At 31.9% G+C, this 115,343-nt stretch carries 114 protein-coding genes, 8 pseudogenes, 2 riboswitches and 1 other annotated feature (2 of these 125 cut by a window edge); of the genes and pseudogenes, 78 read left to right on the forward strand and 44 right to left on the reverse strand.

Going from position 1 to position 115,343, the window contains the following annotated elements; all coding sequences use genetic code 11:
- Positions 1-1,150, forward strand: the 3' portion of a protein-coding gene (locus AC22L0_RS09300) for a S9 family peptidase (protein ID WP_246962974.1). 635 nt of this gene lie to the left of the window's left edge; only the last 1,150 of its 1,785 coding nucleotides appear in the window; its start codon lies off the left edge, out of view; it ends in the stop codon at positions 1,148-1,150.
- A gap of 355 nt (positions 1,151-1,505) precedes the next feature.
- Positions 1,506-2,243 (forward strand): class I SAM-dependent methyltransferase, encoded by a 738-nt coding sequence (locus AC22L0_RS09305; RefSeq protein WP_000812398.1) that lies wholly within the window; start codon positions 1,506-1,508, stop codon positions 2,241-2,243.
- Positions 2,244-2,784: 541 nt separating this feature from the next.
- Here the strand turns inward: AC22L0_RS09305 and AC22L0_RS09310 are convergent.
- Positions 2,785-3,330, reverse strand: coding sequence for a hypothetical protein (locus tag AC22L0_RS09310; protein WP_487272246.1), 546 nt, complete (start codon positions 3,328-3,330; stop codon positions 2,785-2,787).
- Between the two features lie 347 nt (positions 3,331-3,677).
- Here AC22L0_RS09310 and AC22L0_RS09315 point away from each other — a divergent pair, with 347 nt between their 5' ends.
- The 4 genes from AC22L0_RS09315 to AC22L0_RS09330 all read left to right on the forward strand — a co-directional run bounded on the left by AC22L0_RS09315 (position 3,678) and on the right by AC22L0_RS09330 (position 7,215).
- Positions 3,678-5,360 (forward strand): RNaseH domain-containing protein, encoded by a 1,683-nt coding sequence (locus AC22L0_RS09315; RefSeq protein WP_135238874.1) that lies wholly within the window; start codon positions 3,678-3,680, stop codon positions 5,358-5,360.
- Between the two features lie 207 nt (positions 5,361-5,567).
- Entirely contained in the window at positions 5,568-6,335 is a 768-nt protein-coding gene (locus tag AC22L0_RS09320) for a DUF3959 family protein (RefSeq protein WP_000732183.1), read from the forward strand.
- 139 nt (positions 6,336-6,474) lie between these two features.
- A complete protein-coding gene (locus AC22L0_RS09325; RefSeq protein WP_000905573.1) occupies positions 6,475-6,891 on the forward strand; it encodes a DUF3995 domain-containing protein in 417 nt (138 codons plus the stop codon).
- A gap of 120 nt (positions 6,892-7,011) precedes the next feature.
- Complete coding sequence (locus AC22L0_RS09330) at positions 7,012-7,215, forward strand: hypothetical protein (RefSeq protein ID WP_000878372.1); 204 nt, start codon at positions 7,012-7,014, stop codon at positions 7,213-7,215.
- Positions 7,216-7,543: 328 nt separating this feature from the next.
- On the opposite strand, the gene AC22L0_RS09335 is transcribed toward AC22L0_RS09330, so the two are convergent.
- Positions 7,544-7,756, reverse strand: coding sequence for a hypothetical protein (locus tag AC22L0_RS09335; protein WP_000416828.1), 213 nt, complete (start codon positions 7,754-7,756; stop codon positions 7,544-7,546).
- A gap of 208 nt (positions 7,757-7,964) precedes the next feature.
- Here AC22L0_RS09335 and AC22L0_RS09340 point away from each other — a divergent pair, with 208 nt between their 5' ends.
- The 6 genes from AC22L0_RS09340 (at position 7,965) to AC22L0_RS09365 (ending at position 13,314) form a co-directional block, all read left to right on the forward strand.
- On the forward strand, positions 7,965-8,969 hold the full coding sequence (locus AC22L0_RS09340) for a DUF1835 domain-containing protein (RefSeq protein WP_087964760.1): 1,005 nt from the start codon (positions 7,965-7,967) through the stop codon (positions 8,967-8,969).
- 145 nt (positions 8,970-9,114) lie between these two features.
- Positions 9,115-9,519 carry a hypothetical protein gene (locus AC22L0_RS09345; protein ID WP_000282680.1) on the forward strand — a complete coding sequence of 135 codons (405 nt, stop codon included), beginning with the start codon at positions 9,115-9,117 and terminating at the stop codon, positions 9,517-9,519.
- A gap of 160 nt (positions 9,520-9,679) precedes the next feature.
- On the forward strand, positions 9,680-10,915 hold the full coding sequence (locus AC22L0_RS09350) for a cytochrome P450 family protein (protein WP_000062125.1): 1,236 nt from the start codon (positions 9,680-9,682) through the stop codon (positions 10,913-10,915).
- Positions 10,916-11,182: 267 nt separating this feature from the next.
- Positions 11,183-12,466, forward strand: a complete 1,284-nt coding sequence (locus AC22L0_RS09355; protein ID WP_000106395.1) for an MFS transporter — start codon at positions 11,183-11,185, stop codon at positions 12,464-12,466.
- Positions 12,456-13,106: a Vat family streptogramin A O-acetyltransferase gene (locus tag AC22L0_RS09360; protein WP_048567664.1), complete on the forward strand. Its 651-nt coding sequence runs from the start codon at positions 12,456-12,458 to the stop codon at positions 13,104-13,106. The genes AC22L0_RS09355 and AC22L0_RS09360 overlap by 11 nt, the downstream gene beginning before the upstream one ends.
- Positions 13,107-13,158: 52 nt before the next feature.
- Positions 13,159-13,314, forward strand: coding sequence for a DUF1540 domain-containing protein (locus AC22L0_RS09365; RefSeq protein ID WP_000046095.1), 156 nt, complete (start codon positions 13,159-13,161; stop codon positions 13,312-13,314).
- A 102-nt stretch (positions 13,315-13,416) separates the two neighbouring features.
- On the opposite strand, the gene AC22L0_RS09370 is transcribed toward AC22L0_RS09365, so the two are convergent.
- Positions 13,417-13,914, reverse strand: coding sequence for a PadR family transcriptional regulator (locus tag AC22L0_RS09370; protein ID WP_000289122.1), 498 nt, complete (start codon positions 13,912-13,914; stop codon positions 13,417-13,419).
- 140 nt (positions 13,915-14,054) lie between these two features.
- On the opposite strand from AC22L0_RS09370, the gene AC22L0_RS09375 reads away from it, so the two are divergent.
- From AC22L0_RS09375 to AC22L0_RS09405, 7 genes are all read left to right on the forward strand, one after another.
- Positions 14,055-15,269: a cytochrome P450 gene (locus tag AC22L0_RS09375; RefSeq protein WP_000168014.1), complete on the forward strand. Its 1,215-nt coding sequence runs from the start codon at positions 14,055-14,057 to the stop codon at positions 15,267-15,269.
- A gap of 108 nt (positions 15,270-15,377) precedes the next feature.
- Positions 15,378-15,956 carry a cysteine dioxygenase family protein gene (locus AC22L0_RS09380; protein ID WP_000954437.1) on the forward strand — a complete coding sequence of 193 codons (579 nt, stop codon included), beginning with the start codon at positions 15,378-15,380 and terminating at the stop codon, positions 15,954-15,956.
- Positions 15,957-16,131: 175 nt separating this feature from the next.
- Complete coding sequence (locus tag AC22L0_RS09385) at positions 16,132-16,983, forward strand: Cof-type HAD-IIB family hydrolase (RefSeq protein WP_000766385.1); 852 nt, start codon at positions 16,132-16,134, stop codon at positions 16,981-16,983.
- Between the two features lie 450 nt (positions 16,984-17,433).
- Entirely contained in the window at positions 17,434-19,221 is a 1,788-nt protein-coding gene (locus tag AC22L0_RS09390; RefSeq protein WP_487272247.1) for an ATP-binding protein, read from the forward strand.
- A gap of 234 nt (positions 19,222-19,455) precedes the next feature.
- Positions 19,456-21,582 carry a peptidoglycan D,D-transpeptidase FtsI family protein gene (locus AC22L0_RS09395; RefSeq protein WP_000743767.1) on the forward strand — a complete coding sequence of 709 codons (2,127 nt, stop codon included), beginning with the start codon at positions 19,456-19,458 and terminating at the stop codon, positions 21,580-21,582.
- Positions 21,583-21,658: 76 nt separating this feature from the next.
- The gene (lepB, locus tag AC22L0_RS09400) at positions 21,659-22,189 is read left to right on the forward strand and encodes a signal peptidase I (RefSeq protein ID WP_000765192.1); all 531 of its coding nucleotides are present in this window, start codon (positions 21,659-21,661) and stop codon (positions 22,187-22,189) included.
- A 258-nt stretch (positions 22,190-22,447) separates the two neighbouring features.
- Positions 22,448-23,635 (forward strand): macrolide family glycosyltransferase, encoded by a 1,188-nt coding sequence (locus AC22L0_RS09405; RefSeq protein ID WP_000932165.1) that lies wholly within the window; start codon positions 22,448-22,450, stop codon positions 23,633-23,635.
- Positions 23,636-23,726: 91 nt separating this feature from the next.
- Here AC22L0_RS09405 and AC22L0_RS09410 read toward each other — a convergent pair whose 3' ends face one another.
- On the reverse strand, positions 23,727-24,407 hold the full coding sequence (locus AC22L0_RS09410; protein ID WP_000864399.1) for an aspartate/glutamate racemase family protein: 681 nt from the start codon (positions 24,405-24,407) through the stop codon (positions 23,727-23,729).
- Between the two features lie 154 nt (positions 24,408-24,561).
- A riboswitch (SAM riboswitch) is annotated at positions 24,562-24,677 on the forward strand.
- Between the two features lie 140 nt (positions 24,678-24,817).
- On the opposite strand from AC22L0_RS09410, the gene AC22L0_RS09415 reads away from it, so the two are divergent.
- From AC22L0_RS09415 to AC22L0_RS09430, 4 genes are all read left to right on the forward strand, one after another.
- Positions 24,818-25,366 carry an ECF-type riboflavin transporter substrate-binding protein gene (locus AC22L0_RS09415; protein ID WP_001038210.1) on the forward strand — a complete coding sequence of 183 codons (549 nt, stop codon included), beginning with the start codon at positions 24,818-24,820 and terminating at the stop codon, positions 25,364-25,366.
- Between the two features lie 10 nt (positions 25,367-25,376).
- Positions 25,377-27,077, forward strand: a complete 1,701-nt coding sequence (locus AC22L0_RS09420; RefSeq protein ID WP_001182520.1) for an ABC transporter ATP-binding protein — start codon at positions 25,377-25,379, stop codon at positions 27,075-27,077.
- Complete coding sequence (locus tag AC22L0_RS09425) at positions 27,070-27,870, forward strand: energy-coupling factor transporter transmembrane component T family protein (protein ID WP_000556377.1); 801 nt, start codon at positions 27,070-27,072, stop codon at positions 27,868-27,870. Before AC22L0_RS09420 ends, AC22L0_RS09425 begins: the two co-directional genes overlap by 8 nt.
- Before the next feature lie 136 nt (positions 27,871-28,006).
- A complete protein-coding gene (locus AC22L0_RS09430; protein WP_000120182.1) occupies positions 28,007-28,114 on the forward strand; it encodes a YjcZ family sporulation protein in 108 nt (35 codons plus the stop codon).
- Between the two features lie 101 nt (positions 28,115-28,215).
- Here AC22L0_RS09430 and AC22L0_RS09435 read toward each other — a convergent pair whose 3' ends face one another.
- The gene (locus tag AC22L0_RS09435; RefSeq protein WP_048567660.1) at positions 28,216-29,475 is read right to left on the reverse strand and encodes a LytS/YhcK type 5TM receptor domain-containing protein; all 1,260 of its coding nucleotides are present in this window, start codon (positions 29,473-29,475) and stop codon (positions 28,216-28,218) included.
- A gap of 136 nt (positions 29,476-29,611) precedes the next feature.
- A pseudogene (locus tag AC22L0_RS09440) lies at positions 29,612-29,788 on the reverse strand (tyrosine-type recombinase/integrase); the annotation flags it as partial.
- Positions 29,789-30,112: 324 nt separating this feature from the next.
- Here AC22L0_RS09440 and AC22L0_RS09445 point away from each other — a divergent pair.
- Positions 30,113-30,226 (forward strand): annotated as a pseudogene (locus AC22L0_RS09445) (DUF3954 domain-containing protein).
- 434 nt (positions 30,227-30,660) lie between these two features.
- On the opposite strand, the gene AC22L0_RS09450 reads toward AC22L0_RS09445, so the two are convergent.
- The 3 genes from AC22L0_RS09450 to AC22L0_RS09460 all read right to left on the reverse strand — a co-directional run bounded on the left by AC22L0_RS09450 (position 30,661) and on the right by AC22L0_RS09460 (position 34,987).
- Positions 30,661-32,658, reverse strand: a complete 1,998-nt coding sequence (locus tag AC22L0_RS09450) for a YVTN family beta-propeller repeat protein (RefSeq protein ID WP_097813669.1) — start codon at positions 32,656-32,658, stop codon at positions 30,661-30,663.
- 660 nt (positions 32,659-33,318) lie between these two features.
- Positions 33,319-33,783, reverse strand: a complete 465-nt coding sequence (locus AC22L0_RS09455) for a hypothetical protein (RefSeq protein WP_001109240.1) — start codon at positions 33,781-33,783, stop codon at positions 33,319-33,321.
- A 595-nt stretch (positions 33,784-34,378) separates the two neighbouring features.
- A complete protein-coding gene (locus AC22L0_RS09460) occupies positions 34,379-34,987 on the reverse strand; it encodes a DUF998 domain-containing protein (protein ID WP_000275962.1) in 609 nt (202 codons plus the stop codon).
- 611 nt (positions 34,988-35,598) lie between these two features.
- Here AC22L0_RS09460 and AC22L0_RS09465 point away from each other — a divergent pair.
- Positions 35,599-35,967, forward strand: a complete 369-nt coding sequence (locus AC22L0_RS09465; RefSeq protein WP_000919725.1) for a DUF3888 domain-containing protein — start codon at positions 35,599-35,601, stop codon at positions 35,965-35,967.
- An 886-nt stretch (positions 35,968-36,853) separates the two neighbouring features.
- On the opposite strand, the gene AC22L0_RS09470 is transcribed toward AC22L0_RS09465, so the two are convergent.
- On the reverse strand, positions 36,854-37,069 hold the full coding sequence (locus AC22L0_RS09470; RefSeq protein WP_001139345.1) for a spore germination protein: 216 nt from the start codon (positions 37,067-37,069) through the stop codon (positions 36,854-36,856).
- 236 nt (positions 37,070-37,305) lie between these two features.
- On the opposite strand from AC22L0_RS09470, the gene AC22L0_RS09475 reads away from it, so the two are divergent.
- The 3 genes and pseudogenes from AC22L0_RS09475 to AC22L0_RS09485 all read left to right on the forward strand — a co-directional run.
- The gene (locus tag AC22L0_RS09475) at positions 37,306-37,437 is read left to right on the forward strand and encodes a DUF3983 domain-containing protein (protein WP_000369348.1); all 132 of its coding nucleotides are present in this window, start codon (positions 37,306-37,308) and stop codon (positions 37,435-37,437) included.
- 364 nt (positions 37,438-37,801) lie between these two features.
- The gene (locus AC22L0_RS09480; RefSeq protein ID WP_000097509.1) at positions 37,802-38,602 is read left to right on the forward strand and encodes a C1 family peptidase; all 801 of its coding nucleotides are present in this window, start codon (positions 37,802-37,804) and stop codon (positions 38,600-38,602) included.
- A 160-nt stretch (positions 38,603-38,762) separates the two neighbouring features.
- A pseudogene (locus tag AC22L0_RS09485) lies at positions 38,763-39,030 on the forward strand (glycoside hydrolase family 25 domain-containing protein); the annotation flags it as partial.
- A 206-nt stretch (positions 39,031-39,236) separates the two neighbouring features.
- Here the strand turns inward: AC22L0_RS09485 and AC22L0_RS09490 are convergent.
- Positions 39,237-40,118, reverse strand: coding sequence for a protein kinase family protein (locus tag AC22L0_RS09490; protein WP_000654548.1), 882 nt, complete (start codon positions 40,116-40,118; stop codon positions 39,237-39,239).
- A 127-nt stretch (positions 40,119-40,245) separates the two neighbouring features.
- Here AC22L0_RS09490 and AC22L0_RS09495 point away from each other — a divergent pair, with 127 nt between their 5' ends.
- From AC22L0_RS09495 to AC22L0_RS09560, 14 genes and pseudogenes are all read left to right on the forward strand, one after another.
- On the forward strand, positions 40,246-40,755 hold the full coding sequence (locus AC22L0_RS09495; protein WP_000372690.1) for a GrpB family protein: 510 nt from the start codon (positions 40,246-40,248) through the stop codon (positions 40,753-40,755).
- Positions 40,756-40,872: 117 nt separating this feature from the next.
- Positions 40,873-41,403 (forward strand): hypothetical protein, encoded by a 531-nt coding sequence (locus AC22L0_RS09500; protein WP_000411453.1) that lies wholly within the window; start codon positions 40,873-40,875, stop codon positions 41,401-41,403.
- A gap of 12 nt (positions 41,404-41,415) precedes the next feature.
- Positions 41,416-42,090, forward strand: coding sequence for a response regulator transcription factor (locus AC22L0_RS09505; RefSeq protein WP_001163828.1), 675 nt, complete (start codon positions 41,416-41,418; stop codon positions 42,088-42,090).
- Positions 42,087-43,502: a HAMP domain-containing sensor histidine kinase gene (locus AC22L0_RS09510; RefSeq protein WP_087966411.1), complete on the forward strand. Its 1,416-nt coding sequence runs from the start codon at positions 42,087-42,089 to the stop codon at positions 43,500-43,502. Before AC22L0_RS09505 ends, AC22L0_RS09510 begins: the two co-directional genes overlap by 4 nt.
- A gap of 106 nt (positions 43,503-43,608) precedes the next feature.
- The gene (locus AC22L0_RS09515; protein ID WP_487272248.1) at positions 43,609-44,598 is read left to right on the forward strand and encodes a zinc-binding dehydrogenase; all 990 of its coding nucleotides are present in this window, start codon (positions 43,609-43,611) and stop codon (positions 44,596-44,598) included.
- Positions 44,599-44,845: 247 nt separating this feature from the next.
- Positions 44,846-45,445, forward strand: coding sequence for an undecaprenyl-diphosphatase (locus AC22L0_RS09520; RefSeq protein ID WP_001110118.1), 600 nt, complete (start codon positions 44,846-44,848; stop codon positions 45,443-45,445).
- A gap of 289 nt (positions 45,446-45,734) precedes the next feature.
- A complete protein-coding gene (locus tag AC22L0_RS09525) occupies positions 45,735-47,873 on the forward strand; it encodes a penicillin-binding protein (RefSeq protein ID WP_087966410.1) in 2,139 nt (712 codons plus the stop codon).
- 176 nt (positions 47,874-48,049) lie between these two features.
- Positions 48,050-48,308: a binding site (T-box leader), on the forward strand.
- Between the two features lie 65 nt (positions 48,309-48,373).
- A complete protein-coding gene (locus AC22L0_RS09530; RefSeq protein ID WP_000787867.1) occupies positions 48,374-49,606 on the forward strand; it encodes an MFS transporter in 1,233 nt (410 codons plus the stop codon).
- 263 nt (positions 49,607-49,869) lie between these two features.
- Positions 49,870-50,895: a serine hydrolase domain-containing protein gene (locus AC22L0_RS09535; protein ID WP_000598044.1), complete on the forward strand. Its 1,026-nt coding sequence runs from the start codon at positions 49,870-49,872 to the stop codon at positions 50,893-50,895.
- 13 nt (positions 50,896-50,908) lie between these two features.
- Positions 50,909-50,977 (forward strand): annotated as a pseudogene (locus AC22L0_RS09540) (GNAT family N-acetyltransferase); the annotation flags it as partial.
- A gap of 143 nt (positions 50,978-51,120) precedes the next feature.
- Positions 51,121-51,753 (forward strand): VanZ family protein, encoded by a 633-nt coding sequence (locus AC22L0_RS09545; protein ID WP_000281850.1) that lies wholly within the window; start codon positions 51,121-51,123, stop codon positions 51,751-51,753.
- Between the two features lie 190 nt (positions 51,754-51,943).
- Positions 51,944-52,399: a CcdC protein domain-containing protein gene (locus tag AC22L0_RS09550; protein ID WP_000353705.1), complete on the forward strand. Its 456-nt coding sequence runs from the start codon at positions 51,944-51,946 to the stop codon at positions 52,397-52,399.
- Positions 52,400-52,478: 79 nt separating this feature from the next.
- Positions 52,479-52,985 carry a DUF3189 family protein gene (locus tag AC22L0_RS09555; RefSeq protein WP_000639421.1) on the forward strand — a complete coding sequence of 169 codons (507 nt, stop codon included), beginning with the start codon at positions 52,479-52,481 and terminating at the stop codon, positions 52,983-52,985.
- A gap of 199 nt (positions 52,986-53,184) precedes the next feature.
- Positions 53,185-53,991, forward strand: coding sequence for a DegV family protein (locus AC22L0_RS09560; protein ID WP_000831921.1), 807 nt, complete (start codon positions 53,185-53,187; stop codon positions 53,989-53,991).
- 173 nt (positions 53,992-54,164) lie between these two features.
- Here the strand turns inward: AC22L0_RS09560 and AC22L0_RS09565 are convergent, their stop codons facing one another.
- Positions 54,165-54,737 (reverse strand): DJ-1/PfpI family protein, encoded by a 573-nt coding sequence (locus AC22L0_RS09565; protein WP_087966408.1) that lies wholly within the window; start codon positions 54,735-54,737, stop codon positions 54,165-54,167.
- A 568-nt stretch (positions 54,738-55,305) separates the two neighbouring features.
- Here AC22L0_RS09565 and AC22L0_RS09570 point away from each other — a divergent pair.
- The 4 genes and pseudogenes from AC22L0_RS09570 (at position 55,306) to AC22L0_RS09585 (ending at position 59,207) form a co-directional block, all read left to right on the forward strand.
- Positions 55,306-55,874: pseudogene (locus AC22L0_RS09570) on the forward strand (recombinase family protein).
- Between the two features lie 63 nt (positions 55,875-55,937).
- Positions 55,938-56,900 (forward strand): helix-turn-helix transcriptional regulator, encoded by a 963-nt coding sequence (locus AC22L0_RS09575; RefSeq protein WP_048567650.1) that lies wholly within the window; start codon positions 55,938-55,940, stop codon positions 56,898-56,900.
- Positions 56,901-56,974: 74 nt separating this feature from the next.
- Positions 56,975-57,607 (forward strand): type 1 glutamine amidotransferase family protein, encoded by a 633-nt coding sequence (locus AC22L0_RS09580; RefSeq protein WP_048567649.1) that lies wholly within the window; start codon positions 56,975-56,977, stop codon positions 57,605-57,607.
- A gap of 376 nt (positions 57,608-57,983) precedes the next feature.
- Positions 57,984-59,207: a methyltransferase domain-containing protein gene (locus AC22L0_RS09585; protein ID WP_087967079.1), complete on the forward strand. Its 1,224-nt coding sequence runs from the start codon at positions 57,984-57,986 to the stop codon at positions 59,205-59,207.
- A gap of 87 nt (positions 59,208-59,294) precedes the next feature.
- Here AC22L0_RS09585 and AC22L0_RS09590 read toward each other — a convergent pair whose 3' ends face one another.
- Positions 59,295-60,479: an MFS transporter gene (locus tag AC22L0_RS09590; protein WP_001009821.1), complete on the reverse strand. Its 1,185-nt coding sequence runs from the start codon at positions 60,477-60,479 to the stop codon at positions 59,295-59,297.
- Positions 60,480-60,537: 58 nt separating this feature from the next.
- Positions 60,538-60,637, reverse strand: a riboswitch (purine riboswitch).
- A 247-nt stretch (positions 60,638-60,884) separates the two neighbouring features.
- On the opposite strand from AC22L0_RS09590, the gene AC22L0_RS09595 reads away from it, so the two are divergent.
- A complete protein-coding gene (locus AC22L0_RS09595; protein WP_087967077.1) occupies positions 60,885-62,180 on the forward strand; it encodes an MFS transporter in 1,296 nt (431 codons plus the stop codon).
- Between the two features lie 39 nt (positions 62,181-62,219).
- On the opposite strand, the gene AC22L0_RS09600 is transcribed toward AC22L0_RS09595, so the two are convergent.
- Entirely contained in the window at positions 62,220-62,933 is a 714-nt protein-coding gene (locus tag AC22L0_RS09600) for a hypothetical protein (RefSeq protein ID WP_100070391.1), read from the reverse strand.
- Between the two features lie 496 nt (positions 62,934-63,429).
- Here AC22L0_RS09600 and AC22L0_RS09605 point away from each other — a divergent pair, with 496 nt between their 5' ends.
- Positions 63,430-64,230, forward strand: coding sequence for a GNAT family N-acetyltransferase (locus AC22L0_RS09605; protein WP_001107075.1), 801 nt, complete (start codon positions 63,430-63,432; stop codon positions 64,228-64,230).
- Positions 64,231-64,275: 45 nt separating this feature from the next.
- Entirely contained in the window at positions 64,276-65,139 is an 864-nt protein-coding gene (locus AC22L0_RS09610) for a glycerophosphodiester phosphodiesterase (RefSeq protein WP_000725521.1), read from the forward strand.
- A 271-nt stretch (positions 65,140-65,410) separates the two neighbouring features.
- Here AC22L0_RS09610 and AC22L0_RS09615 read toward each other — a convergent pair whose 3' ends face one another.
- The gene (locus tag AC22L0_RS09615) at positions 65,411-65,872 is read right to left on the reverse strand and encodes a DUF2306 domain-containing protein (protein ID WP_000021728.1); all 462 of its coding nucleotides are present in this window, start codon (positions 65,870-65,872) and stop codon (positions 65,411-65,413) included.
- Between the two features lie 174 nt (positions 65,873-66,046).
- Between AC22L0_RS09615 and AC22L0_RS09620 the strand changes: the two genes are divergently transcribed.
- On the forward strand, positions 66,047-66,577 hold the full coding sequence (locus AC22L0_RS09620; RefSeq protein WP_000495170.1) for a DUF4269 domain-containing protein: 531 nt from the start codon (positions 66,047-66,049) through the stop codon (positions 66,575-66,577).
- Between the two features lie 44 nt (positions 66,578-66,621).
- On the opposite strand, the gene norG is transcribed toward AC22L0_RS09620, so the two are convergent.
- Complete coding sequence (gene norG, locus AC22L0_RS09625; protein ID WP_000180304.1) at positions 66,622-68,055, reverse strand: efflux pump transcription regulator NorG; 1,434 nt, start codon at positions 68,053-68,055, stop codon at positions 66,622-66,624.
- 153 nt (positions 68,056-68,208) lie between these two features.
- Here norG and AC22L0_RS09630 point away from each other — a divergent pair, with 153 nt between their 5' ends.
- The 14 genes from AC22L0_RS09630 (at position 68,209) to AC22L0_RS09695 (ending at position 79,790) form a co-directional block, all read left to right on the forward strand.
- Entirely contained in the window at positions 68,209-69,123 is a 915-nt protein-coding gene (locus tag AC22L0_RS09630; protein ID WP_000551611.1) for a DMT family transporter, read from the forward strand.
- Positions 69,124-69,261: 138 nt separating this feature from the next.
- On the forward strand, positions 69,262-70,623 hold the full coding sequence (locus AC22L0_RS09635; protein ID WP_001013601.1) for a family 8 glycosyl hydrolase: 1,362 nt from the start codon (positions 69,262-69,264) through the stop codon (positions 70,621-70,623).
- A 162-nt stretch (positions 70,624-70,785) separates the two neighbouring features.
- Entirely contained in the window at positions 70,786-71,709 is a 924-nt protein-coding gene (locus AC22L0_RS09640; protein WP_000416780.1) for a nucleoside hydrolase, read from the forward strand.
- 76 nt (positions 71,710-71,785) lie between these two features.
- Complete coding sequence (locus AC22L0_RS09645) at positions 71,786-72,244, forward strand: GNAT family N-acetyltransferase (RefSeq protein WP_001102678.1); 459 nt, start codon at positions 71,786-71,788, stop codon at positions 72,242-72,244.
- Positions 72,245-72,274: 30 nt separating this feature from the next.
- Positions 72,275-72,622: a divalent cation tolerance protein CutA gene (gene cutA, locus AC22L0_RS09650; RefSeq protein WP_001160775.1), complete on the forward strand. Its 348-nt coding sequence runs from the start codon at positions 72,275-72,277 to the stop codon at positions 72,620-72,622.
- A gap of 16 nt (positions 72,623-72,638) precedes the next feature.
- Complete coding sequence (locus AC22L0_RS09655) at positions 72,639-73,085, forward strand: NUDIX domain-containing protein (protein ID WP_000836836.1); 447 nt, start codon at positions 72,639-72,641, stop codon at positions 73,083-73,085.
- A 199-nt stretch (positions 73,086-73,284) separates the two neighbouring features.
- Entirely contained in the window at positions 73,285-73,533 is a 249-nt protein-coding gene (locus AC22L0_RS09660; protein ID WP_001071345.1) for a heterocycloanthracin/sonorensin family bacteriocin, read from the forward strand.
- Between the two features lie 100 nt (positions 73,534-73,633).
- On the forward strand, positions 73,634-74,650 hold the full coding sequence (locus AC22L0_RS09665; protein WP_000288906.1) for a serine hydrolase domain-containing protein: 1,017 nt from the start codon (positions 73,634-73,636) through the stop codon (positions 74,648-74,650).
- Between the two features lie 31 nt (positions 74,651-74,681).
- Positions 74,682-74,825: a hypothetical protein gene (locus AC22L0_RS09670; protein WP_000653681.1), complete on the forward strand. Its 144-nt coding sequence runs from the start codon at positions 74,682-74,684 to the stop codon at positions 74,823-74,825.
- 279 nt (positions 74,826-75,104) lie between these two features.
- Positions 75,105-76,313, forward strand: coding sequence for an L-lactate MFS transporter (locus tag AC22L0_RS09675; protein WP_000815136.1), 1,209 nt, complete (start codon positions 75,105-75,107; stop codon positions 76,311-76,313).
- A 130-nt stretch (positions 76,314-76,443) separates the two neighbouring features.
- Positions 76,444-76,869 carry a GNAT family N-acetyltransferase gene (locus AC22L0_RS09680; RefSeq protein ID WP_000706906.1) on the forward strand — a complete coding sequence of 142 codons (426 nt, stop codon included), beginning with the start codon at positions 76,444-76,446 and terminating at the stop codon, positions 76,867-76,869.
- 280 nt (positions 76,870-77,149) lie between these two features.
- A complete protein-coding gene (locus tag AC22L0_RS09685; RefSeq protein WP_000757608.1) occupies positions 77,150-77,593 on the forward strand; it encodes an NUDIX hydrolase in 444 nt (147 codons plus the stop codon).
- Positions 77,594-77,623: 30 nt separating this feature from the next.
- Positions 77,624-78,754, forward strand: a complete 1,131-nt coding sequence (dnaN, locus tag AC22L0_RS09690; RefSeq protein WP_087967075.1) for a DNA polymerase III subunit beta — start codon at positions 77,624-77,626, stop codon at positions 78,752-78,754.
- A 112-nt stretch (positions 78,755-78,866) separates the two neighbouring features.
- Positions 78,867-79,790, forward strand: coding sequence for a hypothetical protein (locus AC22L0_RS09695; protein WP_000721076.1), 924 nt, complete (start codon positions 78,867-78,869; stop codon positions 79,788-79,790).
- A 63-nt stretch (positions 79,791-79,853) separates the two neighbouring features.
- On the opposite strand, the gene AC22L0_RS09700 is transcribed toward AC22L0_RS09695, so the two are convergent.
- Positions 79,854-80,816 (reverse strand): MBL fold metallo-hydrolase, encoded by a 963-nt coding sequence (locus tag AC22L0_RS09700; protein WP_001037071.1) that lies wholly within the window; start codon positions 80,814-80,816, stop codon positions 79,854-79,856.
- A gap of 296 nt (positions 80,817-81,112) precedes the next feature.
- Here AC22L0_RS09700 and AC22L0_RS09705 point away from each other — a divergent pair, with 296 nt between their 5' ends.
- From AC22L0_RS09705 to AC22L0_RS09720, 4 genes and pseudogenes are all read left to right on the forward strand, one after another.
- Positions 81,113-82,090 carry an LAGLIDADG family homing endonuclease gene (locus AC22L0_RS09705; protein ID WP_087967073.1) on the forward strand — a complete coding sequence of 326 codons (978 nt, stop codon included), beginning with the start codon at positions 81,113-81,115 and terminating at the stop codon, positions 82,088-82,090.
- Between the two features lie 135 nt (positions 82,091-82,225).
- On the forward strand, positions 82,226-82,378 hold the full coding sequence (locus AC22L0_RS09710) for a hypothetical protein (RefSeq protein ID WP_002005131.1): 153 nt from the start codon (positions 82,226-82,228) through the stop codon (positions 82,376-82,378).
- Positions 82,363-82,574 (forward strand): annotated as a pseudogene (locus AC22L0_RS09715) (hypothetical protein); the annotation flags it as partial. The gene AC22L0_RS09710 and the pseudogene AC22L0_RS09715, both read left to right, overlap by 16 nt.
- A gap of 133 nt (positions 82,575-82,707) precedes the next feature.
- Positions 82,708-83,103: a RidA family protein gene (locus tag AC22L0_RS09720; RefSeq protein ID WP_001169714.1), complete on the forward strand. Its 396-nt coding sequence runs from the start codon at positions 82,708-82,710 to the stop codon at positions 83,101-83,103.
- A 717-nt stretch (positions 83,104-83,820) separates the two neighbouring features.
- On the opposite strand, the gene AC22L0_RS09725 is transcribed toward AC22L0_RS09720, so the two are convergent.
- From AC22L0_RS09725 to AC22L0_RS09750, 6 genes and pseudogenes are all read right to left on the reverse strand, one after another.
- Entirely contained in the window at positions 83,821-84,636 is an 816-nt protein-coding gene (locus tag AC22L0_RS09725) for a YwqG family protein (RefSeq protein WP_000799821.1), read from the reverse strand.
- Positions 84,637-84,714: 78 nt separating this feature from the next.
- Positions 84,715-85,122 carry a DnaJ family domain-containing protein gene (locus AC22L0_RS09730; protein WP_002101039.1) on the reverse strand — a complete coding sequence of 136 codons (408 nt, stop codon included), beginning with the start codon at positions 85,120-85,122 and terminating at the stop codon, positions 84,715-84,717.
- Between the two features lie 243 nt (positions 85,123-85,365).
- Positions 85,366-85,888: pseudogene (locus AC22L0_RS09735) on the reverse strand (alpha/beta hydrolase).
- A gap of 132 nt (positions 85,889-86,020) precedes the next feature.
- On the reverse strand, positions 86,021-86,386 hold the full coding sequence (locus AC22L0_RS09740; protein ID WP_000800309.1) for a hypothetical protein: 366 nt from the start codon (positions 86,384-86,386) through the stop codon (positions 86,021-86,023).
- A gap of 259 nt (positions 86,387-86,645) precedes the next feature.
- Positions 86,646-87,014, reverse strand: a complete 369-nt coding sequence (locus tag AC22L0_RS09745; RefSeq protein WP_087967071.1) for a YxiJ-like family protein — start codon at positions 87,012-87,014, stop codon at positions 86,646-86,648.
- A 4-nt stretch (positions 87,015-87,018) separates the two neighbouring features.
- Positions 87,019-87,870 carry a patatin-like phospholipase family protein gene (locus AC22L0_RS09750; protein ID WP_000789291.1) on the reverse strand — a complete coding sequence of 284 codons (852 nt, stop codon included), beginning with the start codon at positions 87,868-87,870 and terminating at the stop codon, positions 87,019-87,021.
- 179 nt (positions 87,871-88,049) lie between these two features.
- Between AC22L0_RS09750 and AC22L0_RS09755 the strand changes: the two genes are divergently transcribed.
- Positions 88,050-88,427, forward strand: coding sequence for a PH domain-containing protein (locus AC22L0_RS09755; RefSeq protein WP_000522476.1), 378 nt, complete (start codon positions 88,050-88,052; stop codon positions 88,425-88,427).
- Positions 88,428-88,547: 120 nt separating this feature from the next.
- Here AC22L0_RS09755 and AC22L0_RS09760 read toward each other — a convergent pair whose 3' ends face one another.
- From AC22L0_RS09760 to AC22L0_RS09780, 5 genes are all read right to left on the reverse strand, one after another.
- Positions 88,548-89,021, reverse strand: coding sequence for a GNAT family N-acetyltransferase (locus AC22L0_RS09760; RefSeq protein ID WP_002005126.1), 474 nt, complete (start codon positions 89,019-89,021; stop codon positions 88,548-88,550).
- Between the two features lies 1 nt (position 89,022).
- Positions 89,023-89,544, reverse strand: a complete 522-nt coding sequence (locus AC22L0_RS09765) for a YfiT family bacillithiol transferase (protein WP_000999082.1) — start codon at positions 89,542-89,544, stop codon at positions 89,023-89,025.
- Positions 89,545-89,560: 16 nt separating this feature from the next.
- Positions 89,561-90,088, reverse strand: coding sequence for a GNAT family N-acetyltransferase (locus AC22L0_RS09770; protein ID WP_000409239.1), 528 nt, complete (start codon positions 90,086-90,088; stop codon positions 89,561-89,563).
- A 63-nt stretch (positions 90,089-90,151) separates the two neighbouring features.
- Positions 90,152-91,474, reverse strand: a complete 1,323-nt coding sequence (locus AC22L0_RS09775; protein ID WP_087967069.1) for an FAD-dependent oxidoreductase — start codon at positions 91,472-91,474, stop codon at positions 90,152-90,154.
- Positions 91,475-91,556: 82 nt separating this feature from the next.
- Positions 91,557-92,336: an undecaprenyl-diphosphate phosphatase gene (locus AC22L0_RS09780; RefSeq protein ID WP_001104298.1), complete on the reverse strand. Its 780-nt coding sequence runs from the start codon at positions 92,334-92,336 to the stop codon at positions 91,557-91,559.
- Between the two features lie 132 nt (positions 92,337-92,468).
- Between AC22L0_RS09780 and AC22L0_RS09785 the strand changes: the two genes are divergently transcribed.
- Complete coding sequence (locus AC22L0_RS09785; RefSeq protein WP_000265477.1) at positions 92,469-92,675, forward strand: hypothetical protein; 207 nt, start codon at positions 92,469-92,471, stop codon at positions 92,673-92,675.
- A gap of 57 nt (positions 92,676-92,732) precedes the next feature.
- Here the strand turns inward: AC22L0_RS09785 and AC22L0_RS09790 are convergent, their stop codons facing one another.
- The 4 genes from AC22L0_RS09790 to AC22L0_RS09805 all read right to left on the reverse strand — a co-directional run bounded on the left by AC22L0_RS09790 (position 92,733) and on the right by AC22L0_RS09805 (position 95,991).
- Positions 92,733-93,113 carry a nucleotide excision repair endonuclease gene (locus AC22L0_RS09790; protein WP_001048941.1) on the reverse strand — a complete coding sequence of 127 codons (381 nt, stop codon included), beginning with the start codon at positions 93,111-93,113 and terminating at the stop codon, positions 92,733-92,735.
- Between the two features lie 77 nt (positions 93,114-93,190).
- Positions 93,191-93,754 carry a GNAT family N-acetyltransferase gene (locus tag AC22L0_RS09795; RefSeq protein WP_087967067.1) on the reverse strand — a complete coding sequence of 188 codons (564 nt, stop codon included), beginning with the start codon at positions 93,752-93,754 and terminating at the stop codon, positions 93,191-93,193.
- A gap of 32 nt (positions 93,755-93,786) precedes the next feature.
- Positions 93,787-94,359 (reverse strand): YybS family protein, encoded by a 573-nt coding sequence (locus AC22L0_RS09800; RefSeq protein WP_087967065.1) that lies wholly within the window; start codon positions 94,357-94,359, stop codon positions 93,787-93,789.
- Positions 94,360-94,560: 201 nt separating this feature from the next.
- Positions 94,561-95,991 (reverse strand): PQQ-dependent sugar dehydrogenase, encoded by a 1,431-nt coding sequence (locus tag AC22L0_RS09805; protein ID WP_087967063.1) that lies wholly within the window; start codon positions 95,989-95,991, stop codon positions 94,561-94,563.
- A gap of 136 nt (positions 95,992-96,127) precedes the next feature.
- Here AC22L0_RS09805 and AC22L0_RS09810 point away from each other — a divergent pair, with 136 nt between their 5' ends.
- Positions 96,128-96,385, forward strand: coding sequence for a hypothetical protein (locus AC22L0_RS09810; protein ID WP_000587708.1), 258 nt, complete (start codon positions 96,128-96,130; stop codon positions 96,383-96,385).
- A gap of 91 nt (positions 96,386-96,476) precedes the next feature.
- On the forward strand, positions 96,477-96,656 hold the full coding sequence (locus AC22L0_RS09815) for a hypothetical protein (RefSeq protein WP_000026326.1): 180 nt from the start codon (positions 96,477-96,479) through the stop codon (positions 96,654-96,656).
- 189 nt (positions 96,657-96,845) lie between these two features.
- On the opposite strand, the gene AC22L0_RS09820 is transcribed toward AC22L0_RS09815, so the two are convergent.
- From AC22L0_RS09820 to AC22L0_RS09835, 4 genes are all read right to left on the reverse strand, one after another.
- Positions 96,846-97,505, reverse strand: coding sequence for a protein kinase family protein (locus tag AC22L0_RS09820; protein ID WP_000026533.1), 660 nt, complete (start codon positions 97,503-97,505; stop codon positions 96,846-96,848).
- A gap of 358 nt (positions 97,506-97,863) precedes the next feature.
- The gene (locus AC22L0_RS09825) at positions 97,864-98,304 is read right to left on the reverse strand and encodes an NUDIX hydrolase (RefSeq protein ID WP_001202618.1); all 441 of its coding nucleotides are present in this window, start codon (positions 98,302-98,304) and stop codon (positions 97,864-97,866) included.
- Positions 98,305-98,521: 217 nt separating this feature from the next.
- The gene (locus AC22L0_RS09830; protein ID WP_000844389.1) at positions 98,522-99,637 is read right to left on the reverse strand and encodes an NAD(P)/FAD-dependent oxidoreductase; all 1,116 of its coding nucleotides are present in this window, start codon (positions 99,635-99,637) and stop codon (positions 98,522-98,524) included.
- Between the two features lie 126 nt (positions 99,638-99,763).
- The gene (locus AC22L0_RS09835) at positions 99,764-100,417 is read right to left on the reverse strand and encodes a YdeI/OmpD-associated family protein (protein WP_000110844.1); all 654 of its coding nucleotides are present in this window, start codon (positions 100,415-100,417) and stop codon (positions 99,764-99,766) included.
- A gap of 143 nt (positions 100,418-100,560) precedes the next feature.
- Between AC22L0_RS09835 and AC22L0_RS09840 the strand changes: the two genes are divergently transcribed.
- Positions 100,561-100,743 carry a hypothetical protein gene (locus AC22L0_RS09840; protein WP_001147161.1) on the forward strand — a complete coding sequence of 61 codons (183 nt, stop codon included), beginning with the start codon at positions 100,561-100,563 and terminating at the stop codon, positions 100,741-100,743.
- 20 nt (positions 100,744-100,763) lie between these two features.
- Here AC22L0_RS09840 and AC22L0_RS09845 read toward each other — a convergent pair whose 3' ends face one another.
- The 4 genes from AC22L0_RS09845 to AC22L0_RS09860 all read right to left on the reverse strand — a co-directional run bounded on the left by AC22L0_RS09845 (position 100,764) and on the right by AC22L0_RS09860 (position 103,599).
- The gene (locus tag AC22L0_RS09845; RefSeq protein ID WP_000202805.1) at positions 100,764-101,531 is read right to left on the reverse strand and encodes an arylamine N-acetyltransferase family protein; all 768 of its coding nucleotides are present in this window, start codon (positions 101,529-101,531) and stop codon (positions 100,764-100,766) included.
- Between the two features lie 190 nt (positions 101,532-101,721).
- Positions 101,722-102,225, reverse strand: coding sequence for a MepB family protein (locus AC22L0_RS09850; protein WP_135238632.1), 504 nt, complete (start codon positions 102,223-102,225; stop codon positions 101,722-101,724).
- 108 nt (positions 102,226-102,333) lie between these two features.
- Positions 102,334-102,702 carry a DUF4180 domain-containing protein gene (locus tag AC22L0_RS09855; RefSeq protein WP_000403462.1) on the reverse strand — a complete coding sequence of 123 codons (369 nt, stop codon included), beginning with the start codon at positions 102,700-102,702 and terminating at the stop codon, positions 102,334-102,336.
- 204 nt (positions 102,703-102,906) lie between these two features.
- Positions 102,907-103,599, reverse strand: coding sequence for an HAD family hydrolase (locus AC22L0_RS09860; protein ID WP_000540714.1), 693 nt, complete (start codon positions 103,597-103,599; stop codon positions 102,907-102,909).
- Positions 103,600-104,039: 440 nt separating this feature from the next.
- Between AC22L0_RS09860 and AC22L0_RS09865 the strand changes: the two genes are divergently transcribed.
- The 4 genes and pseudogenes from AC22L0_RS09865 to AC22L0_RS09880 all read left to right on the forward strand — a co-directional run bounded on the left by AC22L0_RS09865 (position 104,040) and on the right by AC22L0_RS09880 (position 106,871).
- Positions 104,040-104,705: a response regulator transcription factor gene (locus tag AC22L0_RS09865; protein ID WP_000800726.1), complete on the forward strand. Its 666-nt coding sequence runs from the start codon at positions 104,040-104,042 to the stop codon at positions 104,703-104,705.
- A gap of 13 nt (positions 104,706-104,718) precedes the next feature.
- Positions 104,719-106,170, forward strand: a complete 1,452-nt coding sequence (locus AC22L0_RS09870) for a sensor histidine kinase (protein ID WP_033690233.1) — start codon at positions 104,719-104,721, stop codon at positions 106,168-106,170.
- Between the two features lie 41 nt (positions 106,171-106,211).
- Positions 106,212-106,487, forward strand: a pseudogene (locus tag AC22L0_RS09875) (DinB family protein); the annotation flags it as partial.
- A gap of 201 nt (positions 106,488-106,688) precedes the next feature.
- Positions 106,689-106,871 (forward strand): hypothetical protein, encoded by a 183-nt coding sequence (locus AC22L0_RS09880; protein WP_000273232.1) that lies wholly within the window; start codon positions 106,689-106,691, stop codon positions 106,869-106,871.
- 292 nt (positions 106,872-107,163) lie between these two features.
- Here the strand turns inward: AC22L0_RS09880 and AC22L0_RS09885 are convergent, their stop codons facing one another.
- Together AC22L0_RS09885 and AC22L0_RS09890 are read right to left on the reverse strand one after the other, a co-directional pair.
- Complete coding sequence (locus AC22L0_RS09885) at positions 107,164-107,841, reverse strand: ABC transporter ATP-binding protein (protein WP_000447855.1); 678 nt, start codon at positions 107,839-107,841, stop codon at positions 107,164-107,166.
- A gap of 11 nt (positions 107,842-107,852) precedes the next feature.
- On the reverse strand, positions 107,853-109,283 hold the full coding sequence (locus tag AC22L0_RS09890) for an ABC transporter permease (RefSeq protein ID WP_087967059.1): 1,431 nt from the start codon (positions 109,281-109,283) through the stop codon (positions 107,853-107,855).
- A gap of 571 nt (positions 109,284-109,854) precedes the next feature.
- Between AC22L0_RS09890 and AC22L0_RS09895 the strand changes: the two genes are divergently transcribed.
- Positions 109,855-110,856, forward strand: a complete 1,002-nt coding sequence (locus AC22L0_RS09895; protein WP_139894523.1) for an alpha/beta hydrolase — start codon at positions 109,855-109,857, stop codon at positions 110,854-110,856.
- A 320-nt stretch (positions 110,857-111,176) separates the two neighbouring features.
- On the opposite strand, the gene pulA is transcribed toward AC22L0_RS09895, so the two are convergent.
- On the reverse strand, positions 111,177-113,735 hold the full coding sequence (gene pulA / locus AC22L0_RS09900) for a type I pullulanase (protein ID WP_087967055.1): 2,559 nt from the start codon (positions 113,733-113,735) through the stop codon (positions 111,177-111,179).
- Between the two features lie 484 nt (positions 113,736-114,219).
- Positions 114,220-115,343: the 3' portion of a M4 family metallopeptidase gene (locus AC22L0_RS09905; RefSeq protein ID WP_087967053.1), read on the reverse strand. It continues 580 nt past the right edge of the window; the window shows 1,124 of its 1,704 coding nt (coding positions 581-1,704); its start codon lies off the right edge, out of view — the gene reads right to left on this strand; the stop codon is at positions 114,220-114,222.

Raw genomic sequence — 115,343 nt, forward strand, 5'->3', positions numbered from 1 at the left:
GATTTTTGTTACAAATTATGAAGAGGAGTTTTCCTATGTAGCTTCTTTTGATTTGAATGAAAAGAAATTCAAGCCAATTTGCAAAATAGAAAGTGAAGACATATCTGATATAAAATGGCACCCAGGATCAGCAACTTGTTACATCGTTACTGCCAAAGGTGTTACCGATAAATTATATAGATTTGAATGGGGTAAGCAAGAACTAACTTTATTAGATACTTCAGTAGATACAATCAAACAAATTCATGTCGCTAAGTCTGGAAACTTATACTTATTGGGTGAGAGTGCGACGAAAACAGCGAATATCTACTGTAAGGAGTCTAATAGTACCGAATGGATAACTCTGACTAGAAACCATGTAGTTGGGCTTTCAGAAGATTCTCTTGTGGAGCCTGATGTGATTACGTATTCTTCGTTTGATGGGCTAATTATAGAAGCACTGTTATTCCAAGCTAAAAAAGGAGTGCAAAATGGATATACTATATTCTGGCCTCATGGTGGTCCACAAAGTGCTGAGACGAAAAAGTTCAGGGCAATGTTTCAATATTTATTAGGGCAAGGTTATACTATTTTCGCTCCAAACTTTAGAGGTAGTACAAGGTATGGTTCAACATTTACGAAAATGATTGAAGGTGATTGGGGAGAAGCCCCTCGATTAGATTGTGTAGCAGGAATAGAATGGCTATTTAAACAGGGTATTTCAACTCCTAATAAATTATTCGTTGTAGGCGGTAGTTATGGAGGGTATATGACTTTATTACTCTACGGGCGTCATTCAGAGTATTTCCGTGCAGCCGTAGATATTTTTGGCCCTAGTGATTTATTTAGTTTTATAGAATCTATGCCTGAGAATTGGAAGCCACTTGCAGTTAATTTAATTGGTGATGTTAAGAAAGACAAAGATAAGCTTAGAAAAGATTCGCCAATCACATATTTACATCAAATGAAAAAACCGCTTCTTATCATACAAGGGGCAAATGACCCTCGAGTTGTAAAGTCGGAGTCGGATCAAATTTTTCGAGCGCTGCAAGAAAAAGAAGTGGATGTAGAGTACCTAGTACTAGACGATGAAGGACATGGATTTTCAAAAAAAGAAAATGAAATATATGTATATCGTCGCATAACAGAATTTTTAGCAAAGCATAAGTGAAATAAATGGCACCTTGGAGGATATGGTTATCAACTATAGTAGAGGTTGTTTCTTTTTTCTAAAGGGCAAGTGTAGGTAAAAGGAAGAGCCCTAAAATCGCGCCAGAATAGGAATGTATAAAAAGATGCATAGAATTATAGGGAAAGAAAAAGGCCAATTTCTGGTGAGAATAAGATTCCATCTTTTCCCTTGCTACCGATAATCAGACGTTATGTCAACCTAACATGTATAGGATATACACTGTTCCTTATTCAACTAAATAGCAGGTTAGTTGAAGTTTATTTTGGTTAATATAGGAATTTTTGGATGCCCGCTAGAATATAAAAAATATAGATTGTATTATAGGAGGTATATAATGAAACAAAACATTTATGATAATCCGTTTTTCTTTAAAAATTATAAGTCATTACGTGAAAATGGATTTACCTTTAATGATTTTGTTGAACAGCCAGCAATTAAATCTATAATTGCTAATCTTACAGATAAGTCTGTATTAGATTTGGGATGTGGAACTGGTCATTTTTCTATGTACTGTGTAGAAAATGGTGCCTCGAAAGTTATAGGAGTGGACATCTCAAGAAACATGATTGAACAAGCTGAAATGTATAACAAAAACGAAAAAATAGATTATATGTGTGTACCAATAGAAGAACTTAATTTGCCAAATCAAAAATTCGACTTAATAACAAGTTCTTTAGTTATACATTACATAGAAGATTACTCACATCTAATTAAGAAAATAAGAGATCTGTTAAAAAATGATGGTGAATTTATCTTTTCAACAGAACATCCAATAGTAACAGCTCGAAAGGAAATGAATAATTGGTTTAAGGATAATAATGGAAACAGATTGCATTGGGCATTAGATAATTACCAGGAAGAAGGAAAAAGGGAGGAACATTGGTGGATAGATGGTGTTGTTAAATATCACAGAACAATTTCAACATTAATTAATACTCTTATAGACAACGGTTTTGTAATTGAGAAAATTATTGAGCCAGAGTCAACTCCAACAGGATTAGAAAAAATGCCAGAATTAATAAATGAAAAACGGAGACCATCTTCTATTATCATTAAATCAAGAAAATATTGAGATTAAACCCTCGTTGATTAACTTCCGCTTTCGAATGTTATGTCATCAACGCTTATAATAAAATGCAGAAAAGTAAAAATTTCGTTTTGGGGTACTATAAATTTTTGGCTTGATGGGCATGGGGTAGTACCAACAAAACACTAACATTACAGCCTAAGAAAAATTTGAAAAAGAAAAAATTTCTGTACGTTAAGGAAGCGACTATTATAAATTGTTTCTTTAATTGATGATTTGCATCATAATGGCAGTGAGTGTGATGTGTAATAGAAGAGATACAATGAAGGTTTTTAACAGAAGAGTATAAAAAGTAATAACATGTTTTAAAACGAATTGCTTAACACTTGAAGTTTATCCTAGGTAGTATTTTGGAAAATATGTTATTTATGGTTTAACATGGACTTCCACTGTACCTTGAAAAGGAGGTAGCTTCAACAGGAGAGGATATTTGCAAACAAAAAGCACCCACTTTAGGGTGCTTTTGCAACTTATAGATAACATATTTATCATGTCTCTAATTTCTAATACATCGTGTAATTTGAAATTAGGATAATTTAATTAGATTAATTGATGCCGCAAGTTTTCTACCATCACAAGTATCTATAACTTCATCTAATACATTTCTCAGTTGAACAGTAGCATTGGCTGGGATAAATACAATAGATCCACCAGAAACAGTGGCACAAACATTACGATCGGCTTCATAATCAGAAACTCCAAATCGCGTTTGATTGTTGGGAACTTCCACCCCGTTTATGAATAGTCCCAAATCCCTGTCACCACCAGGAGTATTGGGACTATAATTCACGCTTACATAGTAATCAATATAGTATGCCCCAGCTTGAGTAACGTGGATAGTCACTCCATTAGAGTCAAGATTTACTCCACCAGATGTCTGCCCTGTAGCATTCCAAGGCATGGGTTGGTTCATGACCAATGTGACAAAGTTAGTCTGATAAAAATTTCCGAAAGCCGGTGAAAATACACTCGGTGCCCCCTCGATAACAACCTTTTGTACACAAGTTTTACATTCTTTATAACACCTACAGTTACAATGTCTATGTCCACACTTCTTACAACGTTCAGACAAAAAAACATCTCCCATCCTATCAATTAGCTAATAGTTAATAGCTATTACTAAGATATTAATTTTTTACTAATGTGAAACGGATACTTGTCCTAAGAGGTTGGATTTATTTATCAAAAGCCTAATATATAATTAATAGAAGAAATATAAAAAAGTGCTAACAAGTTTGCAAACGAACTTGCTAACACTTATACAAAATATACATAAATTATCGCTGATATGTCGTCTTTGAAACTAGCTTTAATCAGTTAAATCACACTAATACGAAATGCTCATAAAAATAGTCTTAATATCAAGAATATAATCATCCAGATATTCCTTTACTTTTAAGACGGAAACGAGGCATGATATTGATTTCTACCTCAGAGTTTGCGTCAAATAATAAAAAAATACGGTTTGTAAAACTAAAAATACAACAAGCTACAACCGGTATGAAATGGATTAAAATATTTAGAAATTTAAAAGATGATTTTCAAATAGGGGGAGAGGTGGATTTAGACCATATTCTCCAATATCCGAAAGATTATATTGTAGGGGGAAATAAAAGGGTGTTATTTCCATACAATGAGAGAATTTATAAAGTTCAAGGTACTAAAATAGAACCGGGTATAAAAGTAAAGGAAAGAGAGTATTTATTTAAAGAATTTCAGCGTAAATTCTCTTATTTCACAATACTTCCAGAATGTAAAAAGATAGCAACAAATAACAAAAATGAATTATTTCCTTTATTTGCACCAAAAGGATTAGAGACATTAACATTAGAAGTTTGGTCTGAAAATATAGTGCTGGAAATAGAACAAGCATTACTTGAGAGTCAAATTGTTTTGACTAAAGTTGGTGAAAATTCTTATGTATTGAATACAGATTTTCCAGTGTTATTAAAGATTGTGAGATACAATATTGAAAAGGTGTTACAAAATCCATATAAAATGCAATATTGCCAAAAATATAAAACAAATCTTGTAGATGATGTTACGAAAGCTGTCTATGCTACCGCGGGCGAGCGCAGTGATGCGACATTAGCATTAATCGCATTGAAAAATTGTGATGGACGAGAAAAAATTGATCCAAAACAAATCATTAGAGAGGGATTTGCACGAGCAAACCGTATTTCAACATTTATTAATTTATTTATAGGCCAAAGTGTATCGCGTAAAACAATTGTAAATAGTGTTTTTAGTTTATTAGAGCAAAAAGGATTTTTGAAGCGTAGTTGGAATAAGATAAATTTACCTTGTATATATGTTAATTTATCAATTGAACGAATATCGAAATTTGATTTCTTACCTATTCTTTCAAAAATAAAAGGAAAAGAAATTTTATATAAATTATATGGGAATACAGAATGGCAAACGATTGATTACGTATTATTAAATATAAATAAACATAATGCATTTTTACCACAACCATCAAAGAGAAATGATATGGGAGCTCTTTTTAAACAATATGTTTCCGAAACATTAATGGAAATTGTAAAATATGCAAAAGAACAAAATGAACAAGTTTACTTCATTGTAGATGCAAATTTGAGAAGGTATTGGATAAAAAAGTTACAAAATAAAGAAATTAATACAGATATTTTACCTGATATTGTTCCAGAGGTGTTAAAGGTTCCAAATTTAAATATTATTAGAATAAATACAGGTTTTGATGTACCAAGTTACGGTGTAGTAGAATGTGATGATGCTCTAGATAGCATTGGCTTATATGCAGATCAAAAAGGGATGTATTATAGCACTGGTGAATATTCACTTAATTGTAGTGGGATTTTTCAGCGATATATACTTGAAATTCTACCATTAGGTGTAAAACCTGTAGAAAGGGATTATATCGCTAAAATGATACATTACATGTGCTGTAATTCTAGTATGCTTTCGAAAAAGAATGTACACATGACATATTCCATGCATATGGAAAAGGTAATAAAGAGTTATATTACTGACATAGATGCAAGAGAGTTTAAAGAATTTGATGATGAATTGGATGTAGATGTAGTAAAAGTAGAAAAGAAAGATTCAATTATTCTACTTTAAATACTAGTAAACAAATCCTGCTCGTTATATCGATCAGGATTTGTCATTTTTTCATGTAAATAAGGATATCCTTTGTCAAGTATCTTTTCGTTTACATATTTACTTTATGTGCAGACAGGATTAATATGTTTTTTAGAAATACAAAAACTATTTCATATGGAAAAACGATTTTTATTAATTGAAAAAATTTGAAAGGAATGGGGAATTGTGAAGAAATTAGATGTGCTCTTAATGCTACTGAGCGGCCTCTTTCCAATTGCAGGACTTACAAAGCAAATCCCTCTAGAACAATCTATATATATTGGAGGGCTTTTATTTTTTACTAGTTTCGGTAGTTATTTTGCTAAAAAGATGTATTCACGTATATGCAGTTGGATAGCGTATGCGCCATTTATAACATTACTGTTAGTTATTTGGCATCAAGATATTTCAACAAGCTCAATCATAGCAAATGCGAAAATTGCTGCATGTGTCGCGTTAATTCCATGTTTATTCCGTTTTCGTACATATGGGCTTACTTTGGGCTTATTCTCATTATGGGCCGCTTTACTATGGGATATAAAAGAAGTACAGTCGTTAGTCATACTTGAACGCATAACGAGTTTAATGACAAGCCATTATGTATATATATTACTATTAATTGGAGGACTTGTAATAGGAGGATTACTTGCGATGTTCATTCACCGCAAAGAGAAAGATAATAATAAAGAAAATATAAATCTACTTGGACCAAAAAAGAAACGCAAAAGATTATCATTTAAGATTCGTCTTCCAAGATTACCGAAATTAAAGATGAAACTATTTAAGTTTGGTGGGAAAGAATCTAAAAGTAAAATGCCAGAAAAAATCCATGAATATAAGTACGAAGAACCAGTTGCAACATATGAAATGACAGAGAAAATAGATCCATATAAAGAAAATGCAGTTCAAGGTCAAACAAGGATGGAACGCCGAAGAAATAGGTATAATGCATAATGAAGTTTAATAACCCCGTAATGACTTATCTTAATATTGATAAATCATTACGGTTTTTTTATGTAATGAAATGAAGGTTGCTATTGCGGAGGGGAATAGCATATTTTATAGATAGGAACTAAAATAAGGGGAGGATAAAATGCTTATCATTACATATATATCTGCTTGCATATTATTTTTAGTTAGCTTTTTACATGTATATTGGGCTTTCGGAGGTAATTGGGGGACAAATAGTGTTATTCCAACTAAATCAGGGGAAAAGGCGTTTACACCTCGCGCCGGAATGACATTGTTCATTGCATTATTATTAAGTGTGGCAGCAATAATTTTGTTGCAACAAGCAAATATTGTTCATTTTGCAGTTCCTAATGTTATTATTCAAGTCGGTTCCTGGATTTGTATGATTGTCTTTTCTATTAGAGTGATTGGTGAGTTTAACTATTTTGGTATCTTTAAACGACAAAAAGATACGCACTTTGCAAGAATGGATACCGGTTTATATATTCCACTTTGTGCATTTTTATCTTTATCTTTCTTATTAGCAATAATTTTGTGAGTGAATAATAGTAGTTTCTTTTCTCAACATATATGTAAACGTGAGAAATCTAAGAGTAAATAAAAAGGATGTAAGCGCCTTCTTGTCGAAATGTAAATTATTATGAAAGGCGGTGACACTATGAAGTATGTAAAAGTTAGTATGAATGGTGGAAGTGAACATAAATTCTCAATGACTTTAGATCGGTTTAAAGAACTTATTACTACAGAGAATGGGATATTAGAAAATAAATTAGTATGTATTGAAAATGTAATGATTAATCCTACTAATATATCTTCTGTAGTTGAAAAAATTGGTGTACCGGCTAAGTTTATGGAAGCTTAAAATGTTAGATAAAAAACATCCATTAGGGATGTTTTTTAATTTATAAATATGATAATCGTACAGTAAATATTTGAGTAGATTTTATAGCAATGACTATGCATATATTAAGTACCTGAACATGGTTCTTAATACATGCACGAAATAATAAGTACAAGCATATATTATATAGTAGGACAAGATCTTCGTGTCCTACTTAATACTCAGAAAAAACCTCTAATCACATAAGAGCATCCAATTGCAGGGTGCTCTTATTTTTTATGAAAATCTACTACGAGTCTTATTTTATAGTAGGATGCAATAATAAAGGGCTATTTTGAAATAGTGTTCTTTAGCCTTTAATGTTAAATTTATCTTTAACGTTAATAAATATTAAAAATAATATGATAGCAGAAATTAAGTTAGATAAGTAGAAATTTTGATGAAACAGTAGTTCGAAGATGACATAGAAAGTAACGAATAAGGCAATAGCAGGTAGTATGCAAATAAATATAAATCTCCAATTTTTTAAGTAATGTTTATAATTAGTAAGTACTTTCTCCATAAATATAGCTCCTATATTTTTGTTTTTATATAATTATACATTTAGATACAAAGATTTTCAAAGTAAAATATTTAGCAATTCAAAAATATAAGGAGAGCTTTTGTTGAAAATCCAGATTGCTGTAGCAATCTGGATTTGACTTTAAAGAACTATACTAAAATGATACACTATAATCTACGTTATTTTTGAAATGAATAGAGGGATTTGTGTGATAGATAAAATTAAAAATGCTGTAGAGAATATGTACGAAGATGAGGCTAAAGATTTACTTCAAAGTATTCTCATACAGTTAAACTTATTAGAAGAAAACTACAGTGAAGATACAATTAAAAATTTGATGGATATTCCGAAACAATTAACGAGTAATCCTACTTATAAAAGGAATGTAAAAGAAAGTACGCACGTACATATTGCTTTTGATGATTCAACGGCTGGTTGCTTAAAATATATGTTAAGTCAAGAAGAATTATTTGAAGAGAGTGTTGTTGCTTTTTCGGAATTCTTTTCAATTGGACCGATATATAGGTTGCATACGAATGAGGGGCAACTAGCAAGACAGAAGTGGTTAATAAATAACTTAACTGCTTATGATAGTTATTTTGAAGAAGAATATTTATCAAGATTTATAGCAACTATAGAAGAACTACATACTATTCCTGTTGAAACGCCTATTACAATTTGGAAGGCTGATAATGCACATGAACATGTAGGCCTAAGTTTTGTAATGGCACAATTAAAGGATAAGAAAAATATTCGAGTTATTAATACGTCTGAAGCAAGTAGAGAAATATTAAAACAAGAGTATGATATTCGTGGAACGGGAGAATTACCACCTGAAAGTTTAGCTCTATTCCAAAAAAGTTTTATAAAGCTACCTTATTTAACTGAAGAGAAGCGCATGAAGTTTGAAAATGAGTGGGATAGATTATCGGAAAGCATAGAATGTTTAAGAGTTTGGAAAGAAAATGAAGTGCATTCTGTACAGGAAGATTATTTTGATCAATTTATAATTGAATGCGCGAAAAGTGTGGGTGCTGATCGAGAGTTCCTTAAAGCTCCTAGAGTAATTGGTGAAGCACTTGGTCTTGTTGAACAGTTAGTTGGAGATACTTTCTTAGAATATCGCTTGAAACAATTAATTAAACAAGAAGTATTTGAATTTGAAGGTTCGTTAGATGAAATGCGTTTTTATAGTGTGAAGTTAAGGAAATAATAAACATATTCTATTTTTGAAAGGCTCGTATTTTTAATAATACGAGCTTTTTAAGTTGAATTTGGGCTATACATAAGCTTCCCAGAGAGGGCATATCACATATGAATGGTAAAGGTAATGAATGAAAAGAAGGTGATTTGTTAATATGTATAACCAACAAAATTATCCATATGATCAAGCGATGTATTATAATCCACATGACTACGGGTATGAACCTACAAATGAAGTGAGAGATATTGAACAAGAAGATTACAGACCAGATGATGCAGAAGATGCTCCAACGTCACCACCTCCGTCACAAGCGCCGTCGTTACCGTCTACATTTGCTTCTCCAGCACAACCAGGTAATATGAAATCATGGATGTGTAACTGTCTAGGAAGATGGGGCTATTTACGCTTACATCGTCCTGGTCCTTTCGGAAGAGATTTATGGTTCTTCCCGACTGAAGTGAGAAGAAATGGAGTGTCAGGTTACACGTGGCAAGGTGGTCGTCGTCGTAAAGTAAGTTATCGCTATCAACAAATTAGTAATTTTATGTGCTTCGCATAAAGAGAAGTGGGAGAGTGAAACGATTTTACTCTCTCACTTTTTTATTTTTCAATATACGAAGTAAGATTTTGATTAAAAATTTACAATTTTCACGTTTTTATTAGAGTATAATGCATATGTTGGGTTGATTTTCAAAAACAAATGAGAGTGAGGGAATACAATGTCAATGAAAAACAAAGTTGGGTTAAGCATAGAGGATGGCATTAATTTAGCTTCAGCTCAGTTTAAAGAAGATGCGTATGAAATTTATAAAGAATCGCGAAAAAAACAACCTATATTATTTGTAAACCAAGTTGAAATCGGTAAAGAATGGCTCATTACTAGATATGAAGATGCTCTGCCACTTTTAAAAGATAATCGTTTAAAAAAAGATTGGACAAATGTGTTTTCTCAAGATATAAAGAACATGTATCTTTCCGTTGATAATAGTGACCACTTAACAACGCATATGCTAAATTCAGATCCACCTAACCACAGTCGTTTACGATCTTTAGTTCAAAAAGCTTTTACACCGAAGATGATTGCACAATTAGACAAAAGAATTGAGAAAATAGCAGATGATTTGATAAGTGATATAGAGCGAAAAGGTACATTAAATCTTGTGGATGATTATTCATTTCCATTACCGATTATTGTAATAAGTGAGATGCTCGGTATTCCAAAAGAAGATCAAGCGAAATTTAGAATTTGGTCTCATGCTGTTATTGCATCACCAGAAACACCTGAAGAAATAAAAGAGACCGAAAAACAACTATCTGAGTTTATTACATATCTTCAATATTTAGTTGATATTAAACGAAAAGAGCCAAAAGAAGACTTAGTGAGTGCTTTAATACTTGCAGAGAGTGAAGGGCATAAACTTAGCGCTCGGGAACTATATTCAATGATAATGCTATTAATTGTAGCAGGACACGAGACGACAGTGAATTTAATTACAAATACGGTATTAGCACTTCTTGAAAATCCAAATCAATTACAGTTATTAAAAGATAATCCAAAACTAATTGATTCGGCTATTGAGGAAGGATTGCGTTATTATTCTCCAGTTGAGGTTACAACTGCAAGATGGGCAGCGGAACCTTTTCAAATTCACGACCGAACAATCGAAAAAGGAGATATGGTTGTCATTGCCTTAGCTTCTGCAAATCGTGATGAAACTGTATTTGAAAACCCAGAAGTATTCGATATTACTCGGGAAAATAATCGTCATATTGCCTTTGGTCATGGTAGCCATTTCTGTTTAGGCGCTCCACTTGCGAGGTTAGAAGCAAAGATTGCTATTACTACTTTGTTTAATCGAATGCCTGAACTACAAATAAAAGGGAATCGTGAAGAAATTAAATGGCAAGGTAACTATTTAATGCGTTCTTTAGAGGAATTGCCTTTAACTTTCTAGAATAGTTAAAAGGAGACATGCATACATCGAAAATGATTTACATAGAGTATGTATGTGTTATTTAAATTCGAAACGGAAGGGTGAAAACATCCCAATGATCAACTAATTCTATTTGTAAGAGATCTTCGTTAAAAAACGAAATATTCTTCTGAATAGGGTTAGTCTGTACATTTATAGAAAAGGGATGTATTTCGCTCTGCGAATATATAGTCTTTTTATATGATTTGTGCTGCCTCCTGTTCAGAACATGAAATAGGAGGCTTTTTTATGTCGACAAATGTAGTAACGAAACAAAACAATGGGGTATCACAAGTATTAAAAAATCGGTTTGTTCAAGGGATTTTAGCATCAGCATTATTTTTACAAATAGGAATATGGGTTCGAAACTTTGCGGTATTACTATATGTAATGGAAATGACAAAAGGTGATGCTTTTGCTATTTCGATGATTTCAGTTGCTGAATTCGCTCCAATTTTTATTTTTTCATTTATTGGCGGTACTTTTGCTGATAGGTGGAAGCCAAAGAAGACAATGATATGGTGTGAAACGTTAAGTTCCATTTCAGTATTCGCTGTATTAATTACGCTTATGTTTGGAACGTGGAAAATTGTGTTTTTTGTGACACTCATCTCTGCAATCCTTTCACAGTTTTCACAACCATCTGGAATGAAGTTGTTTAAACAACATTTATCAACGGAACAAATTCAATTAGCAATGTCTATATATCAAACGATATTTGCAATATTTATGGTATTAGGACCAATACTAGGGACATTTATCTTTCATAGTTTTGGAATTTATATTTCAATCATCATAACAGGTATTTCGTTTTTACTTGCGGCAGTTGTATTGTTATTCCTTCCGAAAGATCTTGAAAACGACGTAGAAAAGAAGGATATCACTCTGTTGCAGGAGATGAAGGATGGTATTAAGTATGTCAAAAAGAAAAAAGCATTAACTTTACTAGGGCTTTGTTTTATGGCTGCAGGACTAGGTATAGGATTAATTCAGCCATTAGGTATATTTATTGTGACTGAGCAGTTAGGATTATCAAAAGAGAGTTTACAGTGGCTACTAACAGTAAATGGTGCGGGAATGATTGTTGGCGGAGCATTAGCAATGGTATTTGCGAAAAACGTTGCTCCGCAAAAGATGTTAATTATCGGTATGCTTGGTCAAGCAATTGGTATTGGCATTATAGGATATTCTACAAATTTATGGGTGACACTTACAGCGCAGCTTTTTAGTGGTTTAGCTCTTCCTTGTATCCAAATTGGTATTAATACGCTTATTATTCAAAATAGCGATACCGATTTTATAGGTCGTGTAAATGGTATTTTAAGTCCGCTTTTTACCGGTTCAATGGTAGTAACGATGAGTATAGCTGGCTCATTAAAAGAGATGTTTTCATTAAGTATGATGTATGAAGGGACGGCTTTACTTTTTATAATTGGATTATTGTTTATTTTACCTATATACAATTTAAAGCCAGTAATAGCGGTAGAAAGTGAAATAAGTGGTAAAGGAAGTGCTATACAAAATGAATCCTAATCCAAATGTTAAATACCCTATTGAAGGCAATCAAAACGTTCAATTTATAAAAAATATAATAACAAAACCTAATATACTTGTTGGTGACTATTCTTATTATGATGCGAAAGATGGAGAAACATTTGAAGATCGAGTATTACATCATTATGAATTTCTTGGAGATCGCCTTACTATTGGAAAGTTTTGTTGTATTGCATCTGGAGTTAACTTTATTATGAACGGAGCCAATCATCGGATGGATGGATTTTCGGCATATCCATTTAATATATTTGGAAATGGGTGGGAGAAGTATACACCTAGTTTGTCTGATTTACCTTATAAAGGTGATACAGTTATAGGAAATGACGTTTGGATTGGTATGGATACAACAATTATGCCCGGAATAAAAATAGGGGATGGTGCAATCATTGCAGCTAAATCTGTTGTGACTAGAGACGTCGCACCATATACAATTGTTGGTGGAAACCCTGCAAATAAAATAAAAGAGAGATTTTCAAATGAAATAATTCAAGAATTATTGCAAATTCAATGGTGGCATTTTGATATTGAAAAAATAACTGGAAATATTGATGCTATCGTACGCGGAGATATTGAACCATTAAGAAAGCTAAAAAGGGAATGGAAAATGGATGACAAATAGTATCATACCTCCGAATTTTGTTAATGATAATAGAACAAGGAGGTGTGATACTATGGCACAAGACGTTTTATGTGAAGTAAACAACTGTAAATTTTGGGCGAACGGTAATAAATGTAGTGCAGAGGCAATTTACGTAGTAAGTCATAAAGGTAAACATGCATCTACAACGGAAGAAACAGATTGCAAAACATTTGATCCAGAAGTGTAAATTCTTTAAGGGTAGCCAAATCGTGGTTGCCCTTTTATTAATGATAGTATTGATAATAAATATCATTTTCATTCATTAATTTTAGCTTTTTTTGTTATTTTTTTATATTTTCTTCATAAGTGATGTAATCCAACTCAATTCATGTTCAATTCGTGATTTACTAAATTCAATGACTTCAGTAATAAAGGCTGAGGTAACCTCTAGAGACTGAATAGCGGTAAGTTGACTATGTAGTACGTTTTGACGTACAGTCAAAATCTCTTTTCTAGCTTCATATTCAAGTTTTTCAAATAGCGCGATACGAACAAGAAATTCTGCATTATTTGTCGCAAGTTTTTCGGGAAACTCTCGTAACATTTCAGAAAAAATTTCTTCTCCTGTTTCTGTTATATCGTACATATTTCGGTTTGGTTTTCCAACTTGTTTATGTATTTTTTTCGTTATAGCACCCATATTTTCAAAGCGCCGAAGGGCAGGGTAAAGCATGTTGTGATTTAATTCAAAATTCTCACCTAAACGATTTTGAACATTTTTTTTGATTTCATATCCATGTTTTGGTCCGGTCGTTAATTCTGCTAGTAGTAAAATATCAACGTACATAAAAATCCCCCTTATATATTTCTCAAGTTCTTTAATGAAAAATCCCCTTTAGTATATGTTAAAATAACATATGATAGTTTATACAACTTTGAACTGCCGACCTATCACTTTTATTGTAAAAGAAAAGGGAGGAAAGAACTATGGCTTCACCTGAAAATGTTATTTTAGTTCATGAAATTTCAAAGCTGAAAACAAAAGAAGAATTATGGAATCCATATGAATGGTATCGTTTGATGAGGGATAATCACCCAGTTCATTATGATGAAGAGCAGGATGTATGGAATGTTTTTTTATATGATGATGTAAATCGTGTTTTATCAGATTATCGCTTATTTTCAAGTAGAAGGGAGCGCAGACAATTCTCAATCCCTCCTTTAGAAACTAGAATAAATATAAACTCTACAGATCCACCAGAACATCGCAATGTACGTTCCATTGTTTCTAAGGCATTTACTCCAAGAAGTTTAGAACAGTGGAAACCTCGAATACAGGCTATCGCAGATGAACTTGTACAACATATCGAAAAATGTAGTGAAGTTAATATCGTTGAACAGTTTGCTGCACCTTTACCTGTTACCGTTATTTCTGATTTATTAGGAGTCCCAACAACAGATCGTAAAAAAATTAAAGAATGGTCTGATATTTTATTTATGCCGTATAGTAAAGAAAAGTTTAATGATCTGGATGCTGAGAAAGGGATAGCATTAAATGAATTCAAAGCATACCTTCTACCGATTGTTCAGGAAAAGAGATATCATTTAACCGATGATATCATTTCTGATTTAATTCGAGCTGAATATGAAGGCGAAAGATTAACCGATGAAGAAATTGTAACCTTTTCATTAGGTTTACTAGCAGCTGGGAATGAAACCACTACAAATTTAATTATTAATAGCTTTTATTGCTTTTTAGTAGATTCACCTGGAATTTATGAAGAGTTAAGAAAAGAACCTAACTTAATTTCAAAAGCGATTGAGGAAGTATTACGCTATCGCTTTCCTGTTACATTAGCCCGGAGGATTACAGAGGATACAAATATATTTGGTTCTTTAATGAAAAAGGATCAGATGATTGTTGCGTGGGTTAGTGCAGCGAATTTAGACGAGAAAAAATTTTCACAAGCCTCTCAATTTAATGTACATCGAACAGGAAATGAAAAGCATTTAACCTTTGGGAAAGGTCCTCACTTTTGCTTAGGAGCACCACTTGCACGTTTAGAGGCTGAGATTGCATTAACTACCTTTATAAATGCTTTTGAAAAAATAGAGCTATCTCCATCTTTCTGTTTAGAAAAATGTATATTGGAAAATGAACAAACATTAAAATACTTACCTATTCGATTGAAAGCTAAATAAAAATCTTAACAAGGTGCATACATTTGCATCTTGTTTTTTGTTTCTCAATTGTGAGTTTTCGGTAATCACCTTAATATGGAATTGTATAAAACGTAGAGGAGGATTCTTATGTTGACTTGTAATGGAAGTAAATCATTTCAAAAGTTTATTAAAGGTGTTACAGATCTTATGGAAAACGGTTTATTTGAAGAAGAAATAGTGTGTGGCATTGAAAAGTTACTAGAAGAACTTTTAGAAAAGAAAACATGGCTTCCGTTAGATAAACAGAAGGCCAATTTGACTCAATATGCACGACATTTATTGTATGAAGATCCGCTCAAACGTTTTGAAGTACTAGCTCTCGTATGGAAAGATGGACAATCTACACCTTTACATGATCATGACGGCACATGGGGAGTAGAAGGCGTTTTTTCAGGAAGGATTATGGTGCAGAACTTTATACAAACGAAACAACTTGGAAATTCACTTGTTTATTTAACACATACAGGAAATCTTTATTTGGGAGAAGGAGAAACAGATAAAGTAATTCCACCAGCGGATTGTCATATTCTTGAAATTAGCAAAAATGAAAGCGTTATTACGATTCATGTCTATGGAAAACGGTTAGAAAAGTTTAAAGTATATATCCCAACTGAAGAAAAAAATGTGTACATGTGTGAGACAAAATACATTAGTTATAATTCATAGTTTAAAATCCAAAGCTTTTTTAAAAAGAAAAGCTTTGGAGTTTATTTTTAATTATTTCTTGACCTGAAACGCTTTTCATAAATTATAAATAAGAAGTACCTCACGAGGATTGTATGAAAACGATACCTAATAATTAATTAGAACTCGTGTATTTATAGAAAGTGGTGAAGAAATAATGAAATTAATCGCAATTGATTTAGATGGAACTCTTCTTTCGGGGAATAAAATGATAAGTAAAGAAAATGCAGAAGCAATTCGAACATGTCAAGAAGCTGGCCATGTTGTAGCAATTTGTACAGGACGTTCAATTGTTGACATTGAGCGATTATTGTTAGAAGTTGATTTAGAGTGTCCAATCATTGCGGAAAATGGTGCTCTTATATATAAAGATAAAAAAATGATGAAGAGATATCCAATTCAAAATATGCAGGCACTTGAAATTGTAGAATATCTTGAAGAGAATGGTTTATATTATCAGCTCTATACTGATAAAGGTGTGTATGTACCGGATTATGGAGTAGAGAGTGTACGTAATGAAATTGAGCATGTGAAGAATTCAAAAGAAAATTTCGACTTGAAAGAGTTAGAAACAATCGCAGCATTATATCTTGAGCATACAGCGTTTCATAGTGCGGAAAGTTGTAAACCAATTGTAGAAACAGATATACATGTGCATAAACTATTACCATTTTCTTATGAAATTGAGAAATTAAAAAAACTCAAAGAAACATTTCTTCATAATACAGATTTAGCAATTACATCTTCATATTGGCACAATTTAGAGATTAATCATCGAGATGCTCAAAAAGGGAATGGATTATATACTTTAGCAGAACATCTTAATATTCCGGTTGAAAACACTGTAGCGATAGGTGATGGGCTAAACGATGTTTCTATGATGGAAAAAGCGAACATATCAATTGCAATGGGGAATGCAGTAGAAGAAATAAAAGCAATGTGTAAATACGAAACGTTATCAAATGAAGAACATGGTGTGGCACATGCTTTATATAAATATGTAATGTAATTAAAAAAGAAAAAAGAATCCAAATGGATTCTTTTTTCTTTTTTATTAGGGGTAAGGTATTCTATGAGATTCATAGAAGCCTTATTACATTTTATTATATAGAATATATTGGAATAAATGTTTATATTTTTCATAAAAATTGTGAATATTTTATGAACTTTATACTTATTGCATGTTTATACCGCTATTAGTAACGTGTATGACTCTCAAGTGAAAATTCAGTGAATGTAAGGAGGAATTTAAGTTACTAGACAATAAGTGAGGAATCAACGAAATATATACTAATTAAAGGTATATTCAGTATATATATTCTTTTCTTATTTTAATTGAAAAATAAAATTTGTTCGAATAATTATTCTACAGCTATATACCTACACTAGCTTTCTTCGTATAATGGAGAAGTATGAATTTTAGATTTGTATTAATTTTACATATTGAGGTGAAAAAGGAATGAATTCGCGGCTAATGGAACTTATTGATGTGAGTACAATAGAAACCATGGCAGAACAATTTTATAAATTAACTAATATATCACATCAACTTCTTGATGCTGAAAAAAAATGTGTTTTTTCATTCGGAATGAATGAGATAAAAAAGAGTAAACTTCCAAAGATTGAAATCCCCATTTTCTTATACAATCAACATTTAGGATCTTTTGTTGTATGGTCCAAAAAAAGTGAAATTTTCAGTTGTCAAAAATACTTTGAAATGCTCTCAAGTTTAATTTTAGATGGCCCAATAAAAGTATTTCAAAGTAAAAGTACAACGTTGCTTTCTCGGAAAGAGGAGGAACTACATACGATTTTACAAAACATGCCTGTTATGGTCGATGCGCTTGATTATAATGGAGATTTTGTTTTGTGGAATCGAGAATGTGAAATTGTAACAGGTTATACCGCTGAAGAAATAATTGGAAATCCAAATGCACTGCAATTATTGTATCCTGATTATAATTATCGCCATCAAATACAAAAGAAATTTTTAACTTGTGGAAAAAATTTCAGAGATTGGGAAATGCACTTAACATGTAAAAATGGTGAAATCAAAACAATAATGTGGTCGAATATATCAGAACAGTTTCCTGTAACAGGATATAGTTATTGGGCTGTTGGTGTAGATATTACACATTTAAAAGCGATAGAAGAGCAGTTAAAACAACAAACATCTGAACTGGAATTAATTTTTAAAGCTTTACCAGATTTATGTTTCTTAACAGAAGATGATGGCACAATTATAGATTACAAGGCAGGATCTCCTACAAAGTTTTACGTACCCGCAGAAGCTTTTATGGGAAAAAAGTTTTACGAAGTATTACCATCTTCAGTAGCACAGCAGTTTCAGGAAGCCATTAATCAAGTGAAGGAAAAAGGAACGAATGTAATTGTAGAATATCCACTCACACTTAATGGAAGTATTGATTTCTTTGAGGCTAGGTGCTTACCATTATTACATGATAAAATTATGATTATTGTACGCGACATTACAGAGCGAAAAAAGACAGAAGAATTGCTAAATAAATCAGATACGCTTGCAGCAATTGGTCAATTAGCAGCTGGCGTGGCTCATGAAGTAAGAAATCCTTTAACTGTAATTAAAGGTTTTATACAGTTATTTCAAATTAATAAAGAAGATCAAGAAAAATATTTTGATCTTATGCTCTCTGAAATTGAAAGGATAGAAGCGATCCTGCAAGAATTTCTGGCAATTGCTAAAACAGATGAGATAAATACAGAAAAGAAAAATATTTATCAAATTTTTAAAAATGTCGTATCGTTAATGAATACAAAAGCAATTATGACAAATATTCAAGTTGAATTATTTACGGATGACAAAGATATAATTATTGAATGCTCAGAAAATCAATTGAAACAAGTATTTATTAATATTTTGCAAAATTCAATCGAAGCTATGCCAAATGGTGGGGAAATTTCAATTCACATAAAAGAAATAAATGATGATGGTGTCATCATTCATGTAATAGATGAAGGAATAGGAATACCTGAAGAAAGAATTAAGAGATTAGGTGAACCTTTTTATAGTACGAAAGAAAAAGGGACTGGTATTGGATTAATGTTAAGTTATAAAATTATTGAAAGTCATCAAGGGACAATTAGTATCATGAGCGAGGTTGGTGTCGGGACAACAGTAACTATTTACTTACCGAAAGTACTAAGTAAACAATCTCTTTCTAATTGTGACGACAAATGTATAGCAATACGCACTAGTAGTAATTCTTAAATCAATTAATACCCAATAACAAAGCGATTAGTGAAAACTAAGCTTTTTGTTATTGGGTATTTTTTATATTTAATTTAGTAAACTTTACCTTTTCTTTACCTTTGTTTTAATTTCTATTAAGTTTTAAACATTATATTAATATTTGTACAAAGCAATGTATAGAAATTGTACATTACTTTTAATATAGAAATGTGATTATTATTTGAAATATTGTAAGGAGGAGATTATGACAAGGTGAAAAAGCAAGAGAAGAAAAGTGGTAGAGTAGTACCTCTCCGGTTAAATATTTTATTCCTTTGTGTATTTTTATTATTCTCTGGCATTATTATTCAGTTAGGGAAAGTGCAAATTTTTGATGGAGAAACATATAAAAATGAATTAGAGAAGAGAGAAAATGCAACCGTGGGCCTTTCTGTACCACGTGGGAAAATATTTGATCGTGAAGGAAATCCAGTAGTTGATAATAAGTCTTTACGTACGATTACATATACAAAGGTGAAAGGGGTAAAACAAGAAGAAATATTAAAATCAGCAAGACAACTTGCAGATATTATTGAAATGCCACAAGAAGATATAGATAAGTTAACTGAGACTGATAAGAAAGACTTTTGGATGCAATTGAATCCAGAACTGGCTCAAGACTTAGTATCAAAAAAAGAAATAGATAAGTTCCGAGATAAGGATATTACCGGAAAAGAGCTAGACAAAAAAATAGAAGATTTAAAAAGGAAACGCGTTACAGATAAAAATCTTCAAGAACTAACGGCTAAAGATATAGAAGTGTTAGCTATTAAAAGTAAAATGACCTCAGGTTTTCAAATGGCACCTCAAATTATTAAAAAGGACGTTAGTGAACAGGAATATGCGGTGATTAGTGAAAATTTAGCGAACCTTCCAGGAGTAGACGCATCAGTTGATTGGGAGAGAATCTATGTAAATGATGGATTATTCCGTTCTGTCCTTGGTAACGTTTCAAATGCTGATGAAGGATTGCCACGTGAACGATTAGATTATTATTTAGTGCGTGATTATAGCCGAAATGATAGGGTCGGCAAAAGTTATATCGAACAGCAATACGAAGATGTACTTCATGGTACAAAAAAAGAAGTAAGAAGCATTGCTGATAAACAAGGAAATACTATTAGAACGGAAACGGTTTCGGAAGGAAAAAGCGGTAAAAATTTAACTTTAACAATAGATATGGAATTGCAAAAAAAAGTAGAGGAGAGCATAGAAAAAATATTAAAACAATATAAAGGATCAGAATCAATGTTAGACCGTGCTTTCGTAGTGATGATGAATCCTAAAAATGGCCAAGTATTATCAATGGCTGGGAAAAGGCTTGTAGAAAAAGACGGGAAAATGGAAGTAGAAGATTATGCTTTAGGCACGCTGACAAGTTCATATGAGCTTGGATCAACGGTTAAAGGTGCGACAGTGTTAACAGGGTTTGAAACAAATGCAATAACTCCTGGAACACATTTTTATGATGCACCTATGAAGTTTAAAGGAACTAAGGAAAAGAAGTCTTGGAAAAATTTTGGTGATATAGACGATCTAAGAGCGTTACAAGTTTCTTCAAACGTTTATATGTTTAATATAGCATTAAAAATTGCTGGCGTGGATTATGTAAAAAATAGTTCACTAGATATTAAACAAGAATATTTTGATAAAATGAGGTATTATTTCAGGCAATTTGGACTAGGTGTACAAACTGGTATTGATTTACCAAATGAAACTGCAGGGCAAATTGGAAAAAAAGATAATCAGCCTGGTTTCTTATTAGATTATTCTATTGGGCAATATGATACGTATACACCACTTCAGCTTGCACAATATATTTCGACTATCGCAAATGGAGGATATCGAATGAAACCACAAATTGTTCAAGAGATTAGAGAACAAACCGTTCAAAAAGATGAGGTTGGTAAAGTAGTACAATCAATAGAACCCGTTGTTTTAAATAGAATCGATATGAAACAAGAATATATTAATCAAGTAAAAGAAGGATTTAGAAAAGTATTTCAAGAAGGAGATGGAACAGGAGTAAGAGCGTTCCAAAAAGCACCATATAAACCAGCTGGTAAAACAGGGACCGCACAAACTGTATATGGTGGAGAAAATGCAATTGGGCGAAATGCGAAAGGCGATCGTAGAGAATGTTATAACTTAACATTAGCTGGATATGCGCCATATGATGATCCAGAAGTAGCATTTTCTGTTGTAGTACCGTGGGTTGAAAATGATAAATCGGGCATTAACTCCGATATTGGAAAAGAAGTTTTAGATGCTTATTTTGATTTGAAAAATAAGCGGTTAACTGGTGAAGCGCCAAAAACAGATGCCTCTAAAGAGAATTAAAATGTACGAAACGTCTCTAGCATTCCTGTAAACTAGAGGCGTTTTTATCTGGGGATAGATTAGAAATGAGGTATATATGAAGCTGTTTATTCTAAAATATTGGAGGAACATATGTAGCTACATATTAATTATAATAGGGGTTATTTTTATTAATAAGTCCTTTTTATTTTGTATGGTAGAAGGAATTTCGATGCAACCTACTTTGAATGAAAAAGATTATATACTTGTTAATAAGGTAAATGTCTGTTTATCGTCTTTTCATCATGGAGATGTTGTCATTATAAAAAAAGAAGACGAGCCTACTTACTATGTGAAACGAATTATTGGATTATCGGGGGATAATATACAACTAAAAAAGGATGAGGTATTTATTAACGGTAAAAAGCGTGATGAGTCGTATATACATTTAGATATGTCACAAGTATCCAATCGTTTTTCAAATTTTAGAGAAATAAAAGTTCCTACGCATAAATTATTTGTGTTAGGTGATAATCGTAATCATAGTAAAGATAGTAGGAATACACTTGGACTTATTGATGAGTCAAATATAATAGGTAAAGTAGAAATGGTATTTTATCCATTTGATCATATAAAATGGATAAAATAATTCTATTAACTATTCACGTTTTATAAAATCAATCATATATTAATAGCATAGGACAAGCAGAAAAGCTTGTTCTAACCTCACAGAACACTCCTTATCACGGTTAGGCATCTACATAGGTAGATGCTTTTTTTATGTTGATGACTGAAAATTATTTATCAATATAATGTAGCAAGCATATTAGGACTATTAGGGGAAGATTACTTGTACAAATAACAGTATGCTTAATTAAAACAATGAAATGTAAGGAGTGAGGAATAAGTGCTAAATATTTTAGTGGTTAATTTTCCAGCAGAGGGACATGTAAACCCTACATTAAATTTAGTAAAAGCTTTTACTAAACGAGGGGATAACGTACATTATATTACAACGGCAAACTTTAAGGATAGAATTGAAGATTTAGGAGCTACTGTACATATTCATCCGGATCTATTAAAAGAGATTTCTATTGATGCTGAAACCTCATCTGGGTTAAATGCTTTCTTTCATGTGCATGTTCAAACTTCTTTATATATATTAGAAATTACGAAACAATTATGTGAAAGTATAAATTTTGATTTCGTAATTTATGATATATTTGGCGCAGGAGAGTTAGTAAAGGAGTATTTACAAGTTCCAGGTGTAGTGTCCTCACCTATATTTTTAATTCCGCCAGAATTTTTGAAGACATTACCTTTTCATCCAAATGCAGATATGCCATTCCAACCAGAGGAAATCTCTGAAAAATTACTAAATCAGATGGAACATAAATTTGGAGTAAAACCAAAGAATAATCTTCAATTTATGAATAATAAGGGTGATGTTTGTCTCGTATACACAAGTCGCTATTTCCAACCTAATAACGAATCGTTCGGAGAAAATAACATTTTTATTGGACCGAGTATTTCAAAGCGTAAAACAAATATAAAGTTTCCACTGGAATCACTTAAAGAAAAGAAAGTTATTTATATTTCAATGGGAACACTGCTTGAAGGACTCGAACCATTCTTTAATACTTGTATTGATACTTTTTCAGATTTTGATGGGATAGTTGTAATGGCAATTGGTGATAGAAATGATATTTCTAAAATTAAGAAAGCACCAGATAATTTTATAATTGCTCCATATGTACCTCAATCAGAAATATTAAATGAAGCAGATGTTTTTATTACACATGGCGGTATGAATAGCGTACACGATGCCATTCATTATAATGTCCCATTTGTAATAATACCGCATGATAAAGACCAGCCAATGATAGCGCAAAGATTAACTGAGCTTGAAGCGGCACATAGACTATTGAAAGAACATGTTAATGTGCACACTTTAAAAGAGGCCGTAACAGATGTTCTTTCAAATGAAAAGTATAAACATGGTATAAGAAAACTTAATGATAGCTTTTTAGAATGTGGTGGTTCAAAAGAAGCAATTGCAGTTATTGAATCTCTTTTAAATAAAGTAAAACTTTAATCGGTAGGGATTTTACTACCCATAAATAGCGGGATAAATAGTCGTAACTGTATACAAGCATAGAGGTTCTCACCTTTATGCTTGTATATTCTTATCCAGCAAATTGCACAGCAGTATTTGCGTGTAAAAAAGCAGTATCAAAAACGGGAACAGTAAGATCATTTTGGGAGATAAGTAAAGGTATTTCAGTACAGCCTAATAATATACCTTCAGCGCCGTTTTGAATTAATGATTTTGTAATTTGTAATAACTTTTCTTTAGATGTTTCTGAAATGATCCCTCTACTTAATTCATCTAATATGACATGGTGGATAAAGGTTCTTTCCTCTTCATTTGGGATAATTGTCTCAATGTTATATTTCGCTAATCGTGATTTATAGAAATCTTGCTCCATCGTTTGTTTTGTTCCTAATAGTCCGATACGCTTTATACTCTGTTCTACCATTTCTTTAGCACTTACATCACCAATGTGAAGAAGCGGGATAGATATTGCTTGTTCTACTTCCTCGGCAAATAGATGTACGGTATTTGAACACATTAATAAACATTCAGCCCCAGATTTTTCAACTTTCTTTGCAACTGTAACTAGTTCATTTTTCACTTCTTCATATTGATGATTTTGTAATAAAGTAGTTACTTCACCAAAGTCCATACTATATAAAACTAACTTTGCATTTTGATCGTATTGAGAGAGTGTAAGTGTATTAATATGTTTATAGTATAATGATGTAGATTCCCAACTTAATCCTCCAATCAAACCAATAACTTTCATAATGCATTCCTCCCGAAACGATTTTGAATTTATTATTTCATAATTCCGATAAGAATACAATGATTTAAATGATCTATTTAACAAAAAAATAAAAATAGTAAGAAAAGTGTTGAAATTTACATTCTTTAGTGCCATAATACGAATTACAAATTAATACTTATCCAGAGAGGTGGAGGGAACGGCCCTAAGAAACCTCAGCAACCCCTATGCAATTTTATAGGAAGGTGCTAATTCCGCAGAGGACACGATGTGTTTTTTGAAAGATAAGAGGATTCTTGAACGTGAAAGAAAATGACCTCTTATGTAAGAGGTCATTTTTTTGTTGTATAGAAAGGGAGTGTCGATGCATAATTCATTTTTAAATTAAATATAGAGTAATAAAAGTTGACTAATATGAGAGGGGAATTGTCATGAACAAATTATCAACAAAGTTAGTAGTAGCAATCGGTATTGGAGCAGCATTATACGGGATATTAGGACTTTGGGGATTTTCTATTGCACCGAATACATTTATTAAACCAGCATTAGCTATATTAACTGTTTTTGGAGCATTATTTGGTCCAGTGGCAGGACTGTTAATCGGACTTATCGGTCATACCGTAACAGATACGATTGCTGGCTGGGGTATTTGGTGGGGCTGGGTTATTAGTTCAGGTATTATTGGTTTTTCAATGGGGCTTATTCAAAAAAGAGTTGGTTTTAGTGTGAAAAACGGGTCATTTAACAAGGGGGATATTTCTTATTTAGCAATTACTGGGTTAGTTGGTATTGTCATTGCTATTATATTTGCTGGGGCATTCGATATTATTGTGATGGGAGAACCATTTGACAAAATTGTTATACAAGTATTAGGAGCAACAATTTCCGATGTCATCGTTTTCTTAGTACTTGGATTGCCACTTACAATTGGTTTGGCGAAATCCAATAAGAAACATACACATTTAAAAATTGAAAAGTAGGGATGTTAACATGCAACCAATTATTTCGTTTGAACAATTCACCTTTCAATATGGGCATGCTATGCAGCCTACTTTAAGTGATATTACCTTTCATATATACCCTGGGGAAAAAGTGCTAATTGCTGGACGAAGTGGCTCAGGAAAGTCGACATTAGCTCATTGTATAAATGGGCTAATCCCATTTTCTTACGAAGGGAATAGTACAGGTAACGTTTTAATTGCCGGTAAAGACCCGAGGGAAGGAAGTATTTTTGAACAAAGTAAACAGGTAGGAACAATTTTGCAAGATCAAGATGCTCAATTTATTGGTCTGACAGTAGAAGAAGATGTAGCTTTTTATTTAGAAAATGAATGTGTAAAGCAAGATGACATGAAAAAGATTGTTTCGGACTCATTAAGAAAGGTGAAGATGCATACGTTTCATAAACAAAGTCCACATGAATTATCAGGAGGTCAAAAGCAAACAGTTTCTCTAGCGGGTTTATTAACAACAAATGCGGATATATTATTGTTCGATGAACCGTTAGCTAATTTAGATCCACTAAGCGCCTTACATACGATAAAACTTATGAAAGATATACATGAACAATATAATAAAACGATTGTTATTATCGAACATAGAATAGAAGAAATTTTAAACCTGGATTTAGACAAAGTTATATTAATTGATGAAGGTAAAGTCATTGCGATAGGAACACCAAAAGAAATCTTAGCGTCAAATATATTACCACGTATCGGCTTAAGAGAGCCTATTTACATCGAAGCATTAAAGAGATTACATTTTGATAGTAATAATGACGTAATATATCCAATGGAAAACCTTCAAAAAGAAAAGGTAAGCAATGTTATAAAAGAGTGGATGGAGAAACAAGTCATATTAAAAGGGAATACTAAAAACAAGGAATTACTTAAAGTGGAGAATTTATCATTTTCATACTCTAATAAACAAAAAGTATTAGAAAATGTAAACCTTTCAATATATGAAGGAGAAATTGTGGCACTGTTAGGACATAATGGAGCAGGGAAATCAACATTAGCTCATAGTCTTATAGGCATAAACAAAATGAAAAATGGGAAAATCTTGTTAAAAGGTGAAGATATTAGTTCTTGGTCTATTCGTAAACGTGGGGAAATCATATCTTACGTGATGCAAAATCCAAATCATATGATTACACAGCCTACTGTTTTTGAAGAAGTTTCATTTACATTAACATTACATAATTTTTCTAAGGAAGAAATTAAGAATAGAGTAGAAGGAACTTTAAAAATTTGTGGTTTATATCCATTTCGTAATTGGCCAATTCAAGCACTAAGCTATGGGCAAAAAAAGAGATTAACAATCGCATCTGTATTAACAACAAATCCTAAACTTATCATATTAGATGAACCGACAGCGGGACAAGATTATTATCACTATAAACAATTTATGGCTTTTATTAAAAACCTAGCTAAAAAGGGAATTTCATTTGTTTTTATCACTCACGATATGAATCTCGCGCTAGAATATACAGACCGTGCAGTAGTTCTACATGAAGGGAAAATTATTGCGGATAATACAGTGTTTGATGTATTAGGCGATCAAGAAACGTTACAAAGAGCCAACTTAAGAGAGAGTTCTTTAACCAAGCTTGTTAAATTTAGTGGGATTGCATGTCCAGAAAAATTTATGGAGCTTTATTTAGACAGTAATAGGAGGGAGGAAGGTGCATAGTACATATTTTCATCGTATGGATGGGGTAGTGAAATTGTTTTTATTTATTTTTTGTATGACGCTTACTTTTTTGTTTTTTGATTTTCGGGTGTTGCTAATATTATTTATTATTGGGTGTATCGGGCTCAGCATTGCTAAAATTCCATTTCGTAAAATTTTAATTGTTTTTAGTGTCATATTTACATTTAGTTTATTAAACTCTGTCATGATTTTATTGATTACACCAACTCATGGATCTGAATTAACTGAATCATATACCGCGTTTTTACATGTTGGATATGCAACGATTACATATGAAACATTATTTTATGCAGCTACACTTTCATTAAAGTATTTTACGTTATTACCATTTACACTTCTTTTTATTTACACGACAGATCCAAGTGAATTTGTAAGTAACTTAAGTAAACTTGGTATTCATTATAAGATTACTTATGCAATAAATATTGCACTACGTTATATTCCTGACATCCAGTCTGAGTATAAAATTATTAAACACGCGCAAGAAGCGAGAGGAGTGGCTTTTGAAAAAGGAGAAGCAAGTTTATGGGTTCGTATGAAGAACCGTGTTTTAATTTTCTGGCCACTAATCATTCATTCTCTAGAAAGAATAGATACGGTTTCAAATGCAATGGATTTAAGAGGATTTGGAAAGAAGGATAAACGTACATGGTTTTATACAAGTAAGGCGAAACGTGAAGATTTCATCGCTTTATTTGCCGGTATTTTCATATTTATTGTTGCGGTATATTTAAAATTAAACGTATTTCAAAACTTTTGGTATCCATTTTAAAGCACTCTTTAAACGAGTGCTTTTACTTATTTTTATGTAGACATGCTCAAAAAAGGGATATACACATAATGTATAATACGAACCAGTTAAAATGATCAACTACCTATTAGTTTTCAAACCAAAAGGAGGAGAAAATATGAGTTACGGTGGTTCTTGTGGTTTTGGTGGAGGTTTCGCTTTATTAGTTGTGTTATTCATTCTATTAATAATTGTAGGATGCAGCTGCTGGGGCGGAGGATACTAATTTTTAATTAGTCTTCACAAATGTAAACTAAAAAAACATTGAAGATACTTATGTATCGAAACAAATAAAAAAGGAGCGACTATGCTCCTTTTTTATTTGTTTTAATGCGTATTCTTACTATATTTGGGGAACGTAATCGTTAAAGTCGTTCCTTTACTAACGATACTTCTGATTTTTAAACTTCCATGCATCGTCTCAATAATCTTAACAGCAACCATTGTACCTAAACCGGTTCCTTTTGTTTTTGTACTAAAATACGGTTCACCGAATCGATGTATTTGCTCCTGTGACATTCCAACTCCGCTATCTTCAATTCGTATTTCAACTTTACTATTATTGATAGATGAGGAAATATTTAAGGTACCACCATTAGGCATTGCTTCAATACTGTTTTTGATTAAGTTTAAAAAACATTGTTGAAAGTGCTGTTTATTACCAACAATGGTTGCCTCAGAAAAATCCTGTGTAATATGTATCGTATTCATATTACACAATGGCAATATCATATTAATAACTCGATTTAACTCTTGTTTTACTGAAATTTGATCTAGTTTTTCTGGAGCAGGTTTGGCAAACGTTAAGTAATCATCGATAATTTCTTGGGCACGATTTAACTCTTCAAGTATATGTTTAATATATTCGTCTCTTGATTCAGGAGTTAAATTTTGTGTTTTTAAAAGCTGTGTAAATCCTTTTACAACCGTTAAGGGATTCCTTACTTCGTGCGATATACTTGCAGCGAGTTGGCTAACAATCTCCATTTTTTCCATTTTAATTAATTTTGAGCGCATTAATACAGCATCTTTAATAACTTCATTTATATAAACAATAAATAACATTAAAGTAGTCGGTAATACCATGAAATAAATAATATACAAATTATTCACTTCAAAATCTGATAAGGTTAATACAATTAAAGTTGTAAATATTGCTAGGAAAAAGGTTAAAAACATGGAAAAAGCTACTTTAAGTTTTCTATTATATGTATTAAATTTTGAAGATGCGAGTGCTGTAACGATGAACATTATTCCGTAAACAACAACTGTCAGCATGTTAAAGCCATAAAATAAAAATCTCGTAATTAATAAAATTGTAAACAATATGATACCGACAGGGAATCCACCATAAAGCGTACCTATTATGACCGGAATTTGTCTTAAATCATGAATACAACTTTCATCCATATAGATAGGGTATCGCATACATAAAATAAGCGGGATACTAGAACAAAGGGTAATCAGTAGTATTTTATATTTCTTTAAATAGTGCCGGCTATCATATATGAAATAAAAAACAAATATACTACATAAAATGTATAGAAGATTATTTAATACGTTTTGATTAATATAAACAAAGTCCATAATATTTGCCTCGTTATTCTGAATTTACTTAACATATGTATTATACATAATAACATATGTTAAGGTGAATAAACCTTGTTAATACAAGATTAGTTTGGCTTTTTGTTATAAAATGCAAACATTCTACAAACGTTAGCTATCCAAAGATATTTTTACCAAAATTTTTTACTCCTTCTTCCTGCATGTTCGGTAAAACATGAGAATAAATCCTAAGAGTTAATGAAATGTCTGTATGACCTAATCTCTCACTGATAATTTTAGGATTAACTCCTTGTTTCAATAGTATAGTTGCGTGTGGATGTCTTAAATTACGAGTTTTAATTTTTTCACTGCTGCATTTTTTATTTCCTTATAAAACTTTTCCCTGAAAGCATTTCTGCATAACCCCCCACCTGATTTATTACAATTAATTAAATCTAAATCTTGATAAGCAGAACTGATTGGTAATAAGAAACGTTTGCATGAGATTCTAAATAAATATAAAAATACTAAAGGAAAGTAAGGTATGAAAAAACAGGTGTTTCAAGAAAAGTGGACGAGCTAGGTCGTGTAGTAATTCCAGTAAGAGTTTATTTGGGAAGTGGCTTTTAAAACTGATGTTGTTGAGTACATGTGGTAGTAAAAGGTAGATGGACATATGAAAAAAGTAGAAATTGATGTTAGTAGCAACAAACTTTTAATAGTTTAGGACGAAAATGTAACAGTAGTCAATCCACCAATGAGCGGATTTGTTGAGCAAGTCGCGGTTTAGATAAACGGTAAGGTTGATCGTGTAGATACTAAGTTTACTGAAAAGATAAAATGATTATTTTTAGAAAGATACCCAGACGGATTTAGTCGAGAAGCTAGTCAAAATCGCGTAGATGTGAAGTGAAAATCGTAAAAAAAGAGTCATGAGTGGAAAGGCTCATAGCTCTTTGTATAAGGGTAATGGTTTTATAGGTAAATATTATTATTAAATTCTAAAAAATTCAATGTTAGTAAATTAATTGGTATGTGATTTGAGTTTTATAGAAAGAGATCAGCTAACAACAGCTAGCTGATCTGCAGGTTCTGTAAGACAAAACAGAAAAGAATATTAACAGAATATAAAGGTTTATCCTGGTTGTTTGAACGTAGTTAAAGAAAGAATATCACATACTATCAATTTTAATAAAAACTATCTGTGGCTTTCACTTCTTTATTTTATTCACAAATAGTTCCAGTAGCTATTCCGGTTGGAGCGACACCTACTGGGACATTAGTGATAACAGTATTCGTAGCAATATCAATAACGGAAACAGTATTACTAGCTTGATTTGTAACATATGCTCGAGTGCCATCAGGTATGATGGTTACTTGATCAGGGGATAAACCAACAGAAATTGTATCAATCACAGTATTTGTCGCCACATTTATTACCGATACATTATTGCTAACTTTATTTACAACGTAAATAAGGTTTCCACCCGGTGTAATATCTATGCCAACAGGTTCGGTACCTACGTTAATTGTATTAATAACTGCATTGGTAGCGGTGTTAATAACAGAAACCGTATTGCTGTTTTGATTCGTGACATACGCACGAGTACCATCTAGTGTAAACACGATTATTCTAGGACGAATACCAACAGGGATGGTAGCAATAACTGTGTTGGTAGCAGTATTAATGACAGAAATTGTGTTGCTTAATTCGTTTGCAACATATGCAAAGGCACCATTTGGGGAAACAGTAATCCCTTGTGGAGCGATGCCAACAGGAATAGTATTAATAACTGTGTTTGTTGCCGCATTAATGACAGAAACCGTATTATTACCATGATTTCCAACATAAACAGTTGTGTTATTTGGAGAAACAGCTACACCTATTGGATTAGTTCCAACAGGAATGGTAGCGATAACAGTATTCGTAGCAGTATCAATAACGGAAACGGTATTAGAAAAAATATTAGTAACATAGGCACGAGCTCCATTTGGTGAAACGGTTACTTCAAGTGGTGCATTACCTACAGTAATTGTATCAACTACTATATTTGTTCCGGTGTTAATTACAGATACTGTATCATTTGTAGGGTCATCTATGAGTCCTGCATTTGTAGCATATACTAGGAAATTACATGCAGGTCCGGTTGGCCCAGTAGGTCCGGTCGGTCCAGTAGGTCCTGGTGGACAATCACAATCTCCAGTAGGTCCCGGTGGTCCTTCCGGCCCTTGGATTCCTTGCACCCCTTGAGGTCCAGTGGCTCCTGGTGGTCCTTCCGGCCCTTGAATTCCTGGCACACCCTGAAGTCCAGTGGCTCCTGATGGTCCTTCCGGCCCTTGAATTCCTTGTACACCCTGAGGGCCAGTGGGCCCTTCCGGTCCTTCCGGTCCTTGAATCCCTTGGATACCCTGAGGCCCAGTAGGTCCCGGTGGTCCAGGAATTCCCATTCCGGTCCCTGAACCAGTCGGCCCCGGTGGTCCTGGTGGTCCTTGAATTCCTTGTACGCCTTGAGGTCCTTGAGGTCCTTCTGGTCCTTCCGGCCCCTGAATTCCTTCTACACCTTGAGGTCCTTGAGGCCCTTGAGGCCCTTCTGGTCCCTGAATCCCTGGTACACCTTGAGGTCCTTCCGGTCCTTCTGGTCCTTCCGGCCCCTGAATTCCTTGCACACCTTGAGAACCCTGAGCGCCTCTAGGTCCAGGAAATCCTCTAGGTCCAGTGGCTCCAGTCGGCCCCGGTGTTCCGGTGTTGCTTAATAGCGAACTATTTAAGATTCCTTGTAGAATTAAGTTGAATGTTTGCTGTAATAAGGGGTCTGATATATTTGAACAACTTATAAGTGAAGACAAGCTTTGGAATAGAAATTGGAATAATGCTGAGATTTGAGTGAGGGATGCGGTAGGTAAGGAATTAATTAATTGATTTATAGTTCTTATAACTAAATTTCTATTTGGTGTATTTGGTTGTACTGTTATTAATAAATCATTTAATGCCTGTAATGCTGATTGGAGTATTTGTATAGTTGTTGGATTTGGTGTTGTGAAAAAAGAAAGGATGGCTTGATTTAATTGATTTATTATTTGTAATAATTCTTGTTGTTGAGAATTCGAGAAAAAAACAGGTGTACAGCAATTACTTTGATCACAAGCGGATATAGAAATAAAGCAGGGTTGCTGAAATTTATCACACGGATTTTTGGAATTTGATTTTCGATTATATCTCATAAATACCTCCTTTTAAAAATTGAATATTAAGTAATTTTTGGTAAATTATTAGCAACTGAGTTTGTAGGTATATGTTTAATGTGAAATGTTTTTTCCTTCAAAGTATATGCCAATAAAATAGAGGTGTTCATATGGGATATATAATCAATACTTGGTTGTTAGGAGGATGTTGTAATCATAGGAAAGAAAATGAAGGTTACAAAGTTTATAGGCAAGCGATTGTATTTTAAAAAAGCGTTATTGTAATAAAATTTGAAGTTTATTAAAAAGAAGGAATGAAGGAAGATTTAAAAGATTTTGAAAGATCCATAAAAAAATTCAGTAAAACTCTGGATTCTTCTACACGTATTTTTATTTGTTAATCCATTTAGAAATAATAGGAATTTGTTGTGCCTATTAAAATATGTACTGTTGGTAATTATAACATGAAAATGGATTGTAATAGAATAATGCATTAAAAAGAACAAGTAATAAATTAAACAAAAACTTTATTTTATTATAGATAAATAGGTGACTCAGCAATTGTGCTAGCCGAGTCACCTAGTACTATGGAACCAAATAATGTTCTTTTTCTATATGTAGTTATGTGGAGTTCTTAGAGGCTAGCCCAATAGACAGTTAAGGGATAAATAAAATCATTTTAGAGAGTTTTACATTTTATTATGTTAATGCTACAACAGCAAGAGTTAAGCCCAATGTATTTAATGTATTAGAATATGGTCCTACATTAACAGTAAGAGTACTTGTTATACCTAAAGGTGTAGTGAAAATAGCGGGTGCTGATACAGAAGTGAATCCTGCAGTATATCCCAGAGAAGTACCAGAGCCAATGATTGGATTATTATTCAAATACATAGTGATACCTGCCGAATTACCTCCTGGTTGAATGATAACTTGCACTTCATAGATTGCCAAATAGGTTCTTCCACCTTCAAGTAAAACAGTTGTTGGTGGTGTGAATGAGATTGCCGTACCATTAGAATTTACCACGGTATCTAGTGGAATCGCAGAATTTACAGAGACTATTGATGGGGTAGTTTGAACAACATTTAAACTGTTAGCCGTGGGGGATGGACAAGTGCAAGGTTTGTGAATGTTAGGGTTATTATCATTTTGGTAATTCACAAATAATCAAGCTCCTTTGCGTAAGATAATTTTTTATCCTATATAAAACGTAGCTTTTTTGTATCTAAGTTATTTTTAAAGAGAAGTTGAATATTGTTGGTCAGTTAACTTTTAAAAGTATTTGATACTCTGGAATTTAAAAGTGCATCTGATAAATATATATGAATGTTTTTTAAGGACATTACTGTAAGTTAGGAAACATAATAAAATAGTTATTTTGTTAAATAAAAAAACATGCACAAAAATTGTGCATGTTTAAAAAAGTTATGTCTTGTCTATGTAAATATATGCTTAACTAATATATACCGTGTGTATGTTTGAACAAAATGGTTATTTATTAACAAATATAAAGAGCGCTTTTTAAGATGCTCCATGACCAAGATGTGTATCGAGAAGGATACTAAAAGATTAATAATGAGATGATCATGATTATTGTATGTACATTTCTAATGAATGTGAAATCTTTAAATGCAATCAAAAAGAGCTCGCATATAAGCATGCTCTTGGACAAGAAAGGTAGATTTCTATGAGTGGATATCTCCATACAATACTATATGCTTGTCCAGTTAAAAGGTGAAAAGTTTTAATGAAATCTTTATTTTATTAATTTGTAGGTTGATACAGTTCCCCAAACGAAAAGAACCAAGTAAAAAAGTCTTTGTAGTAGACCTGCAGGTAAGGGGAAAAGAAAAACAAGTGAGATAATGATTGTTATTACTATTAAGTTTAGTAAGCAGAAATATGTCCATTTTCTAGTTTTTTTAAGATTCTTTGCAAAAATAAATAGTCCTGGAAATACAGTAAGCATACCTATCCAAACTAGAATAGAATGTCCAATTAGGTTTACATCTGCAGGAATTAATCCTGAGACTATAGTGGAAACTCCTATTATAATTATAAAAAATGTTGCTATTTTATTAATTTTTGTTTTTTCTAGATGTTGTGAAATATATAGTACTCCAATACAAAATGTTATTCCATTAAGAATAAAGAGTAAATTCATCCAAAAGTGATTAGGGGAGCATATTTCATAAGGAGCTATTTCGTAGGTGAATTCTCCACAGGTTGTTACACCTAGATCACTCATTGCATGATGCAAATAGTTATAAGATGCTGTAGAAGTGAAAATAAAGAAAGGTTCAATTAAAAAGTATAGGCAAGTTGCAATCCAACTAAATAAGCCAATCCTATTTGATATATACATTAGATGCCTCCTTTGAAAAAGGTATATTTCCGTTGTAGGTGGTTGCATTATCAAAAGTGAAAAATTTCAAGTTGAGAGTCGATAACCATTTTTAATAATATAGGGTTTTCTAGACAAATGTGTTTAGCGGAAAGACGTGTGAAAAATGGATGGGGTATAACTTAACAAAATCGTTATTTGAGAAAAAGGGATTAGTTTAGTTTTGATTCTGCTAATCCTCAACCAATTATAAAAAGCAGGCCGAATATGAGAGGGTAAAAAATACACGAAATTATTATACTAGTTATAACGACTTTTTTTGATGTACCTTTTGGAGCGAAAATAATTAAAACCAGTGATACAAATATTAAATAAATTAAATTACTATCACTATAAAAGGTAAAAAATACGATAATAGTTAACAAATTTGAAATGAAACCGAATTATTTTCTCATTACTTTAGCCTTTCTTGGAAAAATAAATAATCCAGATTATACCATGAATGAATAAGGTTTAAGTAAAATTTTAACAAAAACGTTATTTGAATAAAAAGAAGTTAGATAAGGATGAAGAATAGTCATCTCTTATGCTGGGGAGCTTAACGGATATCTAAATGAATTAAGGATGAGTATATGTTGAAAAGAAAAGTGGTTAGTTTGTTTTTGGGAATTACTATGGTAGTTTTATTTTTAAATCCGTTAGATACCAAAGCGTTTAATATTGATAATCAAGAGTTTTATGATTCTTATAATACTTTATTAGCACCATATGCAAGTCAAGTTATCAGAAGGAAGCTTGGACCAGATCATCAGTATAGTTTGACGGACACAAAAATTATAAAAATTGAACGTTTCCCAGAAGAAAACTTTAATTTTATTGTTACAGTTCAATATAAAACTTATATAGGAGCTCATAACCCTCCGAATGGCATAGAAACTATTACTTTTAATATAAATCCAAGTGGAGTAAAGGTTATAAATTTTGTTCATAAAGATGCTTAAAGAAGAAGTAATATTGTTCGTACATTGATGGAAAGGATATTTGAACTGAAAAATGTTATAAAAATTTCATTTTGTAGAAATAAAGAAACTAAAAAAAGAGCACCATGCATCAGTGCCCTTTCAGATAGGAGGTAACACTTTGAGTTGGATACTTAAAAAGTATATGGTATAGAAGAGAAATACGACCTAAAATTTATTATCAACTCAATACAAAAGAGCAGTTAACGAAGGTTAACCGCTCAGTCCTCAGAGAAAGGAAAAAGAACATTACAGATGTCAATGTGAATTCAAGCTGTATCAGCCCATTTATAGTATCGGACATAATTAAAAATTTTATTCGGATAAACTAAAAAAAGACAGCTAGCAAAAGCTAACTATCCTGGTGAATAAGAAGAACGAAATGGTCATTCGTATTCAACCTTGGTGTACTTATATTGTTAACACTTTTTGGAAATTTATTCAATAAAAGAGCGGTTAGCCCAGCCTAACTGCTCCATACAGAGGTAATAATCTAGATGCATAGATATTATATGCCAAATTATTTATTTTATTCGAGACGGATTAAAGAATTTGTCCTTATTAGTGAAATATAGTTAAAGAATCTCTTTAAGAAACAGAAGCAGTAACCAAATAAAAGAGCAGCTAGCAAGAGCTAACTGCTCAACCCTCGACCAAGAGAGCTAGAGTGGGAAGAATTTAAAGCTGACTTTTTACAGTCCTATATAGTATCGGTGAAATATAGAATTTTATTCGTGTGAAACATAAAAAGAGCAGCTAGTAAAAACTAGCTACTCAGCCTTCGGGTATGAAGGGAAATCAGAAACTGTATATACATTATTAACGGAATATTGGGTTTTATTCAGGAGTTAGAGGGAAATGAATAAATTTAGACTGTTCCAACTTGGTTTTGGTCTGCAACATCAGAATCAAATGTGTTTGTTGCACTAACACCGTTAAATGTATTGAGAACAAAAGCAACGTTAGATGAACCTGAACCATTATAAGCTTTTGTATTTTCTTTTGGAGAAACGTTATAAAAATCACCTAAGTTGAAAGAACCGTTACTATTTTGCACAACCATATTTCCGACAATAGATGGCATAGCTTTCACCTTCTTTCCTAGGAAGCATTTAAATTAGTATATGGTGTATGCGTCTAGTGGTTCATCTGAAACTGAGAATTTTGAAATGAAGTTTGATTGAAAATCTAATAAAATAATCCTTTTGAAATTATATAGGTACAATTCACATTTGAGCCGCTTTTTGAATGTAAGAAGGTATTAAATTAATAAAAACGCCTAAAATGGAAAAAACTGTTTTATAAGAAGGAGTGAGAGGATTGGATAATTTAAAGAAAAAGAAACTAAAAAAAGCAATTGCTCGTCGGACAAAGGTTATACAAAAATATGAGAAAGACAGAATAGATAAAGCTTGGAGGAATCTTTTTATACAGACAAGTATAATGAAATAAATATAGTCCGGCTAGAAAACTAGAGGACACCAATTCATTAAAGCAGCAATTCAAGTTGTTTTAATGAATTGGTGTCCTTTTTATTTTGGAAGGGGGAGATAGGAAAATATGAGGGCACTACAAGACTAATTACGTGAGTGGAAAAAGCAATTGAATCAAACAAGAAAGAAAAAAAGATATAGAGTTCAAGTAGTTGTGAGATAAATTAAAAATAGAAATTGATAAGTAAAAAGATAAATAATTAAACATGCGGATGTATTGAATGCAAATGAAATAAAAATTAAATAGGTATATTTTTAATTTTTAAGTTAAGTATAGAGAAGAAATGAATTATCTAGATATTAAGAAAGGATGGATTTTTACAATGAGTTCAAATGAATCAAATTTCAGTTTTACCAGTAACAAAGATATTGTAAAGTACCTTAATGTAAGAAAAGACCCTGTTGATTTAAGAGACAAAATGTTTCGGAGTTACTTGTTTAGTAATGAGGCGGATTTGCCAACGCAAGTCGATCTTCGTCCTAAAATGTCAGGTATAGTAAATCAATGGAATATAGGTTCTTGTACGGCAAATGCAATTGTTTCAGGGTTACGAGAATATCTATTATTACAATCAGGTCGTCCATTTACTTGCTTATCTCGTTTGTTTTTATATTATCATGAACGAGAAATAGAAGGACATATTCAGGAAGATAGTGGAGCGAATGTTCGTGATGGTATGGGGGTTCTTAAAAATATTGGGGTATGCCCTGAAGAGGATTTTCCTTATACCGAGAATTTTAGAGATAAGCCATCACCAAAGGCTGAATCAGATGCTGCACTTTATAAAATTGGAACCTACCATCGTATTCAAGATTTATCGGGATTAAAGGCTGCACTTGCTCATGGATTAGTTGCTGTACTTGGATTTGCTGTACCAAAATCTTTTATGTCAGAAGAAGTGAAAAAGACTGGTATAGTTCCAGTATCAGGAACAGATGATGTAATTGTTGAAGATGGTCAACCAGCGGGACATGCTGTTTGTGCTGTTGGATATGACGATGATAAGCAAACGGTTATTATTCGCAACAGTTGGGGAGAAGACTGGGGAGATAAAGGATATTGTTATTTCCCATATGAATTATTTAAAAATGGAATTGTGCAAGATATGTGGACAGGTCGTTAATTAGAAAAGTGATGGAAGTATGGAAACTACAAAACACGTTATACGTGTTACGGGTAGCATAAAAGAGCTTGAAAAAGATGTAGAAATAAAAGGTGTAATGCATTATCATCTATTAATTAATGATATATCAGTTTTACATACAAGTGGTGCAGAGGTATCGTATAAAGATTATGTACAAGCTATGAAGCAGCATGTGATTTCTTTTGGTAACTATGCATTCTGTCGTTTCTGAAAATGATGCACGCGTAGAAGCCCGTGATTTCTGGAACTGTGGTGACAAGAGTGCAACAGTTTGGGTGGCTGATGTAGAAGTGAAAACAATGGATGATATGCGAGCAGGTACACAGGCTTTTATCGATGAATTATGTAAATTAGGTGCTAAGAAAGTCGGTTTATATGTTGATCATCATATGTATGCACCTTTTGGTTGTGAAATATTTAAACAAAAAAGTGTTAGCAAGTTTGCAAACGAACTTGCTAACACTCATACAAAATAGACATAAATTATCGCTGATATGTCTTCCTTAATAATAGCCATAATCAATTAGAACACACTAATATGAAATGCTCATAAAATCATTCTTGATATACATGATAATAGTATAAACTCTATATTTCTTTTAATAATTTAGGGTTATATCTTTTCTGCATTAGACGCTTTTAACCACGCTTCGTAGAATTCTGTAACTGATGCATACCGTTCTGCTCGATTGTCATTTACAGCACGATACGCTACCGCATATAATTCCTTACTTGCTTCCCATTTTATAAAAGAACGATCTTTTTCATCGCCTAAAAGTGAGAAAGCCATTGCTCCCATATTAAATACATTTGTTCTTTCATCAATTATTGCGTTTAGTTCAAATTCCTCTGGTGACATAAAACGGGAGGAACCCCATAGCCGGCCCATTTTATTTATGTAAGGTTTCTTACTGTATAAATCTATATCACAAATTTTTGTTTCGTTTGTATTAAAATTATATAAAATACTACCGTCATAAAAATCTATCGCTACATAATTTTTCTTTTCTACATAAGTATGGAAAGAAAAAATGGAATGTAAGGAATGAACTCGTTCTATAGTAGATAAATGTCTAAATTTATAAAATGGAGAGTTTGGATTTTCATATTTCTCAGGAGGTGGGAAGCGCCAATGCGAATGAAGACATTCACCATCAAACCAATCGAAAATTAATACATATCCAGATTGAACTGGAAAATGATCAATTAATTTTATGAGCGATTCATGCTTTAAATCTTCATAAATAGTAACTGAATTTTTTAGCCTTTTAATAGCATCACCCGTTGTTCCTTCATATGCAATTGTTTGTGCTCCTGCGTATTTGATAAATTTCTTGTGACCATCTTTTTCTACACCAAAACTTATATTACCTGAGTCTTGCTGGTCAAAAACTGCAAATACGGTACCTAATTTAATAAGCCAATCAAAATTATGATATTCTTTTAATTGGAATGTTACACTATTTAACTGAATTTCGACGGAATTATCTTTCATAGCTTACCTCACATTTAATATAATTAAGTTGTACATTCCACTATTCGACATATTTTATGGAAATCCTATGCTAATAATATGAAATTTTATAAATATAATGATAAATACTTATAAAGAGGTGGATACAATGGATCAACAAATTGTTATTAAACCGTATCAAAAAGACTGGGTTGAAGAGTATATAAAAGAAAAAGAGAAATTCTGTTCCTTGTTAGGACAAGAAATAATCGCTGTTGAACATATAGGGAGCACAGCAGTAGAAGGATTAGGAGCTAAACCTCTTATTGATATGATGATTGGCGTAACAGAATTGCAAATAACTGAAAAGTGGATTGAAGTTCTATCGGAAATTGGATATGAGTATGTTCCAAAAGATGCAACCAATTGGCGTTTTTTTAGAAAGGGAAAATGGAGAGCAGGTACTCATCATTTGCATGTTTATATTTATAATAGTGACGAATGGAGGAACAATATTTTATTTCGTGACTTTCTAATAAGCCATGAATGGGCACGTAAAGAATATAGAGAATTAAAAGAGATGCTTGCTATTACATATGCTTTTGATCGTGTTTCATATACAAAGGCAAAAGCACCGTTTATTCAAAACATAATAAAGTTAGCTGAAAAAAATCAATAATAATTGTCAGTGATATTGAAATTCTCATTTTATTTTAATCTTTCTCTCATGTTCTTTTCTTTTTTATTTGATAGACTGCTTGTTACAAAGCTTTTGTGAGTAAGGAGATTAAATAAAATGGAGAAGATATTAAGAAATAAATATTTTCGTGTGTGTGTTAAAATTATGGGCATTACTATTATTATTTGTAGTGTATTGATGCTATTTATTAATGTTATATACGGCAATGTTTTGAATGTAAAATGGTTAAATAAAAAATTAGGCTCTTTTGGTGAATATGGGGCTATTATCGCTGCTTCATTATGGTTTTTACGCCATATATGGGTGTTTTTAAAGAAGAAAAATATACAAGGATTTAAAAAAGTTAAAGAAGTGTATCTATTTGCAAAAAAGTTTCATGTATTAATTGGATACGCTATAATAGCTGTTGCAATTACTCATGGTGTTTACTTTTTTATAAAAGGGAGTCCTCATATTTTACTCATATACAGTGGCATATTTTCTCTATTAGCCTTAATCGCACTAGGGGTTGTTGGGTTTTATTTACAGAAAATAAATAAGAAAGAAAAATTTATGATGTATAGAAAAGTGCATCAAATCATTGTAATTATATTTGGAATAGGATTATTTATTCATTTAATTGTCTAGGAGGAACTACCGTTGCAACACATTTTAATTATTGAGGATGAGGAAAGTTTAGCAGATTTTCTAGAATTAGAACTAAAATATGAAGGGTATAAAGTAGATATACAACTAGATGGAAGAAAAGGGTTAAGCGCAGCACTTGAAAAGAATTACGATCTCATTTTGCTTGATTTAATGCTGCCTGGATTAAATGGACTAGAGGTATGTCGTCGACTAAGAGCGACTAAAAATACACCTATTATTATGCTGACTGCTCGTGATAGTATTATGGACCGTGTGACAGGTTTAGATAGTGGAGCGGATGATTATCTTCCGAAACCATTTGCAATTGAAGAACTGTTAGCACGTATGAGAGTGATATTTAGAAGAGAAGAACATATTGAAAACAAGCAGGTTTCATTTCTTACATTCAAAGATTTGCAGCTTCAGATTGAATCTCGAACTATAACTAAAGGAAATGAAGAAATTGAACTTACAAATAAAGAATTCGAGTTATTGCTTATGTTTATGAAAAATATTAATCGCGTACTTACTCGTGATGTTTTACTGGACCAAGTATGGGGATATGATGCAATTGTTGAGACAAATATCGTTGATGTATATGTTCGTTATTTGCGAAACAAGTTACATAGTGTAGATAAGGAGGAGTATATCCAAACAGTCCGTGGTGCGGGATATATAATGAAATGATAAAAAATATTATGTTTCGAATTCGAAATCTACCTATAAAGTGGAAACTAACACTTTGGTCCACTACACTAGTATTTATTTTGTTCATCTTATATAGTGCTTTGCAGTTTATTGTAATCAATAAGTGGACTATAGATTATGAACAGAAACAAATAAATAGGCAAGTGACGGAAATAGCGGCATATTTCCAAGATAAAAATGATACCCTTTCGAGTAAAACATTTGAAAACAGTAAAGATTTTCTAAACAATATGATTGATAAGCATCAAATGATTCGTATTATTGACATGGATGGGGGGCCGATTATTACTGTTTCACGAGATTTTAATGAAACGTGGATAAAGCCGAAACAGGTTATAAAAGATGAGTCATTTATAAAAAGGCATTTAGAAGATCGAATATTAGTTAAGCGCATACCAATTAAAACGAAAGAGTTTACTGGCACTATTGAACTTACGAAAAACCTAGAGACATTTGATTATTTATTAAAAGTTATTTTAGTGGTAATGCTTATTGCTGGAATATTTGGATTGATATTTAGTTTTTTAGGTGGGATTCTTATAACGAAGAAACTATTATCAAGTGTTCAAAATATAACAGATACGATGAAACGTATTAAAAAGAATGGACTAAATGAAAGGGTTCCAGTACGAGAAAATAATGATGAGCTTGCAAAATTATCATTTCTCTTTAACGAGATGATGGATGAAGTAGAAACTTCTTTTACACAACAGAAACAGTTTGTCGAAGACGCATCTCATGAACTAAGAACACCGTTAACAATTATTCATGGTCACTTAGCGATGTTAAACCGATGGGGGAAAAATGATCCAGCAGTATTAGATAAATCTCTTCAATCTAGTTTAAAGGAAGTAGATCGTTTAAATAAATTAGTTTCAGAATTGCTAGAACTATCAAGAGCTGAATCTGAACAATTGCATCCAATAGCAGCTGAGCCAGTTCATGTAAATAGCGTATTAAAACATGTTACACAAAACTTTGTAGTACTCCAAAGTGATTTTCAATTTGATATGAAATTCGGGGATGACGAGGCTTATGTGTCAATGCCATCATCTTACTTAGAACAAATTATTATTATCATAATGGATAATGCAGTTAAGCATACAAAAGAGGTTAATAAATATATTTGCATAGAATCCAGTTTACAATCAGGGAAAGTTACAATTCGTGTAATAGATCATGGAGCGGGAATACCTGAATCCGATTTACCATTTGTTCTTAATCGGTTTTACCGAGTTGACAAAGCGAGAAGTCGAAAACAAGGTGGAAACGGACTAGGTTTGTCTATTGCAAAACGACTTGTAGAAAAATATAACGGAGCTATTAAAATAGAGAGTAAAGAAAATGAAGGAACAATCGTTACGATTACATTACCATGTATAATAAAATAAGCCTTCAAAGAAGGGGTGCTTCTTGCATTCCTTCTTTTTTTACGATCAAATCATTTTGTTTATTTCGAAATTTCTAGTACATTAAAATTATTAAGGGGGAATAATAATGAAAGCTATCGTACATCAATATAAAACTGGGTTTGACGGTGTAGAATATAAAATATCACCTGAGAGAGCACTTAATCATGGGGAAGTTAAAGTGAAATTAAAATCAGCAGGCTTAAATCATCGGGATTTATTTATTATGAATAATAGAAAAGAAATGCAATTACCTTTAATCTTAGGATCAGATGGTGCAGGTATTGTTACGGAAATTGGAAACGGTGTTTCTGATAACATATTACATACAGAAGTTATTATTAATCCTAGTATTGGATGGGAACATGCTACTGAAGTACCGGAGTTACCGGAAGTGCTAGGTGGGCCGAAAGATGGAACGTTTGCTGAATATGTAATTGTACCAGTTGAAAATGTTGTAGAAAAGCCGTCATATCTTACTTGGGAAGAATCAGGTGTTTTATCTTTATCCGCATTAACTGCATATAGAGCGCTTTTTACTAAAGGTAGATTGAAGCGCGGCGAACACGTTTTAATTCCGGGAATAGGCGGTGGTGTTGCTACATTTGCCATGTTATTCGCGAAAGCAATTGGCGCAAAAGTGAGTGTTACTTCAAGGGTAGAGAATAAAATGGAACTTGCTGCAAAATATGGTGCAGATATTTCTTTTCATAGTGCCGGAAATTGGGAAGAGAGCTTACAAGGTGAAAAAGTAGATTTAATAATAGATAGTATAGGTCCAGCAACTTTTTTGAAATATTTTGATGTATTAAAACCAAACGGAAGAATCGTGAATTTTGGTGCAAGCTCAGGAGATAAAATTGAATTACCATTACGCGCGCTATTTTACAATCAAATTGATATTATGGGAACATCCATGGGTAGCCGTGAGGAATTTAATGAGATGATAAAGTTTATAGAAAAACATCAAATTAAACCAATTATTGATAAAGTTTACTCGTTAGAAGAAGCAATTCGAGCACTAAGCCGTATGGAACATGGAGAACAATTTGGAAATATTGTACTTCAAATGAATTAAAAAATATGATTTTGCAATTAGTATATTTAAATGAACATGTTATGTATTCCAAACATGAAAAAAATACGAATCGCCTTATTATAAAGGTTTACGAACTTTATACATAAATAGCGTATAAAATTTGTTTTATAATTGTCACATGAGTAATAGTAAAATGAGAATTAGATGAGAAAAGTTTAAGCCCATTTTCATAATGGTATTGTATACTGTGTAAATCAAGAACACTTGTAAGTAGGGAGAGAGTATTATGAATTACACAGTATTTCAGTGGTTTAATAATTTTGCTGATTCATCCAAACTATTAGATACGATAATGGTTGCAATTACAAATAGCGCTGCATACGTAGCCATTTTATTTATGCTTATCTTATGGTTTAATAATGGAAAGAAAGAGAATGCAATTAGAAAACAATATACAGTTTTATATACGACGCTTTCGGTTATTATTGCATTAGTAGTAAATGTTCTTATACATGCGGTATATTACCATCCGCGTCCGTTCGTATCACATGATGTACATCAATTAGTACCACATGCAGCAGATTCATCATTTGTTAGTGATCATTCTGTACTTGTATTTTCAATCGCCTTCGTATTTATTCTTAGAGGAGAAAAACTGAAATATATCGCGCTATTATGGGCAGTGTTAGTCGGTATATCACGTATGTATGTAGGTGTTCATTATCCTTTAGATATACTTGGTGCAGCTTTCATAACACTTGTTACGAGCGGTTTAGTAATGCAAAGTACACGTATGTTTGAACCAATAGCGAAATTCGTATTCAAAATGTATGCATTAGTAGCGAGACGAATTCCTTTCTTAGCAAAATATAACCATATCGCATAATTTTCTTATAAAAAGTTCCCCTTTGGAAATCCAGAGGGGAACTTTTTATAGTAAATAAGAAAAGAGTTTAGAGTGCTATGCAATCAAGTTTTGGTGAAGTTAATATTCAGAAATTTCACGCACCGTATTTTAATGAAATAAAACAAAAACAAAAAATAACAATAGTTAGTTTCGTATTGTTTTAAAGGAATTAAAAAGAAAACTTCGAAACATATAGTATCGTAAACAAAAACTACAAATTATAAAACGCATCTTCGTACGAATCCATTCCAAAAGAGAGGAGATAAGTATGCAAAAACTTCAAACGAATAAAGGCGCTCGATATATGATGATTGCTTTTATTGTTTTGTTTCTTATTATGATTTTGCGTATAGTCTATATTCAGGCAGTAGGAGTCGTGCATAATGTAAATGTAAAGGATCTAGCGGATGAACAACATAATAAAAAAGGTATTTTAGAAGCGAATCGTGGTACTATCTATGACCAAACCGGAAAGGTGTTAGTACAAGATTCTACAACATATCGAGTTGTTGTTAATTTAAAAGGAAAAGATAAAGTGAAAAATAAAGATGAAACCGCACAACAATTAGCCGATGCGCTTGAAATTGATAAAGAAGAAGTATTAAAAAACTTTCATGAAGGGCGTACGCAAGTTGAAATTGGGAAAATTGGTCGGAACTTATCTAGGGAAAAGAAGGAAAAAATTAATGATTTAAAAATACCAGGTGTATCTTTTATGTCGGAAAAAGCAAGAGTGTATCCGAATGAAGACTTTGCATCCTATATACTGGGTTTTGCTAGACCAGATGATAAAGGGAATACGGAAGGGAAGTTTGGGCTTGAAAAGAGTTTGGATAAATATTTGCGCTCGACAAACGGGAATATAGAATATGTGGGTACACGAAGGGGGATTCCGCTTACAAATGATATAGGTAAAGTAGAACCTGCTAAAAATGGGAATAATGTGTATTTAACGCTTAATAAACAAATTAATAGCTTTTTAGAAGAAGCGATGAACAAAGCACAAGAGCATTATGATCCTTCTATGTTAATTGGCATTATTGCTGATCCAAAAACAGGAAAGGTTTTAGCGATGGCTAGTAAACCTAGTTACAATCCTAATGTAGGTGATATCGAATACTTTTTAAATGATCCGATTGCAAATGCATATGAACCAGGTTCAACTATGAAAGTTTTTACGTTAGCAGCTGCCATTAATGAAGGTGTATATAACGGAAAAGAATATTTTCAATCTGGAAAATATTCCGTTGGTTCCTCTGATATAAAAGATCATAATGGTGGATTTGGATGGGGATCAATTACATTTGATGAAGGTTTTGAAAGATCATCAAACGTAGCTTTTTCTATTTTAGAAGATCAGTTACTGAAACCAAATAAATTTAAGCAATATATGAATAAATTTGGATTCAATCAAAAAACAGGAATAGATTTACCTGGAGAAAGTAAAAATACTTTATTATTAAATACGCAAATTCAACAGGTTACAACTTCTTTCGGTCAAGGTTCTACAGTAACTCCGATTCAATTAATCCAAGCGGCTACTGCTATAGCAAATGACGGGAAAATGATGCAACCATATATCGTTGATAAAGTTGTAAATCCAACAAATAAAGAAGTTATTATGGAAAATCAACCGAAAGAAATTGGGAATCCGATAAAAAAAGAAACAGCGGACAAGGTTAGAAGCTTAATGGAGCGTGTTATAACATCTTCAAAAGGAACTGGTACAATGTATAAAGTGGATGGTTATTCAATTGGAGGTAAGACAGGAACAGCACAAATCCCGAATCCTGAAAACGGCCGATATATGGAAGGGAAAGAGAATTACATTTTCTCCTTTTTAGGAATGGCTCCAATTGATGATCCGGAGTTAATCGTATACTTAGCTATTAAGCAGCCAAAGTTAAAAGGAGATGAGTATGGAGCTCAGCCTCTTGCTGAAATATTTAAACCTGTTATAAAAAACAGCCTTGAATATTTAAAGGTGAAACCGTATACCGAAAAACAAATAGCTGATGCAGCGAAACAATCTCAATTAAAAGTACAAAATTATGTAAATCAATCGATGGGTACAGCAGAGAAAAGTGTAGAAAAAGAGAAGCTACAGCCAATAATTTTAGGAGAAGGAAAAATAATAAAACAATATCCACAGTCTGGCGAGGTCATGAGTGAAGGTGATCGTATATTTTTATTAGGGAATAACGCACAAATGCTAAATGTAAAAGGTTGGTCCATGCGTGATGTTATGTATTTCTCTAAGCTTTTGAAATTAGATTTGAAAACTTCTGGTACAGGTTATGTAACGAGCCAAAGTATTGAAAAAGGACAAGATTTACATGAAGGAGATACACTAGAACTAGAATTAGAACCGCCGTTACAACCGTTAACAGAGGCGAATACGAATTAATTCAGGTATTTGGAAGGAGCTAGATGCAAATGGCTCTTTCTTTAGAGCTGTAAGTAATTTCACGCACCGTAATTTTCAGAAAAAACAATAAATAAATGAATTAATAGAGACACGTTATTAAATATCTGATTATTTTTTATTTACAGTTAAAAATAATTGTGATAATATGGAAAAAATCAAATGCAGTGAAGAGAAGAGTAAATAAAATGAATTTTTTACAGAGAGCTCCATTTAGCTGAAAAGGAGTAAAAATTCTTTATTGAACCAAGCCTCTGAGCAGCGCATCGGAACCTATTATTAGGGGATGGTGTGACGGGAGCTCCCGTTATAGAGCTATGGTATAAGCATGAGTTAGAATGCAGTACCTGATAAGGTTAATATGGTGACATATTAACAAACTAGGGTGGCACCGCGATGATAAATCTCGTCCCTAAGATTAAAAGTCTTGGGGGTGGGATTTTTTTATTGTTTTAAAACAATTTTGAAAGCGGGGGCCAAAAATGAAAAACTTTCTTAAAGATTGGAAATATCCTTTATTACTACTGTCCGGTGTTGGTATTGCGAATTTAGGGGCATGGATTTACTTAATAGCACTGAATGTACTTGTCTATAATATGGGTGGCTCAGCCTTAGCTGTTGCTGCTTTATATGTAATAAAACCATTAGCCACTTTATTTACAAACGCTTGGTCTGGGAGTATGATTGATCGTTTAAATAAACGGAAGTTAATGATTCACCTCGATATATATCGTGCGTTATTTATCGCTATTTTACCTTTACTTCCGTCACTTTGGATTGTTTATGTATTTGTATTCTTTATAAGTATGGCCAGTGCAATTTATGAGCCAACTGCTATGACGTATATGACGAAATTAATTCCAGTAGAACAAAGACAACGTTTCAACTCATTACGTAGTTTAATAGGATCTGGTGCATTTTTAATTGGTCCAGCGATAGCAGGGGTTTTATTAATTGCGAGTACACCAGAGATTGCTATATATATAAATGCTATAGCATTTCTCTTATCAGGATTCATTACATTACTTTTACCTAATCTTGATAAGAAAGAAGCTTCGGATACAACAAGTAATACATTATCTCTTACAGTATTAAAAAAAGATTGGAACACTGTTATAAATTTTAGTAGAAAACATGTGTATGTCGTATGCGTGTACTTCTTATTTCAAAGTATGTTCGTATTAGCAACCGCTACTGATTCACTTGAACTATCGTTTGCGAAAGAGGTATTACTACTAACAGATAGTGAATATGGTTTTCTAGTTAGTATAGCTGGTGCAGGATTTATTTTAGGTGCCATAACAAATACAATTTTGTCAAAGAAATTAGCACCTTCACTTCTAATTGGAATAGGATCATTATTTATTGCAATTGGTTATTTAATTTATGCTTTTTCAAATGTATTTTTAATAGCTGCTATTGGATTCTTTATTTTATCTTTTTCAATGGCATATGCAAATACAGGATTTTATACATTTTACCAAAATAATATCCCTGTTCATATGATGGGACGGATCGGGAGTATATATGGACTTGTTATTGCGATAGTAACAATCTTTGTTACAATATTATCTGGTGTTGCGACTCAGTTCATTTCTATACAACTTGTAGTTATTGTAGGTTCATTGATCATGTTATTTATTACTATCGTCTTGTGTGTGTTTACTTTATTCCCATCACAATCTAAGTTGTATTCTACTGAATCAATAAAGTGAAACTTTAATCAGGGAGCATCCCCCCACTGATTATCAGCCCTCACCAATCGAGCTTTTACGGGCAGCAGGGTCCCCACTTAACTTCTTTGCTTTCGCTGAATTTTGAGATGGGGGTCTTACTGTCCACAAATAGCGGGATAAATTCGAAATGAACTTTGTGTTCTCATTAACAATTTATCGTATTTAATAAAAGGGTTCTTTCCCCTTTATATGGAAAAATCAATAAGGGGAAAGAACAATACCGAAAGATAAGGGTGGTTGTCGTGATAAAAACAAAAGATGAAATTGATAAAATTGTAAAAGAAATAAAAAAGAAAATAGATTTCTCTGGAGTAGTTTTAGTAAAAAAAGAAAAAGACTTAGTCTATGAAAAAGCTTTGGGTTACGCAAACCAAAGTGAATGTATAAACAATACGATACAAACAAGATTTGGCATTGCCTCAGGATGTAAAATTTTCACTGCAATTGGCATCTGTCAACTTGTTGAAAAAGGTTTTATTTCTTTTCATACAAAATTAAAAGATTGTCTAGAGATAAAATTTTCAAACTTCGATGAAGATATTACAATACATCAACTACTAACGCATAGCGCTGGTATACCAGATTATTTTGATGAAAGTATTATGGATAACTTCGAAGATCTTTGGAAACAAACACCTATGTATCTATTAAAGAGTTTAAAAGACTTTTTACCATTATTCCAAAAAAGTAATATGATGTTTGCACCTGGAACTAAGTTTCACTACAACAATGCAGGTTTTATCATACTTGGATTAATAATAGAAGAACAGACGGGACTTAAATTTACGGAGTATATAGAAAAGAACATTTTTAATCCGATTGGCATGAATGATTCTGGCTATTTTTCGTTAGATAGATTACCAAGACATACAGCTCTAGGATATATAAAGGACGAAACCAACCAAAATTGGAGAACAAACGCCTACTCTATACCGATAAAAGGAGGAGCTGATGGAGGTGCATATGTTACTGCACCAGACATGCTGAAATTTTGGGCGGCCCTATTTAATAATGAAATTTTAGGAAAGGAATATACAAAATTACTTTTAACTCCTCACATTCAAGTAAATGATAAACAGTCCTACGGCTATGGAATATGGATTGAAACACGAGAAAACAAGGTATTCAAATATCATGTAATGGGATATGATCCAGGCGTCAGTTTTCGCTCGGCTATATATCCAGAATTAGGAATAACTTTAGTTATTACGTCGAATAAAGGGGCAGGACCTGAAAAATTAATGACAGAAATAGAAAGAGCTTTTTAATTATATGGATTTAAAAGAAGAGATACGAAAATAATTTAAACGGGTTCATGATTGTTTCTGTTTTGAAAAATATTTTAGTTAACGAGGAACCCTTTATTTATTAAATAAGGGGTTTTTGTAATTCTGTACAATTATATATAATTATATGGATTTTTAAATTAGAAAACATTACTATATAGTTGTAAATTTTTATTATTAATTCATATGAAAGGATGTGTTAACAATTTGTATATGATTAACGGTAGTGTGTTTATTATTTTAGGAGTTATTTGTTATTTAATTGTACGTGGAATATTAATTGGTACCAAAAATACAAAACATGTAATTTGGTGGAAAGAAATAATAAGTTTTTTATTTGTGATCTACATTTGTATGGTTGTTGCAGTAACTTTATTCCCTTTACCAATCGGTTTTCCTTTTAATATTGGAAATCTGAATCGCTCGGTCAATATAATACCATTTGCATCAATTATTAAAGACATCAATCAAATTGGTAGTGCTTATGATGGAGATACCCTATTTATGATTGGTCTAATTGTAAGAAATGTAGGCGGGAATATTTTATTATTAATGCCTTTAGGATTTTTAGCACCAATCCTATGGGATAAATATAAGAAATTCAAAAATACAATTTTATTAGGATTTTCTATATCAGCTAGTATTGAATTGCTACAATTAATTGAGTCTTTATTTAGTGGAGTGGGACGTATTACTGATATTGATGATGTGATCTGTAATGTTATAGGTTCTATTGTTGGATATTGTATTTATATTATCTTTTTAAAAGCTATTAATAAATTTAACATTCGAGTGTTGGGTAAAGCTAATTCTAAAGGTGTGGAATTAGTTGATAAATAGGAGTTTAAACGAGTTATTAAAGGCGTACGAGTAAAAAGTACGTCTTTTTATTTTTATAAATAATGCTTAAGGCTGATGAGAAATCACATTTTCCATCTTACACTTGAAAGTAGCTATGGTATTTCAAGTATGGAATGAAAAGAGGAGAATATAATCTTTAAAGATAAACAAGTTTATAGGAGGATTCTAAATGGATATTTTACTTGTTATTCTTATTATTGTTTTGATGCAAAGTAAAGAACGAAAAGTGAAAATAAACCGTATTTGGCTCATTCCGGCTTTGTTGTGTTTTGTAACAGTTCAATCCATTATTCATATGGGACAAATAACTTTGCTGCAAGGACTACTGTTTGTTGTAATGCTTGGAATTGGCTTATGTCTTGGGATTATACGGGGAAGAGCTTTAACATTTCGATTAGATAGTGAAACAGGTCATGTACTACGAAAAGGAAATTGGATAAGTACAATAATCCTTCTTGTTATTTTAGGAGCAAAAATTATGATTAAACAAAGTATGTTTTCGGGTAGTACGCACCAGACATTAATGGTTGTAACAAATGCCTTTTTATGTATTACATTAGGCACTGTGATTAGTAGACGTTATTATATTTGGAAAAAATATAATGAATTAACACAAAAAGCGTAAATACATTCATCCCTTGTTTAACATTGCTAAGAACGGTAATACTAATTAACATTGAACTTTTACAACAAGGGATGATAATATGATATACATTTACACAGATTTTGGTGGAACACATACTACCTCACTAGCTGCAGCGTATCATTTAAATAAATTACCAACGGATCGCAAGTTAACGAAAGAAGAAATTTTGAATGTAGATTACTTTAATAAATTGAAAACAGAAGATATGGGAAAAATTATTTTTCATGGCATAGATGAACATGGTCATCCTGTATATACGATTGGATGCGGCGCATCAAAAGTTGTTGTACCAGCGATGAAGCATTTAGGAGAAATCTTGCAAAAACATTATCAAAGTCATGAAAAGATTATTTTTTCTAATACATCACCAACCGTACCTTTACCAATGACTTTCGGTGGGCTGTTTTCTAGAAGGTTCCATATCGATTTTATTGGCGTACCGTTACTCGTATGGGGAGCAAAAATTTGCTGTGATAATATACAAAGGCTTGTTAGTTATACAAAAGAAGCTGGCCGATTAACGAATGATTATGTTGTAATTTTAGATAATGAAACTTTTAAATAGTATATGATAACAAGAAAATCGAGCAAATTCCTTGATTTTCTTTTTTATTTGTGAAATAGACAAGAAATAGTCACATTTAATATACATCTACTATAGCCAAAACAATAAAGTCCTGTTACTATTACAGGGATATTCTCTTTTCATAACATAAATATATAGAAAAATTAGAAAAGAGGAATTGAATTAAGGGAGGAACAACATGAAGCGTGTTGCTTGGATTACTGATAGTACAACTGCGAATTTTAAAACAGAAGGAGATAACTTTGTTATCCCAATCGAAGTTATTATTGATGGAATTTCGTACAAAGATTGTGAAGAAGGTGTACGTGAAAGGGTTTATAATGCGTTAAACGAAGGTAAAACAGTCACTACTTCACAACCTAATATTGGGGAAATGGTAGAGTTATTTACGAAATGCAAAGAAGAATATGAAGAAGGATTTGCAGTTGCTATTAGCGGAAAAGTAAGTGGAACCTATCAAAATATGAAGTTAGCTGCAGAAATGGCAGGTTTTCCATTAACGGTATTAGACAGTGAAACAACAAGTTATCCAATGGATGAACTAATTAGAAAAGCGAAATCGTTATACAATGATGGTATGACTTTACAAGATATACACAAAACATTAGTAGATGAAAAAAGAAGACCTTTTCATGTATTCCCAAAGAGTTTAAAAGGTCTATATGCAAGTGGCCGTGTAAAGGGCATGCAATTTTTACTTGGAAGTTTATTAAGTGTTAACTTAATATTAGAAGTAAAAGGTGGAGAGCTTTTACTTGAAAAGAAAGTTCGTAAAATCCAAAAATGTCGAGAATATATTAAAAATGAACTTGAAAAAGAATTACCAAAAGTACTTCACATGTTCCATGCTAACGATAAAGCTGGAGCTGAAGAATGGATTGCAGATATTAGACAAGCATTCCCTGAAATGGATTTCAAATTATATCCATTACCAATTTCATTTGCGGTTCATGCAGGTGAAGGAACAATAGCAATTAGTTATTAAGAAGAAAACCCGTGAATAATTCGCGGGTTTTTTTATTTATAAATGGTGCACACCACGCCACCATCAAGTTAAATTTTTATAGCACTCTAGAACGAAATTTGTGTTAACTCGAAACAAAAATCTTATTTTATCGTTTTTTGGGAGCAACCGCAATTTCTTGACTTGATTTGAGATTAAAAATATAAACCTTTTCCTACTGGCTGAACAGTTTCTAGTACAATATCAACCATTTCTTCATTAAGTAGGGTCCTTATAATCCAAGCTGATAGTTCTTGAGCAGCAAAACAACCCGCGGCAGTCGAGATATTTCCTTCGTTTACGAAACTTTGCTCAATAACGTCTACATCAAATTCTTTTAGCTGTTCTACTGCGGAGGGATATGTAGTAGCTTTTTTACCAGTTAGTAATTTTTTAGCTCCTAATAGTAGTGAACCAGAACACATAGATCCTATTAATTGTCTTTGAGGATCTACATCAATGCTATTAATATATTGTTGATTTTTATATAAATCCTTTACACCTTTACCACTTGCAAATATTACAGCGTCGGCAAAAGGGATATCAGATATGCTTCCTGTCATGGGAATACGCAAGCCAGACATAGATATATGAGTTTCTGCCGTTCCTAAAAGCTGGACATCCCAATCAGAAATACCACCGACTAAACGTACACGATTTAATAAATCCCATGGTAGAAAAACATCTATATCGGTAAAGTTATCGAAACAGACTATTGCAATTTTCATTTTCTAACCCTCCACTTATGTATATCATTTTATTAATAATATAAACATCTCTTTTTTATGTTCTATATGCAGTTATAAATCCCTGTATATTACACGTATATGAAGGAGGTGTAGTGATTTTTTAACTCCTCTAAACATAAAAAGATATAAAATCTTTTTCTTGGTTTCTATCGATTTTTTGTACAAAACCAAGATCTGTAACAATAACTCGTAAGGTATTGGGGATGAAAACCTTTAAAATTCTCAAGGAAATGGGTGTAATTTATTACACATACAAATAGAAATAAAAACGTCATCCTTTCTTATGAATTCTCAGATAGAAACACGTTTTTCGTTTTTTTTTTTTGCATTTTTTCATTAGCTTGCTAATCTATATATAATATAATTTTTATAATTTCCCTAAAATAATTTTGACGTATTTATTTTTTCAATATAAAATAATATTCATCCAAATTTAACCAACAGTATATAAAAGATGTATCTTTTTATATGCATAGGTATAAATCTCTTTAGTTTTAAGGGAAAAGGTTAATATGAAAGTAAAGAAACTAGTTACGCTTGCAGTACCATTTATGCTATTATACGTGTCAGTTCAATTAACCAGAATTCTTCAAGGCCATTTCAGCAACTGAACGAAATCGGACTGGATATTAATTTCGAGAAAAATTTTCCATATAAACAAAGTATTGTAATAAATCCCGAAAAATGTTAGAGGGTATACAAGAAGGTGACATCATTTATGTTACGGACTTAACTCGAATTACTCGTAGTACAAAAGATTTATTTGAATTAATCGATAACATACGGAGTAAAAAGGCAAATTTAATATCCTTAAAAGATACATGGCTAGATTTATAAGAAGATAATCCCTACATCCAATTCTTAATTACTGTTATGGCGGGTGTAAACCGATTAGAACGTGATCTTATCCGTATGCGATAGCGTGAAGGCATTGAACTAGCTAAGAAATAAGGAAAGTTTAAAAGTCGGTCAAAGAAGTACCATAAAAATCATGCAGGAATGAATTATGCAGTAAAGCTTTATAGAGAGGGAGATATGACTGTAAATAAAAACTTATGAAATTACAAATGTGTCTAGGCCTCATTATATAGAAAGCTATCGGAAAGGAACAGTTGATGAGTTATACCAAATATCGGAAATATATAATAGAAAATAAGTTTCATATAGAGGTGAAATTATATGCCTAAAATTGACAATATGCTAGCAATTCTATGGATGCTACGTTCAGGTGAAAAAATTACTGCAAAACAGATTTCAGAAAAGTTAGAGATAAATATAAGAACTGTGTATCGTTATATTGATACAATTTCAACTAGTGGCGTACCTATAATTTCAGAACCAGGCCATAACGGTGGATACACTTTATTGAACAATTTTGTAGAGGCTCCTCTTTTTTTTGATTTTGAGGAGCAAACTTCACTATTTCACGCTGCTGTTTTTGCAGAAGAAGCCGGATATTATGGAGGTGAAGCGTTAAATAGGGCCATTTCAAAACTAAGTAAATACTCAAATCAAGAGCAGGAAACAAAAATAAACCAACATTTAACTAGTCTTGAAGTAATAAGTCGATTAAATTCACTCTCTGTAGAAACTTTTTTGAAGGAGTTGGAGCAGGCCGTAGCTGAAGGGTACTCAGTAAAAATTCTTTACCATAAAAGTGGCGAAAAGCAATTAAATTATAGATTGGTCGATCCATACAGAATTATCTATTGGAATAATAAATGGTATATGATTGGATTTTGTCATCTTAGGAATGATATACGTAGTTTTAGAGTAGATCGAATTGAAAGTTTAATGTTAACCGAAAATAAGTTTAACCAGCCAGAAAATTTTTCAGCACGTGACTTTTTTATAAAAAGTCTTCTTCCACCTATAGAAGATAAGGAAATTATTATTTCTTTGGTTATTAATGGGGATAAAAGTGTATTGGCTGATATTTGCCAACATTGGTTTTTAGGACATTATTTACAAGAACGGACTTCAAATCAAGCAGTGTTTCTTCTTGAAAAAGACATGATACACACATATGTACCTTATTTACTTTTACCGTACAATAAATCTATTAAAGTTATTGAGCCAATAAGTCTTAAGAATAGAATTATTGAAGTTCTGTCTGAATTAATAAAATTTCATCAAGTATGATAACTTCCCTGACGTTAACTGTCAGGGAAGTTATATTATAATAGCTATATAAATTGTGATTGGAGTGTTATTAGATGCAAACAAAAAAAGCTTTTTTATATGTATTTAATACAATGTCGGACTGGGAATATGGATATTTAATTGCTGAACTAAACTCAGGAAGATATTTCAAAAAAGATTTAGCACCTTTAAAAGTAATTACAGTAGGAGCTAATAAAGAAATGATTACTACTATGGGAGGACTGAGCATAAAACCAGATATTTCCCTTGATGAATGTACTCTTGAGAGTAAAGATCTTTTAATTTTACCCGGAGGGACTACTTGGAGTGAAGAAATTCATCAACCTATCTTGGAAAGAATTGGCCAAGCTTTAAAGATTGGCACTATTGTTGCTGCAATTTGTGGTGCAACTGATGCCCTCGCGAATATGGGATACTTGGATACTAGAAAGCATACAAGTAATAACTTAGAATATACTAAAATGGTATGTCCTAACTATAAAGGAGAAAAGTTCTATGAGTTGGAATCTGCGGTATCTGATGTGAATTTAGTTACTGCATCAGGAATAGCTCCTCTGGAATTTGCAATGGAGGTACTTAAAAAAATAGATGTATTTACACCAGATGCATTACATTCATGGTATAACCTAAATAAGACTTATAAACCTGAATACTTCTTCCAGTTAATGAATTCAATAAAGAAATGAAATAACTAAAAAGCTCAATTTCTCTATTTTGATTTGCAGAGAAGTTGGGCTTTTTAATTTTGAATTCCCTTATCGTTGTAAATTGGCATTTTCCTGATGCTATCCCTATGTAACCTTCTATAGTAATCCTACTCCAATAGTTCAATAAATCGATGCTATAATGTCCGTTTATAGGTACATTTCATTAAGTAGAAAGTAATAAATTTATTGAGGTTTAATAATTTTAATACTGATAATTTGACATACATAAAACCAAAAGTTGCATGTTATATTATTAGGCACAACAATATAAATAATGTTGATAAAAAAGGTGAAAGGATTTTTAAAGATAAAAATAGAAATCTATATAAAAAAATATCTAAATGGTAGGGATATTATGAAAATCGGTAAGTTTGGAGAAGTAAATAACATAAGTATTGATACAATTAGACATTATATGGATCTCAGTCTCATTATTCCTGAAAAAAAAGGAGGACACTATTTTTTTGATGAGTATTGTCAAACAGATTTAGAACTTATATTACATTACAAAGATTTAGGATTTAGCTTGAATGAAATTAAAGAACTATTTTTTTATAAAAATTTAGCAAAATCTATGAATTACGAAAAAAATACCTTTTACCAATCTTTATTTAAACTAAAATATGACAAAATGGAACAGGAAATAGAACTTTTGGAGAAGAAACGGGATAAATTAAAGGGAGTATTACATGATTTATTATTAATAAATGAAACTTCTAATTCAATTATAGGGATAGATTTAAGTGTACTACATTTACTCGCATGTTCTAAGTGTAGCAAAAAATTAATTCTTCACGATGGAATTATTACTAACAATCAAATTACAGAGGGGAAGTTAATTTGTAATTGTGGTGAAGAATACATGATTACTTCAGGAATTGTAATTGCTGGTAAATTATTTAAAGCAAATGAGCGGACGTCACTTGATGATACTATTGCGGATTATATTCATGAAACTGATAATGCTTATTTGGAAAATATGCATAGAGAAGGGGAATGGGCGAAAAAGAAACTATTACATTTAGATTTAAATAACAAATTAATACTAGATATAGGATCGGGACTCGGATTCTTTTTGAGAAATATTTGTGAAGAACTACCAGAAGATTGCCTATACATTGCAGTGGATCGAGATTTAGATAAACTTTTATTTTTAAAAGATGTATTAGCGAGAAAAAATCCTAAAAGAAACATTCTCTTTATTTGTGCTGATTTTTTGAACATCCCTATTCAAAATCAGTCTGTTGATATTGTAATTGATCACTCTGGTACGAGCAATTATAGTTTTGAGCATGAGAATTTTTTACTTCACGAATTAAATTCACTTTTTAAATCTGATTGTTATTTATTAAGTTTATTTATTTTATTTAAAAATTTCAGCTCAAATAGTCAAATTACAAATAACTTTCGAGCAAATTTTTCACTTTCAAAAGTAACGAAAGAAATCCAAAATCTACAGTTTCAATCGATTGATGAAAGTACTTCAAATTATTTGATACGAGGGGGAAAGTACGAGGATTTCTTTGTTCAAGGAGAAGAAATTTATACATATTCATTTTTCGGAAAAAGATGGGGTTAACCCCGTCATAAAAAGTCCGTTTTTATAACGGGACTATTTATGACGATTCCTATCTATACTTTTTACGATGAAAAGAAAAAGAGAATGTTAATCTAAATGTTTAGCACTCACTGGACAGTCTCTTGTCGGTGTATGTCTAGTAAGAGAAAAGATAGCCAAACCTAAAGATAATAAAACTAAAGATCCACCAACCCAGGCCATATTGGCGACATTATGTACTTGTTTTAAAGCTATACCTCCAACTGCAGAGCCGAGTGAAATTCCTATTTGTAGGGCTGAATTATTAAAACTTTGCTGTATATCTGACGTATCCGGGGCAGTTTGGATTAAATAACTTTGTTGAGGTGGTGCAAGCCCCCAACTCAATGCAGCCCAAACTATCATAACAGGAATAAATAGGATAATAGAAACTGCAGTAAACGGTAATATAAATAAGATTAGAGCAAATAGAGTAATAACTATCAAAATACTTTTTTGAGCGCCTATTTTATCTGATAATACACCGCCAAACGCACCGCCACTTACTGCAGCTATACCAAACACTAAATAAAATATGCTAATCCAATAAGGGCTTAGGTGAAACTTATTTTCTAAAAAAGGAGTAAAATAAGCATATAGAGTATAGTGTCCTGCTAACATAAACATGGTAGCTAGATGGGCAGATCCTAGTTTAAGACTACAAACGGCCTTTAATTGGATAGATAAAGGAGTTCGGTTTTCCTCTCCAGGTATTTTATCTAAAAATACTGAAATTAAGATAATAGACCCCAATGATAAAATAGCTATACATAAAAAAATAATTCTCCAGCCAAATGTGTTTGAAATTAATATGCCTAGTGGTACTCCTAGTACAAGTGAAGAGCTAATACCCATATAAATTAATCCTAATGCTTTTGCTCGATAAGCGGGATTAACAATTTTAGCTGCAATTGTTAGGGAAAGTACTACAACTAAAGCAGTACTCATAGCAGTTAAAATTCTTGCTATCATCATAAAAGTAAAGTTCGGACTAAAATAAGTAAGTAGATTACCAATTAGAAAAATGTAAAGTGAAATAATATATAATTTTTTTCTTTCCACTTTACTTGTGAAAATCAATAATACAGGACCTGCTATTGCATAAGTAAAGGCGAAAATTGTAATTAATTGACCAGCAGAACTTAATGAAACATTAAAATCTTTAGCGATGTCTGGCAATATTCCTCCAACGATAAGCTCTACAAGACCTACCGCTATCGTTGCTAAAGCTAATATAAATACTTTGAAATTCATTTTTTATATTCCCTTCTCTGCATTATTTACCGTAGAACAAAAAAACTCCTGACTACAAACGCTAAAAGACGCATTTTGTAGTCAGGAGTTGTTGGTTCCTGGTAGAGACCCCCAAGCCATATTCTTGGAGTTATACATGATTCTCATATGTAATTAATCAACGTAATAGAAGATACCATATTATTTTTTAGATTTCAATAAAAAATTTGCATTTGTACATGTGATCTTATTAATCATTTTATTTTTTATCGTTGTAGGAGGCACTAATATCTTCAGTTGATGTGTACGGGGTTAACCCCATCTTTTTTCATTTCTTTGTAGTAATTTTTAAACACAGTGTATTGATATTGGGTTAACCCGAGAATTTACACTTTATGTAATACAAAGAAAAGTGGGGGAAAAGTGATGGGAAGTTTACGATTACATATAGAAAATAAAAAAAGAAACCAAGAACTAAGAAATATTTGTTTATATTCAATTGCAAAAACAGTATCACTATTCGGTAGCTCTATTTATAGTTTTGCATTAGGATTGTATGTTTTACAAATAACCGGATCTGCGTTAAATTTTGCGATTACGCTCATATTAGGAACGATTCCAATGATTGTTATGAATCCATTTGCCGGTGTCATTGCTGATAAGGTTGATAAAAAGAAACTCGTCGTTTGCATGGATGTATTAAGCGGGTGCTTATTAATAACTGTTTATATATTAAGCAACTATTATGGATTAAACTTATTCATTATTTATACTACTACCCTTCTTATGACAGTATTTACAACGTTTTTTGGAATAGGATTAGAGGCCGTAAAACCGAATATGGTTACTAAAGAACGGTTAATGAGTATTAATTCTATAAGTAAAATTATCGATTCTATATCTTTAATTTTAGGGCCTATGTTAGGGGGGATTGTTTTTGCAGTCTTTGATATTAAAATTTTTATAATTATAAATGGTATTTCATTTATCCTTTCGGCTATTTCTATATTGTTTATTAACTTTAAATTGTTTGAGCAAAACATAAATGAGGAATGTTCAATTAGAGAAATTAATTTTATTGAAGATATAAAGGAGGGATACTCTTACTTATTGGAGCGGAAAAGCTTAAAAAATACTTTTAGTATTTTAATTTCTCTTAATTTCTTTTTAGGCTTTGCTGTAACCGTTCCGTTGCCATACATTATTAACACAGTTCTCAATCTTAATTCTAAGCAATTTGGTATGATTCAAGGGACTTTTCCGATAGGTATGATAGTTGGTGCAATATTAGTAAAAAAGATAACTGATTGTTTTTCTTATTCTTATCTATTAAAAAAAATAAGTTTTATGTTGGCAATTTTTATGATAGTTTCAGGAATGCCTGTTTTATTTAAACCTATTGTAGTAAATAATTTGGTATATGTTACTACGTATTGCATGATTATGTTCTTTTTAGGATTTATGATAGCACAAATTGATATTCCTTTAATGTATTTCATGCAAAATGAGATTCCTGAAGAATATAGAGGAAGAGTTCTTAGTATTGGATTAAGCTTAGGTAAAATAATGCAGCCAATAGCACTTGCAATATCAGGACTGTTATTAAATTTCATTCCAGCCTACACGCTTCCCATTGCAGGAGGGATTGTATTTTTTACTTTGAATAAAATTTTAGCAAATAAGTTAAATTTAGAAATTCATTCAAAAGATTATAGTGTTTAACGTAACTTAAAAAGCGCAGGATCAGCATCCTGCGCTTTTCTATCGTAATTCAGCTGTTTTTCTAATAACAATCTTATCAATATCATCTTCTTCATCACCAATAAATAACCCGCGCTCTTTTAAATACGCTTCAAAATATAAATCTGCTTCTGCACGTTCATCATACGGTTTTACAGATAAAACGAAACCTAATTTGTTTTGTTCTTCTAAATGAGAAGTGGAGATGTAAGCCGGTACATTGTGGCGTAAAAAGAGTTCTTTAACCGGAATAATCATATCTTTCATTAATTTCGTTAACATACCCATTTCAAACTCGAAATTAAAGCGATCTATACTACATAAATCAGCGAATACTACACCAATAAAACCTGTATTAAATACTTCTTGATATTCTACTTCTTCATCATTACCGTAAAAATTCTTTTCGATTAAATAATTTACAAAATAAGCAATACCATCACTTTGTTCAAATGGTTTCGTTGAAAGAACAAAGCCGATTTTCTTTTGTTTATGTAAATACACACATGACATGTATGCTGAAATGTTATGTTCTTTAAATAAAGCACTTGTTGCTCCAGAGAGACCATCTAATACGTGATGAACAATTTGAAGTTTTTTACGAGCGAAATAATAGGATTTCTTTTGTAACTCCAATGTATCAATAAAGACAGAGCCGATAAAGCCTGTATTTGAAATAATAGGTGCTTGCTTTTTTCTTCCTCTGCGCTTTAATGGAGCCATTGTTAAAATCATCCCTTCATGTACGTTTAAAATAAAAAGAACGTTTGTTCGTATGTTTATATTTTACTATTAAAACGCTATAAAGTAAAGGGTTTTTGACGAAAAAAACAACAAAAAAGACACCTGTAAAGGGTGCCTTAAACGCTGTAGGGAAGAGGGTTCATCCCTACAATTTATATTATGATACAGAAACAATCTCTTCTGTATCTTCTACATCTAAATGACAGTCCATAGTACGAACATCTTGATCTTCATGACTTCCGAAATAAATAGTAATTTTCATATGTATCGCTCCTTTATTCTAGGAATACCTAAAATAATTACTAGTAATGTTAATATTTATTATATACCACTTTTTTCATTCCGACAACGTTATATCATTTTTAATTCTTTCAGAGCGTATAGAGTGATTTATAGAGATATTTTTATAGAAATAGTTACATTTCGTATATGTTATATTTAATACTGAACGATTTGAATACGAATTTTTATGAAAGGAGAAAAAAGAATGAATTATAAACAGTTATTAATAGATAACTTCACATATAAAACGTCATATATTGCGCGTCATGTACATGGAATGAATGTAAAAGAAACGAAGGACTACATTGCTGTAGATTGTGGTTTACCTGCAGATACATTTAATATCATTACTTTACTAAACAATGATGTAACGGAAGACATTGAGAAATTATATAAAGTGATAAACAACTATAATAAAAAGAAGTTTCCAATGTGTGTTTGGTTTTGGGATAATAGCTATGAACAGGCTATAAAAAACGAATTAATAAAACTTGGCTTAAAAGAAGCAGAACAAAATATTGCGATGGTAGCAGACTTAAAGACAATTCAACCAACAATAAAAATGCCAGAAGGTTTTACGATACAAAGAGCATCTTCGTTAGGACAAATTAAAAAGTTTGGGGAAACGTTAGCTAATCTATTTGGTACATCAGAGGAAGGTATACATGTGCAAACATTTTATAATGAAACTGCTTCTTTCGATTTATGGAATAGTGAAAATATGAAACTATATTTAGGGATTTTTAAAGATGAAGTCGTATCTGTTGGTTCATTAGTATGTACAAAAGATAGTATTGGTATTTATGATATAGCAACTAAAGAAAAAATGCGAGGGCAAGGATTTGGCTCCACTATGTTTAATTACTTGCTGCAAGAAGCAAAACAATTGAAAGTTGCTCAATGCGTATTACAAGCTTCACCTGATGGGATTAATATTTATAAAAAGGCTGGTTTTCAATCTGTTGGACAAATGACTGTATTTGAAAATCGACATTTAATTGAATAAATTATTCGATCCAAATTGCTTTCATGTAGGAGTTAATACATCATTATGAAAAAGATATATATCATTACAATCATTTGCACCATTATATTACTAGGTACTTTCGTTTTACATAAAGTAGATGAACGTAAGTACACGAAAGCTATTAATCAAGCAAATCATATAAAAAACATTGCACATAGAGGCGCTTCTGCGTATGCGCCGGAACATACAATAGCAGCGTATAAATTAGGACAACAATTAAAAGGAGATTATATAGAAATTGATCTTCAAATGACAAAAGACGGACATTTAGTAGCTATGCATGATGAAACAGTAAACCGCACTACAAATGGTACGGGTCTAGTTAAGGAACATACATTAGAAGAAATAAAGAAACTTAATGCAGGTTCTTTTTTCAATGAAAAGCATCCAAGTTTAGCAAAGAAAGACTTTGAAGATGCTAAAGTCCCAACACTAGAAGAAATTATTGAAACGTTCGGGAATGGTGCAAACTATTATATTGAAACAAAATCACCAGATGAATACGCTGGTATGGAAGAGAAGCTATTAGAAATTATAAAGCACTACGAAATAAGTGATAACGTTATTATTCAATCATTTAGTGAAGAAAGTCTGCAAAAAATTCATAGTTTAGATGTTACTTTACCGCTAGTACAATTACTACCTTACAAAAAGGCAGTTCAATTAACTGAATTAGAGATAAAAAAGTATAAAACATACTGCATCGGTCTTGGGATGAACTATAAATATATTGATTCCGCTTATGTAAAGAGAATAAAGAAACACGGATTAGAAGTTCATCCATTTACTGTAGATAATGAAAAAGATATGAAAAAGTTACTTTTATGGGGCGTTGATGGGATGTTTACGAATTACCCGGATCGTTTACATTCGTTATTACAATCTTAAACTATAATGGTGTAATTATCACTGAACCAATAAAACAAGTACCCACAAGTATACAAAGATGGTTTTTGGTCCAAATGGTAAGATCATTGAATGCATAAAGCCGATATTGAAATGAAATTTGAAAAAGAATCCAATACTGTTATTGGATTCTTCTTATTTAGCGCTAAGTGACTAACTTAAAGCAATACGATCTTGAATTTATAAATAAAATATTACATTGAGTATGATTTTTCATAATAATCATCAGAAAGTAACGAAAATGTAATGAAGTTTAACTACGCTTTTTATATTTTTTTGATACACTGGCTACGAGAGGAATACCGATTAATGTAGGTAAAAACCAAAACCATATAGGCGGCAATAAATTAATTAAGGGAATATGAATACCGACATTTACTAAAAGTGCAGTAACAGCACCGATATAAGAGCCTAACATACCTCTAATATGGTGATGGAGCCAATTTTTCCAACGTTTTTTTCGTGCAAGGTATCCATAAATCGCAAATGAATAAGAGAAGATTGCTACATAAAATAAATATGCGATTTTATCCCAGTTTATAATGGATAATATAATGGCAGTAACGGTGATAACGACATAGGATGCGTGATATATTTCACCCCATTCCGTATGTTTACCTTTCTTCTTTTGAGCAACCATCGCTATTATCCCAGTTATTAAACATATCGTTCCAAATAATATGTGGATGGTTAAAAGAATGTTGAAAATGCTCATCATAATTCCTCCCTTTTTATTTTTATAGTATTGCAGCATAGGAGAAAAGTTGAAACATATTGTTTATTCACTTTAATATATTGAAGTAAAGGTACTTCAAGAACAAGTTTAAACGGACAAATTTTTCTTGAGTTTAGTGAGACACGTATTACGTGAAATGAAGGAGAGACTTCCATGTTTACATCTATTACATATTTACAATCGGGCAATGACAAGCAACAAAAAATATATGATGTTTTGAATAGCCTAAACATAATGGAGGATTTAGCTTTATATAATCCCGTTCTTTGCGGGACAATCCCGATAAGAATTGATACTCCTCAATCTGACTTAGATATTGTAATGGAAGTATATAACTTTGATGTTTTTGAGCAAGAAATGAGATCTTTATATGGTTCTTATAGAGGGTTCAACATAAAAAAGAAAAAAATGAAAGGTACTGAATCGATAAAGGTGAATTTTGAATTCGAAGGTTTTGAATTTGAATTATTTGCTCAATCTAAGCCAGTGCGTAATCAAAATGCATATAGACATATGATAGTGGAGCACATGTTATTAATGCAGCATCCTCATATAAGGGAAGAAGTTATTCACTTAAAGGAACAAGGTTTAAAAACAGAACCTGCTTTTGCTCAAGTATTAAATATTGACGGAGATCCTTATGAAGAACTTATTTTATTAGGGCAGGAAATGAAATTGTGGTAAATAAAATACGTAAAAAAATCCTCCAAAAACAAAAGAGGATTTTTTTATGCCGTTAACTTCCGAATTAATTCACTGAGCAATTTAATTCCGTTAGTCATTTGTTCTGGAGAAGCATATCCATATGATAAACGAATGTACTGATCTGATTCTTCTTCATAAATACGTCCCGGGTTTAAAAGAATTCCTTTTGATAGTGCCTCTGAAAATAGTTTTTTCATCGGAATGTTATGTACAACCTTTAGCCATATAAAAACTCCACCACTAGGAATATCCCACGATGCAATATCTGCACAATATTTATTTAAAGCTCGTATCATTATTTGTCTTCGTTTTTTCAGGTGCATTCTTACGTTTGCTACATGTTCTTCATAAAAACCTTCATTTATCCATTCAGCAGCTACTCTTTGAGATAAAGAGCTTGATCCATAGTCTGTTTGCATTTTTATATCTGACAATCTATCAATAACAGGTTCTGGTCCAATTATCCATCCAATTCTAAGTCCAGGGCTAAGTGTTTTAGAGAGACTACCAATATATAATACATGTCCATGTTTATCTATTGACTTTAAAGGAGCTGGAGGTGATTCATCAATCCATAACTCTCGGTAAATATCATCCTCGATGATAGGCAACTGCTCTTTTTTACATATTTTTAATATTTCTTTTCTTCGCTCTTTGGACATCAATATCCCCGTTGGATTTTGAAAACAAGGGATTGAGTATAAAATATTATTCTTTTGACTATATTTAATTTGTTTTAACAAGTCGTTAGGTAAAATACCGTGATGATCCATTGATATACCGGATAAATTTATATTTGCTGATTGAAAAACATGAAGTGAATATAAGTAAGAAGGTTGTTCAAGTAAAACAGTTGATTTTCTATGTAAAAGACCAATTGATATTAATTGTAATGCTTGGAGTGCACCCGAGACTATTAATATAGAACCCGGTGATGCATGTATTCCAAATGATTTTACGTATTTGCTTATTGCTTCACGTAACGGATAAAAACCTTTTTGTTCTTCGTATCCGAAATAATCTAATTCCTCACTGACGTTTTTTATTATAGATTGCATAGTTTCGAGCGGAAAAAGATGAGGTGCAAGTTCACCTTTACTAAGATGGATAAGCGTTTTATTTGCTTCTGCTTCATTTATTTCTCGCACCATTAACTTACTTGGTTTATGAATACCGGCCTTTACATATTCACTCCAATCGGGCGGGGGATTAGTTGCTAATAATGACCATGTATTATTTGTTACAATTGTTCCTGCTCCGATTTGTCCTTGAATTAAACCATCTGCCATAAGTTCATCTAGCGCAGTTATTACAGTACTTCGATTTACATGAAATAATTTTGCTAACTGCCGCTGACTAGGGATTTTACTTCCAATTGGCCATTCTCCGTTTTCAATTTTTTCTTTCATATAGTCTATTATCTGCCGATATTTGGGCACTTTTTTATCGTTTGTCATATAAAAAAACTCCCTCGTTTATTTAAAAGATTCAAAGTGGTTGGTTTTTCCGATAAATAACTGGTTGAAGACATTGTATCAACTATTAAATATGATGAAAAGAAATAATTGGTAATTTAAAAATGGTTGGTTTATTAGGGAGGGAGAGAAAACATGCATAATAAAAAATGGGATTTACGCATTATATGTGCTCACGCTTTTACAATTCTTATATGGGGAACTGCTTTTCCAGCAATTCGTATGGGGCTTGAATCTTATACGCCTGAACACCTTACTTTACTACGCTTATTAATCGCTTCATTTATACTTTTGTTATTTTCATTTATATACAAACTACGACTACCGGATTTAAAGGATATCCCAGCATTTTTTATATTTGGTGCTTTAGGGTTTACTATTTATCACATCGCATTAAACTACGGCGAAAAAACAGTAAATGCTGGATCTGCAAGTTTAATAATTTCAGTCACTCCAATAGTGACGGCAATTCTTGCTTTTGTTTTTTTGAATGAAAAAATGAAATTAAATGGCTGGATCGGTGGTGTAATGAGTTTTGCAGGAATTGCCTTAATTTCATTTAGCCAAGGCGACGCTATTCAATTAAATAGCGGGGGATTATTTATATTATTAGCGGCAATTTCAGAAAGTCTATTTTTCGTTTTCCAAACATCTTACTTAAAAAAATACGGCTTCTTACCATTTACCATATATACAATTTTGTCTAGTACTATATGTATGCTTATTTTCTTACCTGGAGTTTATCAAGAAATACTAGCAGCTCCTCTTGAAGTTAACTTGAGCGTTATATATTTAGGTGTCTTTCCAACAGTACTCCCGTATATTGCATTGGCCTATATTATATCTCGTGCTGGTGCTTCTGAAGCAACAAGTTCTCTATATTTAACGCCAATAACTGCGTGTTTCATTGCTTGGATATGGTTAGGAGAAGTGCCAACTTTAGTTTCGATAATTGGCGGCGTGATTACTATACTTGGAATTGTGATTGCTCATATACCAGTATTAAGAAAAGAAAAACATGGGAATTTAGCAAATAATCAATCCGTATAATGTAATTCAATAATGACTTTAAGATACTTTTTTATATAGTTTCTTTCTTATGTTGATAAATATAATATTTTGTATTTCAGTTAAATATTGTATGTTACATTTTATGTAGTAAGCATTTTAAAAGGAGCTGACAACATAATGAATGGAAAAAGAAAAATTTTCACATGTATTTCTATTGTAGGAATCGGACTAGCTAGTTTTTCTAATTCTAGTTTCGCAGCAAGTGTAACGGACAATTCAGTACAAAATTCTATTCCCGTAGTTAATCAACAAGTAGCTGCTGCAAAGGAAATGAAACCATTTCCCCAGCAAGTTAATTATGCAGGTGTTATAAAACCGAATCATGTTACACAGGAAAGTTTAAATGCTTCTGTAAGAAGTTACTACGATAATTGGAAAAAGAAATATTTGAAAAATGATTTATCTTCTTTACCTGGTGGTTATTACGTAAAAGGAGAGATTACAGGTGATGCAGATGGGTTTAAGCCACTTGGAACTTCAGAAGGTCAAGGGTATGGGATGATAATTACAGTATTAATGGCTGGTTATGATTCGAATGCTCAAAAAATCTATGACGGTTTATTTAAAACAGCAAGAACTTTTAAAAGTTCTCAAAATCCTAATTTAATGGGATGGGTTGTCGCAGATAGTAAAAAAGCACAAGGTCATTTTGATTCTGCTACTGATGGAGATTTAGATATTGCGTATTCTCTTCTTCTTGCTCATAAGCAGTGGGGATCTAATGGAACAGTTAATTATTTGAAAGAAGCACAAAACATGATTACAAAAGGTATTAAAGCTAGTAATGTTACAAATAATAACCGACTAAATTTAGGAGATTGGGATTCTAAAAGTTCACTTGATACGAGACCATCTGATTGGATGATGTCACACCTTAGAGCATTTTATGAATTTACAGGTGATAAAACTTGGCTTACTGTTATTAATAATTTGTACGGTGTTTATACGCAATTTAGTAATAAATACTCTCCAAATACAGGACTTATTTCAGATTTCGTTGTAAAAAACCCACCTCAACCCGCACCTAAAGACTTCTTAGATGAGTCAGAATATACAAATGCATATTATTACAATGCTAGTCGGGTACCATTGAGAATTGTAATGGACTATGCGATGTACGGCGAGAAAAGAAGTAAAGTCATTTCTGATAAAGTTTCTTCGTGGATTCAAAATAAAACGAATGGAAATCCTTCTAAAATTGTGGATGGTTATCAATTAAATGGATCTAATATTGGTAGTTATTCAACTGCTGTATTTGTTTCACCGTTTATTGCTGCAAGTATAACAAGTAGCAATAATCAAAAGTGGGTAAATAGCGGTTGGGATTGGATGAAGAATAAGAGAGAAAGTTATTTTAGTGATAGTTATAATTTATTAACTATGTTATTTATTACAGGAAATTGGTGGAAACCTGTACCTGATGATACAAAAATACAAAATCAAATAAATGATGCAATTTATGAAGGATACGATAATTAATTAAATTTGAGAATGGTTACTCAAGAAAGGAATTAGCATACGCTAGTTCCTTTTTAATATTTTGTAAAACATTATCCATTCTAAAATTTGCATAGATATACTTGCTTTTTTCATATACATAGTTACTAATGACTCAATTTTTTCGTGAGAGGAGCGTATTTCTTGGAAAAAGTATTATTTTTCGGAGACCCAGGTATTGATGACTCATTTGCCATTATGTATGGCTTACTGCATCCCGAAATTGAAATTGTCGGTATTGTAACTGGATACGGAAATGTTGAGCATATACATGCTGCACATAATGCAGCGTATATTTTGCAGTTAGCAAATAGACAAGACATTCCTGTCATTAGTGGTGCAACAAAACCACTTACAGAAGAAATTACTACGTACTATCCTGAAATTCACGGAGCAGAAGGATTAGGGCCTATCCATGTTCCAGAAAATGTATTATCTATTCCGATATATAATTTCGGCAGTATTGCTGCGATTCTTATAAAGTACGGAAAAGATTTGACAATTGTTGATGTAGGAAGATCTACCTCGTTAGCAATTGCTTTTAATTTATGGAATGATTTAATGCTAAATGTAAAAGGAATCTATTTCATGGGTGGTGTTTTTTTAGAAGTAGGAAACGTTACGCCGTTAGCAGAGGCAAATGTGTATGGAGATCCTATAGCAAGTAAAATTGTTTTCCATCAAGCAAAGAATTTATTAATATTCCCTTTAAATGTAACAAACAAAGCTGTGTTAACACCAAATGTGTTTGACTATATTCAAGCTAATTCAAAGAATCCATTCCATACGATAATGAAACCAATGTATGATTACTATTTTTCTGCATACCAAAAACTTAATCCATCTATCGAAGGGCCATTGCTTCATGATGTGGTTGCTATAAGTGGATTAGTTAACCAAAGTTTTTTTGAATTTGCGCATCGTACAGTGAATGTAGATACATACGGAGATACGAAAGGACAAACATTTGCTGATTTTCGCCCTAACTCTAAATCTGAAGGAGCCCGTATAGCTTTAGAAATAGATGAACAAAAATTCATTCAAGATTTTATAAAAATCATGTTATAAGCTGTTGTCGAAAAAGGGAATTATTTCACTACGTTGAATATAAAAATATATCCTCTTTATAAAGGAGCTTACAATATTGAATGTCCAGTTAAAGGTTGTTACGAGAGAGAATTGGGAAGATACATTAAAGTTACAAGTAAAAGAAAATCAGTTGAAATTTGTTCCATCCGTAGCAGTTTCGCTTGCTAAAGTATATATAAAACCAGATGGTGACAATGTAGAGTACATACCACTCGCTATATACGATGGTGACCTTATGGTTGGTTTTGTTATGCATGCTGTTGTAAGAGAGACATCAGATATGTATTGGATTAACGGATTTATTATTGATCAATCGCAGCAAGGTAATGGTTATGGAAAAGCAGCATTACAAGAAAGTATTAATATAATAAAAAATACTTTTAAATCGTGTAAAGAAATTAGATTAACAGTACATAAAGATAATATCTCTGCAAAGAAACTATATGAACGATATGGTTTCATATCATTAGGACAGGAGTATGATGGTGAGCAAGTATATCGTTTATTTGTTTAACTATTATGAAGTAAAGGTGTGAAATGAAATATGCAATTTACTGAATTGAAAATTGAAGTATTCATTCCTGAAGAATATATTGAAACATTAAGGGATGAATTAAATAAAATTGGAGCATGTAAAACGGGCGAATATGACCATTGTCTTTCCTATAGTTCAGTGAAAGGATATTGGAGACCTTTAGACGAGGCATCTCCTTTTAATGGAGAAATTGGTCGAATATGCGAAGGGCAAGAATGTAAAGTTGAAATAAAGTGTAAACGAGAACTTGTAAAAGATGCTCTTGAAGTTATTAATGATATGCATCCGTATGAAACACCTATGATTTATATTATACCAATACTAAATGACTATTTTGAGCAACTATACATTGAATAACTAGGAGGAATATCAATTGAAAAGTAAATTCCATCATATTGTACGAGCAGTCATGATAAAAGATGAAAAATTATTAGTTGCTGAATATATTGGCCATCATTATTTTTTACCTGGTGGCCATGTTGAAATTGGAGAATCAGTAGAGAATGCATTAATAAGAGAGTTAAGAGAAGAACTTGGAGTAAACTGTAGTATACAACAATTTTTAGGAGTCATAGAAAATCAATGGCAAGATAAAGAAGTGCTCCATCATGAAATTAATCACATTTTTGAAGTAGAGTCACAAGATTTACATACGGACTTAACACCGAAATCGAGCGAGTCTCATTTAGCATTTCACTGGATAGATTATAATAAAGAAGCCTTAAATCATTATGAAATCATGCCAATGCCTTTAGTGAAGGAATTACTAGAAAGAAAGTTAAGTGATGAACTACTAAATTGTTGGATTAGTAATTTTTAAATCACTTTATTTATAGTAAATACGTCCATCGAATAAATATAAAGAAAATAGGCTGAAAAACAAGGTACATCACCTAGTGTAAGTTCATATTTTGTTGATGTACGCATTTAGTCTATAGTCTTGTTTCTATTTTGTTTACAAAAATATATAAACTTTAACGTTTGGGCGAAATTTATATTTATAAATGGAGGGGTTCGTAATGAATCAGTTTCAACATGAATTACAAACATTAAACCTTAATGATTATCAAACTGGTAATGTTGTGTATTGGGATCAACAACAAAGTCAATATCCATATTATTACATCCAAGGCGATGCACGTCGTTGTGGCGGATGCGGAGGTTGTGGTGGACGCTGTGGCGGTTGCGGCGGTGGCAGATGTGGTGGTTGCGTAGGTTGTGCCGGATGTTTTGGTTGCTTTAATTGCTGGAACTGGTGGATTATTTAAATATAGTACATCATTAATATTTTATATGAAAGAAAGGTGTAAATACTGTTTATACTTTTCTTTCATGCTGTAATTTTGATGTGTATTAAGGGGGATTTATTTGTATACATATGATAAGTTGATTTCTTGGGTAGAGAATATAAAAGAAAAAAATCATAGTTCTGCTACAGCACTTTGTATTATAAAAAATAATAAAGTCGTATTAGAGCATTATAGCGGTTATCACTCAAATACAGCGACTAATAAAAAAGTAACTGCATCTTCGCAATTCAACGTTGCTTCTGCTAGAAAAAGTTATTTAGGATTAATGATAGCGTATGCGCTTTACGAGGGGAAAATAAACTCTATTGATGATGAAGCGATAAAATATTTTAAAGACTTTGATCCTGCATTGCTTGGTAAAACAACGATAAGACATTTAGTAACACATTCACACGGATTAGAAGAAATGAATGACGGGACAATTTTTCGTGAATTTGAACCGGGACAAGCATGGGCATATAGAGATATTAATGTAAGAATGATGACACGTCTTATTTATCAGCTATATAACAAAAGTTTTCCTGAATTGTTAAAGGAGCGTGTTTTTAAGCCTGCTAATTTTCAAGAAACAGGTTGGAGAGTTCAGCGAGATGAAAATTTAGTTGGCGTTGTTAATAATCCAAATGAAGACGCAATTAGTGAAATTGGTACGGTAGATGACGGTACTGAAAAAAATCTGTTTGTCTCAGCTAGAGAATTTGCTTATTGGGGCAATCTTCATTTAAATCAAGGTGTGATAAACGGTAAGCAAATTGTTCCAAAAGAAGTTATAAAAATCGCTACGAGTTTGCAGAGTCCAACATATGTAAATAAAGAGCTACCACAAAATGGCTTGTTTTGGTTCGTTCAAAATGAACCTGCACAATTAAGCGAACTTGGTGAACGTGTTCCAAAAGGGTCATATCAAATATTAGGGATTACTGGACCGACTATTTTAGTAATACCTGAATATAATGTAGTTGTTGCAAAAATGTATAACAAAAGATATAACTACGGCGGTGATAATTACTTATATTATTTACGTGAATTTAGTAATTTAGTCGCTGATACATTTAGTAACGGTAATAGGGCATAATTACTCCTATAACAAAAAGGAGTGATTGTAAGTGAAAGATAAAGTGAACAAAAATAAAAAACAAAATATAAAAGATGTAAATACAGAGCAAAATGCAATTTATAGCAATCCTAAAGATGCAGCTAATATGCAAACTGTACCGCAGCCGAAGGATTTTGATGAAATTGAATATTAATTTTTCATCCGACTATATGATGAATGAAAAATACGTCTTAAGTCTCATCACATATAAGAAATTATTTGATAACATATATACATAAGCATTCGAAAATGGCTTATCTTAACAAAGCTTTCTTTAGAAACATCTGATATAACCTGCAAAAGACACTTCTTTATGAAGTGTCTTTTTGTGTATATGAACTTAATTACCATTTTCCGTACAGTATCTTGCAATTTACGATGGATATACTAACTGTGAAAATCTATGTCAAGATAAAAGAAGGGGACAGTTAGTATGAAACAAACTTCTATAAATCCGTTACTAATTGTTCTAGGTACAATCATTGTTCAAATTGGCCTTGGAACAATTTATACATGGAGTTTATTTAATCAACCCCTTGTAAGTAAGTTTGGATGGAATCTTAATTCAGTAGCGATAACTTTCTCTATAACAAGTTTTTCTTTATCATTCTCAACTTTATTTGCAGCAAAATTGCAGAAAAAATTAGGACTTCGGAAACTTATTGCTACTGCAGGAATTGTTTTAGGACTCGGCTTAATACTTAGTTCACAAGTTTCTTCCTTACCACTCTTATATTTATTAGCTGGTGTCGTTGTTGGTTATGCGGATGGAACAGCTTATATTACATCACTATCTAATTTAATTAAATGGTTTCCAAATCGGAAAGGGCTTATTTCAGGTATATCTGTATCAGCTTATGGAATGGGCAGCTTAATCTTTAGATATATAAACGGAAATCTTATCGATAATCTTGGTGTATCACAAGCATTCTTATATTGGGGCATTATCGTGTTACTTTTAGTATTAATCGGATCGTTCTTCTTACGTGAGGCAATCGTAAGTAATGCTGTAACTGAAACATTGCACAATGACTATACTCCGCGTGAAATGATGCGAACGAAACAAGTATATCTGCTATTTTTTATGTTATTCACCTCGTGTATGGGTGGTTTGTATTTAATCAGTATGGTAAAAGATATCGGTGTACAACTCGTTGGACTTAGCGCAGCAACCGCTGCAAACGCCGTTGCTATGATTGCAATTTTTAATACAGTAGGTAGAATTATTCTTGGGACGTTATCAGATAAAATCGGCCGAATGAAAATTGTCTCTGCAACGTTTATTATTATAGGATTGTCAGTCTTTACTTTAAGTTTTATTCCGCTAAATTACGGAATCTATTTTGCTTGTGTAGCAAGTGTCGCCTTTTGCTTCGGCGGTAATATAACTATATTCCCAGCTATTGTCGGAGATTTCTTTGGATTAAAAAACCATAGTACAAATTACGGGATTGTCTACCAAGGTTTCGGATTTGGTGCGCTTGCAGGATCATTTATTGGAGCGATACTCGGGGGATTTCAACCAACTTTCATTATAATCGGTGTTTTAAGTGTTATTTCCTTCATTATTTCAATATTAATCCGCCCACCAAATGTAGAAAAGAAAAAGGAACTAAAACATTTACATCGGAAAGTAGCTTAATTTTAAAAAGAGTCCTCATGTTAGGGCTCTTTTTTATTCCATTAACTTTGCTTCTTTACGAACTTATTAAAGACAGGACAATTTCATTATAAAATTGAATAGATAAGTAAAAAGGAGCGTGACACTTAAAATGAAAATAGTACAGCAGTGGGTACAAGAAGATAGTGATTACATAAGAGAGAAAGTAATTGAATACAATCAAAAATATCTTGCAGATGAAGAAAAAACACCTTCAGAAAAGGTTAGTTTCATAGTAAGAAATGAAAAAGAAGAAATAGTAGGTGGGGTAACGGCAATAACTTTTTGGCACCATGTACACGTTGACTTTCTATGGGTTTCTGAAGAATATAGGCATGAAGGTTACGGAAGCAAGTTAATAAAGCTTATTGAAGAATTTGCAATTGAAAAAGGGTGTAGGTTAATTAATTTAGATACTTTTAGTTTCCAAGCACCTGATTTTTATAAGAAACATGGATATAAAGTAATTGGAGTAAGTGAAGATCATCCGAAAGGACATAATCATTATTATTTAGAAAAACGGTTAAAAAGTATATAGAATTTGTTAACGTTAGTATTTGAAATACAAATGCAATAAGGGCGAGGTTATTATTAATTTCAGTATTAATTGAATCAATTTTTATACTAAAACTGCAAGAACGTACTTTGGATAATCTTCCTAAGGTACGTTCTTTTTTTTATATCAGTAGCCTATTCTTATTAACTCCAACAATAGCGGTAAAGGCAAGACTTAACTAACTTATATATATTAAAAGGAGTTAATGGTAGAATAAAAAGAAGACAGAAAATTCCTTTTATTTAAAATAGAGGAGGTACATATGAAAAAAGTTAATGTTACATACGCGATTTTGTACGATAAAACTAATGAAAAGATCTTAATGGTAAAAAACAAAGGGGAAAATGGTTCTTATTATACATTACCAGGTGGCGCAGTTAAACTAGGAGAAACATTAGAAGAAGCAGTAATTCGAGAAGTAAAAGAAGAAACAGGGTTACATATAAACGTAAACGGGATTTGTTCTATCAGTGAAGCCTTTTTCGAGGAAAGAGATCATCATGCAATTTTCTTTAATTTTCTAGGCGAAATAATCGGCGGGGAGACATATATATCAAGGCCAAAAGAAATCGAAGAGATTACTTGGATGGAATTACATATAGCAGCACCGTATTTACGCATACCAGAACATTTACTATATTTATTACAAAAGAAAGAAACAGTACCTTATTTTTTTAACGGAACAATCGTTCATCAATCTTCATAAAAATATTATCTCATGTAAGGCGGGGGAAACATGGAGTTTATCGTTAATCACAAACAATTCACTCAAGCACTTTCAGAAGTCAACAAAGCAATATCAACAAAATCTTTAATTCCTATATTATCTGGTATAAAAATAACTGCAGATCAATCTGGAATTACTTTAATTGCAAGTAACTCAAATATTTTTATTGAAAAATTCATTCCTGTTTCAATTGAAGACGAAAAGATTGCAACTATTTTAAAGGTAGGAACTATTGTTGTACCTGCAAAGTATTTCATTGAAATAATAAAGAAAATGCCAAGTGATATCGCAATAAAAAGTAAGAATGAGCAAACTATTAAGATACAATCAGAAGAAATCACATTAAGTTTAAATGGATTTCCTGCAGATGAGTTTCCGAATGTACCGCTTATAGACAATCATGCAGAAATCAAGGTAGAGACAGAGCGATTGATTGAAGTATTTAAACAAACAGTCTTTGCGGTAGCAAAAAATGAATCTAGACCTGTTCTTACTGGGGTGCATATAGAGTTATCTAATAATAAGTTAATTTGCGCTGCAACTGACTCACATAGACTAGCGATACGCGAAACATTACTTTCCTCAGATGTAAAAGCAAATTGTATTGTACCAAGCGCAACCATTAGTGAACTTCTAAAATTAATGAACAGCAATTCGGAATTCGTATATATCTACCTTTCAGAGAGTCATATTATATTTACGCTCGGAACAACTACATTATATTCAAGACTAATTGAAGGGAAATATCCTAATATTTCTAACCTTATTCCAAATGATTTTAAAACGATTATTAACGTAGATAGAAAAAAGATATTACAAGGTGTAGACCGATCAAGTTTATTAGCAAGTGAATGGGCTAATAACAATGTTAACTTAGAAATCATAAACGAATCCACAATTAAAATTTCTTCAAACGCTTCTCAAATTGGGAAAATATCTGAAACGCAACAAATAGATGCGATTCAAGGTGAAAAACAATTAAATATATCTTTCGATGGGCGTTTTATGGTTGATGCTTTAAGAGCAATAAAAGAAGAAACGATTACTTTAAGTTTTGGAGGTTCTATGCGACCGATATTGATTGAAGCAGGAGAGCAATCTGCAGCAGTACATCTTATATCGCCAGTAAGAGCTTATTAAGGATAGAGGAAGGGATTAATAGACAAAGCAGCAATGGTAATCTGAAATACAAAGCAAAATAATAATAACCTGAATATAAAAGCCATAGATTAATCGATATGGGGTGAGTACGATGAAGAAAATAATTGTTTTACTCATTGGTATAGTTTTAATTATTTTTGCTTTTTATCAATACAACAAAAAAGACTATGCAGCTAAAAGTACTAACTTGTATGTAGAAAACTTTAAAGGGGAAAATGATTCAATAAAAATACAATCTGCTATTAATAAAGCAGAGTCTAGTAAAATTAAAACTGTATTGCTTGATGATAAAAAGTATAAAATCACGTCACCAATCATTGTTAAAAAAGGTGTGAAATTATTATTTGGTTATGGATCCCAATTTGTAGTTGAGGGAAACTTTAGAGTTTTAGAACTAGAGAAAAACGCATCCATTGAAGGAGCGTATATAACTATTGACGATCCTAAATTTAACTCTGAAGTTATTTATTTAGACGGTAAAAATAAATATTATAACACTTGGAACAAAACACAAATAAAAGATATAAATATTATCAATTGGACGGAAACGAATAAAGGTACCGGAATTTCTTTATACTCTGCTGGAAAAGAAAATGAAATTTCGTTTGTTAACTTCGAAAATATTAAAGTTGTAGGAATGGAAACTGGACTGAAATTAGTAGCGAAAAAACCGAGCACCGGACAAGCTTGGATAAATGCCAATCGTTTTATGAACTTTTCTTTAGAAGACTGTGTAAATATGATTTATATGGATAGTCAAGTAACTACGCCAAATGAAATTAGTGGGAATCAATTTACAAACCTTCAAATACAGCCTTCAAATAAAACAAAAAGCATTATACAGGTAAGTGGTCAACATAATGAATTTCATGGGATGGTGTGGGATTTAAATAAAATAAAACATGAAAACGAACTCATTGAACTGACTGATAAGAGTATGAATACAGTGGTTGAAATGTCCAGTGTACCAGCAAATAGAGTATTAGATAGTGGGAGATCCAATATAGTGAAATAAGTTTAAATACAGAAAAAAGAGCGAATTCTTTATAAGAGGATTCGCTCTTTTTATATTTTAAAATTAAATTTCCTTCCACCAAGCGGATAAAGGATAGTCTGTAGATTTTAACGTAATAGATTCGCCAATTTGTGGCGTTGTAATTTTAACTCCTAAACGGTTAGCTTCTTTCGTAACACGTTCTATCGGGTCACTCCATTCGTGTAATGCTAACGTAAAAGCACCCCAATGAATCGGAAGAAGTAATTCTCCTTTAACATCAATATGAGCTTGTACCGTTTCTTCAGGCAACATATGAATAGCAGACCACCTCGGATCATATTGCCCGCATTCCATTAATGTAAGATCGAATGGACCGTATTTATCACCAATTTCCTTAAAGTGAGGGGCATAACCGCTATCACCACTAAAGAAAATTTTAGTCTCTTGACCAAGAATAAGCCATGAACACCATAATGAACGATCTCTATCTGTCATACCACGTCCAGAGAAATGCCTTGCAGGCGCACATACTAACTTAATATTATCAAACGTAATTTCGTCCCACCAATTATGCTCACTAATTTTACTAGGTGAAACACCCCATTTAATAAGATATTGTGCAACTCCAGTTGGAACATAAAAGTGTTTTGCGCGATTTTTTAACTGCATAATACTTTTGTAATTCAAATGATCATAGTGATTATGAGAAATGATAATCGCATCAATTTCTTGAAGGTCATCACGTTCTAAAGAAAAAGCACCACTATAACGCTTACTATTAAACAAGGGAAATGGGGAAGAGGCATCTCCAAACATCGGGTCTAATAACAGTTTTTTACCTTCTATTTTCAAAAGAGAAGCAGAATGGCCAAACCATGTAACACTCTCTAACGCTTCATTATCTTTATTTGATAAAACAACAGGCAAATCCTTTATAGGACGCAGCTTTGATTTTATTTTAAAGTAATCCGTCATTAAACTTATAATATCTTTCGGTTTAAAACTCATATCAGTATGAATTTGATTTGTATATTTCTTATTCATTCGTTCTCCTTTTTACGATTAACAATTTACGTATGTTGTTATTGTAGCTATTTGTAGTTTAAACTATATTATTTTACCTTTCATCTAAAATGCCTTGTATTTCATAAATCCGTCAAATTCATTATTTGTATCTATAAAGTACAAATCGCATAGCAGCAGCTAAGACAAATATTAAGTACATGTAAATTGTTTTTATTTAGTAAATTCCTTCTTATACGCAACAAAGAACATATGTTTCATTGTATGTTATAGAAGAAAATATGTCTCTAATAAAAGAAAGGAGGGAGAGGATGTAAGTGCACATAGAGCGAAAAAAGAAATCAAAATGTAAACTATCAAAATCTGAGGTAACGCAGCTATATGCAGAGGGGAAAAGCACCTCAGAGATTGCTACACTTGCTAATGTGTCTGCAAGGTATATTCGTATGGTTTTATCAGACAGCAACGTCCCAAGGCGCGCTATAGGGAGTTGGAAGAGAAAGTATGACATAAAAGAAAATTATTTTAAAACTTGGTCAAATAATATGGCTTATATTTTAGGATTTATAGCAGCTGACGGCGTTATACAAAAAGAAAATCAATGCGTCAGTATATCACAAAAAGAAAGTTATATTTTAGAAGATATAAAAAAAGAATTAAACACCAACCAGCCACTTTATCAAAACAAAAAAACAGACGTATATATGCTAAACATTAATAGCAAAACAATAAAAGACGACCTTATGAACATACATGGAATCATGCCATGTAAATCATTAAATATTAAATTTCCATTCGTGCCTGAAGAATATTTACATCATTTTGTTCGTGGATATTTTGATGGGGATGGTTACGTCAAGTATGAAACGTATACAGTAAGCTTTGTAGGAGGATCATATAGCTTTATGAATTCTTTAAATCAGGTACTACAAAATCACAATTTACCAGCCGATTTACTAAATCAAAATAAACATTATCGCGTCATTTTAACCGGGAGAAAATCAATACAACTATTTTCAAATTGGATTTATAAAGACAAAGATATTTATTTGCATAGAAAATATGAAGAATTTCAGAAAGAAAGTCTAAGTCTAGATCAATTAAAAGATCGAAACCTAAAAAGAACCCAATCTGCTGTTAAGCAGAGAAAACAAAATTTCCTTAAGGAATATATGAAAAATAAATGTATCGCTAAAACTTGTTCCAGTTTAGAAATAAAGGAACCAACTTTTAAAAGTTGGTTAAAAAATGATAATCAATTTAAAAAAGACTATGAAAGAATTCATTCATTATAAAAATACAAAAAACCTTAGTATATCTATGCTAAGGTTTTTAATTTGAGATTATTAGAGGATACTTATTTTCGTTTATAGAAGTTAGTAAATACATAAATCTTACAATGAATTTACTAGTAAGGGAGGGGTTATGAAGTGTTTACTAATAATATTCCGGAGAATATATTACATACAGCTTATGAAGCTAAAATGATTTTCTCTGGAGATAATTCGCCATCTATAAAAATAAAAGGAACGAAACTTCAATATTTACTTGTAATGCTTCATCTTGGATCAGTAAAGATTTAGTCTTATTGTTTAATGAAAACGATAAATCTTTAAAAGAATACTTTGCCAGCAGCAGATACTCAAAAGAAATTACTTATGAAGAGTTTTTTATCTGGTGGTATCACTTTTTCTATACAAAAGTAACTGAAGAATTAATAAAACAAGGTGTAATTATAACAAGCACAAAAAAAATCAAACGTACATAATCCATCAATAACTTTAAATTAAAGTGCTAATACACTTTTACAAATGTAGCAGCTAAATCGATAAATAATTATTAGTAAATAGAGGATAATCTGAAATCAAAACCTAACATTAAGAAAATGAAATGTTTAAAGGGGAGAAGAGCCTTGCAAAAGAAATTTATCAATCCAGAAACGATGCCACCAACTTTTGGATACTCGCATGTAGTCGAAGTTACAAACGCTAAACGAACAATTTACATATCTGGACAAGTAGCGATTAACACTGACGGTCAAATAGTTGGAATTGACGATTTAGCTACACAAACGCGACAAGTATTCGAAAATATTAAAAGTGCATTGGAAACTTCGGAATTAAAATTTAATGATGTAGTCAAATTAACATTTTTCTTAACAGATATTTCTCAAATGGCCATTGTGAGAAATATTCGAGATCAATACATTGACACTAATAATCCACCAGCAAGTTCAGCTGTAGAAGTTAGAAAGTTAATTAACGATAACTTATTAATTGAAATCGAAGCAATCGCTGTAGCAAACTAGTTATAAAAAAATATTCGTCATCATAATACAATTCGTTTAAAATGAACAGATTAAACGAATTGTATTTTTATTATTTAAAATCTAATTTATATCCGAAAATATTATTATCAATAGCTAATAAAGCGAATAAATACATAACCAATCACACATTACTAATTCGGTGGAAAAGGGGATCATAATAAACACAACTAAAACTTAGTAAGTTTATTACTTTTTTACAGTTAACATAATATATATTATAGGCAGTTAAAGAAACAAAGAGATATCAGGTATCAAAAACCAAGTAAACTATACTTAATGAGACGAATCAGAGATTTTTAGTGAGATTCACATGAAATCTTATATAAACAAATTTCTTCAGTTTTTATCGTTTTTATTTGTTATAAATTCATCACAGCAAATTCAAATCAATAATCCATTAATAATTATCGAATCAAAAACATTTTTGATCGACAAGAAATTTTTTATACAGAAAAATTATTTCTATACAAAATATAAATTAATAATTATATTTTATGTTTTACTTTATGAATTTATTGCTATTTGCACACGTTTTACAACTTCACATTATTTGTTGTTATTTCTGTTATTTAGGCTTGACTTTCATTACACTCATTGTTTTTTTATTCTAGTTAACATAACACTTATTTTTAAAATAAAAAAATCCTCCTCACCTTCAGGAAGATTTTTTATTTGCTATTATTTTATTTATATCTTCTAGTAACAATCCCAATTGTAAATGACATTGGAAAAATCTAGATTTAACAGCTCTTCCTTACGTATAAAGAAATTAGCAACCCCAGAATCGCCCCACATAATATTTAATGAATCGTCTGTATCAATTTGCAGCAATAATATGTCATGTTGCTGGTATTTTTCTTCCCATTCTCTCGGATCTGTCTGTGTGAAAAATGGATATCCACCAATTTTATGTCCTTGATCTTTACATAAATCATCATACAGTTCGCCTAATTCTGTATTATTTTCTTCATCAACAATTTCTTCCCAATCAATGTTATCACTAAAAATCATTTCAAATCGATAATCTCTTGGTGTTACTGGTTGATAAGCTAACTCAAAATTCAGTTTTGCTGCTTCAGGTATGATAAAGTCTTCTAATTCTAAAGTGTTTAAATAACTAAAATCAGTAATTACCTTATTTAAATCTTCTATAATTGTAGAATGATAAATAATTCGAAAGTCTTTTTGGATTGTTGGATGATCAAAATCTGCTCCATAAAGCTCATCATCAGCACTTACGAAAAACTGTAACATTCCCTTTTGAGGCATATATTCAACATGCGGAATTTCTTCAAAGTTTAACTGCGCAAGTAGCATCATAGGTTGTCCATTTGAGTCTTTAGGATGCTCTTGATCTATAGGTAAATACGGATAACCACCAAACTTACTCTCAAAAAGTGTTGTCTCTGCTAATGTTCCAGACACTTTAACATACGGTTTTATACTTTCTTCTAAAATACTACGATACTGCTCTAGTTCTGTCGGAATTTGAAGTTGATACGTATTCTTCATCACATTTGCCTCCCTTTAGTAATGAATTGAAAATGCCTTACTTAATTATATAGCAAGAAATAGCTTTGTGAAAAATTGTTAAAAGTCCGTTTTCACCCTCGTTTTTTGCGCACTTGGTGGACAAAGTAAATTATGTTCTAAAACCTTTTTATTAATAGTTCGAATTAAATCCGCTGCTTCTGCCGTATTTGTATTTTCTTTTAGTCTTTCTTTTAAATCGTCAATTTCTTTTGAAAGCTCAATCCACCTAGGCAAAACATGATTATTTGCTAAAGTTCTATAAAGTTGCTTTTCAGGATTGTAAGAAAGATCTTTATCGAGATTAAGAGGTTTACCTTTACCAGGTAAATTATCAAATGACCCTTTCTTTTCTGCCTCTTTAACGATAGAACTAATATGATCCTCATACGTATAGGACCAAACTTTTTCATCTTTTACTAAAATCTCTTGCTTTTTTAGTTTTTTATCTAGTTCTTCTTGATTCATAGCTTCTCTCTCCTTTTTATTTTTTAGTGTCGTTTTTGTAAATTCCAATGCCCTTAATCCTTCGAATAGCTTTTCTCGCCACCACACGCTACCATGATCGCCTTGAAACTCTTCATAAGTAATTTGGTATTCCTTTTCTTTTAAAGCTTTATACAGACGTCTATTAGCCGTTAAAAGAGGTTTGTTTTCAAGTTCTCCTACTGCTATGTAAGAATAGAGATGAGTCGCATTAGAATCTATTGATTAAATTTGATTTTCAATCCAAGGAATTTGATTTTCATAATCATCTTTTTTCCAATGTACGGATCCAGACATTGACAACACATTTCCGAAAACATGTGGATTTTGAAGTGTTGCATAAAAAGCTGCTAAGCCACCAAGACTGAAACCAGCAATTGTTGTATGTTTTGCTTCTTGATGCACACCACGGAAGTAATTCCTCCTTGAAAAATGCATTCATTTTATCATTATAAGTTAGCCCTTCTAATCGATCGACAGGATCTATAGCAACAGCAATACAAGATGGGATTTCATTTTTGTAAATTAAATAATTAAGTGTTTTTGCGATTGGAAGGTTATGAATGAATGAATTCCCATCAAATACAATGAGAAGTTCTTGAAGATGTGAAGTGTGAGAATAATCATGAGGCGTATAAATATGAATTTTACGTGTGTTATTTAAAATCGAACTATAAAAAGAATATGTTTCAATCTTTCCGGATGGATAATCATTTGAAGGAAAACGACTGCTATACTGCACGTCCATACCTATTTTTAACACAGACGCTTTATTGGTACCTTCTCCATCACCTCTCTTTCTCCTTTGTAGTATTCTATATGTAGTTTTTTCATTAGAATCCCTATATAAAAGTAGTCGTAAGTTATGTGTTTAGAGAAGTTATTGATTAGAAAGATGATCAATTGCTTGAATAGAAAGTTCCAATGATTTTATTCTTCTTTCTAACAGTGTTCTTTGAGGACTCCCAAGCTTTGACTTAACATAAATCTTTTCAATTGATGGCAACAAACCAATTAGAACATTTCGAGCGTCTGCTAAATCCTCTTGGGTGTAATGATGGGTTTCTTGATTCCAAATACTTTCTAACATAGCTAAGCCGATACTAGCTGCTTTGAGTCTTTTTTTCACTAATGTAGTATTTGCACCTTTTTGAGTCATCTGAGATAGTGCATTTTCAAGTTTACGGATTGTTGACTGTAAAGACTGTATGGATTCTACTTTATCTACATTTGATACGTTTTTCATATTAAACCTGTCCCTTCTTCGTTTCTAAATTAGTTTTCTTGATATTTGATAATACCATTTAGAAGCGAATTTTACTCGAAATATTTGAGTTGGACATGAATTGGAAGGAAAACAGCTAACAAGCTTCTATCTCCTCCCTCTTACATATTTTATATGTACTTCTTTTTTCTCGTTAAAATACCTACATGGACAAGGTATTAATATTGTATATTTTATGAACAAAAAACGTACAAACAGCATCACTTGTACGTTTTAATTTTTATTCAGTAAGATAATAAAGTAATAGCTTACGGGTTTTTTCATAATTCATGAAATCTCTATATAAAATGGGATAATTTATAATCTCTGTTTCTAGAAAACGATATTGCGGAAACCACTCAAAAAACGATTTTCTTAGCCACTTAATTTGATTAAACACAATCTCCTGTTCATTATTATTAAGCACGTAACTTAAAGTACCTGCTGTATGCATCCAATAATAATTTAAATCAGCGCTTATACAATCATCTTCTGTAAACGTATTATTAAAATCTTTTCTTATTTTTCGAATGTCACAATTCGGAAACGGTTTATACAGTGGACTAGGCATGTTCTGCAATTCATTAAAAATAACCTTTTTACCTACCACCCCTTTATTTCTCTAGCCAATTTAATAAGTTTTCATAATGATATTGAGCATCGATATACCCAAGATTATATAAATTAACGAGCTTTTCCTTATTTCTTTCTATTCCGCTTATAGGAAGCTGTACACTTGGTTGAATTACATAAAAATTATCTTTTTGTTCTTCTTGATTCATATAAGATATCGTCTCGTTATAAAAACGATAATGGTCTACTAAATTCTCTGCGATTTTCGGATATTTTCTATATAGAATTTTAGCTAGACCAGAAAATTTATTTCGCTGCTTCTCGTATCCTTCTGGCTTTGTCATAATTACAACGTTCTTTTCATAACCATCAGTTTGAGCTTTTAAAACTGGTATAGGATCTATAATTCCTCCATCTAGTAATTTTCGATTATCATATTCTACAGCAGGTGCTATAAACGGCACAGAGCTGGATGCACGGATGATTTTTAAAATATCATTTCCATGTTCTGTTTTATTATAATAAACAGCTTGTCCTGATTCGCAATCAGTCGTCCCTATAACAAATTGTTCATTACAGTTTAAGAAAGTTTGAAAATCAAATGGAACAATTTTATTAGGTACTTCATCAAATAAAAAGTCCATTCCAAATAATTCACGTTTTCGAATTAAATTTCGATAAGATATATACCTGTAATCTGATACTAGCTCTGTATTTACTTTCTTATTTCTCCCTTGTTGACGCGACAAATAGGTTGCTCCCATACAGGCTCCAGCTGATACGCCGACTACATATGGAAAGAATAAGTTCTTTTCCATGAAATATTCGAGTACACCTGCAGTATATAAACCTTTCATTCCTCCGCCCTCTAATACTAAACCGATATTCTTCATTCTATATCCCTCTGCTTCTTTTTTCTTAATTTCATATTAGCATAAGATTTTAAGATGAGGTTATATAAACTAATTACAACAATAACCAGAAACTACTAAAGTAATGTGATAATATCTTTGTGAGTAACATGTTACAATATAAGTAATTCATTCCACATATATTAAAGGAGGAATTTAATATGGGTTTATTTAGCGGTATTTTAGGAAATGCATCAAATACGAGTTCTGAAAGTGTAGAACGTGATTTAGAGAAGATTATGCTAGACGATGAAAAAGTAGAGCATGCTTATAAATTAATTCGTGATCTAATCGTATTTACAAATCGTCGTCTTATATTAGTAGATAAACAAGGAGTAACTGGCAAAAAAACAGAATACCATTCTATTCCTTATAAAAGTATTACACAATATAGCATCGAAACGGCTGGGCATTTTGATTTAGATGCAGAACTTAAAATTTGGGTGTCTAGTATGGAGGAACCAATTACGAAAGAATTTAAAGGTGACGATAGTATTTTAAGCATTCAAAAAGCGCTAGTAACCTTTACGACAAAGTAGTGGTTTTTGTATCTTTATTCATTTTCAAAATTACTAACCCGAGTATTTTGGAAGAATATACATTATTTTTGTATATTTAATCTAAAATAACATAAAAAGGTAAAGCGTATTTTAAATGCTTTACCTTTCTTTTTTGTAATAAACAAGTGTAGTTTTATCATTTAATTTCTTTATTACTTCTGTTCTTTTATAACCCATTTTCTCGTATAGAAAACAATTTCTTTCTTCTTCTAAAATCGTAGCAAGTTCAAAACTTCGTGCTTCTGGAAACATTTCTTCAATTAAAATAAGTACCTTCTGAGCAATTCCTTTCCCTTGATAGATTGGATGAATAAACATTGGACTAATCCAAAATTTATAAGGTAGTTCTTTTGCGGATATACATATCGCTCCAACAAGTTTCGAATCTATTATCACCTTATAAAAATTACTGCTGGGATTATTTATTCTAAAAATAGTTTTTTCAATAGTTTCATTTGCTGGATTTGTTTCATAGTCTTTATATTTATGTAATAAAGAGCTAAATGAGTCTATTTGCATTTGAAATATAACTTCTGCATCAGTTTCTGTCACCTTTTCTAATATAATCTCCATGTTACCAATTTAGACGCTTTCTTAAAGAAGTAATATGAGCGGTATGGTGACGACCATGCCATGCATATAGTCCTATTGCAACAGCAAGTTTTGTTTCACCAGTTTCAGGATGGTTAAATGTCTTTTCTAAATCTTCAATTTCTAGAGAATATAAAAGATTAACCCATCTTTTATGTAATGAATCTAGCATTACTAGTGAAACATCTACCGGTAATTTTGAATCAGGTAACTCTGCCCATTTCTCTTCTTTATACGGCTTAATAGTTGGATTCTTTTCTGTCAGTGCTAATTTAAAGCGTATGTAGCTATTCATATGGCTATCAACGACGTGATGAACTACTTGACGTACAGTCCAACCTCCAACGCGATATGGTGTATCTAACTGCTTCTGATCTAAATCTTTAATTGCCCTTGTTAGTTCATTAGGTAAATCTTCAATTTCTTGAATCCATGTATCAATCATTTCTTCAGTTATAGGACGTTTGTATGTAAATTGGCCAATTGGATAACGTAAATCATTCATGAATAAGTCCTCCTTATTATAAGTGTGAAGTATTTCTCCAAATATAGTGTACAAACTTCACATGTTCTCCATTTAATTCTACAGATGTTATATCTGATTCGTTTTGATAAGAAGAAAATCCGCTTTTTTCTAGTACAATTTGTGATGCGAGATTATTAGTCGTTGTTTTAGCATAAACTTCAGTAATTTCATTATTTTCCGCTACATCTAAAATTAATTTTACGGCTGCTGTTGCAACTCCTTTTTTAGTAAATTTTTCTCCGACCCGATACCCGAGCGAACTAATTCGAGTTTCCGTATCTATATCTACTAAATTGATTCGCCCTACAATTTCTTTTTCTTCATTACGAATTAAATAAAAATAAGAATCTCCATCTGCCTGTTCTATTAATAAATCGTCTAGTAGTTTTTGGAAATATTCAAATTCAAAATATTTCGAGCCACGATTTGGTACCATTGTTTCAAAAAAAGATTTATTTGTAAGTTCAAACGTAAATAAATCCTTAGCATCTTGTTTCTTTAGTTGCTCTATGTATATTTCCATTCCGTATTCTCCTTCTTGATTTACTAACTGTTATACATTCTTTTTTAATCAATTATATTCCTGCTATTTCTTTCGATTAAGTAATACAGATAGTAGCACTTTCGGATGAAAGAGATGAAATGGACTACGAATTAAATTCATCACTCGTACTAACCGAATATAAACATCAGAATTACTTGCGGATAGTCGATATATTTGCTTCGTATACCATAGTTGAAATTTTTGTTTTGTAGTTAATTCTCTCTTTAGTTGCGGGTGACGTGATATTTCTGTTGTTGTCATATCCCAAGGCGTTTCTATTATAGTAGCTGCCTTTTTATAAAATTGTTGTGTAAATGTTTTATCAAGTTCTTTTCTATCTTGCAAAAGTAATTGCAATTGGTGAGCCTCCATAGCAGCAACTGATACGCCTTGGCCGAAAACGGGATCAAAACGACATTGCGCATCTCCAACAACTAATAATCCTTCTGGTACATTATTCACTAAATCAAATCGCCGGCGTACTTGATAAGGAATTTTGTATGTCTTTATATCAGTAATTCCCTCAGCCTTATTTAAGAAGTCTGTAACATTAGAAATTGATAGATTTTCAGCAAAATCATAAAACTCATCATCTGTTTGTGGTGCTTTCTCATTTGCGTATCCACTAAAAGTAACAAAATAACGATTATCTTCTATCGTTTGAATAAGAACGCCATAAGGGTTATCAGGGAAACTAGGAGACATTAGCATATTACAACAGTCTAACTCCTCATTTTCTTTAAGTTTGAACATTTTCGTTGCGTAAAATAAATCAATACGAACTTTCTCTTCTTGTACTTTAATTTCGTATTCTCGTAGCCACTCTATACTTTTTGAGCCAAATCCACTCGCATCAACTACAAGATCCGCATGAACTTCTTCTTGTGTGTTTGTCTCTAAATATTTAACTTTTACTCCACACACTTTGTTAAGCTTTGCATCTACCAATAACTCTTTAACCAATGTTTCATATTTAATAGTAATATTTGAAATTTGATGTATTCGTTTTTGAATATGCCATTCTAGCAAAGGACGACTTTGTTGAATCATATGTACTTCCCCTATGAACGGTTGTTTCCATAGACCGAATTGATGCCATTTCAAATCACGCGTAAAGTTGTTTATAATACTACCCGCTTCTATTAATTCATTCGTAATATTAGGAAACAATTCTTCAATTGCGTTTTCTCCACCTTTTAATAACACGTGAGGATGATTACTTTGTGGAACTCTTTTTCTCGAAGACTTTCCATCCCATCTTTCATCAGCTTCTATAATGATTACTTCTTTAAAAGAAGTTGATAATGCTTTTGCTGCAAACTTTCCTGCCATACTTCCACCAATAACGATAGCCTTATTAAACATATTTTCCCCCTTAATAAAAAGAGATCCTGCCTTGTATGAATGAAACAGGATCTTAAACTAATTAACTTCTTTATCATTATACTTAAAATACATCAGTAAATTGCAACATTAAAATTAAAATACCTAATCCCCATACGTAATACGCGAATACTTTTAAGGAGTGACGTTTTAAATATTGAATCATCCATGAAACGGCTATGTATCCAAAAAACGCTGCTGATAACGTTCCGACAATTAAAGATGTACTAGAAATAGATTCTGCTTTCCCTTGAAAAACGTCTACAAATTGCAAAATGATAGCTCCAACGATGGCTGGTGTCGATAGTAAAAAAGAAAAGTAAGCAGCAGTTTCACGGTCTAATTTTCTCCATAATGCAGCGACAATTGTCATTCCAGAACGGGAAATGGCTGGAAAAATAGCAGCAGCTTGAAATGAACCGATAATTAATGCGTCTTTATATGTTATGTCATCCATTTTTTTACGACCATTCTTTTGTTTATCTGCCATGTAGAGAAAGAATCCGGTCACTAAAAACTCCCAACCGATCGTGATTCCTGTTTTTGAAATATCTTCAAAGAAGTCTTTAAACAATAAACCAATTACAACTGCGGGTATTGTCCCAACGATAAGTAATAACATGAGCTTTGAAAATGGGTTTTTAATTAAATATATAAATTCTTTTTTGTAATAAATAAAAACCGCAAGTAAAGTCCCAATATGCAGCATCGTATCTAAAAATAAGCCAGCCTCATCTAATCGGAACAAATGCCTTCCTAAATAAAGATGTCCGGTACTACTGATTGGTAAAAATTCTGTTAAACCTTGAATTATACCTAGTATGAAAGCTTCTAACCAATTCATGATGGTCTCCTTTCTCTTTTGCTTGTACCAATATATGAGGGTTAAATTTTCGATATGAAAAAAACTATATTTCTCTATGAATTTACTTTTTATTTATGGATATATATGTAAAGAGGGTTAAGGAGGGTTATTATGTGGAAGCACACAAAATTCGGTAATGTATTACTTTGGGTGGGCCCTATCCTTGTATTTTTAGGACTATGTATGACAAATGTTATTTCAGATATTCCTTTCTTTGAGGGAAAACATAAAACGGTTGGTATTGTACTTATATTTATAGGTGTAATCTGTTTTGTTGCTGCTAATCATTTGAAAAAAGGAGAAAGATATGAAGAATAAATCTAAATAAAAAACAATCCTTGCATATTAGCTAGGATTGCTTTTTATTAATGTTGATTATTTGTAGAATACTTTATCAACGTTATATTTCGCTTTGTATTCATTAATGATATATGTTTCGTAAATTTCTCTTTCTGTTGGATCTTCTACGATACATGCATCAATGCGGTATACTTCATCACGGTGATTTTTAATTGGTGAAACATTATCTTCAAAATGCTTCTTAATACGTTGTCTAATTTTACGAGCTTTACCTACGAAAAGAAGTTCGTCATTAATATTGTAAAACATAAAAATGCCGCCTTTATCTCTAGGGAACAAGTGGAAATCGATAAATCCATTAATTGGAGTAATGATTGGCTCGTCTCCTTTAATAACTTGTTTACGTTCAGTAATTGAAACATCAGCTTCAGGAATATTAATTTTAATCAAGTTCATTCACGTCCTCTTTTATTATAAAGATAAATAATAGCATACATAAGTAAGAAAAGCTATGTTCAGAGGCATATTTCATTTTATAATTCAAATATTATAGGTGTATCATGTAAACTTTTCTTCCAAATCATATGATCACTGGATTCTCCCCAGTAATCTTTCAATACATAGCTAGGTTTTCCAAACTTTTTCATCCATATACTTTGCGCATTTTTATATCCACTATCTAAACAATATTCTGTTATCCCTCTGCTAAGTAATGTAAGAAACATTGTATGTAGTAATAAACTCCCTATTCCCTTTCTCTGATACTCCGGAAGTATGAATACAGTTCCTATTTCATACAAATTTTTAAGTACACCACCTGTACAACTATTAACCAATGTACTTGCTGGACCGATTTCGATTGTTCCAATGATTTTATCGTTACTTGTATCAATTGCTAATAAAAAGTAACGACTTTCTCCGTTACTATCAAAGTCACTTTTCAAATACTGCTTTTTTGAGTTAATTTCATTTTCTATGTCATCTAATAATTGTGACAATCCTTCATTTTTGTATGTATTCGTAATAACTATACGGAAAAATAAATATAGTTCATCTACATCATTCAAATTCGGTCTTCTAACTGCAACGTTAGTCATGAATTCAATCTCCAATCCTCATTATGCCATTGTCAATACAACACTTTATATAATCTATTCATCATTATTCTGCAAAAACCTGCATAAATCCAACAGTATAGAAAGCTCATTATAAATATTGATAAAATAATTTTTATATCCATAGTTGTATGAACAGCAGGACCAAGTACCGGAAAGTGGAAAACATCGAGAACGATCATAATACCTATAAGTAGACAAGTTGCTGAAAAAGAAACAATCCAAATTCTCCTCTTTAATTTTAAAAAGGATACTCCTAAGGCTAGACCTAATAAGCCTGTAGTAAAAGGAAAGACAATTAGTTCACTGGGCTCAATAATAAATAATAGAAAAATAGTAAGAATATAAGAAAGTATTCCCTCACGAATAGAATAGAAAATAGCAAAAAAAATCGGTAATGTCGAAAATGGACTAATGAGCAAACCTATACCAGGAACTAAGTTCCCAGCTGCTTGAAACATGGTGGCCAATGCACTCATCAAAGCTGTAAATACTAACTTATTCGCAAGGGACAATTTTCTTTTATGAACAAAGCTCGTATCATGTTCTATTATCAGTTGATACCAATAACGTACAAACCAATTCATTAAAATACCCCCTAAAGATACCACATTCATTACTTTCTATATTATTCATACACTTTTGGTTTATGAGTTGCTTTCTACTAGTTATAAATCACTATATAATAGATACTTATAGATTGAAGATTTTTAGGGGGACAAGTCAAGTTGTGCGTTTTGGAAGCAGAATAAACTCTTTATGTTTTTAAACTGAGAATTTATATCGTATCAAGGAATAATTTCAAAAATGGTACCTTTGTTAAAATCAGTTACTTTCATAGAACTGTAAACTCCTAAATATAATTTAGTTTGATCCGAATTTGTTCCTAAACTCATATAATAAGCTGGTTGCGTACCAAAATCATAATTGGTTTCAATAGCATAAAAGTCAGCATGTTTACCGTCTGTACCTGCTCTAGTATAGGCTAAAACACCCTTAACTGGAGACTGAGATTCTCCTTTCTTGGCAAGGTCAGTAAAAACAACGCTACCTGTTAAATTTGGAATTGCATTTCCCATATATGGCTGAACTCCTGTAAGTGAAGTTCCTCCAAACTTATCTGTTCTAGAATCTTTATGAAAATAACTAAGTAGAGGCAGAATACGCTTCACTGAAGTTTGTATTGTTTCATCATAATAAACCATTGTTCTCTCATCCAAAGTCTGATTCTCAGAACAATGTCGTATAAAAGAAGTAGGCAAATCCCCTTCCCATCCTCGCCACCCAAAATTGATAAACCCATCTTGATTGAGAGTTAACCTCATAAAATGCATTTGAACAAGTTCTGTTACCGGTATAGGTTTATATTGAACAAATGAAAAAATAGACTCTACAATATCTTGTCCGACATTTCCGGCGTATTTGATATATTGATTATAAAACCTTTGAAATGAAATGCCAGTTATATTACGTACTCCTTTTGCAATTACTGTAAGTGTTTCTTGTATAGATAAAGGAAGTTCATTAAAGCGTGTAACTACAGGAGGGTTATTTATAAATGTATTTTTACTTACATCGATTTCAATTATTTTTCCTGCTATTTCTAAATCATCTTGGCTTAAATTAAATGGATCATAACCTGATCCGCCATCTCCATTTGTAAAAATAAGTTTTCCAGTCTCAGGTGAAAAGTTTAAACTATTGACTCCGTTATGATTAAAAAATGGTCTTCTTACATTCAGTAATGTTCGTCGTTTTTGAGCTTGACCATTAGATTGTAAAGTCCATTCTTCCACTGTATCAATGTGATCATATTGCGTATTTCTATTAAACCACTTTAAATTTAACGTTTTAGGGTCACAAGGATTCGGTTTAAATTGCTCAGAAAATGCACCTGGCCCTTGAGTTCCAGCTACTGAATAATGAAGATAAAATAACCCATTTTGATAAAATTGTGGATGGAACGCAAGTCCAAGCAATCCGCGTTCATCATAACCGCTACTAGAAACACCTTCTTCAAATGTACCTAATTTAATAATTAGGTGACGAATATCTAAAAATGTCTTTATAACTCCGTCCCCTATGTAAAAAATCTCCCCTAATTGAGTTGCGATAAATAGTCTTTCGGTCGATTCACCTGGAAGTATCGTTGTTTTCAATACAGTTGGTAAATTTACGTTATGAACAATGGGTCGTAAACTAACTTTAACTTTTGTCAATTAACTGTACACCCCTTTTTCTTCTTTTTTATAGAAGAATATGATTAGAGTAGTTCTGTTAGTATCAAATAAGTCGCATTCCTTTTTATTACAATTTTGTATATAATATAATTATAAATAATCTGGGGGACGAACTATGATAATCGTACTACAAATCATCTTACCACTGATTTTCACAGTCTATTTATTTACCCTCTATCGTAAAGGGACGTATGGATCAGCTTCATTTCTTTTAGCAGTCATGATAGGAATTTTCGGTTTAGAGAATATTTTTCAGCATGCTAGTCTAACAGATCATGCTATTTATCCATATTGGGGCAGTTTGAAGGCTGTTGTTATCGTTTTATCAGTCGTATTTCTATTTAAAAAAGGTGGTTTAACAGAAAAATATTGATTTTTAATGCGTTACATATTTTCTTGTTAAATTGCTTTTATTTTATAAAAGAAGAAATATTTATGTAAAAACACGAAGGGATGTGTTACATATGTCTATAAATATTATTTCAATAGTATCTATCATAATATGGATTGTGTTAATTACAGAACTTATAAAACCTTCAAAAGAACAGAATGGACGAAAAATAGTAACTTTAGTAACTGCTGGTTCCGCATCAACACTTATTTTGACGGTTTCATTTATTCAAAATGTCCCGTTTTGGAATTGATAGTGATATAACTAACAAAAATATGTATAAATAAAAAGATTAGGATTTACTCCTAATCTTTTTATTTTTTGAGGTAACACCATATGCCCAGCAAGCTAAGGTCTTGAAATAGCCCCTAAACAAAATTTGAAATTTTTCTAGAGTTATTTATGTGAATTTAACTCGTTTTCAGGAACATATATGGTCCTTTTATAATTTGAAGTTCTTTTTAAGCTTCTTATATTTTCTATACGAACGCCTAACAATGTTTAACATAAAATACGGTATTTTAACCGGGAAAGGCAATTTATATATGAAAGGAAAATAAAAGGTGAAATATGCCTTTTCTAGATCTCTCCACTTACTATCTTCTTTTATTTTTAAGAAATCAGATACATCGACTACATATCCCCTTCCTTTTTCCATCATCACATTTTTCCCGTGAACATCACAAGGAGTTAACCCTTGTTCCCTCGCATACTCTAAAGCCTCATTAATATCAAGTATTACTTGCTTAGGAATTTTAATACCCTTATGAATAGCATCGTATAAGGTAATTTCTTTTAAACGTTTCAATACTATGAAATTTTCCCCTTTATATATAAGCTTTGAATAAGAAGGATGATCTCCAATTCTTCGGTATACTTCTGACTCTTTTTCAATTCCTTCTCCTTCTCGCACGTAAACTTTCACTACCCAATCTTTGTATTCTTTGTGCATGAATACTGCGGCATAATTACCTGTTCCTAAACACTTCCAAAGTCTAGGAATATCTTTAACTACTACAGGCTCGAATTCATCCTCACTTCTTATACTTACCTCTTTTAATAATTCGTCATTTATCAATCCCACAAAACTATTTATACTCATCATTCCCACTCCGGTTTTGCTAAAAGGGGGCCCACCCACATTTTAACGAAAATATACACTAAGCGAATTTTAGCATAAAACGAGTCATCTTTCTTCCTAAAATAAAAAGCTGACTCGTTTTATTTGAACTGTTGAATACTTAATATTTATTTCGTTATTCATAGTCAAAAACCGTACGATATAAAAATATTTCTAACTATTTTCATTTTTTCAGAGGCAACTGTATAGGGCTTTTCTTCGTGCAAGTTCTCTTCGTTCATTACCCATGCCAAATCTATAAAATATTGTTTAGAAGTGTAGCAAGGGTTTGTTAATGGTTCAATTCTTCTTCCACAACTATTTTTGTTAGCAAAAACTTTTATTGTTTTAATAGTCTTTTGTTTAATTCCCACAATGCTGTTTTGTTGCTATCCCATTTCAAAAGCGTTACTGCTTCCTCAAAGCATAACCATTTATAATTAAAGTGTTCTTTAGATAATGATATGTTTTTTGTAGGGACTTTAACTCCAAAAGAAAATTCTTTTATTACATAAACCTCTTCTCCCCAAAGGAATCCTCTAACTACATCCTCTACTGGTAGTGAAGACACAGAATCTAATTGTATATATGGACATTCTCTTGTAATACCAGCCTCTTCAAACGCTTCCCGTTTTGCTGATTCAATAGGAATCTCACCGACTTCTCCGCCACCAGCTATTCCTTGCCAATAACTATAATCACTTCGGTTGAAAATAGCATATTGAATGGAATCAGTAGTTTTTATATAAGGAAATATCAATACTTGATATGGCGCTCTCATTGTTTAAGCTCCTCTCAAAAAATAAGTTTTAAATAAATATAAATAAAGAGCCGACATCACAATTCTACATTATTAATGCAGGTTTATAATGTCGGCCTTCTATTTTTAAAGAATTTTATTTTTCATAAACAGGCTTACTCTTAACAGAGGGAAAACTGCTTATTCCTTGTCGAATTTGTTTAGCATGGTTCTTCCTAAATGTTAGCAGTACCCTATATTATTCAATTGCGCCAGCAACATCATAATCATTTAAATCTAACTCAATTGGTTGTCCCAGCGCTAATTTAGCAAGTTCCGCTCCTAAGTATGGACCAGCTGTTAAACCCGAAGCTCCTAATCCATTCGCAACGAGAATTCCTTCAAAGTTAGGTAGTGGTCCGATAACAGGTAAGAATCCTGGTGTGAATGGTCTGAATCCAACTCTCGTTTCAAGCATTGTAGCATTTTCTAAGCCAGGTGCAACTGCTAATGCCTTATGGAATACTTCATGTAAACCACCTGCTGTTACACGATGATCGAAACCAGTATCATTCTCATGTGTTGCACCAATTACGACATGCCCATTGTCAAACGTTAAAATATATTGATCGTTCGGTGGCATAACAACTGGCATATTTTCTGTTGCTGTATTCTCGATTTGCAGATGAACAATTTGTCCTTTTTGGAATGTAACTAAGAAATTAATTCCTAATGGATTCAAGATTTCATTCGCCCATGCGCCTGCAGTTACAATAACCTTTTCTGCTAAAATTGTTTCATCGTTTACTGTAACTCCCGTAATATGATTTCCTTCACGGACTAATATAGCATCGCCTTTTATTAAAGTTGCACCATGTTTTTTCGCAGCACTTATTAATGCATTGCGTAATAATCTTCCATTTACTCGTGCAGCACCACTAATATGAACAGAACTATATTCGTCTGATAATGCTGGGAATAATTTTTTTGTTTCTTCAGCTGATAAGCGAGTGATTTCACCAATCTCTGGGGCATCTTCACGTCGTTTATAAGCTCGCTCTTCCATTTGATCTAACTTTTTCTCGTCAGTATGTAAACTAATTGCACCTACACGATTATATCCTGTGTCAGTTTCACCGTCTTCTTCTAATTGCTGAATTAACGAAGAATAGTAACGTGCACCGCCTTTAACAATTTTATACCATGCTTTATTACGACGCTGCGATAGCCATGGACATACAATACCTGCTCCTGCATCAGTTGCTTGTCCTAATTGTTGGCGATCCACGATAGTAACATTCGCACCTGCCTTAGCAAGATGATAAGCAGTAGACGCTCCTAAAATTCCAGATCCAACTACAATATACGATTTCATTTCAAACACCTTTTCTCTTTTGCTAATTATATAAATATAAGAACATTCCTTAGTATAATGGAAGGAATGCTTTTTTCAATGTACTCATCACAATTAATTGTTGCAGCATTGTGACTTTCTTAATCATTATTTTTTCTTCTTACGGAATAATTCAATTGTTTTATAGCCTTGTGAAAGGATCTCTATCATTTTCTCTAGACGTTTTTCACGTGTTTTTTCTTGTTTTACAGAAAAAAGATTACGTGCCCAATCTTTCTGATATCCAGGCGTTAAACTTTGATAAAACTTAAGTTCATTCGGATGATTAGCTAATAATGCTTCAACATCTTTAATTCGATCTGCATAATCGGCAACACATTGACTCATAGCAGATGTTTTCGTTGTTTTTTTCTTCTCGCGTTTTAAACCTACAACAGTAAAGACTTCATCCATACTTACCATTCGTGCAAATTTAATGTCGCTTTCTCCCACATAACCATCTTCTCCAACGTTTAATGCCGGAAACATCTCATCACGGTGAATAAACGTACTATAACGAGCATTACCTTTTTTCGGATATGCGAAGAATACGTAACCTTTTTCAATTAGTAATTCTTCATTACTAATAATAAAATTCGTTTGTTTCACCATTTCATCAAGCGTTTCTACAAATATAAAGATAGCATCGTGTTCTTTTGAGAATGCAGTTTCTTTACCTGTAAAAATGTCATAATCACTTGGTTCGTTAATAACGACCATATTTGTATACTTATTAAGTTTCAATTTATCAATAACTGACATAATAATCTTCCTTTACATTCAAAATTCATTGTACATACTTTTTCGTACTGTTCTAGTGTATTATATGTATTAAGAAAATCAAACTTTAAATCGTATTATTCTGCTGCAAAAGAACATAATTCTTTACTAGATGGGGTGGTTTTATGCCATATGTAATTCGAGATGAAGGGCTAGTTTTACAAGGGGATGATGGAAAAGAACCAATTTTTCATACATATGAAGAAGCTGAGAAAACATTAAAAACACTAACTATACCGCAGTTTCCGAAACATATTAGAAGAAAACCATTTACACCAAAAATAATAAAGATAGCCGCTTCTGAATAAGAACCGGCTATCTTTATTATTCATAACTTAATAGCAAATAAAGTATATAAAAACTCTTTATATTGATCTTCTGTAATTTCATGCTTAGTTTTTTCCCCACGAATAGCTTCAGTTAAACTTGTATTCGTTAATGAAATATGACCGGAGTTCGTCAACTTTACTGCAATTGGTCCTTTATTAAAAATAGACTTCTCATCTTCTATCACTCTTCTTTGAACATCGTTTACTATTATCTCATCAATATTATGTTTATAAAAAGCATGACAAACTTTCCATTCTCCATCAGTATCTATTCTTTCTAAAACATAATTTCCCTTACTCGTATCTTTTCGTCTCACCCGGTACGAACCATTTTTTGAAGAAACAGACTTACCAGTAAAAGGTACAGGAACAAGAGGTACTAACGAAGCTATACCTACATCAATTAAATACTGTACATTATCATAAGTTAAAATAATTGTTATATGGCCATCCTCAAGTGCCCATGCATTTATATCGTTTTTATAAACCGTACCTAATGCCAGTTGTACATCATAGCCACAGTCTCTTAAGAAATAGTAAAAAAGAGTATTTAATTCGTAGCAAAGTCCACCACGGGAACTAGTTAAAATTTTCTCTCGTAAGTTTTCCAGAGAGATTTGATTCGTATTTCGTGCTATAACATCTAAATTCTCAAATGGTATAGTGTGTGCAAATGAAAAGAGTATAGTAGGTAATTCTTCAAACGTTACTTCATTACGTTTTTTAAGATTTAATCTTGTGAAAAGCTGATTTTGTAAACTTGTCATAATTAGCACCCCTTAAAAATTTATAAGTTTAAATAATATATGCTGATTGTAAATTTTAAGGGGCACTGTAACAATGTACATTTCATTTAACTGTACCGGTACAAAAATTAAGATTCACAAGGTAAATTAATAGAAGGCGTCATTACAAATGTCTTTTCTGTAATTACTTCTTTTTGGGGAAAATCAAAAGCTACGAATATAAATTTAATAGTTTATCTATAGGCAAATTATTAATATCACTTAAATCAACAAAATAGTGAAGTTGCCACGTTTGGCTCCTTTTAGCTTGATTGCTAACAGTGGTATCCCAAACAGGATAAATTCTCATTGCCATTTTCCCTGTTTGACTTTGTGTTCTCAATATTTTTTCTTTAAGAAGAATCTCTTTAGGAAAAATAAATTGTCCTAGTTTATTATCAGCAATACAAGTGATTACTAATAAATCAGGAGCAGCTTCATAAGAGAAAGCTCTATTTCGCATATTTTCATCTTTCTCCCAAAAAGAAACAAATTGACCAATTTTATTAGGAGTAACTTTTGATTTTCTAAAACGAATGGTTTTGTTATTTAAGTGGAATAAACATCCTGCATATTCTGCGTTTTGCTTTTCTTCTTTTATATTCGTAATCATTAAATTGTTAGGTTTGTAAACTATATTGTTTAAATCTCGGATCGTATCATTAAAATTGTTCAAGAAAACTCCCCCTTTATTCATCTCTTAGTTTACCACAAACATCAGTTCTTCTATATCGTATATAATCATGAACTAAGTGAAATGGGGGAATTTAGCAGGATATAATTATTACTTTAATGTACTTAGTTTTTCAATTGCTTGTTGTTCAGTTGCTAAGTAAAAAATATCTTTTCCTTTATTACATTCATAAATAAAATCCTTTAAGCTTTTACTAGTATACATAGAGAAATCTCCAACAATAGCAATCTTTACCTTGTAGTTTATAAATTTTTGAAGGATATCGCCCGCAAGCCGTGTTTTTAGATCAAAGAAATCTTCACTTATTAAAGATTTATGGATAATAATATGTTTCGCATCTACCTCATATTGAACTGTTGCCATAGTATCTAATGCAGACTGAACATCCGATATTAATACCTTATCGTTCCTAATGACCGCAATATTGATTCCATCGATTACTACTTTCTTTATTTCCATAGTCCCACCCCTTTATAATTTATACAGTATGAGTAAAATTGTTTTACAAAACTTCGTATTAATCATGGATTAAATTAGCTTCAGCTATTAAAATGGCCTCTATTTTTTGTTGTAAATATATATTTTTTTATTACTAATACGGTCAATGAAATTAATGATAGTTTCTCTTTTTTTATATTTTTGAATATATATATGGAATTACTTTTACTTGTTATAAAAATATTGTGGAGTAACATAACTTAACAAACTATCCAAAGTGTTAATCTCGGCATATGGTTGTATTTTGGTAGTATTCTTGATTTTCTGAGGGTTAAACCACACACCTTTTATATTTGCATTTTGAGGACCAGCAATATCCTTTTCTAAGTCATCCCCAACAAATAAAGTATTTTCCGGTTGTAAATTTAGCTTATCTAATGCTAGTTCGAATATACGTTTATCAGGTTTACTAAATCCCACTTCTTCAGAAATAATGATTGTTTCAAAATACCTATTTAAATTCGTGTTAAATATTTTAGCTTTTTGCCTCTGAGTTGAGCCATTTGTTATAATTCCAACTTTAAAGTGCTTCTTTATTTGATTTAAGAAATGAATAGTATTTTGGTCTATTGAAAAACATCTAGGGAAATTATTATTCCAAAAATCTTGGATGTAATTGCGTGGCAATCTATACCTTGGCGTGAATTCATCAAACAATGATTCTAAAACTGTCGTTTTATTACTTATGCCATATTCTCTTTTATCGTATTCTTTGAATTTCTGTAACATGTTGCTTTTAGCCGCACCATCTACATTTTCATAACACTTTTCTAAAACAATTAAAAATAATGCCTCTACTGCTTTATCCCTATCAAGTAATGTATCATCTAAATCAAACAGCATCGCTTTATAACCCATCAAATAATTTCACAACCTTTCTCGCATGATTTAAATAATCCTTAGTTCACACCTTAATCGTTTACTAAATTAGCAAAAAACTCTAAAGTTTGTGAAGTACACTCTATAATTTCGCTAGCTTTTTTTATATTGAAATTCATTTCCGTTTCCCCTTCTAGTAAGTAGCGAAAGTATATGTTCACACAGTTTAAGAAATCACATGCAGTTCCCAATATTATACATTGGTTTTTTAGAAATATAAATCGTTCAGCTTTTCATACGATAAGTTTTTTCAAGCATACAATTATTTTTTCATAAAAAGGAATATGGCTAATCATATTTTTTGGAGAATACACATTCTTGAAAATGAAGCTAATACGTTAAACGTCCTATGAAGTTCCTATTGTATCTCCACATAAACTCCAGATAGTACGGCTATAATGACTACCAGAGGTGATATTATGAAAAACTATCATATTCTCGTGGTAGAGGACGATCAAGAAATTCAGGAATTAATTAAACAATTTTTAATGACGCAGCATTATACAGTGATAGTCGCTTCAGATGGACTAGAGGGTATGACACAATTTAATAAGCAATCATTTGATTTAATTCTTCTAGATGTCATGATGCCCAATCTTAATGGGTTTGAAGTTTCTAAAATGATTCGAAGTCAGTCAAACGTACCAATTATTATGCTAACTGCGTTGGAAGAAGAGGAAGATCAAATGAAAGGATTCGACCTTGGGATCGATGATTATATAACAAAGCCCTTTTCATTTCATGTTTTGATTAGACGAGTCGAAGCTGTACTTAGAAGAAGTTATGATAAAAATGTAAATAATCATTTGATATTTAAAGAAGTGCGTATTGATGTGGATGCATATAGAGTATATGTAAATGACGTTGAAATTATATTAACGACAAAAGAGTTTGAAATTCTACAACTACTATTTCAAAATGAGAGAAAAGTACTTACAAGAGAAAATATCGTAGAGAAAGTCTGGGGTTACGATTATTTTGGAGAAACACGAATAATTGATACACATATTAAAAACCTACGCAAAAAATTAGCTATCCCTTATATTAAAACAATAAAGGGTATTGGTTATAAAATTGATGAATAGTATTGTGAAACTCATGAAAATGAAGCAAATTACTTATAAACTCTTTATGACTACATCTCTCATTTTATTATCCTTTGCAGTATTGATTTATTTAACTTTATACTTCTTTCTCCCTACGTTTTATGAGCAATATAAAACAGATCAACTTCAAACAGGGATAAACGAAATCATTGATAAGTCTAAAAATCTTACGTTTCAAGATGCGATACCACTTTTTGATGAATACGCCAAAAAAAATAATGCGATGCTTTATCTTCAAAATAAAGAAGGAGTAATTATTTACTCTCCTTCATTTTCTTTTATTCAAAGTGGTACGCAAAAAACAGTAGTTACTAAAGCAACACGATTCGAGAATGCAAGTACCCTCAGCAATTCATATAATGTTACGAAACCAATTCAATTCCAAGATGGTAGTTTAACGCTTATAGTGTTTGCTACATTTCAACCGATTGATGAAGCTTCACAGGTTTTAGTACGCTTTCTCCCCTATATTAGTATCATTGTGCTCGTTATTGGTATAGGGAGTGCTTATTTTTATTCCAGGTTTATTACAAAGCCACTTATTTATATTAATGAAGGTGCACAAAAGATGGCAAATTTAGATTTCTCCGAAAAAATTGAGGTTCGCTCTACAGATGAGTTAGGAGAATTATCTAATAGTTTGAATGACATGTCTATTAACTTACAACAAGCTATGTTTGATTTAAAAAAAGCAAATGAACAATTAAAAAATGATATTGAAAAAGAAAGAGAAATAGAAACAAAACGCAGAGAGTTTTTTGCGATTGTAGCACATGAATTAAAGTCCCCTCTTACTGTAATGAAAGGATACTTAGAAGGAATGATATACAATATTGGCCCTTATCAAAATCGCGATCAATATTTAAAGAAGAATCATCAAATTATTGAAAGTATGGAACAATTAGTTCGTGAAATTTTAAGCGTATCGAAATTAGAACAACACACCTTCAAACTAAAAGTAGAGAAAGTTAATCTTTCAAAATTAATAGGTACAATTACAAAAGATCTCGAATTTTTTGCTTCTCAAAAAAACATCGAAATAATAAAAGAAATTGATTTTGACCTTTCTATTTATACAGATTGTGCTCTTTTAGAAAAAGCATGTAAAAATATTATACACAATGCGGTTATGTATTCACCACATAATGAAAAAGTCTATATAAAGTTAAGTGAGGATTCGAAACAAGGTCAAATCAAAATGCAAATTATAAATACAGGTGTCAATATTAAAGATGAAGATTTACAACAAATTTTCAAACCATTTTATCGAATTGAAAAATCGAGAAATCGAAATACTGGAGGAAATGGTTTGGGGCTATATATTGTTAAACAAATTCTTGAAACACTAGATATAAAGTATTCAATGAAAAATATGGAACATAGTGTGCAATTTTGCATGAGTATTCCATTATCTAAACATAAAAACAAACAAACTCTCCTTTAAATAGGACGAGTTTGTTTGTTTTTATAGTAAGTATAAACTTATTAACAGGTTTTTCATTTGATGATATGTATGTTCTTAGAGCTGCTTTTGATAAGCAATCTATGCAAGATCTTCTTGGGAATTTAATAGTTGTTCGCCAATCTACCCTGCATTTACTTAGAAGCTTAGATAAAGAAGCTTGGTCACAAAGAGGAAATGCGAATAATTCTGAAGTTACAGTTCGTGCATTAGCATACATTATTGCTGGTCATGAGCTTCATCATCTTCAAATTATAAAAGAACGTTACCTTGGTTCTGATTTATATCCAGCAACTTAATATTTGAAGAAAATGAGTCCTATTTATGTAGTGCTCTTTTTCAGTATTTATAACGAATTAGCGCTTAGAACCATGGCAATTAAATGCATTTATTTATAAAATTCACCACATAATATTTATGCTATCCCTTCTTATTCTGTACATAATTTTCTTTAGGCTGATATACTATAAACGCAATAGTTCTGGAAAGGTGATGATAGTATGTATGAACAACAAAATAATAGAGATAGAGATCAAAAAATGATGTTTTCTATGCAAGGAGTTCCCACAAATAAAATTAACATGCATCAATTACCTAAATGGATTAGAATTTTTGGCTATTGTGCGTTTGGTTGGATAATAGTATTTAGTTTAATTATGATTGTAGGTTTAATTCTGCAATAACTATACAGAGTAGGTAAACGGGACGATATTTAGGTCATACATCTAGGTAATGTCCCGTTTTTTATGTGTGATTATCCCATGATATAGGTAACCAATTATAATAAAAAGAACCTGTAGAATATCCTACAAGTTCTTTTTATTATATTATTAAAACGGGAACAACAAACTATTTTAACATTCAGTACAGGGAGACCATTTTGATTATGGCTTGATTTTATTATAAATCAAATATAAGCTTTTGAAAGGTCTAGATTTTGAAAATTATGTGAATTAAAAAGCTACGATGTTTATATTAGATTTCATTTACGACCAACTTCTTCTTACTTAAATACACTGCACGATCTGATTTTTTAGCAACCTCCTGTGAGTGCGTCACAACAATAATGCATTTATTCTCTTTATGTGCAAGTTCTTGAAATAGTTCTATTATATCCATTGCAGTTTCCTCGTCGAGGTTTCCTGTCGGCTCATCTGCAATCAGTAAATCAACATTACAAGATAGTGCTCGAGCAATTGCTACACGCTGTTGTTGTCCGCCGCTTAGTTGCAGGACGTTTCGTTTCGCTTCAACTTCTGTGAGTCCTACCCTTTCTAACAATTCTAATGCTCTTGCTGTTTTATTTTGCACTTTAACACCCGTAATTTCCATTGCTGTTAAGACATTTTGAAGAGCTGTCATATAGGTTATCAAATTATAAGATTGGAAAATTACAGATACATTTTGATTACGGTATCGATCCAAGCCAATTTTTCTAATATCTTTACCATTATACAGTACATAACCATTTTTAGGGACATCCAGTCCACAACCTAAGCTCAGAGTTGTGGTTTTACCAGATCCAGATGGTCCTAAAATCGTGTAGAAATGTCCTTTTTGAAAAGAAAAGTTAACATTATCTAGTATCGCTACATTTTTCCCATTACTTTCATAATAATAATCCAAATTTTTAAACTGTAAAATCGTCTCCATATTAAGCCTCCTCATTCATCTTTTAAAAGAATTTGTTTTGGGTTTAAACGTAGAATAGATAATGCTGGAAGAAGCGTTGCTATTATAGCAATAGCTAGTCCAATTCCACCCATTTTCCCTACATCTTCTCCTGTTACACTTACATCAATTTTATCAATTGGTTCTTCTTTTTGATTTTGTAGAGTACCACCAGATCCAGCCATCATTACAGTACCATGTTGCGAAGTATCTGTTTCTTCGCTTGCAGTAGCAATTTCATTCGAAAGTAAATTATCTCCGATATATTGAGAAACTTTAGCTCCTGTTGTTATGGATAATCCAAATGCTAAAATAGCGACACACACTACTTCTACTACGAATTGCGCTATCAATTTCCACTTTTTCTCTCCAATAGACAATAGAATTCCCATTTCTTTACGACGTCCTTTAATTGATAGCATAATGATTAATCCTAAAATAATTGCACCTGCAATCGATACAATATAAATAATCATTTGAGAAGTCGAAGAGATATTTTCGATAGGACCAATCATTTGCTTGTACAATGAATCATGCGCATCTAATTTATAATAATTAAAATCAATGTTAGATTTTTTTGCTTCTTTTTTAAATACATCAATATATTGTGGATCATTCAAGAAATACACGACTTGACCACTACTTATACCTTGGTCTACTTCTAATTTTTTCATAGTTGAATGCGGCATATATAGTTTATTAGCTGGATCCATAATAGGAGGAGCCTGTTGACCCATTGCTTGCTCATTTGTTTCGTAAATGCCGATAATTTCAACCTCAAGAGTTTCCTTCTTATCCCCTGATTGTACTTTAACTTTGTCTCCTACTTTCAAATTGTTTAATTCCGCTAATCGTTTTTCCATTAAAGCTACATTCTGATCTTTCATTTGCTCTGTTATTGGTTTTCCATCAATGATTTTACTTTTTCCGTTTTTAAAGCTTTCTTGTAATGCAGTCTTGCGAACTCCCTCAATCATAAAAGAAGCATTCATATCTATTTCTGTACCAGAGCTTGAACCGCCTCGCGCAGCCGTCATTCCCACTTTACCTTTTCCTTCTTCTTCTCCTTCTGAAGCTCCTACTAGTTTAAGCCCATCAGAAATACCGAAAGTGTTAGCTATGTAATTATAATCTTTTACATACTTGGACTTCGCTAATTGATCTGTTTCTTTTGCATCGAGCTGCGGCGGATTTGGCATTTCTCCAGTTTCCTTAGCTTTTTGACCTATTTTGTCGAAATCAAGACCTAAAGTAACATCTGCACCAAGTTTTTTTCTTGCAGCATCCGCTGCTTTTTTTGATGCATTTTGGATTGTGAAACCTGAAAGAACCAAATTTGTAACAATCAGAAAAACTGCCATCAAAATTAATGATGTTCCTATCCTTTTTTTCATACTGAGAATTGCTCGTTTCATAAAATTCATTTTTCTTACCTCCTTGATAACTTGTATTCTATATAGGTTATCTAGAGTTTATATGGAGCTAATCGGTAGTTTAACTAGAGATATAAGGAGTTTATGTGTAGTTATTCATTTACCTGTTCAAGAAAAACTAGAACACAAATTCAAAAATGCAGTCGTTTTTGAATATTGGTAAGGAGTTAGTCAATTTAAGAGACTTATAGAAAAGAGAGGTTAAGCTTAATTTAATGTATATAATATAAAAAATATATTTATTGTATAATTTCTATACAATAAATATAGAGAAGCTATTTGTGAATATCTAGATGGGAATTGTTAAGTTCCTCATAGAAATTACATCTTTTAATAAGAAAAGAAACAAGTTAACATTCTTTTATAAGGATAAGAATATTAACTTACTTCTTAAATTTTAGTATAAATTATTTATTGTAAGCTTTATAATATAATATGCAAATTTATCACCTATTTTTATAATTCAAGCACCTACTATTAGGAAAAGAGAATATTTCCTAATTAATTTAAAACATAAATTTTGTCTATGTTTTAAACAATATGTATTTTGGAGGAGGTTAATTTGATTTTTTCAAAACTCATTGATCGGTACTCCTTATATGATTTACACAAAAAAAGAAGTGTAGCGTTTCAGTTTACTTCCCTTTCTAACACTTCATTAAATATAAAGAACATAGAATCTTTTTATAAAGTAAAACCATCACATTTTCATTTTGACATTAAGCATTCAAAGCAGGAAAATGAATACATAGTTGGGCAATTCAACTATAAAAGTTCGGTTCAATCCGGTGATTCACACAACGACTCTGTAACTGGGGAATTATTCTTACATAAAAATGAAAATGCACCTCATGTTATCTTTGTTCACGGTTGGAGAATGGATTCTAACGAACGTGTGAAAAAAATATTCCACGATCATATGACCAGCCTGAAGTGGAATATGTATTATTTCACTCTACCCTATCATTTTGAAAGAAAACCCGATCAATCCTTATTCAGTGGAGAGTATATGGTAAGTGCAAATATTGAACGAACATTACAAGCAACTAGACAAGCGGTAGCTGATTTACGAGCTTTGATTAAATGGATTAAAGCAAATAAAAAGGGGCCCCTGATTCTAATAGGAATTAGTTTAGGCGGATTTATTACTAACTTAACCTCTCTTGTTGAAGAAGAAATTGATGTATTAGCATCCATTTTCTATGCAAATCGACTTTCTTATTCGATTTGGAATACAACTCCAGGTAAATTTATTAGAGAAGACTTGGAACATCATGGTGTTACGTATGATGATTTAATAGATTATTGGAAAATCACTGAACCGAGTCAAGCATTGCCAAAAGTAAAAAAAGAAAATATTTTATTAATTTCAGGTAAGCATGATCTATATGTGCATTCTGAGGATACAGACTACTTGTGGGAATCTTGGGAAAGACCTCCACGATATATTTATAAATGTGGGCATGCCGGGATCGTTCTTAAACGTAAAAAAATTGCAACTGATACTATTGATTTTATTCAAAATCGATTGAACTCCTCACACTTATCCAATGTCATGCCTTAAATCGCGAGATTACTAAGTACAAAATCTTATACTTGTAATTTTTCATTTTTTAACCAATCACATATATAAATCATCGTCACGCTAATCCATACACGATTAGAAAATGAAAGATATCCTAATGACATATTAAAAAGAGAAGAATCTTGATGAGTTCTTCTCTTTTTGGTTGTTCTTTATTGAATTATAATTTAATTACAGTATGTGAAATTATGCTCTATTAATTTTAAAAGCGAAGTGAAGGTTGTTTTCACTTCGCTTTTTTCATTTGCAATCCTTGTTAAATTTGCTCAATGCAGTATTTATTTCCACATTCTTCGCTTTTATTTAATCGGTTTCTCTGTTTTTAAGACAAATGAACTTAATGCAGGAACTTTAATTTTATTGTCATGGACAACATAAAGTGGTGTACTTCCCGCCTGCTTCCCATCTACTAGTACTTTCCAAGGACCTTTCGATGGAAGTGTTATTTCAACAGCTTCTCTATTTGCATTGTGAGCCACTGTAAAGTATTCATTTTTATTCCCCTCTATTGTATAAGCTACAGTATTTTTCGGAGCATCAATAAATGATACGTGTGTTTTTATTTGCTCTGCAGATGTCATTCGAAAAGCTGAGTACTTTTTGCGTAATTCTATTAAACCCTTCATATAATCTACTTCATTATTAAACGTTGCACGGCGCAGCCAATCCATCTGGTTAATTGAATCTGGAGATTTGTAACTATTATGATCACCGTATTTCGTCCGCATAAACTCTTGCCCTGCATGTAAAAATGGAATCCCTTGTGATGTTAATAAAATTGAAGAAGACAATTTGTGCATTTGTTTTCGCATTTCTTCACTGTCACCTGGATTAGTTAACTCAAGTTTATCCCATAATGTATGATTGTCATGTGCTTCCACATAAGTTAATACCTGTTCAGGATCTTGATAGGTAGACGAATTTGTATCATAGTCAATACCTGCTGTAATGCCTTTTTTAATACGATCTTCCATGTTTTGCTTTCCATTTACAAAACCATTTTCCTTTTCCTCAAATACACTACCTTTCAACCCATCACGTATATTATCGTTAAAATGAGCAATCCCTTTCATTTTCTCTGCATTTTTTTGATTTGCTTTCAACTCAGCTGCAAGAGGTGTATTTAAATCCCATCCTTCTCCGTGTAGTATAATAGAAGGGTCAATTTGATTAACAGCTTTACGTATTTCATTCATCGTTTCATAATCATGAATACCCATTAAATCAAAACGGAATCCATCTAAATTGTATTCTTTTGCCCAATATGTTACGGAATCTATCATAAATTTCCTCATCATTTTTCTTTCTGAAGCAGTATCATTTCCTACTCCAGTTCCATTTGCAAATGTTCCATCTTCATTGTAACGATAATAATAACCTGGAACTAACTTATGAAAATTAGATTCAGCAGCATTATACATATGGTTATATACTACATCCATCACTACTCGAAGATTATTATCATGTAGTGTTTGAACCATTTGCTTTAATTCAGTTATTCGAACAGTTGGCTCATAAGGATTTGTAGAATAGGAGCCTTCTGGAACGTTGAAATTTTTAGGATCATATCCCCAGTTATATTGCGGTTCATTTAAAGTCTCTTCATTTACTGAAGCATAATCAAATATCGGTAAAAACTGAACGTGAGTAACACCAAGCTCCTTTATATGATCAAGTCCTGTTTTTACACCTCCTGGCCCTTTTGTTCCTTTTTCTGTTACACCTAAATACTTCCCTTTCTGTTTAATACCACTTTCAGGTTGAATGGAAAGATCGCGTACATGTAACTCATAAATAATAGCATCTTCCGGATTTTTAAATTTTGGCTTTTTGTTTGCTTTCCATTTTTTCGGATTTGTTTCTTCTAAATTAACGACTGCACCTTTATCGCCATTTACAGAAGCAGCACGCACATATGGATCAACCGCTTCAGCCCACTTATCACCAATTTTGACCTTATACGTATAAAAGAGCCCTTTTTGGTTCCCCTTTAGTTCTGCTGTCCAAGTTCCCTTTTCACCTTGTTGCATGTTTATTTCAGCACCTATTTTATCGTTCCAGTTTTTATATGTAACTAACTTCGCTTCGCTTGCAGTAGGAGCCCATAAACGGAACTTTGTATGTTGCGGAGTATATGTATTTCCTAAATCGTTGCCACCATAATAAAATAAATTATCAAATTCCTCGCTACGAATGACTTTACCAATTTCAGTATTCGTATCAGCTAAGTTTTCAATTTTAACTTTGTATGTTTGTTTTAAATCAATTTTCTGTTCCGTAATTATTTTAACCTTATTAGTAATATCTCCACTGTTTGTATCATAAGGAGTAATATTTTTAATTTTAATGCCTTCAATTTCAATTTTCTTTTCCTTAATATGAAACGGGACATTAGTCGTTACAGTAATTTCATTGAAACTATCAATAGTTGCTTTTTGAATTGAGAGATCCGATGAAGGCTTAGAGTTATATACTTTTTCATCACCCGAAAGAATCCATACTTCAGCACGACCGTCCTTTATATTTTCAATCCAACGATCCCCACCATCTTTTTCCCATTCATTTGTTCGAACTATAAATCCTACACGATTATAGTCACCGTCTATTTTTATCTTAGCGTATTTTCCAAATTCATCTTCACCAGTAAATTCATAAGATGTACCATTTGCATTTTCTCCCCATAACCAAAGATTCCAGTCTTTTGTATTTCCAAGCTTTTCTTTGTAATGAATGATAATTTCAGTTGTTTTCGAATTTGAAACTGCCTTCACACTCTGAAAAGAGAAAACAGATGATAACATAATGATTAAAGTAAGTAATAAAACTGTTTTGTTAATTAATCTTTTTGTAATTTGCACCACATACACCCTTTCTTCAAATATTACTAACGATTTATTATGCTTTCACTGAATAAAACTGCTTAAATTTATCTAGAAATCTCTTTAACTTCACCTCCATATTGGCTATTTTCACGTATGTATTTCAATGACCTTTTAATACGAAAGCGTTTGCATTAACGCTTAAAAAAATAGATTTGTTTATGCCTTCATATATTTGTAAATACTAAAAGATCAGGGAAATCATTTTAAAGCAATCGTTTGTTATCGCTTTCATTTTATAGACTTTCTATCAAGAGGTCAATATATTATTAATTTTCTGTTTTTATACACTTTAAACCTTATTGATTTGTCACTACTTCTTAAAGAGAAAGCGCCTCATTATTGCTTAGTCAGTTTATTTTCAATAATACATTGCTACGTAAAAAAACAGCTAATATCCTTAAAATGACATTAGCTGTTTTTCATAATGTATTAATATATGAATGAGAACTATATTTCTAAATTACTTAATTTTTGCTGCATCAAATGCTTTTTGAACTGCTTGAACTTCAGCTGTATTCGCACCATATTTATTAGTTGCCACTCGAATACATGCTGATCTCAATTCTTTGAAATTAGAAGTCATGTTTAACTCATCTGTATTTGCATAATAGAAAATATCAAACATTTTATCTTCACCAATTCCTTTAACAGTTACTCCGTTATGAGTTCCGCCTTTCGCAATGAGATACGCAACTTTATTAATAATACTTGAATTAAAATGAACACCGCCTTGATCCCATCCATTAAAATCGTTAAATTCACTGTAATCATCTGGATAAGGTACTCCTAGTGAAGATGGAACAGAAGCTGGGTTTTCCATATCACGGAAAACAGATCCTGTTTGTTCTCCCATTGTCCAGTTAAAGTTTCCATTATTTACGTATTTCTCAATAGATGTTCCCATAATATCAGATAATGCCTCATTAATCGCACCGGATTCCCCGTAATATTCAAGATTAGATTCGCTAGAAGTAACAGCATGAGTAAATTCATGTCCAGCTACGTCATATGCTTTAACAATAGGATCGCCATATACAAGCATACTTCCATTATTAGCACTTAATGCATTCTGCCAATTTTTCGGATCATTCGTCTCTTCAGAATCCCAAGCGTGTACAACTGAAACTACCTTTTGTCCCTTATTATCAAAGCTATTACGCTTGTATTTATCTTTATAAAAATCAAATACTTTTGTTGCTAAGTAATGAGCACTTACTGCTTTTGGATCGTTAAATGTTGCCGAAGTACTAGTCGCTAATGTACCAGGATAATAGCTTTCTTCTTTAGTAATATCTCTGTAATTCACATCATATGTTTCAATTCCTTGCCCTCTTGTATAATCAGCAAGAGCATATTTGCCATTACTTTGTTTAGAGATACCAAATGAACGAGAAATACCTAAATCATCTTTTCCTGTTCCAGTTAATGATGTAAGACTGCTTTGTTTACTTTTCTTTAAAGCTCCAACTAGTTTGTCACTGGCTTTTAAGTTAGATTCTTGTACCATATTTTTTAACATATCACCATTTTGTGCATTTACTAAATAAGTACCAGAAACATAGTTTGGTGTTGCAGCTTCAAAGG

This window comes from Bacillus sp. LQ01 (assembly GCF_057624735.1).

Bases quoted from the DNA above. Each gene is read 5' to 3' on its own strand.
- AC22L0_RS09305 (WP_000812398.1), top strand. From the start codon at position 1,506: ATGAAACAAAACATTTATGATAATCCGTTTTTCTTTAAAAATTATAAG.
- AC22L0_RS09325 (WP_000905573.1), top strand. From the start codon at position 6,475: ATGCTTATCATTACATATATATCTGCTTGCATATTATTTTTAGTTAGC.
- AC22L0_RS09330 (WP_000878372.1), top strand. From the start codon at position 7,012: ATGAAGTATGTAAAAGTTAGTATGAATGGTGGAAGTGAACATAAATTC.
- AC22L0_RS09335 (WP_000416828.1), bottom strand. From the start codon at position 7,756: ATGGAGAAAGTACTTACTAATTATAAACATTACTTAAAAAATTGGAGA.
- AC22L0_RS09345 (WP_000282680.1), top strand. From the start codon at position 9,115: ATGTATAACCAACAAAATTATCCATATGATCAAGCGATGTATTATAAT.
- AC22L0_RS09350 (WP_000062125.1), top strand. From the start codon at position 9,680: ATGTCAATGAAAAACAAAGTTGGGTTAAGCATAGAGGATGGCATTAAT.
- AC22L0_RS09355 (WP_000106395.1), top strand. From the start codon at position 11,183: ATGTCGACAAATGTAGTAACGAAACAAAACAATGGGGTATCACAAGTA.
- AC22L0_RS09360 (WP_048567664.1), top strand. From the start codon at position 12,456: ATGAATCCTAATCCAAATGTTAAATACCCTATTGAAGGCAATCAAAAC.
- AC22L0_RS09365 (WP_000046095.1), top strand. From the start codon at position 13,159: ATGGCACAAGACGTTTTATGTGAAGTAAACAACTGTAAATTTTGGGCG.
- AC22L0_RS09370 (WP_000289122.1), bottom strand. From the start codon at position 13,914: ATGTACGTTGATATTTTACTACTAGCAGAATTAACGACCGGACCAAAA.
- AC22L0_RS09375 (WP_000168014.1), top strand. From the start codon at position 14,055: ATGGCTTCACCTGAAAATGTTATTTTAGTTCATGAAATTTCAAAGCTG.
- AC22L0_RS09380 (WP_000954437.1), top strand. From the start codon at position 15,378: ATGTTGACTTGTAATGGAAGTAAATCATTTCAAAAGTTTATTAAAGGT.
- AC22L0_RS09385 (WP_000766385.1), top strand. From the start codon at position 16,132: ATGAAATTAATCGCAATTGATTTAGATGGAACTCTTCTTTCGGGGAAT.
- AC22L0_RS09390 (WP_487272247.1), top strand. From the start codon at position 17,434: ATGAATTCGCGGCTAATGGAACTTATTGATGTGAGTACAATAGAAACC.
- lepB (WP_000765192.1), top strand. From the start codon at position 21,659: ATGAAGCTGTTTATTCTAAAATATTGGAGGAACATATGTAGCTACATA.
- AC22L0_RS09410 (WP_000864399.1), bottom strand. From the start codon at position 24,407: ATGAAAGTTATTGGTTTGATTGGAGGATTAAGTTGGGAATCTACATCA.
- AC22L0_RS09415 (WP_001038210.1), top strand. From the start codon at position 24,818: ATGAACAAATTATCAACAAAGTTAGTAGTAGCAATCGGTATTGGAGCA.
- AC22L0_RS09420 (WP_001182520.1), top strand. From the start codon at position 25,377: ATGCAACCAATTATTTCGTTTGAACAATTCACCTTTCAATATGGGCAT.
- AC22L0_RS09430 (WP_000120182.1), top strand. From the start codon at position 28,007: ATGAGTTACGGTGGTTCTTGTGGTTTTGGTGGAGGTTTCGCTTTATTA.
- AC22L0_RS09435 (WP_048567660.1), bottom strand. From the start codon at position 29,475: ATGGACTTTGTTTATATTAATCAAAACGTATTAAATAATCTTCTATAC.
- AC22L0_RS09450 (WP_097813669.1), bottom strand. From the start codon at position 32,658: ATGAGATATAATCGAAAATCAAATTCCAAAAATCCGTGTGATAAATTT.
- AC22L0_RS09460 (WP_000275962.1), bottom strand. From the start codon at position 34,987: ATGTATATATCAAATAGGATTGGCTTATTTAGTTGGATTGCAACTTGC.
- AC22L0_RS09465 (WP_000919725.1), top strand. From the start codon at position 35,599: ATGTTGAAAAGAAAAGTGGTTAGTTTGTTTTTGGGAATTACTATGGTA.
- AC22L0_RS09470 (WP_001139345.1), bottom strand. From the start codon at position 37,069: ATGCCATCTATTGTCGGAAATATGGTTGTGCAAAATAGTAACGGTTCT.
- AC22L0_RS09480 (WP_000097509.1), top strand. From the start codon at position 37,802: ATGAGTTCAAATGAATCAAATTTCAGTTTTACCAGTAACAAAGATATT.
- AC22L0_RS09490 (WP_000654548.1), bottom strand. From the start codon at position 40,118: ATGAAAGATAATTCCGTCGAAATTCAGTTAAATAGTGTAACATTCCAA.
- AC22L0_RS09495 (WP_000372690.1), top strand. From the start codon at position 40,246: ATGGATCAACAAATTGTTATTAAACCGTATCAAAAAGACTGGGTTGAA.
- AC22L0_RS09500 (WP_000411453.1), top strand. From the start codon at position 40,873: ATGGAGAAGATATTAAGAAATAAATATTTTCGTGTGTGTGTTAAAATT.
- AC22L0_RS09510 (WP_087966411.1), top strand. From the start codon at position 42,087: ATGATAAAAAATATTATGTTTCGAATTCGAAATCTACCTATAAAGTGG.
- AC22L0_RS09515 (WP_487272248.1), top strand. From the start codon at position 43,609: ATGAAAGCTATCGTACATCAATATAAAACTGGGTTTGACGGTGTAGAA.
- AC22L0_RS09520 (WP_001110118.1), top strand. From the start codon at position 44,846: ATGAATTACACAGTATTTCAGTGGTTTAATAATTTTGCTGATTCATCC.
- AC22L0_RS09525 (WP_087966410.1), top strand. From the start codon at position 45,735: ATGCAAAAACTTCAAACGAATAAAGGCGCTCGATATATGATGATTGCT.
- AC22L0_RS09530 (WP_000787867.1), top strand. From the start codon at position 48,374: ATGAAAAACTTTCTTAAAGATTGGAAATATCCTTTATTACTACTGTCC.
- AC22L0_RS09550 (WP_000353705.1), top strand. From the start codon at position 51,944: ATGGATATTTTACTTGTTATTCTTATTATTGTTTTGATGCAAAGTAAA.
- AC22L0_RS09555 (WP_000639421.1), top strand. From the start codon at position 52,479: ATGATATACATTTACACAGATTTTGGTGGAACACATACTACCTCACTA.
- AC22L0_RS09560 (WP_000831921.1), top strand. From the start codon at position 53,185: ATGAAGCGTGTTGCTTGGATTACTGATAGTACAACTGCGAATTTTAAA.
- AC22L0_RS09565 (WP_087966408.1), bottom strand. From the start codon at position 54,737: ATGAAAATTGCAATAGTCTGTTTCGATAACTTTACCGATATAGATGTT.
- AC22L0_RS09575 (WP_048567650.1), top strand. From the start codon at position 55,938: ATGCCTAAAATTGACAATATGCTAGCAATTCTATGGATGCTACGTTCA.
- AC22L0_RS09580 (WP_048567649.1), top strand. From the start codon at position 56,975: ATGCAAACAAAAAAAGCTTTTTTATATGTATTTAATACAATGTCGGAC.
- AC22L0_RS09585 (WP_087967079.1), top strand. From the start codon at position 57,984: ATGAAAATCGGTAAGTTTGGAGAAGTAAATAACATAAGTATTGATACA.
- AC22L0_RS09590 (WP_001009821.1), bottom strand. From the start codon at position 60,479: ATGAATTTCAAAGTATTTATATTAGCTTTAGCAACGATAGCGGTAGGT.
- AC22L0_RS09595 (WP_087967077.1), top strand. From the start codon at position 60,885: ATGGGAAGTTTACGATTACATATAGAAAATAAAAAAAGAAACCAAGAA.
- AC22L0_RS09600 (WP_100070391.1), bottom strand. From the start codon at position 62,933: ATGATTTTAACAATGGCTCCATTAAAGCGCAGAGGAAGAAAAAAGCAA.
- AC22L0_RS09605 (WP_001107075.1), top strand. From the start codon at position 63,430: ATGAATTATAAACAGTTATTAATAGATAACTTCACATATAAAACGTCA.
- AC22L0_RS09610 (WP_000725521.1), top strand. From the start codon at position 64,276: ATGAAAAAGATATATATCATTACAATCATTTGCACCATTATATTACTA.
- AC22L0_RS09615 (WP_000021728.1), bottom strand. From the start codon at position 65,872: ATGAGCATTTTCAACATTCTTTTAACCATCCACATATTATTTGGAACG.
- AC22L0_RS09620 (WP_000495170.1), top strand. From the start codon at position 66,047: ATGTTTACATCTATTACATATTTACAATCGGGCAATGACAAGCAACAA.
- norG (WP_000180304.1), bottom strand. From the start codon at position 68,055: ATGACAAACGATAAAAAAGTGCCCAAATATCGGCAGATAATAGACTAT.
- AC22L0_RS09630 (WP_000551611.1), top strand. From the start codon at position 68,209: ATGCATAATAAAAAATGGGATTTACGCATTATATGTGCTCACGCTTTT.
- AC22L0_RS09635 (WP_001013601.1), top strand. From the start codon at position 69,262: ATGAATGGAAAAAGAAAAATTTTCACATGTATTTCTATTGTAGGAATC.
- cutA (WP_001160775.1), top strand. From the start codon at position 72,275: ATGCAATTTACTGAATTGAAAATTGAAGTATTCATTCCTGAAGAATAT.
- AC22L0_RS09660 (WP_001071345.1), top strand. From the start codon at position 73,285: ATGAATCAGTTTCAACATGAATTACAAACATTAAACCTTAATGATTAT.
- AC22L0_RS09675 (WP_000815136.1), top strand. From the start codon at position 75,105: ATGAAACAAACTTCTATAAATCCGTTACTAATTGTTCTAGGTACAATC.
- AC22L0_RS09680 (WP_000706906.1), top strand. From the start codon at position 76,444: ATGAAAATAGTACAGCAGTGGGTACAAGAAGATAGTGATTACATAAGA.
- AC22L0_RS09685 (WP_000757608.1), top strand. From the start codon at position 77,150: ATGAAAAAAGTTAATGTTACATACGCGATTTTGTACGATAAAACTAAT.
- dnaN (WP_087967075.1), top strand. From the start codon at position 77,624: ATGGAGTTTATCGTTAATCACAAACAATTCACTCAAGCACTTTCAGAA.
- AC22L0_RS09695 (WP_000721076.1), top strand. From the start codon at position 78,867: ATGAAGAAAATAATTGTTTTACTCATTGGTATAGTTTTAATTATTTTT.
- AC22L0_RS09700 (WP_001037071.1), bottom strand. From the start codon at position 80,816: ATGAATAAGAAATATACAAATCAAATTCATACTGATATGAGTTTTAAA.
- AC22L0_RS09725 (WP_000799821.1), bottom strand. From the start codon at position 84,636: ATGAAGAATACGTATCAACTTCAAATTCCGACAGAACTAGAGCAGTAT.
- AC22L0_RS09730 (WP_002101039.1), bottom strand. From the start codon at position 85,122: ATGAATCAAGAAGAACTAGATAAAAAACTAAAAAAGCAAGAGATTTTA.
- AC22L0_RS09740 (WP_000800309.1), bottom strand. From the start codon at position 86,386: ATGAAAAACGTATCAAATGTAGATAAAGTAGAATCCATACAGTCTTTA.
- AC22L0_RS09750 (WP_000789291.1), bottom strand. From the start codon at position 87,870: ATGAAGAATATCGGTTTAGTATTAGAGGGCGGAGGAATGAAAGGTTTA.
- AC22L0_RS09755 (WP_000522476.1), top strand. From the start codon at position 88,050: ATGGGTTTATTTAGCGGTATTTTAGGAAATGCATCAAATACGAGTTCT.
- AC22L0_RS09760 (WP_002005126.1), bottom strand. From the start codon at position 89,021: ATGGAGATTATATTAGAAAAGGTGACAGAAACTGATGCAGAAGTTATA.
- AC22L0_RS09765 (WP_000999082.1), bottom strand. From the start codon at position 89,544: ATGAATGATTTACGTTATCCAATTGGCCAATTTACATACAAACGTCCT.
- AC22L0_RS09770 (WP_000409239.1), bottom strand. From the start codon at position 90,088: ATGGAAATATACATAGAGCAACTAAAGAAACAAGATGCTAAGGATTTA.
- AC22L0_RS09775 (WP_087967069.1), bottom strand. From the start codon at position 91,474: ATGTTTAATAAGGCTATCGTTATTGGTGGAAGTATGGCAGGAAAGTTT.
- AC22L0_RS09780 (WP_001104298.1), bottom strand. From the start codon at position 92,336: ATGAATTGGTTAGAAGCTTTCATACTAGGTATAATTCAAGGTTTAACA.
- AC22L0_RS09785 (WP_000265477.1), top strand. From the start codon at position 92,469: ATGTGGAAGCACACAAAATTCGGTAATGTATTACTTTGGGTGGGCCCT.
- AC22L0_RS09790 (WP_001048941.1), bottom strand. From the start codon at position 93,113: ATGAACTTGATTAAAATTAATATTCCTGAAGCTGATGTTTCAATTACT.
- AC22L0_RS09795 (WP_087967067.1), bottom strand. From the start codon at position 93,754: ATGACTAACGTTGCAGTTAGAAGACCGAATTTGAATGATGTAGATGAA.
- AC22L0_RS09800 (WP_087967065.1), bottom strand. From the start codon at position 94,359: ATGAATTGGTTTGTACGTTATTGGTATCAACTGATAATAGAACATGAT.
- AC22L0_RS09810 (WP_000587708.1), top strand. From the start codon at position 96,128: ATGATAATCGTACTACAAATCATCTTACCACTGATTTTCACAGTCTAT.
- AC22L0_RS09815 (WP_000026326.1), top strand. From the start codon at position 96,477: ATGTCTATAAATATTATTTCAATAGTATCTATCATAATATGGATTGTG.
- AC22L0_RS09820 (WP_000026533.1), bottom strand. From the start codon at position 97,505: ATGAGTATAAATAGTTTTGTGGGATTGATAAATGACGAATTATTAAAA.
- AC22L0_RS09825 (WP_001202618.1), bottom strand. From the start codon at position 98,304: ATGAGAGCGCCATATCAAGTATTGATATTTCCTTATATAAAAACTACT.
- AC22L0_RS09830 (WP_000844389.1), bottom strand. From the start codon at position 99,637: ATGAAATCGTATATTGTAGTTGGATCTGGAATTTTAGGAGCGTCTACT.
- AC22L0_RS09835 (WP_000110844.1), bottom strand. From the start codon at position 100,417: ATGTCAGTTATTGATAAATTGAAACTTAATAAGTATACAAATATGGTC.
- AC22L0_RS09840 (WP_001147161.1), top strand. From the start codon at position 100,561: ATGCCATATGTAATTCGAGATGAAGGGCTAGTTTTACAAGGGGATGAT.
- AC22L0_RS09845 (WP_000202805.1), bottom strand. From the start codon at position 101,531: ATGACAAGTTTACAAAATCAGCTTTTCACAAGATTAAATCTTAAAAAA.
- AC22L0_RS09855 (WP_000403462.1), bottom strand. From the start codon at position 102,702: ATGGAAATAAAGAAAGTAGTAATCGATGGAATCAATATTGCGGTCATT.
- AC22L0_RS09860 (WP_000540714.1), bottom strand. From the start codon at position 103,599: ATGGGTTATAAAGCGATGCTGTTTGATTTAGATGATACATTACTTGAT.
- AC22L0_RS09865 (WP_000800726.1), top strand. From the start codon at position 104,040: ATGAAAAACTATCATATTCTCGTGGTAGAGGACGATCAAGAAATTCAG.
- AC22L0_RS09870 (WP_033690233.1), top strand. From the start codon at position 104,719: ATGAAAATGAAGCAAATTACTTATAAACTCTTTATGACTACATCTCTC.
- AC22L0_RS09880 (WP_000273232.1), top strand. From the start codon at position 106,689: ATGTATGAACAACAAAATAATAGAGATAGAGATCAAAAAATGATGTTT.
- AC22L0_RS09885 (WP_000447855.1), bottom strand. From the start codon at position 107,841: ATGGAGACGATTTTACAGTTTAAAAATTTGGATTATTATTATGAAAGT.
- AC22L0_RS09890 (WP_087967059.1), bottom strand. From the start codon at position 109,283: ATGAATTTTATGAAACGAGCAATTCTCAGTATGAAAAAAAGGATAGGA.